At 55.6% G+C, this 115,343-nt stretch carries 95 protein-coding genes, 1 tRNA gene and 3 riboswitches (2 of these 99 cut by a window edge); of the genes, 31 read left to right on the top strand and 65 right to left on the bottom strand.

All coding sequences use genetic code 11. The features are described 5' to 3' along the window. Nucleotides 1–831, bottom strand: the 5' portion of a protein-coding gene (locus AC0YNU_RS00475) for an energy-coupling factor transporter transmembrane component T (RefSeq protein WP_475752353.1). It extends 63 nt beyond the left edge of the window; the window shows 831 of its 894 coding nt (coding positions 1–831); its start codon is at nucleotides 829–831; its stop codon lies beyond the left edge, outside the window. Further along, the gene (locus AC0YNU_RS00480; RefSeq protein ID WP_475752354.1) at nucleotides 828–1,289 is read right to left on the bottom strand and encodes a DUF4430 domain-containing protein; all 462 of its coding nucleotides are present in this window, start codon (nucleotides 1,287–1,289) and stop codon (nucleotides 828–830) included. Before AC0YNU_RS00480 ends, AC0YNU_RS00475 begins: the two co-directional genes overlap by 4 nt. Nucleotides 1,290–1,299: 10 nt before the next feature. On the opposite strand from AC0YNU_RS00480, the gene AC0YNU_RS00485 reads away from it, so the two are divergent. Continuing rightward, nucleotides 1,300–1,659: a hypothetical protein gene (locus AC0YNU_RS00485; RefSeq protein WP_475752355.1), complete on the top strand. Its 360-nt coding sequence runs from the start codon at nucleotides 1,300–1,302 to the stop codon at nucleotides 1,657–1,659. Nucleotides 1,660–2,045: 386 nt separating this feature from the next. Here AC0YNU_RS00485 and AC0YNU_RS00490 read toward each other — a convergent pair whose 3' ends face one another. Continuing rightward, a complete protein-coding gene (locus AC0YNU_RS00490) occupies nucleotides 2,046–7,013 on the bottom strand; it encodes an S-layer homology domain-containing protein (RefSeq protein ID WP_475752356.1) in 4,968 nt (1,655 codons plus the stop codon). A 196-nt stretch (nucleotides 7,014–7,209) separates the two neighbouring features. Continuing rightward, a riboswitch (cobalamin riboswitch) is annotated at nucleotides 7,210–7,407 on the bottom strand. Nucleotides 7,408–7,795: 388 nt separating this feature from the next. Next, nucleotides 7,796–8,785, bottom strand: coding sequence for a family 43 glycosylhydrolase (locus AC0YNU_RS00495; RefSeq protein WP_475752357.1), 990 nt, complete (start codon nucleotides 8,783–8,785; stop codon nucleotides 7,796–7,798). 240 nt (nucleotides 8,786–9,025) lie between these two features. On the opposite strand from AC0YNU_RS00495, the gene AC0YNU_RS00500 reads away from it, so the two are divergent. Next, the gene (locus AC0YNU_RS00500; RefSeq protein ID WP_475752358.1) at nucleotides 9,026–9,913 is read left to right on the top strand and encodes an ABC transporter permease subunit; all 888 of its coding nucleotides are present in this window, start codon (nucleotides 9,026–9,028) and stop codon (nucleotides 9,911–9,913) included. Beyond that, on the top strand, nucleotides 9,910–10,830 hold the full coding sequence (locus AC0YNU_RS00505; protein ID WP_475752359.1) for an ABC transporter permease: 921 nt from the start codon (nucleotides 9,910–9,912) through the stop codon (nucleotides 10,828–10,830). Before AC0YNU_RS00500 ends, AC0YNU_RS00505 begins: the two co-directional genes overlap by 4 nt. Nucleotides 10,831–10,989: 159 nt before the next feature. Here the strand turns inward: AC0YNU_RS00505 and AC0YNU_RS00510 are convergent, their stop codons facing one another. After that, on the bottom strand, nucleotides 10,990–12,969 hold the full coding sequence (locus tag AC0YNU_RS00510; protein WP_475752360.1) for an arginine--tRNA ligase: 1,980 nt from the start codon (nucleotides 12,967–12,969) through the stop codon (nucleotides 10,990–10,992). Nucleotides 12,970–13,894: 925 nt separating this feature from the next. Here AC0YNU_RS00510 and AC0YNU_RS00515 point away from each other — a divergent pair. Both AC0YNU_RS00515 and AC0YNU_RS00520 read left to right on the top strand, forming a co-directional pair. Beyond that, a complete protein-coding gene (locus AC0YNU_RS00515; protein WP_475752361.1) occupies nucleotides 13,895–14,131 on the top strand; it encodes a hypothetical protein in 237 nt (78 codons plus the stop codon). A 49-nt stretch (nucleotides 14,132–14,180) separates the two neighbouring features. Continuing rightward, nucleotides 14,181–15,821, top strand: coding sequence for an S-layer homology domain-containing protein (locus tag AC0YNU_RS00520; RefSeq protein ID WP_475752362.1), 1,641 nt, complete (start codon nucleotides 14,181–14,183; stop codon nucleotides 15,819–15,821). Nucleotides 15,822–16,061: 240 nt separating this feature from the next. Here AC0YNU_RS00520 and AC0YNU_RS00525 read toward each other — a convergent pair whose 3' ends face one another. Continuing rightward, the gene (locus AC0YNU_RS00525) at nucleotides 16,062–16,205 is read right to left on the bottom strand and encodes a hypothetical protein (protein WP_475752363.1); all 144 of its coding nucleotides are present in this window, start codon (nucleotides 16,203–16,205) and stop codon (nucleotides 16,062–16,064) included. Here AC0YNU_RS00525 and AC0YNU_RS00530 point away from each other — a divergent pair. Continuing rightward, nucleotides 16,204–17,346, top strand: coding sequence for a stalk domain-containing protein (locus AC0YNU_RS00530; protein ID WP_475752364.1), 1,143 nt, complete (start codon nucleotides 16,204–16,206; stop codon nucleotides 17,344–17,346). The genes AC0YNU_RS00525 and AC0YNU_RS00530 overlap by 2 nt on opposite strands. Before the next feature lie 139 nt (nucleotides 17,347–17,485). Here the strand turns inward: AC0YNU_RS00530 and AC0YNU_RS00535 are convergent, their stop codons facing one another. The 5 genes from AC0YNU_RS00535 to AC0YNU_RS00555 all read right to left on the bottom strand — a co-directional run bounded on the left by AC0YNU_RS00535 (nucleotide 17,486) and on the right by AC0YNU_RS00555 (nucleotide 23,409). Then, entirely contained in the window at nucleotides 17,486–18,874 is a 1,389-nt protein-coding gene (locus tag AC0YNU_RS00535) for a hypothetical protein (protein WP_475752365.1), read from the bottom strand. A 78-nt stretch (nucleotides 18,875–18,952) separates the two neighbouring features. Further along, on the bottom strand, nucleotides 18,953–19,669 hold the full coding sequence (locus AC0YNU_RS00540) for an AraC family transcriptional regulator (RefSeq protein ID WP_475752366.1): 717 nt from the start codon (nucleotides 19,667–19,669) through the stop codon (nucleotides 18,953–18,955). A 214-nt stretch (nucleotides 19,670–19,883) separates the two neighbouring features. Continuing rightward, nucleotides 19,884–20,417 (bottom strand): TraR/DksA C4-type zinc finger protein, encoded by a 534-nt coding sequence (locus AC0YNU_RS00545; RefSeq protein WP_475752367.1) that lies wholly within the window; start codon nucleotides 20,415–20,417, stop codon nucleotides 19,884–19,886. Between the two features lie 75 nt (nucleotides 20,418–20,492). Continuing rightward, on the bottom strand, nucleotides 20,493–21,884 hold the full coding sequence (locus AC0YNU_RS00550; protein WP_475753902.1) for an amino acid permease: 1,392 nt from the start codon (nucleotides 21,882–21,884) through the stop codon (nucleotides 20,493–20,495). Nucleotides 21,885–22,098: 214 nt separating this feature from the next. Beyond that, a riboswitch (Lysine riboswitch) is annotated at nucleotides 22,099–22,286 on the bottom strand. 280 nt (nucleotides 22,287–22,566) lie between these two features. Beyond that, nucleotides 22,567–23,409: a phytanoyl-CoA dioxygenase family protein gene (locus tag AC0YNU_RS00555; RefSeq protein ID WP_475752368.1), complete on the bottom strand. Its 843-nt coding sequence runs from the start codon at nucleotides 23,407–23,409 to the stop codon at nucleotides 22,567–22,569. A gap of 141 nt (nucleotides 23,410–23,550) precedes the next feature. Here AC0YNU_RS00555 and AC0YNU_RS00560 point away from each other — a divergent pair, with 141 nt between their 5' ends. After that, nucleotides 23,551–24,366 carry an AraC family transcriptional regulator gene (locus AC0YNU_RS00560; RefSeq protein ID WP_475752369.1) on the top strand — a complete coding sequence of 272 codons (816 nt, stop codon included), beginning with the start codon at nucleotides 23,551–23,553 and terminating at the stop codon, nucleotides 24,364–24,366. A 159-nt stretch (nucleotides 24,367–24,525) separates the two neighbouring features. Here AC0YNU_RS00560 and AC0YNU_RS00565 read toward each other — a convergent pair whose 3' ends face one another. The 9 genes from AC0YNU_RS00565 to AC0YNU_RS00605 form a co-directional block, all read right to left on the bottom strand. Continuing rightward, complete coding sequence (locus tag AC0YNU_RS00565; RefSeq protein WP_475752370.1) at nucleotides 24,526–25,005, bottom strand: GAF domain-containing protein; 480 nt, start codon at nucleotides 25,003–25,005, stop codon at nucleotides 24,526–24,528. 81 nt (nucleotides 25,006–25,086) lie between these two features. Beyond that, a complete protein-coding gene (gene gluQRS / locus AC0YNU_RS00570; protein ID WP_475752371.1) occupies nucleotides 25,087–26,049 on the bottom strand; it encodes a tRNA glutamyl-Q(34) synthetase GluQRS in 963 nt (320 codons plus the stop codon). Nucleotides 26,050–26,123: 74 nt separating this feature from the next. Next, nucleotides 26,124–26,200, bottom strand: a tRNA-Asp gene (locus AC0YNU_RS00575). A gap of 119 nt (nucleotides 26,201–26,319) precedes the next feature. After that, on the bottom strand, nucleotides 26,320–28,059 hold the full coding sequence (ade, locus tag AC0YNU_RS00580) for an adenine deaminase (RefSeq protein ID WP_475752372.1): 1,740 nt from the start codon (nucleotides 28,057–28,059) through the stop codon (nucleotides 26,320–26,322). 82 nt (nucleotides 28,060–28,141) lie between these two features. Further along, nucleotides 28,142–28,241, bottom strand: a riboswitch (purine riboswitch). A 98-nt stretch (nucleotides 28,242–28,339) separates the two neighbouring features. After that, nucleotides 28,340–28,543 carry a hypothetical protein gene (locus AC0YNU_RS00585; RefSeq protein ID WP_475752373.1) on the bottom strand — a complete coding sequence of 68 codons (204 nt, stop codon included), beginning with the start codon at nucleotides 28,541–28,543 and terminating at the stop codon, nucleotides 28,340–28,342. Between the two features lie 193 nt (nucleotides 28,544–28,736). Further along, nucleotides 28,737–29,450 carry a purine-nucleoside phosphorylase gene (gene deoD, locus AC0YNU_RS00590; RefSeq protein ID WP_475752374.1) on the bottom strand — a complete coding sequence of 238 codons (714 nt, stop codon included), beginning with the start codon at nucleotides 29,448–29,450 and terminating at the stop codon, nucleotides 28,737–28,739. A 59-nt stretch (nucleotides 29,451–29,509) separates the two neighbouring features. Then, nucleotides 29,510–30,814 (bottom strand): DNA glycosylase AlkZ-like family protein, encoded by a 1,305-nt coding sequence (locus AC0YNU_RS00595; protein WP_475752375.1) that lies wholly within the window; start codon nucleotides 30,812–30,814, stop codon nucleotides 29,510–29,512. 135 nt (nucleotides 30,815–30,949) lie between these two features. Next, nucleotides 30,950–31,531: a GNAT family N-acetyltransferase gene (locus AC0YNU_RS00600; protein WP_475752376.1), complete on the bottom strand. Its 582-nt coding sequence runs from the start codon at nucleotides 31,529–31,531 to the stop codon at nucleotides 30,950–30,952. 156 nt (nucleotides 31,532–31,687) lie between these two features. After that, a complete protein-coding gene (locus tag AC0YNU_RS00605) occupies nucleotides 31,688–34,192 on the bottom strand; it encodes a WG repeat-containing protein (protein WP_475752377.1) in 2,505 nt (834 codons plus the stop codon). Between the two features lie 289 nt (nucleotides 34,193–34,481). Between AC0YNU_RS00605 and AC0YNU_RS00610 the strand changes: the two genes are divergently transcribed. Both AC0YNU_RS00610 and AC0YNU_RS00615 read left to right on the top strand, forming a co-directional pair. Beyond that, entirely contained in the window at nucleotides 34,482–35,972 is a 1,491-nt protein-coding gene (locus tag AC0YNU_RS00610) for an ABC transporter permease subunit (RefSeq protein ID WP_475752378.1), read from the top strand. Beyond that, nucleotides 35,965–36,687, top strand: a complete 723-nt coding sequence (locus tag AC0YNU_RS00615) for an amino acid ABC transporter ATP-binding protein (protein WP_475752379.1) — start codon at nucleotides 35,965–35,967, stop codon at nucleotides 36,685–36,687. The genes AC0YNU_RS00610 and AC0YNU_RS00615 overlap by 8 nt, the downstream gene beginning before the upstream one ends. 161 nt (nucleotides 36,688–36,848) lie before the next feature. Here AC0YNU_RS00615 and AC0YNU_RS00620 read toward each other — a convergent pair whose 3' ends face one another. From AC0YNU_RS00620 to AC0YNU_RS00630, 3 genes are all read right to left on the bottom strand, one after another. Continuing rightward, entirely contained in the window at nucleotides 36,849–37,208 is a 360-nt protein-coding gene (locus tag AC0YNU_RS00620; RefSeq protein ID WP_475752380.1) for a GIY-YIG nuclease family protein, read from the bottom strand. Between the two features lie 58 nt (nucleotides 37,209–37,266). Further along, entirely contained in the window at nucleotides 37,267–39,564 is a 2,298-nt protein-coding gene (locus tag AC0YNU_RS00625) for an AAA family ATPase (protein ID WP_475752381.1), read from the bottom strand. A 354-nt stretch (nucleotides 39,565–39,918) separates the two neighbouring features. Then, nucleotides 39,919–40,650, bottom strand: a complete 732-nt coding sequence (locus AC0YNU_RS00630; RefSeq protein ID WP_475752382.1) for an MOSC domain-containing protein — start codon at nucleotides 40,648–40,650, stop codon at nucleotides 39,919–39,921. Between the two features lie 235 nt (nucleotides 40,651–40,885). On the opposite strand from AC0YNU_RS00630, the gene AC0YNU_RS00635 reads away from it, so the two are divergent. Beyond that, the gene (locus tag AC0YNU_RS00635) at nucleotides 40,886–41,632 is read left to right on the top strand and encodes an SDR family NAD(P)-dependent oxidoreductase (protein ID WP_475752383.1); all 747 of its coding nucleotides are present in this window, start codon (nucleotides 40,886–40,888) and stop codon (nucleotides 41,630–41,632) included. 219 nt (nucleotides 41,633–41,851) lie between these two features. On the opposite strand, the gene AC0YNU_RS00640 is transcribed toward AC0YNU_RS00635, so the two are convergent. Beyond that, on the bottom strand, nucleotides 41,852–42,292 hold the full coding sequence (locus AC0YNU_RS00640) for a DUF1761 domain-containing protein (RefSeq protein ID WP_475752384.1): 441 nt from the start codon (nucleotides 42,290–42,292) through the stop codon (nucleotides 41,852–41,854). Between the two features lie 238 nt (nucleotides 42,293–42,530). On the opposite strand from AC0YNU_RS00640, the gene AC0YNU_RS00645 reads away from it, so the two are divergent. The 3 genes from AC0YNU_RS00645 to AC0YNU_RS00655 are packed head-to-tail and all read left to right on the top strand — an operon-like array spanning nucleotide 42,531 to nucleotide 43,642. Continuing rightward, entirely contained in the window at nucleotides 42,531–42,773 is a 243-nt protein-coding gene (locus tag AC0YNU_RS00645; RefSeq protein WP_475752385.1) for a spore coat associated protein CotJA, read from the top strand. Continuing rightward, nucleotides 42,770–43,030 (top strand): spore coat protein CotJB, encoded by a 261-nt coding sequence (locus AC0YNU_RS00650; RefSeq protein WP_475752386.1) that lies wholly within the window; start codon nucleotides 42,770–42,772, stop codon nucleotides 43,028–43,030. Before AC0YNU_RS00645 ends, AC0YNU_RS00650 begins: the two co-directional genes overlap by 4 nt. 42 nt (nucleotides 43,031–43,072) lie before the next feature. Then, nucleotides 43,073–43,642 (top strand): manganese catalase family protein, encoded by a 570-nt coding sequence (locus tag AC0YNU_RS00655; protein WP_475752387.1) that lies wholly within the window; start codon nucleotides 43,073–43,075, stop codon nucleotides 43,640–43,642. Nucleotides 43,643–43,770: 128 nt separating this feature from the next. Here AC0YNU_RS00655 and msrA (AC0YNU_RS00660) read toward each other — a convergent pair whose 3' ends face one another. Both msrA (AC0YNU_RS00660) and AC0YNU_RS00665 read right to left on the bottom strand, forming a co-directional pair. Next, nucleotides 43,771–44,739, bottom strand: a complete 969-nt coding sequence (gene msrA, locus AC0YNU_RS00660; protein ID WP_475752388.1) for a peptide-methionine (S)-S-oxide reductase MsrA — start codon at nucleotides 44,737–44,739, stop codon at nucleotides 43,771–43,773. 62 nt (nucleotides 44,740–44,801) lie between these two features. Further along, nucleotides 44,802–45,473 (bottom strand): HAD family hydrolase, encoded by a 672-nt coding sequence (locus AC0YNU_RS00665; RefSeq protein ID WP_475752389.1) that lies wholly within the window; start codon nucleotides 45,471–45,473, stop codon nucleotides 44,802–44,804. A 296-nt stretch (nucleotides 45,474–45,769) separates the two neighbouring features. On the opposite strand from AC0YNU_RS00665, the gene AC0YNU_RS00670 reads away from it, so the two are divergent. After that, the gene (locus AC0YNU_RS00670; protein ID WP_475752390.1) at nucleotides 45,770–47,554 is read left to right on the top strand and encodes an ABC transporter ATP-binding protein; all 1,785 of its coding nucleotides are present in this window, start codon (nucleotides 45,770–45,772) and stop codon (nucleotides 47,552–47,554) included. Beyond that, nucleotides 47,514–49,283, top strand: coding sequence for an ABC transporter ATP-binding protein (locus tag AC0YNU_RS00675; RefSeq protein ID WP_475752391.1), 1,770 nt, complete (start codon nucleotides 47,514–47,516; stop codon nucleotides 49,281–49,283). The genes AC0YNU_RS00670 and AC0YNU_RS00675 overlap by 41 nt, the downstream gene beginning before the upstream one ends. A gap of 7 nt (nucleotides 49,284–49,290) precedes the next feature. Here AC0YNU_RS00675 and AC0YNU_RS00680 read toward each other — a convergent pair whose 3' ends face one another. From AC0YNU_RS00680 to AC0YNU_RS00690, 3 genes are read right to left on the bottom strand one after another with little or no spacing between them, the layout of a single operon-like run. Then, nucleotides 49,291–49,806 (bottom strand): NUDIX domain-containing protein, encoded by a 516-nt coding sequence (locus AC0YNU_RS00680; protein ID WP_475752392.1) that lies wholly within the window; start codon nucleotides 49,804–49,806, stop codon nucleotides 49,291–49,293. Nucleotides 49,807–49,820: 14 nt separating this feature from the next. Next, nucleotides 49,821–50,717, bottom strand: coding sequence for a sugar phosphate isomerase/epimerase family protein (locus tag AC0YNU_RS00685; protein ID WP_475752393.1), 897 nt, complete (start codon nucleotides 50,715–50,717; stop codon nucleotides 49,821–49,823). Between the two features lie 21 nt (nucleotides 50,718–50,738). Further along, nucleotides 50,739–51,914 carry an acyltransferase domain-containing protein gene (locus tag AC0YNU_RS00690; RefSeq protein ID WP_475752394.1) on the bottom strand — a complete coding sequence of 392 codons (1,176 nt, stop codon included), beginning with the start codon at nucleotides 51,912–51,914 and terminating at the stop codon, nucleotides 50,739–50,741. Between the two features lie 384 nt (nucleotides 51,915–52,298). Here AC0YNU_RS00690 and AC0YNU_RS00695 point away from each other — a divergent pair, with 384 nt between their 5' ends. After that, nucleotides 52,299–54,518: a sugar-binding protein gene (locus AC0YNU_RS00695; protein ID WP_475752395.1), complete on the top strand. Its 2,220-nt coding sequence runs from the start codon at nucleotides 52,299–52,301 to the stop codon at nucleotides 54,516–54,518. Between the two features lie 139 nt (nucleotides 54,519–54,657). Here the strand turns inward: AC0YNU_RS00695 and AC0YNU_RS00700 are convergent, their stop codons facing one another. The 6 genes from AC0YNU_RS00700 to AC0YNU_RS00725 form a co-directional block, all read right to left on the bottom strand. Further along, nucleotides 54,658–55,074, bottom strand: a complete 417-nt coding sequence (locus AC0YNU_RS00700; RefSeq protein WP_475752396.1) for a VOC family protein — start codon at nucleotides 55,072–55,074, stop codon at nucleotides 54,658–54,660. Between the two features lie 126 nt (nucleotides 55,075–55,200). Beyond that, nucleotides 55,201–56,085, bottom strand: a complete 885-nt coding sequence (locus AC0YNU_RS00705; protein ID WP_475752397.1) for a hypothetical protein — start codon at nucleotides 56,083–56,085, stop codon at nucleotides 55,201–55,203. A 274-nt stretch (nucleotides 56,086–56,359) separates the two neighbouring features. Next, nucleotides 56,360–57,604, bottom strand: coding sequence for a pyridoxal-phosphate-dependent aminotransferase family protein (locus AC0YNU_RS00710; RefSeq protein WP_475752398.1), 1,245 nt, complete (start codon nucleotides 57,602–57,604; stop codon nucleotides 56,360–56,362). Then, nucleotides 57,601–58,848: a hydantoinase/carbamoylase family amidase gene (locus tag AC0YNU_RS00715; protein ID WP_475752399.1), complete on the bottom strand. Its 1,248-nt coding sequence runs from the start codon at nucleotides 58,846–58,848 to the stop codon at nucleotides 57,601–57,603. Before AC0YNU_RS00715 ends, AC0YNU_RS00710 begins: the two co-directional genes overlap by 4 nt. 12 nt (nucleotides 58,849–58,860) lie before the next feature. Next, entirely contained in the window at nucleotides 58,861–60,276 is a 1,416-nt protein-coding gene (allB, locus tag AC0YNU_RS00720) for an allantoinase AllB (protein ID WP_475752400.1), read from the bottom strand. Between the two features lie 347 nt (nucleotides 60,277–60,623). Then, the gene (locus AC0YNU_RS00725; RefSeq protein ID WP_475752401.1) at nucleotides 60,624–61,301 is read right to left on the bottom strand and encodes a DUF421 domain-containing protein; all 678 of its coding nucleotides are present in this window, start codon (nucleotides 61,299–61,301) and stop codon (nucleotides 60,624–60,626) included. Between the two features lie 151 nt (nucleotides 61,302–61,452). Here AC0YNU_RS00725 and AC0YNU_RS00730 point away from each other — a divergent pair, with 151 nt between their 5' ends. Beyond that, nucleotides 61,453–61,860 carry a LysM peptidoglycan-binding domain-containing protein gene (locus tag AC0YNU_RS00730; protein ID WP_475752402.1) on the top strand — a complete coding sequence of 136 codons (408 nt, stop codon included), beginning with the start codon at nucleotides 61,453–61,455 and terminating at the stop codon, nucleotides 61,858–61,860. 111 nt (nucleotides 61,861–61,971) lie between these two features. Here the strand turns inward: AC0YNU_RS00730 and AC0YNU_RS00735 are convergent, their stop codons facing one another. Continuing rightward, nucleotides 61,972–67,704, bottom strand: coding sequence for a HAMP domain-containing protein (locus AC0YNU_RS00735; protein ID WP_475752403.1), 5,733 nt, complete (start codon nucleotides 67,702–67,704; stop codon nucleotides 61,972–61,974). 22 nt (nucleotides 67,705–67,726) lie between these two features. After that, entirely contained in the window at nucleotides 67,727–68,941 is a 1,215-nt protein-coding gene (locus AC0YNU_RS00740) for a response regulator (protein ID WP_475752404.1), read from the bottom strand. Nucleotides 68,942–69,509: 568 nt separating this feature from the next. Between AC0YNU_RS00740 and AC0YNU_RS00745 the strand changes: the two genes are divergently transcribed. Then, complete coding sequence (locus AC0YNU_RS00745) at nucleotides 69,510–69,845, top strand: DUF1904 family protein (protein ID WP_475752405.1); 336 nt, start codon at nucleotides 69,510–69,512, stop codon at nucleotides 69,843–69,845. A 175-nt stretch (nucleotides 69,846–70,020) separates the two neighbouring features. Here the strand turns inward: AC0YNU_RS00745 and AC0YNU_RS00750 are convergent, their stop codons facing one another. Both AC0YNU_RS00750 and AC0YNU_RS00755 read right to left on the bottom strand, forming a co-directional pair. Beyond that, nucleotides 70,021–71,043, bottom strand: coding sequence for a GntR family transcriptional regulator (locus tag AC0YNU_RS00750; RefSeq protein ID WP_475752406.1), 1,023 nt, complete (start codon nucleotides 71,041–71,043; stop codon nucleotides 70,021–70,023). 68 nt (nucleotides 71,044–71,111) lie between these two features. Further along, a complete protein-coding gene (locus tag AC0YNU_RS00755; RefSeq protein ID WP_475752407.1) occupies nucleotides 71,112–71,918 on the bottom strand; it encodes a phytanoyl-CoA dioxygenase family protein in 807 nt (268 codons plus the stop codon). Nucleotides 71,919–72,128: 210 nt separating this feature from the next. Here AC0YNU_RS00755 and AC0YNU_RS00760 point away from each other — a divergent pair, with 210 nt between their 5' ends. Next, a complete protein-coding gene (locus AC0YNU_RS00760; protein WP_475752408.1) occupies nucleotides 72,129–73,592 on the top strand; it encodes an MDR family MFS transporter in 1,464 nt (487 codons plus the stop codon). A gap of 160 nt (nucleotides 73,593–73,752) precedes the next feature. On the opposite strand, the gene AC0YNU_RS00765 is transcribed toward AC0YNU_RS00760, so the two are convergent. The 10 genes from AC0YNU_RS00765 to AC0YNU_RS00810 all read right to left on the bottom strand — a co-directional run bounded on the left by AC0YNU_RS00765 (nucleotide 73,753) and on the right by AC0YNU_RS00810 (nucleotide 83,167). Continuing rightward, nucleotides 73,753–74,058 carry a hypothetical protein gene (locus AC0YNU_RS00765; RefSeq protein WP_475752409.1) on the bottom strand — a complete coding sequence of 102 codons (306 nt, stop codon included), beginning with the start codon at nucleotides 74,056–74,058 and terminating at the stop codon, nucleotides 73,753–73,755. A gap of 181 nt (nucleotides 74,059–74,239) precedes the next feature. After that, nucleotides 74,240–75,163, bottom strand: a complete 924-nt coding sequence (locus tag AC0YNU_RS00770) for a DMT family transporter (protein WP_475752410.1) — start codon at nucleotides 75,161–75,163, stop codon at nucleotides 74,240–74,242. A 33-nt stretch (nucleotides 75,164–75,196) separates the two neighbouring features. Then, nucleotides 75,197–76,660 (bottom strand): MFS transporter, encoded by a 1,464-nt coding sequence (locus AC0YNU_RS00775; protein ID WP_475752411.1) that lies wholly within the window; start codon nucleotides 76,658–76,660, stop codon nucleotides 75,197–75,199. A gap of 16 nt (nucleotides 76,661–76,676) precedes the next feature. Beyond that, nucleotides 76,677–77,111, bottom strand: a complete 435-nt coding sequence (locus AC0YNU_RS00780) for a MerR family transcriptional regulator (protein WP_475752412.1) — start codon at nucleotides 77,109–77,111, stop codon at nucleotides 76,677–76,679. Nucleotides 77,112–77,381: 270 nt separating this feature from the next. Then, the gene (locus tag AC0YNU_RS00785; RefSeq protein WP_475752413.1) at nucleotides 77,382–79,562 is read right to left on the bottom strand and encodes a YhgE/Pip family protein; all 2,181 of its coding nucleotides are present in this window, start codon (nucleotides 79,560–79,562) and stop codon (nucleotides 77,382–77,384) included. Nucleotides 79,563–79,763: 201 nt separating this feature from the next. Beyond that, nucleotides 79,764–80,654, bottom strand: a complete 891-nt coding sequence (locus AC0YNU_RS00790) for a LysM peptidoglycan-binding domain-containing protein (protein WP_475752414.1) — start codon at nucleotides 80,652–80,654, stop codon at nucleotides 79,764–79,766. 91 nt (nucleotides 80,655–80,745) lie between these two features. After that, nucleotides 80,746–81,723 carry a phosphotransferase family protein gene (locus AC0YNU_RS00795; protein WP_475752415.1) on the bottom strand — a complete coding sequence of 326 codons (978 nt, stop codon included), beginning with the start codon at nucleotides 81,721–81,723 and terminating at the stop codon, nucleotides 80,746–80,748. A 218-nt stretch (nucleotides 81,724–81,941) separates the two neighbouring features. Next, nucleotides 81,942–82,529 carry a YdeI/OmpD-associated family protein gene (locus AC0YNU_RS00800; RefSeq protein WP_475752416.1) on the bottom strand — a complete coding sequence of 196 codons (588 nt, stop codon included), beginning with the start codon at nucleotides 82,527–82,529 and terminating at the stop codon, nucleotides 81,942–81,944. Nucleotides 82,530–82,542: 13 nt separating this feature from the next. Beyond that, entirely contained in the window at nucleotides 82,543–82,848 is a 306-nt protein-coding gene (locus tag AC0YNU_RS00805; protein WP_475752417.1) for an MTH1187 family thiamine-binding protein, read from the bottom strand. 52 nt (nucleotides 82,849–82,900) lie between these two features. After that, a complete protein-coding gene (locus AC0YNU_RS00810) occupies nucleotides 82,901–83,167 on the bottom strand; it encodes a hypothetical protein (protein ID WP_475752418.1) in 267 nt (88 codons plus the stop codon). A 203-nt stretch (nucleotides 83,168–83,370) separates the two neighbouring features. On the opposite strand from AC0YNU_RS00810, the gene AC0YNU_RS00815 reads away from it, so the two are divergent. Further along, nucleotides 83,371–83,991, top strand: a complete 621-nt coding sequence (locus AC0YNU_RS00815; protein ID WP_475752419.1) for a uridine kinase family protein — start codon at nucleotides 83,371–83,373, stop codon at nucleotides 83,989–83,991. A gap of 21 nt (nucleotides 83,992–84,012) precedes the next feature. Here the strand turns inward: AC0YNU_RS00815 and AC0YNU_RS00820 are convergent, their stop codons facing one another. Then, nucleotides 84,013–85,152 (bottom strand): glycerate kinase, encoded by a 1,140-nt coding sequence (locus AC0YNU_RS00820; protein ID WP_475753904.1) that lies wholly within the window; start codon nucleotides 85,150–85,152, stop codon nucleotides 84,013–84,015. Nucleotides 85,153–85,276: 124 nt separating this feature from the next. Between AC0YNU_RS00820 and AC0YNU_RS00825 the strand changes: the two genes are divergently transcribed. The 3 genes from AC0YNU_RS00825 to AC0YNU_RS00835 are packed head-to-tail and all read left to right on the top strand — an operon-like array spanning nucleotide 85,277 to nucleotide 88,859. Beyond that, complete coding sequence (locus AC0YNU_RS00825) at nucleotides 85,277–86,620, top strand: spore germination protein (RefSeq protein WP_475752420.1); 1,344 nt, start codon at nucleotides 85,277–85,279, stop codon at nucleotides 86,618–86,620. Beyond that, the gene (locus AC0YNU_RS00830; protein WP_475752421.1) at nucleotides 86,617–87,774 is read left to right on the top strand and encodes a hypothetical protein; all 1,158 of its coding nucleotides are present in this window, start codon (nucleotides 86,617–86,619) and stop codon (nucleotides 87,772–87,774) included. The genes AC0YNU_RS00825 and AC0YNU_RS00830 overlap by 4 nt, the downstream gene beginning before the upstream one ends. Next, a complete protein-coding gene (locus AC0YNU_RS00835; RefSeq protein WP_475752422.1) occupies nucleotides 87,771–88,859 on the top strand; it encodes a Ger(x)C family spore germination protein in 1,089 nt (362 codons plus the stop codon). Before AC0YNU_RS00830 ends, AC0YNU_RS00835 begins: the two co-directional genes overlap by 4 nt. On the opposite strand, the gene msrA (AC0YNU_RS00840) is transcribed toward AC0YNU_RS00835, so the two are convergent. Continuing rightward, on the bottom strand, nucleotides 88,860–89,846 hold the full coding sequence (gene msrA, locus AC0YNU_RS00840; RefSeq protein WP_475752423.1) for a peptide-methionine (S)-S-oxide reductase MsrA: 987 nt from the start codon (nucleotides 89,844–89,846) through the stop codon (nucleotides 88,860–88,862). It abuts the gene before it with no gap. A gap of 247 nt (nucleotides 89,847–90,093) precedes the next feature. On the opposite strand from msrA (AC0YNU_RS00840), the gene AC0YNU_RS00845 reads away from it, so the two are divergent. After that, entirely contained in the window at nucleotides 90,094–90,579 is a 486-nt protein-coding gene (locus tag AC0YNU_RS00845) for a C40 family peptidase (protein WP_475752424.1), read from the top strand. A 58-nt stretch (nucleotides 90,580–90,637) separates the two neighbouring features. Here AC0YNU_RS00845 and AC0YNU_RS00850 read toward each other — a convergent pair whose 3' ends face one another. From AC0YNU_RS00850 to AC0YNU_RS00875, 6 genes are all read right to left on the bottom strand, one after another. Continuing rightward, nucleotides 90,638–91,183: an NUDIX domain-containing protein gene (locus AC0YNU_RS00850; protein WP_475752425.1), complete on the bottom strand. Its 546-nt coding sequence runs from the start codon at nucleotides 91,181–91,183 to the stop codon at nucleotides 90,638–90,640. Nucleotides 91,184–91,338: 155 nt separating this feature from the next. Continuing rightward, nucleotides 91,339–92,751, bottom strand: coding sequence for an immunoglobulin-like domain-containing protein (locus AC0YNU_RS00855; RefSeq protein WP_475752426.1), 1,413 nt, complete (start codon nucleotides 92,749–92,751; stop codon nucleotides 91,339–91,341). Between the two features lie 247 nt (nucleotides 92,752–92,998). Next, complete coding sequence (locus AC0YNU_RS00860; protein WP_475752427.1) at nucleotides 92,999–93,658, bottom strand: cell wall hydrolase; 660 nt, start codon at nucleotides 93,656–93,658, stop codon at nucleotides 92,999–93,001. A 125-nt stretch (nucleotides 93,659–93,783) separates the two neighbouring features. After that, nucleotides 93,784–94,470: a hypothetical protein gene (locus tag AC0YNU_RS00865; RefSeq protein ID WP_475752428.1), complete on the bottom strand. Its 687-nt coding sequence runs from the start codon at nucleotides 94,468–94,470 to the stop codon at nucleotides 93,784–93,786. After that, the gene (locus AC0YNU_RS00870; RefSeq protein ID WP_475752429.1) at nucleotides 94,467–95,360 is read right to left on the bottom strand and encodes an ABC transporter ATP-binding protein; all 894 of its coding nucleotides are present in this window, start codon (nucleotides 95,358–95,360) and stop codon (nucleotides 94,467–94,469) included. The genes AC0YNU_RS00865 and AC0YNU_RS00870 overlap by 4 nt, the downstream gene beginning before the upstream one ends. Continuing rightward, nucleotides 95,357–95,728, bottom strand: coding sequence for a GntR family transcriptional regulator (locus AC0YNU_RS00875; RefSeq protein ID WP_475752430.1), 372 nt, complete (start codon nucleotides 95,726–95,728; stop codon nucleotides 95,357–95,359). The genes AC0YNU_RS00870 and AC0YNU_RS00875 overlap by 4 nt, the downstream gene beginning before the upstream one ends. A 216-nt stretch (nucleotides 95,729–95,944) precedes the next feature. Here AC0YNU_RS00875 and xerS point away from each other — a divergent pair, with 216 nt between their 5' ends. Beyond that, complete coding sequence (gene xerS / locus AC0YNU_RS00880; protein ID WP_475752431.1) at nucleotides 95,945–97,027, top strand: tyrosine recombinase XerS; 1,083 nt, start codon at nucleotides 95,945–95,947, stop codon at nucleotides 97,025–97,027. A 105-nt stretch (nucleotides 97,028–97,132) separates the two neighbouring features. Here the strand turns inward: xerS and AC0YNU_RS00885 are convergent, their stop codons facing one another. The 4 genes from AC0YNU_RS00885 to AC0YNU_RS00900 form a co-directional block, all read right to left on the bottom strand. Continuing rightward, nucleotides 97,133–97,699 carry a GyrI-like domain-containing protein gene (locus AC0YNU_RS00885; RefSeq protein WP_475752432.1) on the bottom strand — a complete coding sequence of 189 codons (567 nt, stop codon included), beginning with the start codon at nucleotides 97,697–97,699 and terminating at the stop codon, nucleotides 97,133–97,135. Between the two features lie 73 nt (nucleotides 97,700–97,772). Next, nucleotides 97,773–99,500 (bottom strand): proline--tRNA ligase, encoded by a 1,728-nt coding sequence (locus AC0YNU_RS00890; RefSeq protein ID WP_475752433.1) that lies wholly within the window; start codon nucleotides 99,498–99,500, stop codon nucleotides 97,773–97,775. Between the two features lie 405 nt (nucleotides 99,501–99,905). Next, entirely contained in the window at nucleotides 99,906–100,286 is a 381-nt protein-coding gene (locus AC0YNU_RS00895; RefSeq protein ID WP_475752434.1) for an MmcQ/YjbR family DNA-binding protein, read from the bottom strand. A 106-nt stretch (nucleotides 100,287–100,392) separates the two neighbouring features. Next, on the bottom strand, nucleotides 100,393–101,943 hold the full coding sequence (locus AC0YNU_RS00900) for a DUF4153 domain-containing protein (protein WP_475752435.1): 1,551 nt from the start codon (nucleotides 101,941–101,943) through the stop codon (nucleotides 100,393–100,395). Between the two features lie 127 nt (nucleotides 101,944–102,070). On the opposite strand from AC0YNU_RS00900, the gene AC0YNU_RS00905 reads away from it, so the two are divergent. The 4 genes from AC0YNU_RS00905 (at nucleotide 102,071) to AC0YNU_RS00920 (ending at nucleotide 107,918) form a co-directional block, all read left to right on the top strand. Then, nucleotides 102,071–103,885 carry an ABC transporter substrate-binding protein gene (locus tag AC0YNU_RS00905; RefSeq protein ID WP_475752436.1) on the top strand — a complete coding sequence of 605 codons (1,815 nt, stop codon included), beginning with the start codon at nucleotides 102,071–102,073 and terminating at the stop codon, nucleotides 103,883–103,885. A gap of 304 nt (nucleotides 103,886–104,189) precedes the next feature. Continuing rightward, the gene (locus tag AC0YNU_RS00910; RefSeq protein ID WP_475752437.1) at nucleotides 104,190–105,647 is read left to right on the top strand and encodes a spore germination protein; all 1,458 of its coding nucleotides are present in this window, start codon (nucleotides 104,190–104,192) and stop codon (nucleotides 105,645–105,647) included. An 11-nt stretch (nucleotides 105,648–105,658) separates the two neighbouring features. Continuing rightward, nucleotides 105,659–106,807, top strand: a complete 1,149-nt coding sequence (locus AC0YNU_RS00915) for a Ger(x)C family spore germination protein (RefSeq protein ID WP_475752438.1) — start codon at nucleotides 105,659–105,661, stop codon at nucleotides 106,805–106,807. 7 nt (nucleotides 106,808–106,814) lie between these two features. Then, a complete protein-coding gene (locus AC0YNU_RS00920; protein WP_475752439.1) occupies nucleotides 106,815–107,918 on the top strand; it encodes a GerAB/ArcD/ProY family transporter in 1,104 nt (367 codons plus the stop codon). Between the two features lie 124 nt (nucleotides 107,919–108,042). Here the strand turns inward: AC0YNU_RS00920 and AC0YNU_RS00925 are convergent, their stop codons facing one another. Continuing rightward, nucleotides 108,043–109,353 (bottom strand): epoxide hydrolase family protein, encoded by a 1,311-nt coding sequence (locus tag AC0YNU_RS00925; protein WP_475752440.1) that lies wholly within the window; start codon nucleotides 109,351–109,353, stop codon nucleotides 108,043–108,045. Between the two features lie 179 nt (nucleotides 109,354–109,532). Then, nucleotides 109,533–110,279, bottom strand: a complete 747-nt coding sequence (locus AC0YNU_RS00930; protein WP_475752441.1) for an SDR family NAD(P)-dependent oxidoreductase — start codon at nucleotides 110,277–110,279, stop codon at nucleotides 109,533–109,535. A 248-nt stretch (nucleotides 110,280–110,527) separates the two neighbouring features. Between AC0YNU_RS00930 and AC0YNU_RS00935 the strand changes: the two genes are divergently transcribed. Beyond that, the gene (locus AC0YNU_RS00935) at nucleotides 110,528–111,094 is read left to right on the top strand and encodes a TetR/AcrR family transcriptional regulator (RefSeq protein ID WP_475752442.1); all 567 of its coding nucleotides are present in this window, start codon (nucleotides 110,528–110,530) and stop codon (nucleotides 111,092–111,094) included. A 201-nt stretch (nucleotides 111,095–111,295) separates the two neighbouring features. Here the strand turns inward: AC0YNU_RS00935 and AC0YNU_RS00940 are convergent, their stop codons facing one another. Beyond that, nucleotides 111,296–114,112, bottom strand: a complete 2,817-nt coding sequence (locus AC0YNU_RS00940) for a family 78 glycoside hydrolase catalytic domain (protein WP_475752443.1) — start codon at nucleotides 114,110–114,112, stop codon at nucleotides 111,296–111,298. 152 nt (nucleotides 114,113–114,264) lie between these two features. Between AC0YNU_RS00940 and AC0YNU_RS00945 the strand changes: the two genes are divergently transcribed. Further along, nucleotides 114,265–115,122 (top strand): AraC family transcriptional regulator, encoded by an 858-nt coding sequence (locus AC0YNU_RS00945; RefSeq protein ID WP_475752444.1) that lies wholly within the window; start codon nucleotides 114,265–114,267, stop codon nucleotides 115,120–115,122. A gap of 98 nt (nucleotides 115,123–115,220) precedes the next feature. On the opposite strand, the gene AC0YNU_RS00950 is transcribed toward AC0YNU_RS00945, so the two are convergent. Beyond that, nucleotides 115,221–115,343, bottom strand: the 3' portion of a protein-coding gene (locus AC0YNU_RS00950; RefSeq protein WP_475752445.1) for an ABC-F family ATP-binding cassette domain-containing protein. 1,434 nt of this gene lie beyond the right edge of the window; only the last 123 of its 1,557 coding nucleotides appear in the window; the start codon falls outside the window, past its right edge; it ends in the stop codon at nucleotides 115,221–115,223.

Genomic DNA, 115,343 nt, shown 5'->3' on the forward strand with positions numbered 1-115,343 from the left:
CAAACAAAGCGCCAGGTAGGCCGTATAGACAATAACGCTGAACGCCGTTGCAGCCTTTACGTGCACGGACGGAAAGTATCGGATCGTGTTGGCGCCGGACGCGGCTCCGAGCACGATAATAAGGAACAACCCGGCCATCCATGCAGTCAACCTGCGATCTCGCCGGTCAAAGCGGAAGATCGAGAAGCTGGTTCTGCGTGGCAGGCCGTATCCTCGGGATTTCATGGAGTCGGCGGTTTCGATCGCGTTCTCCAGCGCCCAAGTGGTCATGATCGATAGAATCCGGACGCCGTTGCGCGCTCTGCGTATCCAGTTGCCTTGACGGTAGTCCCTGCCGATGCATGCTTGGGCATTGGAGATGATCTTGAGCTGATTCGTATATCGGGGGACGAACCGCAGCACCATGGAGAAGATGAGCGACAGCGCGGGCATGATTTTGCCGAACAAATAGATGAACTTATCCGACGTCATCACCGCGTTATAGCAGGAGAACCAGATGACGATCGTCACGTACATCGCGGAAGCGGCGACGCCGTACAGAATCGATTCCAGCGTGACGGGATTCCCGTCCCTCATATAGAACAGAATCGTAACGCCAGCATGACTGAACATGGGATTCACGGCGGCCATGACCAGGAAGAGCGGCAGCATGAAGCGCAGGTGGAAGCGGATGGCGCGTCTGCCATTCAGTAGGATCGCATTGACAATGGCGCCAAGCAGCGAAATCGCTTGAAAGACCGGATGCATGAACAGCATGCCGAACGCCAAGACCGCCGCAAAATAGACGAAATTGACGAACGGGTGATACGCCGCAAAAGCGCTCCGTCTCATCGATCAACCCCTGCTGCGGCAGTCGATTGTTCCGCGCCGACATCACGTCCGAGATCGCATGTATACACCCAGTCGATGACGTCTCCGTCCTTGAGTTTGTAACGGCTGCTTCCGTAATTCGGGAACCAGCCATTCACTTTGTACATCCAGCCGCTCAGCTCGCCGCAATCGAATTCGTAGATGTTGTTGATGCCTTCGATATAGTTGCTGTTGTAGATCGGCGTCATTTCGAATTCCATCGGAATTTTCTGCTTTTTCATCTCTCGGAGCAGTACGTCGAAGACGGATTCCCCATCGTGAAACTCGACCTTCCGCGCTGCGTAAATGACGCCGTTATCCGGCAGTACTTCAAGCTTATCCTCATCGAATTGGTCCAAATGGTCAAGGATGGTTAAGCAGGTAACGGACAATGTAGCGGTGAACGTCGTCTTCTCGATCTTGGTATCCTGCCATTCCACGGGCTTGGGCTTGCCCGGAGGAACAGGAGTTGTCTCATACGGGTCCTTCTTCGTATCGGTGCCGCTCGGCTTCGAGCTGCCGCTTGGCTTCGAGCTGTTGCTTGGCGTCGAACTGCTGTTTGGTTTTGAATTGCTGTCGGGCTTTGAACTGCTATTCGGTTTCGAGCTAGCCTTCACTGGATTCGACTTGTCAGTCGACGTTGAATTATTGTGTCCGGATGCTGCTGCTTTTGCTTCTTTCTGTTTCTCAGGCGTCTTTGGCTCCGACTCACTCGAACTCTTCCCGGTGTCCCCACTGTCCGGCGTGGATTCCTGCCGTGCTCCCGAAGGCGGAACGACGGCTTCTTCCCTTGTCGATGTATCTGGATGATTGCCAGCCTGATTAGCAGAGGTCCCTGCCGGATCATCCGACTTTCCTTGCTCTGAATGCGATTCATCGTTTGAGGAACTACTGGCTGCGGCGTCGTCAGCAGTGCCGTTGGCCGATGCGTCTCCTCCTGAATCGATTATCGTTCCGGCATTTGCATCCGCATCTCGCTCGACGGCGGCTTGATCGGCTATTTTCCCAGTACCGCCGTGCTCGCTGCCTCCCCAGGCATAGGAGATCGCAAGGATTGCGAGGATGCCAATTAGCGCGAACCATTTCTTGGCTGTCATACGCATGTTACGTGCCCCTCTCAAATATAAAACAAGGGCGAGAAGGATCGCCCTTGCTTGTCGGTGTGTCTCTCCATACTGCCCCTTCGGACATTAAATTCAAGCTTGCAATTTCGTATCCGTCATGTCGAACAGAGAAGTTTTGCCGCTGAGCAAACGGTCATAAGCGACCAACGCATAGAGCGCTTGATCCGTTGCCATCGCATCGACCTCGCCGGGTGCCGCTCCTCCGTTGCCGGCTGCACCCGGCTTCACGTGGTAGAAGCCACCGCCTGGATTGGCGAAGCTGATCAGCGAATCCACGACGGAGCGGCCGTTCTTCTTGAATCGTTCATCTTGAGCGGGGTCAATGCCCAAGCTCGTTAACGCGACGATCACCTGCGCTGCGCTTTCCGCGTTAACAGCCTGCTGACTGGCAAATCCGCCATCCGCTTGTTGAGCGCCGAAGAGCCAGGTCAACGCCCGCTCGATTGCGGCATGAACGTCCGAACGGGAATCGTCATACGGCGCGAGCGCTTGGATGGCCATGCTCGTCACATCCGAATCAGGCGAAGAAGCATTCTCACCGAACGCCCAGCCGCCGCCTTTGATCTCTTTGCCGAGAATTGCGTCGATCAGCAGCTCGCGTGTAGTCAGCGTCTTCACGCCGGCTGCAATCGGAATCGAATAGTGCTTGCTGTCGAGAGCAATTAGCGCGAAGATCGGTCCATTAATACCTTGTTTGGTCAATTGATCGAAATCCGCCAGCGGCTTCGTCATATCATAACCGGCTACGTTATCGATTCCTTTCCCGATGGCAGTCAATGCCAGAATGACGCGATCGTATTCCGTATACTTGACTTCATGCAGCTTGCCCGACTTCTCGCGGAGCGTATTCGATAGATTCTCATAATAGCGTTCATAATAGGAAGCCGGAACCACGGCTCCCGAACGGGCGAGCCCAAGCACGGTCCACTCTCCGCCGAGCGTACCGACCACTGGATTCGTGACGGCTCGGAGCTGGAAAGCCGTGGTTGCCGCGATTTGTTTGCTCAGCGTATCTTGCGTTACCGTGCCTGTCGGACTACTGACCTGATTGTCGTCCTTGCCGTCATAGGCCCGCATGGCGACGACGACAGCCATCTCGCGCGTTACGGAAGCGCCTGGATTGAAATGATTGCCGGAACCTTCCATGATTTGATGCGCAACGACTGTCTGTACGTCGGCTTGCGCCCAATCGGATACGAGCTTCATGTCCGCGAGCGGCGATGATAATGCTGCCGGTTTTAGATCGAATGCCCGAACGATGATGGCGGCCATTTGCTCGCGCGTAATCGTCTCGTTGGGCAGGAACTTGCCGTCGTATCCCGTGATGAAGCCCGCTTGGTAAGCGGCGTACACATACGGGGCGAACCACTTGCCGGTCGGTACATCGCTGAATGTGACCGATGCGCCGTTGGTTGGTTTCAACCCTAGAACTTTGACCATCAGCTTGGCGAATTCAGCCCGGGTCATCGTCGCCTTCGGATGGAATTGACCGGCACTGCCTTGAATGAAGCCTCGTCCCGTTGCGTCTCCGACCGCGCCGTAAGCCCATGATGCGATCAGCTTGGCGTCGGAATACTGTTTGTTCGCGTCTATCGGCTCCGCTTTATCGGTCGCGTACGTCACATACGCCGTGAAGTGGTTCGAACTAATGATCAAGTCATTGCCCGAGACGTAGGCATACGTGATGCGGTCGCTGCCTTTGGTCGCTTGCGCCCCTTCATCCTCCGATCCATAGATCGTGATGGAATGGAACGTTCCGTTCTCGATATATCCGGCAAGCTGGCCTTTGCCGTTCTTAATCGTAAAGGTAAGCGGTTTGTCGAACAGGAACGATCCGTTCGCCGCGCCCATGATGAAGGCATTGCTGATGGCATCCAGCTTGTCGGTACCGCTCAAGTTTCCTTGAATAAGCTTCTGCAGCGACGCATCCGCTGGATCCTGCTGCGTGAACAATTCGATGTTCCCGCTGCCGGAGAGCAGCTTCGTTCCCTTGTCGATGACGAGCGACAGGTTTCCTTTGTTCGCCGATACTTGAGGGAAAGCATCCTTCACGTCGTCGGCGTTCAAAATAACTTTAGGAGCGACATTCGGGATGTTGAACTGAAGCCCCTTCTCTTGCTCCACCGTCGTAACTTTGTGTACGTAATCCTGTTTCAGATCGCCCGGTACATCAATGACGACTGCATCCGTGATTGGAGCGGAGCCGCCGCCCGTACCGCAATTACCGCCAGGTGCTCCAAGATCGCAGCCTAGGTTGATGGTATACCGCCAAGCAACGACATCGCCCGGTTTCAGGTTATAAATGCCGGCGCTGTAATTCGGGAAGGTACCGTTGACGGAATACATCCATCCGCTCTCCGGACCGCGATTGAACTCGCTTAATCCGTCGATGCCCTGCACGTATAACGTGGCCCCGGCTCCGATGGATCGTACTTTACCGCCAAGCTCGCGCGCAAGAATGGAATACGCGGTATCGCCGGTCTGCAAAGCGACTTGTTTGCTGCCAAGAATCGTTCCTTTCTGCGAATCGCCGGTCACGGACAGCGTTACGACCTGAGACGTCGGGGGATTCCCTCCGCCATTATCGGGAGGAACCGTTGTTTGCGCGGCAACGGTCAGCGGATGCGTGTAGCGCACCAGGCTTGGCGCGTTATCCGTCCGATAACCGGTCACTTCCAGCTTATAATTGCCGGCGGTCTCAATGCCTTTATCGAACGCCGCTTCGCCGCTTGCGTTCGTCGTGACCGTCCGCCCGCCGACGGTTACCTGCACGCCGGAAGCGGGAGACGTAACGACTTCGCTCGTCGTGCCGTTCCAGACGGATGCCTTCTGCATGACGGTTACCCGGAACGTTTCGCCGGCTTTGGGCACCGCCGGTTCGACCTGCGCGGATTGAACGAGCGCCGTGTCTTGGCCGCCGTAATAGACGACAACCTTATCGCCCTTTTGCAGCGCGAACTGTTCCATTCCCACTGCCGGGAAGCTCCAATTGCCGCCTCGATAAACGTCGAACATCCAGCCGTTATAACCGCTGGCCGCAATGCCGGCGATCGCGCTCACGTATTTGCCGTAAGAAGAGTCCGTGACGACGATCGGGACTTGTTTCTCGCCAAGCAGCTTGGTCAACGCATCCAAAGCGGTACCGACGCCGGCGTTGCCGCCTGCTATCGCGCCTGTAGGTCCTTCGACCTGAAGCGAGACCGTCGCCCCGAACTGATACAAACGCCCTTTGCCGTCGACGAACATCTCATAGGAAGCCAACGCTTGCAGCGCCTGCTCGGTGGCCATTGCATTGGTCGCCGCATTCGGATCGACCACATGCACGAAGCCGCCGTCGGGCTGCATGAAGGTGAACAGTTTATCCAGAAGCGTGATGCCGTTCTTGGTAAACGCCGCGCTAGTCGGATCGATACCGTTCGATGTCAGGGCAATGATCGCTTGCGAGACGCTTTCGCTGGAATCGACGATCGTCCCTCCATTGTCCGTCGGATAGCCGCCGCCATGCGCGTCTTGTTTGAGGGATAACCACTGAATAGCTCTTTCTCCGGCGGTTTTTACCTCAGGCCGGTCCATGTAAGGCGCAAGCGCCGTCAACGTCATGGCCGTCAGATCCGGGTCGCTGCCGCCGGTGCTTAACGAGAATCCGCCGTCATCATGCTGCTTCGCCAGAATGGCGGCTATAATCTTATCGCGGTCCCACTTCGCATCGTTTGGCGTTTCATACTCGCCTGCGTCCAGGGCGATCAACGCGAAAGCTAACCCGTTGATGCCTTGAGCCTCCATAATGTCGCTATTATATATGCGCTCTACAAAATTCATGCCTTCGTAATCCGCTGCGTCAAGATGCAGTGCCGATAAGGCAATCGCGCTGCGCTCGTAATCGGTCACCAATGCATATTCGGGATATTGGTGCAAGAAATCGATCGTATTCGCGAGCGTAACCGACAAGTAACTATCAGGAACCTCGCGGCCTTCCCGCGCTAGTCCTACGACCTGCCAGTCGGAGATCCCGAACAGATTCCCATCCCCGAGCAGCCAATCGCTTGCCCACCCATAGGGCTGACGGGTGCCGTAATCATATAGTCGGCTGCCGTCTTTCTTGTACTTGTCGAACGCGACGAGCGCTTGCAGCGCTTGTTCGGTCGCCAAGCCGTTGGATGTCCCGGTCGGCGTATGCGAGAATGTCCCGTCGCTTTTGCGGAACGACAATAGACGCTCCACGAGATGGTGGCCGTTCTTGGTGAAGTCGGCTCCTGCGGGATCCATGCCAAGCGCGGTAAGTCCAATGATCGCTTGCGACACGCTCTCGCTGTTATCGACGTTATAAGAAGCATAGCCGCCATTATCGAGTTGTTTGGTCTTCAGCCAATCGATCGCGCGTCCGATGACCGGCTGAACGGCTGCCTGCTCCGCATATGGCGCAAGCGCGGTGAGGGTCATGCCGGTAATGTCCGGATCGCTTGCCCCTGCCGTCCAGTTGAAGCCACCGTCTTGATTTTGCTTCGCGATGACTGCGGCGATCAGCTTCTCCCTCGTCCACACGGCATTGTCCGGCGTGGCGTAATGGCCGCTGTCCAGCGCGATGAGCGCGAAGATCAAGCCATTCAACGTCCCGATCGACGGATAATTATAAATGCGTTCAATGAGGTTATAACCGGCAAACTTCGTCGCATCCAGATGCGCCGCCGTCAGTCCGATGACCGTTCGCTCGTAATCCGTAGCCGAACCGAACGTGCCATGATTGGCCGTCAATGTCTTATATAACGCGGAAACATATGTACGCGGTACCGTCTTTCCTGCTGCCGACAGCCCGGCCGACTCCCAATCGTCCACGCCAGCCCCGCCTGTTATCGCTTGAGCGGCTCCTTCAATGGCCGATTCCACCTGCTGCAGGAGGGGATCGACCGTCGATTCTGCTTCATCCGCATAGGCGAAGGTCGCCGGAACGAGCGCGGACAGCAGCAACACGGCCGCAAGAAGCAAGGACAACCACCGCTTGCCTGACTTTCCTTGTAGATTTACGAATTGATAAGTACGCATATCCATCCTCTTTTCAATTATCAATAGAGCTAGTCCTTGCACACGGTTTGCAAAACCTCGCCTTGAAACCAAAAAAGCCGCCCCTAATCAGGGCGGCTTAAAAAACGACACAAAAGCATCGCATTCAGAAGCATAGCTCCATTCTGCGCGCATGCGAAACATCGATCATTTCCAATTCCCACCCCCCGAAGAATTAAGAAACATTCGCGTATAGGCAGGTCTCCTGGCTCATGAATCATCGCTTCTCCAGCCTTCCCGGTTCGTTACGAACCAGTGGCACCGTGTGGAGTCGCTCCTCAATTACAGTGGCGGGACCGCGCCGGCATTTAACCGGACTTCCCTTTTAAGCAGGCATGCACTTCTTGCAGGCTGCACCTTTACGGATCATTATTCAATTAAATTCCTGTTCATCATCATAACGGCTTTTGATAGGGTTGTCTATTATAATTATTGTTCGTCATCGTTCAACAAGTCTTGCGGATAGCGAGAAATCGCAAAATCGTATCATTGACTAGAACGGAGTTGTCTCGCAGCATATGCGGTCTGTGACTGCCGTTCGGAACGACAAGCATGCAAGAAAATAATCGGCTCTCCGCTGCCCATTTTTTCACAGTAGAAGTCCAAGTCCTTCATTAATACATCAGGCAGGCCATGCATCCTCCCTTGTCATGTTAAGAACGCAACAGACGAGAACCAAATAAACCCGCCTCGAATAGGCGGGTTTGTGACGTGCAACTGGTACAGCTGCTACAGCTGCTACAACAGCTATAGCTGCAAGATAACTAGGCTTCCCGTGGGGAGCGAAGCGGCAAATTATAATAGCTCAATCCGATGTCTCGATTGCTGTGGCCGTGCAAATTCTCGTGAATCGTGCCCGCTGAAGCGTCGAAGGCGATCCAAAGCTTGTCTCCCACTACAAGGCAAGCAGGCAGACCGACAACCTGCTTCACCCACGGAATATTGGCGGCGTCAAGCACGACCGCCTTATTCTCGGCATTCCACTCCGTCAGCGATTCGCTCCAATACACCCAGACGGCATCGGTGAATTCAACGCCCGCGCCATCGGTGCCGACATGATTGACGAACATGAACCACAGTCCGCAAGCCGGCTCGTAATAGAGACTCGGATTCTCCAAATTCTCGTCCAGCGGCAGAATCGGTCCTTCGCTGTCCGTCCACGGTCCTTCCGGCGAGGAAGCGGTCAACAAGCCAATCGTTCGTTTAAAGTTCGGCCCCATGTTGCTTCCGCTGTAGAAGGCATAGAACGAATCCCCTTCCCGGACGAGATAAGGCGCGCAAATGCATCCTTCATTCCAGCTGCCCGGTTCCCCCAGCCGGAAGAGATTCGTCGTCACCTTCGTCCACGGCCCGTCCGGCCGATCGGCGGTCGCAAGCCCCGTGCGGTACGGAAGCGCGGGAACGAACCACGGCGCCCCGGAGGTGTTTTCTACCGATACGTAGTACATGTACCATTTGCCATCGAACAAGAAGGTCGGTCCATAACAGGCCCCGCCATGGTCCGTGTCTCCTTCTTCTCCAACCTGAAGCATACGGCCCTTCTTCTCCCATTGGAATAAATCATCGGAGACGGCGAGCGTGCAGCCCCAATCGCGCGTCCCGTTCCCATCGTAATGCAAGTAAAATTTGCCATCATGCTGGAATAGAAACGGTTCTCTAGCGCCTTGGACATCGGCTTCCGTATCGCCGTGCTTCAATACGGGAACAGCATGGACGTAATCCGGTTCGAATCTCCGGGTCAATTCGATCGTCATTCCTAATCGCTCCTTAGCCGTCAGATCGGTTATCGGCTTAATTGTAGCATGGGTGCCTGCGTTTGTAGCTTACAAAACAAGGCTTGGCCGATCGCGTCAAAATCACCGCATTCCGGATGTCCGGCCAGTCGCAATAAAGGTTCGCCGAGGCCGTCAAGACTTGTATTTATCAAGCCTGCAACTATACTTGATAGATGATCGTCTAGCATCTTAGAATCTGCTGGGAAAGGAAGCACTCGCATGTCAAAAGTCGTACAATTCACGCTGATCGTACCCGGAATGCTGCTGTTCGTGCTCGTATTCGCCATGTTCCCCGCAGTGCTTCAAACCAACCAAGTCGATGGCGCGCTTCAGCTTCATTGGACGAACGGTTTAACGAGCCTGCGCGATTATGCGCAAGGCCTATGGAACGGGCATTCGTTTCACTATCTGTCGGGAAAGACCGAATTATCGTTTTGGGAACAAATCGGTCGCAGTTTTATCGTTACGTTGTCGTACATGGCCGTTGGAGGCGTCGTCGGGATGACGGCGGGCGTTTTGCTCGGCGTCCGTACTGCCGTAGCGCGCAAACCATGGCTGAAGCGAATGCTTGAGTTGACGAGCGTGCTGCCGGACTTCGTTATCGTCATTCTTTTGCAATTTTTGATCGTGTACGTCGCATCCGAGACCGGTTGGGTCGTTTTCAAGGTTGCCAGTCCTTCGACGGATGACCCCGCGATCGCGCTTCCGCTGCTGTCGACGATCATCATTCCGGCCAATTATATGATTCGCAACGTTGCGCTGCATATGAACCATGCGTTGACCGAGGATTATATCAGCTTCGCCAAGGCGCGCGGACTTGGAAAAACCTACATCATCTTCTATCACGCCCTGCCTAACGTGCTGCCTTACGTCAAAGCCGACCTGCACAAGTTTCTAGGCATCCTATTCGGCAATTTGTTCATCTTCGAATACCTCTATAATCTGAACGGCGTCGCCATGATGCTGTTTTCCAATGCGTTCGCATTCGACGGTTATCAATACGGCTTCGTGGTCAACGGGATTCTTACGTTGCTCGTGCTCTATGCCATCATGTATGCCTTGCTCAGAACGGTGCTATTCGGATGGGAGAAGGTGATCGTCCGATGAATAAGACCTTGATTGCCGGGCTGATCCTTACATTCCTCATCCTTGCCGCATCGCTGTTCGGGCACTTTGTCGCTCCGCATGATATGAGCGAACATTTGGGCGTCGACTATTCGGTCGACGAGAACGGAGAAGGCACGCTCACCGTACCCCCGTCTCCTCCGACCGCCGACTATCCGTTCGGAACCGATAAATACGGCTATGATCTTATGGCGAAAATGCTGGCGGGCTCGAAATATACGATTTTCGGCGCGATTTCCGTCGCGTTCGGCCGCTTGTTCCTCGGAGGAATACTAGGCTTGCTGCTCGGCTATTACGGCAGCGACAAACCGTCCCGAATCGGCCGCCTGCCGATATGGAACGTATTAAGCGGCTTCCCGGTATTCGTCATCGTATGGATGATCATGATCGGCATCACCATGAATCCGGCAGCTTCCCCGCTAGTAATGACGGTCATTCTCGCCATCGTGCTGACGCTTGTGGGCATACCGTCCGTCGCCTCCGTCATGAAAGAGAAAACGATGATCATTCGAGAGAAGCAATTCGTTCTGTCGGCCAAGTCGATCGGAGCCAGCCAGTGGACGATCGTTCGAACGCATGTGTTTCCGCACTTGAAGGAGAGCTTCGCCATTATGTTCGTGCAGGAAGTCGTTCTTACGCTGGCTTTGTTCGGCCAGATGGCGATATTCAATATTTTCGTCGGCGGAACGAAAATGTTCTTCGATCCGGTCGAGTATAACAGCCGCACGAACGAATGGAGCGGTCTCATCGGCCAAGCGAGAGATCAGTTGTTCTATTATCAATGGCTGCTGTTCATTCCGCTTGCCGCATACGTCTTATTCATTCTCGGCTTCCATCTGATATCCGTCGGACTGGAAAAGCTGTACAAGCAGCGGTTTTCGAAAGTTTCTCATCTCTAACCGTACATGTTCTCGCCATAAAGCCTTTATAGAGCCGCCTGACAGTCGTCGAGACTTCGGGCGGCTCTTGTTTGTTCAATGTGCGTTTAAGTGCGTCATGGACGGCATTCAAGTTTCGGGAGTTCTTTCCGTTGAAGCTGCTTACCGCTTGCTCCTTTGTCACATCCGGCTTGGCGCCGGCAGACCGAGAATGCCATAGGCATCGTGCAGCGTAGCGCGAACCTGTTCGGTCAACCATAGACGGAATCTGCGTACGCCCTCTTCTGCTTTAAGAATCGTACAGGTCGCGTAGAAATGATTGAACAGCATGGCGAGCTCGTACGCATACGTGCACAGTACATTGGGGGCCAAATCGTTCATGGCCTCCTCTAAGATCTCCGGCCAATAGGCCAGCTGCTTCAGGAGCGCATACTCTTGCGACGCGAGTCCTTCGCTTCCGATCATTTGCGAGTCGTTCGAGTGAGTGAAGATTTGGTTCTGGGATGCTGCTTCAGCGGATCCCTCGATTGCGTACGTATCGACAGCGGATGTATCGGCAGCGGACGTATCGGCAGCGGACGTATGGACATAGGAACGGCCCTTCTCCAATAACGCGCTTGCTCTGGCATAGGCATACATCAGATACACGCCGGTGTTTCCCGTCACCTCCGTTGCCTGCTCCAGGTCGAACACGACCTCTGTCTGCAAATGAAACTTGAGCAAGTAATACCGAATCGCCGCGGCCGCGATCGTTCTGCTGTCCAGCCCTTCATGCTGCGAGCGCTTAGCTTCGATGACGGTTTCCATATGCGATACGAGATCGGCGACTTTGATGCCGACCCCTTGCCTGCCGGACATCGGATACGACGCTCTTCCTTTGGAAGTGTCGACGCCGAGGCTCTCGGCCGTTGCGGGACTCAAGGACACGACGCCGTAGCTGACGTGGTTCAGCTGGCCTGCTTGCTCCTCATAGGCCAAAGCCTGCAGCGCCTGCTTGACCATCTGCTGCGGATATTCCTGGCGATGATCGATGACGTTGATGACCGCGTCGGCGCGGCCGATGTCCCTCTCCGCGCCTTGAGCATGAGTGGACCAAAGACCGTCGCCGAAAGGCTGATAGCGGAAGCTTTTGTCCAGCAGACCGAATTTCCACATATGATACGCAATATCCTTGGCCGTGTACGTAAGGATGCCATTGGATCTGACCAGCACTTTATCCGCTTGATGTTCCGTTTGTTCAGCCGAATCCGATGCATCGTTCGATTGCTTGAGTACCCAGCATCCAGCCAGTTTCCCCACGGTTTCCTTATGGAACGAATCCGTCTTGCCCAGCTTCTCAAACGTCTGCTCCCAGAAGCCTTCGCGTACGATGCTGCTCTCCCACACCAGCACATCGTAATCGATTCCGAACTGGCGCATGTCTTCCACATGCTCCTTGACGATTCGTTCCGCGATCAACAATCCCAGCCAGGCAATGTTGTTGTTCCCTTCTTCCAACCGATGCAGGACCTCGGCGCGTTCGTGTACAAGCTCCGGTTGCTCCTTATATGCACGGTTAATCTCCGCATACACATCCCAGCAGAAATCGCCGAACCGCACATGCGTCTGTTTGACCGAGGTGCGAAGAATGCCGACGATCGTATCGGCAAGCTGATTGCCCAAATCATCGATGTAATTATGAACCTCGACTTCGTGACCGAAACGGGCAAGTAACCTCGCCAATGTATCGCCGATACACGAGTTCCGCAAATGACCGATATGCGCGGATTTATTGGGGTTGATGGACGTATGCTCGATCAGGATTTTTTTGCGAGTGCCGCCAAGCGTCGAGAGGTCTTGGATATTGGCTTGACGCATCCATTGCGTCCAATTGATATACAAATTGACGAAGCCTGGGGCAGCCACCTCGATTTTATCCAACCACGCCGTTAGCCGCACATCGTTCGCAAGTCTCTCCTTAACCTCATTTGCGATAACCATTGGATTGCGCTTGAGTACGCGAACCAGCTTCATCGCCAGGTTGGTGCTGTATTCGCCATGTTGTTCGCTTGCCGGATGCTCGATGACTATTGCCATTTCTGGGGTTGCTTCATGCCCGGCTTCGCGGAGCATCGCTTCCGCAATGTCTTGCAGCGCTTGCTTCAGATCGTGATGGATCATATTCTAGACCTCCTCTTGAAAATGCAAAAAGGCCCCCGTCTCCATGAAGAGACGAGAGCCGAAGCTTCCCGTGGTACCACTCTACGTGCCAACCGTCCGATGACGTGTAGCCGCTTGACTTGTTAACGGTCCGTGACCGGATTGACCTACTAGGAGCCGCTCCCTTGGACAATTAATGCTCCATTCGCGAAAAAGCTCTGTTCAATCCATCATATCCTGGGTCCGCTTCATTCATGAGTCACGTACCGGCTTCCACCGCCTCCGGCTCGCTGCGACTGTTCCTCGTGAATTACTGTCCCATTCCTTTATGTTAACGTATTTAATTGGCCGTTCATTGGATGCTCAAGATGGTTAATCCCATTTATACAGAAATCGGGTCGCGATGTCAAGGAATATTCAGAATATTCCGCGGAGTGGGGTTTTGAAGCTATTGGAAATAAGTTGGGATTATAATAGTTACATAATTATAGTTATGTAAACTACAACTATATGCTAGGAGGAGGAAAAGTATTTAATATAGTTAAATACTTTCTTAGTACAAGGTAACCCTGGGGCAAACGTTTCGCTAACGTCTCGATTTAACCCACTTTCAAATGCTCCGCTAGTGGAACAACGTAACTTGGTGCTCTACCACCTCTTGTGCGAAGAAATAAGTGCATATTTGCAGCTATTCGATGCTCATCCTGCGAATTTCGGGAAATAAGTGCAAATATGCATCTATTTCGACCAAGAACACGATGCAGCGTTAAAATAGATCGAAATAAGTGCATATTTGCATCTATTTCGTCTAAAGAGGCATTTTCTCTAAAAATAAGTGCATATTTGCATTTATTTTTAATCTTGGTAGTTTGCCTGAGAGGAATGAGAGATTGAACGGGTGATTGTCTCCGGCGGCCAGGTTTAAAACCCTTGGAATATGGATGGTTTGGATGGTTTGGATGGTTTGGATGGTTTGGACGGTTTGGATGGTTTGGATGGTTTGGATGGTTTGGATGGTTTGGACGGTTTGGATGGTTTGGATGGTTTGGATGGTTTGGATGGTTTGGATGGTTTGGATGGTTTGGATGGTTTGGATGGTTTGGATGGATTAGATATGCCCCGATTACCGTTACCTCTGCCAATAATTGAGGCTAGGTATTCCCGCTCCGTTTGGTTACGATAGATTGATCATGAAGACTCATCTATTACGAGCGGAAAGCGAGATTCATATAATGAAGCTTAATCAAGCCGTCAGACGAAAAGCGGCTGCTTGGATCCTGACGCTGGCCGTCGGTTGCGCCAGTGCCTTTTCCCCTTCTTTCACCGCTAGGGCAGCTGCGGCAACTCTTCTTCCCTATGACGATATTCGCAATAATTTTGCGACGGAAGCGATCGTGAATATGACGAAGCTTCAGTTGCTTACCGGTACGGGCGACAGACGCTTCGAACCCTATAAAGCCGTAACGCGCGCGGAATTCATAACGATGATCGAGCGGCTGCTCGGCATTCAGCCTGTTGCGAGTCCGATCCCATCCTTCTCTGATGTAAAGTCGACCGCCTGGTACTACGAATGGCTGCAGCCGGCGGTTCAATTGCATCTTGCCGAAGGTACGACACCTGCCTTATTCCAGCCGAACCGTCCTGTCACGCGCGAAGAAGCGGCCGTCATCTTGGCGCGCGCCTTGAAGCAGGCATTGGATACGGCATCCAACTTGCCGGGTGGTCTGTTCGAGGATCAGGAACGCATTCACGAGTGGGCGATCTCATCCGTCTATCGGTTGTACCGTTTAGGCTTGATGGGCGGCGACGACGAAGGCCGATTCCGTCCGCAGGAGCAGATGACGCGGCAGGAGGCCGCTGTCGTAATGAATCGTATTTGGACGCATACGGGCTGGTCCGATCAGCTGCGATCGGCACCGCCGGAGTCCATACAGCTCGGCTGGCAATATGGTCAAACGACCGTGCAATTCGAACAGACTGTCTTGCAATCGAACATAAATACGCTGTCCCCGCGTTGGTATTACCTGGGTCCGGCAGGAAGCGTGGAGGATCATTCGGACCTCTCCCTGCTGGCCTGGGCGCATGGTCGGGGCAAGAAAGTGTGGGCAATGATCGGCAACCATGCCGATCAAGCAGCTACTCACGGGATGCTGGCGAACGCGGCGACTCGTCAAGCGTTTGTTCGGCAGCTGGCGGATCGCGTCAAGCAAAACGGCATAGACGGTTTGAATATTGATTTCGAGAACATGCTGCCCGCAGACCGGGATGCTTTCACAGCCTTCGTCTCTGCATTGCGTCAAGAATTGAAGGCCGTTCCGGCCGTCTTATCCGTGAATGTCTCGCCGGATTTGGGGACGGATTGGACCGAAGTATTCGATTATGCGGCTATCGCGGCGAATTCGGATTATGTCGTATTCATGGGGTACGACGAGCATTGGGGCGGCGATCCGCAAGCTGGCTCCGTCTCTTCCCTGCCTTGGCTGCGCCATGGAATCGAAACCTTGCTTCAGCAAGCGCCTGCCAACAAAATCATTTTCGCTTTGCCCTTGTATACGCGCGATTGGATCATTGGAGGCAATGGCACGGCCACCTCGCAGGATATCGATCTCCGCAAACAGAATGGTATCGTGCTCGCCAAGAAGCTTCAACCGCTCTGGGACGAGAATTTGGGCCAATACGTGATCCATTATGTCGATCGGTCGCAAAATCATCGCATCTGGATGGAAGATGGACGATCTTTATCCGTAAAGACCGCCCTAAGCGAATCCTATCATCTGGCCGGCAACGGTTATTGGTACATGGGTGGCGAAAGCCCGGATATATGGACTAGCCTGCGTAATGAGGCGAAGTTTAATTCCTATTCATTTATCTAATTCGTCTAAATCATGTAGTTCGAGACCATCGGCTCTGCAATGAAATATTGCAGGGCTTGTGGTGCATCTGGCCGTAAGTAGAAACGCCGGCTGGGAGCCGTATCCCATTCTTCGACTAAAAGTGCAACCTCTTCCAGCCGCAATACGTTATAGTAATGTTTACTAGAACTTTATTATGCCCTGATAGAGTTCTAAGCTGCCTTACCATTCCGCAGCCGCATCCTTTCCTACTGCAACCCATTACGTTGAGGAGATGAAGAAACCAACCATGCGTTTATCGATGAAATCATCCTTACTTACGGCAAGTGCCGCACTTTTATTATTCACGGGTGTGCCCCGCGCCTCGGAAGCAGCAGTCCCGGCTCCCAAGCCGATCAGCATCATGCTCGATGGATTTCCTCTTCCGTTCCCGTCTGCTCCGTTCGTTACGCAAGGAACGACGATGGTCCCTTTTCGCGCCATCGCCGAGGCATTGAACATTACGGTCGCGTGGTCAGAGAAAGCTCAGACCGTTACCGCCACGAAAACACGCGATGGTGCGTTAACGACGGTTATTCTCCGCAAGAATGACAAGAAAGCCACCGTAAACGGCACGCCGCAGCCGCTCCGCGTCGCGCCTACCGCGAAGGACGGCTCCATCTTCGTCCCGCTCAGCTTCTTCGGCGCGCAATTCGGCGCGGCAGCCAGCTGGGACGGGGCTTCGCAGACCGTTTCTATCGCATCGCCGATTGAACCGATGTACGCGGAAGCCTTTTACGCCATCTCTTCCTTCAAGGAAGTTAGTCTCGTGAACCGGTTCCATGCCGTTTCATTCGGCTGGACGCGAATCGATGCGACCGGCAATCTGACCTTGGAAGGCAAAGACTTCTTCTGGCCGCAGGCGGCGGGAAGCGTTACGCCGGAATCGATCGTTCAGGACGCGGCGGATGCCGGCGGCAAGCCAAGCCTGATGGCGGTTGCGATGGACGGCAGCGGCGAGTTGACCAAGCTGCTCCAGGATCAGACGCTCCAAGCAAGCGTGATCGAGCAATTGGTGACGTTAGCCGCTCAAAATCATTTCAGCGGCATCACGCTTGATTTTGAAGGACTCGGCCTGTCCGGCGATTTGCCGACGATCCGCCAGTCCTACACGGACTTTGTCAAAAAGCTGGACCAAAGCGCGGAGGCTGCCGATTTGAAGCTGACGCTCGCGCTTCATCCGCAGAACAGCTCGTATCATGGGTATGATTATAAGCAGTTGGCCTCGTATGCGGATGAGATCATCCTGATGGCGTACGAGTATTCGTATGAGGGCGGGCCTGAGCCGATGAAACGCGTGGACGAAGCGATCCGGCTTGCTTTAGTCGATGTTCCGAAGACCAAGCTCGTTCTCGGGATTTCCATGGGCAGCGAGAATGGCCAAACGGTAACAGACAAGATCGGCCTCGCCAAGCGTTACGGACTGAAGGGCGTCGCTTTCTGGCGTCTCGGACTCTTGGGCAGCAATACGATGACTGCCATTCAGAAATCAATCCTTATTCAATAACGGAGGCTGCTTAAGCGCCTCCGCTTAACACGAAACAAGGGCTGCCCTGAGCGAATAGCTTAGGACAGCCCTTGTTTCATTTACATGCAGATGAGTAAGATGGGTAACGATGCAGCCCTGGCTACATAGTGACGTCGATTCAATTCTGATTGCTATTCGCTAGCGCGGTTAGAGCCTCTCTCCGCTCTCGGATATCGCCGATGAACGTCTTCCACCATGGATGATGCTCGGAGTTCGAAGCGAGTTGACCGAAGCCTTCATTCCATTTGGCCCATAGTCCGGTCATTTGCGCTTGCATATTCTCAAGGCTGTCATACTCGGGAAGCAGCCATTTGCGGCCGATCTGCGCGTGAAGCACTTCATCCGCCCAGTCATAATCCTGGAACATCGTCGCGAGCTCGTGACCGGATTGCTTGGCAATAATCCATTCTTGCCGTTTGCCGGTGTTCTTGTTCATTAAGCTTTGCTCAATGCCCCACAGCATCGTATGCGACTCGAGCGGTTCGAAGATCGTATTGAGGGTAACCGCCGCTCCGATATTGATCGGATACTTGTAAAATGCGACGCCGTGCGCATACAGGCCGACTTCGCCCATCATCGCATGGCGCGCTTCGTCCCATAATTGCCGGGAAACCTCCGTATAATAGTCCCACGGCTTGCCGGTCGTCTTGTACAGAATCGGTCCCATCCACTCCGGTACGTCCATCTCGCGAAGTCGTTTGTACAACAGGGCGTACGTACGTTCATCGCTCTCCAAAGCCTCGTCCCTGAAATAATCGTCGATATCCGCGGATCGGTTGTACGGATCTATGAACCGGCCGTCTCTTCGCGGCATCGCATCCATCTCGTAGCGGCTGCCGTCCGATCGGGCTTGGACGGACATCTCCTTGGCCGCATCAGCATTCGGCTTAGGCAAATCTCCGAATATTCCTCCGGCCTCCAGCAGGAACGATTGCAAATGTGCCCGCCATTGCTCGGAGATCGCGGCATCCGCTACATTCCGGGTCAAAGCCGCAAGCGCCTGCTCGCCCCACGCCAGCATCTCTTCTTCTTCGCGCAAAATGATGTTCAGTACGCGGCAGGTGGGCTGATCGGTTAACGGATTCGTTTCTCCCAGATGCCTGCGGATGGAGCGAATCATCTCCGGTTTGATGACGCCATATATACCTGTCAGCAGTTCAACCGAATTGGCCGATCGTATCAGTTCGTCCATCAGCTGCTCCAAGCGGGCATCAGGCACTTTGTCGAGATATAGCGGAGGCTCCCGCATCTCGGAGACGCGCTTTCGCAGCGCGGCCGCATGCTCCGCATCCAGCCAGATATGCAGGCTGAACGCGCTCTTGACCTCCCACTCCGGCGTGCTGGCAATGTGAGCCGCGTAGATGCCGTTCAATCTCGATTTCACGTAATTGAAACGCCGGATCAGCATCACGTTGTCCTCAATCGAATATCCCGGTTTGCATGCGTCCTCGTAGCTGCATAAGCCAGCCAAAGGCGGAATGCCTAAATTATCGATCTCTGCTCTCAATTGCACAGCCTTCTTTCCTTCAGAAATGGTTGCGCTTGCATGATTGACGTTCCTCGATTCCAAGAACCCTGCTGCCATTCAGGATGTTTCCAAGGCGTGAATAAGGCGCAAATATTGCGTATCGCCGAGACCATAGTGAGGAAACTGCCGGAAGAGCCGCTGCAATAATTCGTTCTGAGGCAGGCTTTGATGGTCTCTTATGAAAGCGGTGATTTCATTGTCTTGTGCATGATACGCCAAATAGCGCTTGATTCCTACGGACATGACCAGTAATTGCGGCACTTCTACGGCTTCCCGTTCGATGAGGACCTTCTTGTAAAGCGCTTCGTAATCCAAGCTCGGAAGCTCTACTTCCACGATGTCGCCGGTTGACGACTCCTTGATCATCAGGAAGACAATGCTGCCCTTATAGGACCGCTGCCTCAAGTACGCCAGCAGGGTCAACAGATTCATCTGACAGAACATATCGTCGCCAAACCATAACGCGATGCAGTCGTAGGATTGTTCGAATAGCGGCTGCAAAGGGGTAAGAGTAATGCGCTCGTATTCTTCCGTGGATACCTCATGCCCTGACGCGCGCAACCGATTAAACGAATCGCTGAAAATAGCTTCACCGGCAGCATGGGAACACATGGCTTCATTGAAAGGGACGAAATGGTAGGTATCCGTATGGGACAAGGCGTTCACCCGATCGTACATCGCTTGACCATTCAAGATATGCAATAGATTCGGTCCATGTTTATCATGGAGCTGGATCAGAAACCTTTCAATTATTAACGGCGTTAATTGATCCATGGTGTCATGTCCCATCCCTTCCTCACTGCCTTTGTTATCTCCTATGATAGCATTGCTTGCGAGAAATTGTCTCGAAACGCTTGAAACGCTTGCAAGACACTGTAACATTCTAACCCTGCCGCGATTCGCCTTGAATCGCGCACAGCCCCACAAGCCAAAAAGGCGACATCTGCAAGATGCCGCCTTCCGTATTTGAGACTCGTATTTGCATATGTTACTTGTCCGTATCTACCGTGCCGCTTGCATTGCCGTATTGCTCCAGCGACTCCCAAGCGCCTGCTTCATCAAACCGGCCGGCGTTCGCCTGCCTCCCAGCCCCTGCACCGGATGGAGGCTGCGTCATCACCTGCTCCTCGACCGGCCGCTGCTCCGAGATCGTATCCGACGCATGCGCGATGCAGCGCGAAGCGGTCGGCACTGCCTTGAGGCGCTCGAACGGAATCGCTTCCCCGCACACCTCGCAGGTCCCGTAGCTTCCTTCGGACAGCCGGCCGAGAGCCGCTTCGACATCCTCCAGCTGCTGGTTCAGGTGTTCGTCGATCGCCATGTCCCGTTCGCGCTCGAACGTCTCCGTACCCAAATCGCCGGGATGATTATCGTAAGCGGAAAGCTCTCCGGTCGATACCGTTTCCGACACCGCTCCTAAGCCTTCGGCCCTCTCGTTCTCGAAATGGTTCATCAGTTCCTTATGCTCCTCGCGAAGCAAACCGGTCAGCTCATCGCTTTGCTGCTGCGTTAATGTTGTCATATCCGTCACTCCTTTCGGCCTTCAAGGCAAACATAGTTCTGTTTACCCTTCCGCTGCCGAATGTGACGCAGTTCACTATTCCACCGCAGGATCCAGCTCGCATTCCTCCAGCTTCAGCACTTTGGTTTTGTATTTCCATTTGTAGCCCAGCCATACGGCCAGGAATAATGGAATCCCGATATAGGAAGCGATAACCAATGTCCAGTCAACCACGCCGTCCGAGTAGGCGCTGATGCTTTGGCCGATGATGACGATTATGCACATGACGCCTGCCAGAATCGGGCCGAACGGGAACCATAAGGAGCGGTACGGAAGATCGGAGACGGCGTTCCCTTGCGCGACGTACGCTTTGCGGAAGCGGTAATGGCTGATCGCGATGCCGAGCCAAGCGATGAAGCCTGACATCCCCGATGCGTTCAACAGCCAGATGTACACTTGTCCGTCGCCGAAGAACGACGCGAGGAATGCCAGCATGCCGAGCGCGGCCGTCGCGAGCAGCGCGTTGACGGGAATACCGCGCTTGTTGAGCTTGCCGAACAGCTTCGGTGCTTTGCCCTCGCTCGCCAATACCCACAGCATGCGCGTCGATGCGTACATGCCCGAGTTGCCTGCCGACAGCACCGAGCTCAGGATGACGGCGTTCATGACCGAAGCGGCCACGCTGAGACCGGCTTTCTCGAAGATAACCGTAAATGGGCTTGCGCCGACGCTGTCGCTCGACAAAGTATCCGTCGTGAACGGGATCAACAGGCCGACGACGAAGATCGCCAGGATATAGAACAGGAGAATGCGCCAGAAGACGCTGCGGATCGCGCGAGGCACGTTTTCCCGCGGATTCTCCGATTCCCCTGCCGCAATGCCGACAAGCTCCGTCCCTTGAAAGGAGAAGCCGGCCGCCATGCAGACGCCGAGCACGGCAAGCCAGCCGCCCGAGATCGGCGCGTCGCCCGCAGTGAAATTCCGGAACCCGACGGCATCGCCGTTCCAAATGCCAACGATCATGAGCAGGCCGATGCCAATGAACACGATGACCGTGATGATCTTGATCATCGCGAACCAGTATTCCGATTCGCCGTAACCTTTTACCGTTAATAAGTTCAGCCCGACCATCAGGGCAAGGAACAAGGCGCTCCATAGGAACGACGGGCTGTTCGGAAGCCAAAATTTTATAATAAGCGTCGCTGCCGACAGCTCGGCTGCGATCGTGATCGCCCAGTTATACCAATAGTTCCACCCGAGCGCGAAGCCGAGCGATGGATCTACGAATTTTGTCGCGTACGTACTGAAGGTACCGGATACCGGCATGTAGGTCGCCATTTCGCCCAGGCTGGTGACCAAGAAGTACACCATAATTCCGATGAGGAAATAGCCGAGAAGAGCGCCGCCTGGTCCGGCATCATGGATAGCCCCGCCGCTGGCAATAAACAGTCCGGTTCCAATCGATCCGCCGAGCGAGATCATCGTCATATGGCGTGATTTCAAGCCTCTGCGCAGCTTGTTTGCTTTCCCAGTTTTTATTTCGTTCACTGCCTTTATCTCGTTTACTGCCGCGTTCTCTTTCACTTTCCGTATGCCCCTTTTACATGTTCTTCCTTCGCTTTGGTCGCCAGCATCGAATTAAACACAAATAGCCGCCTTACATATCACTAAGCAAGGCAGCTTCAATTCCCCATGGATCCCGGTACAAGATAGCACAACATGCCGCGTTTGATGCGACGGCATGACAGTTCCGTTCCTTTCGGAAACGGCCCCAGCCGGCACGGTCAGTAACCCGCGCAGCTTCGGCGATGGTGCCTTTTCATCGGAATCGACGGCCATTACCGGACCTCCTCCGACGTACTCTTCAACATCGCGACCTCTACCTCATCACGATCGATGAGGATTTATATTTAATTGCAATAACATTTAACTATATTAATTACCGTATGAGCATAAAGCAATGGGAAATGTCGCCAATAAAGCCGTACGATGAAAACGGAGCGCAAACGAAAAACCATCTGGAGCAGCTAGGCTCGCAAGTAGCGCAAGTGTGGCACAAGTAGAGCAAGTGTGCCGCAAGTGGCGATACCGCTCCATTTCGCCCCCTGACCGAAGGCATAACAAAACGGGACAGAGCATAATGCTCTGCCCCGTCTTTGCGGGCTAATCTTTATTGGGCTGCCGCGGCGTCTTTGAAATGCCCGCGCGGCTTCTTGCCGCTCCAGCGTTCGTCGATCTTCTCGAGCGAGGACTGGTATCTCGTGTCTACGCTGATGCGATACTGGTTCGTCTTGTTCTCCAGCGAGCAGTGCATGAGGAACATGCCGAAGATGAGCACGTCGCCGGCTTTGAATTCCGTCGTCGCCCACTGGCCGCCGTATCTGTTCGTAATGACCAGCGGGTCATCCGTATAGTGTCCTATGCCGTCCCGATCGGAATCCTTCGATCCGTAGGACTGCTTCAGATCTTCGAAACGGTGCGAATCGAGGCAGATCGCAAGACCGCCCTTCGCATAATCGACATCGTCGATCGGAGACCACACCGTATAGAGGTTATGCGTGCCGCGTCCCATGTAGACGATGTCGTAATGCGCGCCCGTGTAATCCCCTTTGCCGACCGCGCGCAGCCACTTGTATTGATAGGTCAGCGATTGCTCGCCGAACAGTCGATCGAAGAAGCCCATGATATGATCGCCGTTCAGCACGTTCAGCAGCTCGGGCAAGTCCTCGTTCGTGCCGCCCAGGAACAACGATTTGCTGCCGTCCGCCATGACGCCCTCTTCCAGTATCGTGTCCCGGTCCAGCTTGCCCAGTTTATTCATCTTCTCGAGAATGGCGCGTCTTGCTTCCAGCACTTGCTCCCGATCATGGAAGCCGCGGAGCAGCAAATAGCCGTCCTCTTGTATTCGGGTTCGAAGCGCCTCGATGTCATGCAGCAGATCGTTCGAATCCCTGAGTTCCGCCAAATGCGGTCCGCCTAGCTCCAGCTCGCGGCTGCCTACCTTCAATAACATTCCCGTTCACTCCTTCATCATGTCTTCCATCGTTTATGCTATTATTGTATGCCTGAAAGCGTCTCCCTTCCATGGAACGATGTTATGAAAACATGTATAATCGTACAGAGTGCTTACGCAATAGAGGAGGCAGATAATGATATGGCCATCATGAATATTCCGTATGAAATGGATGCCCTCTTCCAAAATGCGGCGTTTCGCTTCAAGTCGATATGGAAAGTCGTCGCGAACGACACCTATCAGGTCACTAATTCTCAGGGCTTCGAGAATCCCGGTATCTTCGTCACGTATGAGGGCAAGGGACAGTTCTCGAGCTCGGACAAGGCGTATGAGCTAGATGCCGGCACCTATATTATCGTTCCGCGCGGCCAGCCTTGTTCCTACCAATGCGCTGACGGGGATTGGAAGTTTTATTTCCTCCATTTCGATCCGATGGACATGGCAATGGAGCTTAACCTGGCCGTCGGCCAGCCGGCGTTCACCGCCAATATGCCCGAAGCGATTCGTCTGTGCGAACGTCTGATTGATAGCTTAATCCTTCAGCCGGTCGGATATGCGTACACCGCCCAGCTGTCAGCGCAGGAGCTGCTGCTGCTGCTCGCACGGGAGCAGTCCGCCAACGGACAGAATCGGCATCCTGAATTGGACGAAATCCTGTTTCAAATGCACAAACATATCGGCCAGCCGGTTCCGATCGATGATTTCGTCCGCCGAAGCGGATTGTCGCGCACCGTCTTCTTCGCGCGATTCAGAGCCAGGACAGGCATGTCACCGAACCGGTATATGCAGGAGCTTAAGCTGTCCTCCGCCAAGGCGGCGCTCGAGACGACGAACGCTGCGTTGAAGGAAATCGCGGCAGCGCTTCGATTTTATGACGAGTTTCATTTCTCGAAGCTGTTCAAGCAGCGATATGGGATGGCCCCCCGCGCCTACCGCCAGAGCTTGAATCATAGGTGATCACATGACCCGCCAATCAAATAGAACCTTCCGGACCACGAGGACGTGGAACGAAAGGTTCTATTCGTTGCGCGGACTGATGACGTTGCAAACCGCGGTCACCAGTACGCCTTATCTTCTAACTGTTAGTCGGCCTTGACTAATTAGTCGGCCTCGACATTATAGAGCTGCGACAAGCTGCACGGCGAAACGCTCCAAATATTGCTGATCTACTTCGTCGAAGCGCTCCAGTTCGGGACTGTCGATATCGAGTACGCCGATCAATTCGCCTTCCTTGACGAGCGGAATGACGATTTCCGATTGCGAGGCGGCATCGCAGGCGATATGTCCCGGGAATTCATGCACATTCGGCACTAGAACCGTCTCCCGGTCGCTGGCTGCCTTCCCGCATACGCCACGGGTCAACGGGATCCGAACGCAAGCCGGCATGCCTTGGAACGGACCGAGCACGAGTTCTCCGCCTTGGTACAAATAGAAGCCGACCCAGTTAATGCGCGTCATGAATTGATTCAATAAGGCGGAAGCGTTCGCCAGGTTAGCGATACGGTCCGTCTCGCCTTCCAGCAGCGCCTCCAGCTGGCGAATGACAAGCTCGTAATCTTGCTCGCGCGAGCCTTGATAGCTTTCGGAATGAAACATATATAAACAGCTCCTCATCATGTCGAATAGGTGCACGAGCACTTGCTCATGCGATCCATTGTCTAGTTGTCCTCGAATTGATTAGCATGACCCGATCAACTGTCCCAGCATATCGTCAGTGACCGTTATGCTTTCCGTGTTGACCTGCTCGATGCGAAAATGACGAATCAGCTCGCTCGCCCGAACCGGCTCGGCCGTTGGCGTCAGCCCGCTGACCGCGGCCAGCCAGCCGACCACCTTCTCGGGCGCGATACCGGCGGAGCGCAAGGCGGCCAGCGATAAACCTCCATGCCGCTTGGCTAACCGTTTGCCATCGGAACCGAACATAAGCGGCACATGGGCAAACCGCGGCGAACGCAGTCCGAGCGCTTCATACAGCTGCAGCTGGCGCGGCGTGGAATCAAGCAAATCGGCGCCGCGCAGCACGTCGGTAATCCCCATCCTGGCATCGTCGACGACGACGGCCAGCTGGTAGCTGAACATGCCGTCGGCCCGTTTCACGATGAAGTCGCCTCCTGCGCCGGGCGGGAAAGCTTGCGGACCGGCAACGGCATCTTGGAAATGTACCGGCTGCGAATCGATGGTAAACCGAAACGAAGGCTGCTTGCGAAGATGCTGTTCTTCGCGCTGCTCCGGCGAGAGCGACGAGCAGGTGCCGGGATAGCTGGGCCCTTCGCTGCCGAGACCGTGCGGCGCACTGGCGACGGAAGCCAGCTCGGCTCTGCTGCAGAAGCAGCTATACAGCCGGCCTGCCTGTTCCAGAGCAGCCAGCGCTTCCTCGTAGGCGGCCATTCGCTCGCTTTGCGTATAGGGGCCGTGCGCGCCGCCGATATCCGGCCCTTCATCCCAATCCAGGCCAAGCCATCGCAAATCGGCGAGTGCCTGCTCGGCCAGCTCGGCCTTGGAACGCGTCGAATCGACATCCTCTACCCGGAGCAAAAATTCCCCATCGGCGCTCCTCGTCTGCAGCCAGGCGAGCAGCGCCGTACTCGCGTTGCCGATATGCATCAGCCCCGATGGCGTCGGGGCGAATCGTCCTCTCATAGACAGGACCTCCCTAGGATGCAAAAATGAGCAGGAAGACTAGCTCCTGCTCAATCAAAGTATGAAGGTTAGAATGGCGGAGCCGACGGGATTCGAACCCGCGGTCTCCTGCGTGACAGGCAGGCATGTTGGGCCACTACACCACGGCTCCGCGTTACAAGACAAGCAACATCATACCATGTGCTCGTCCATGACGCAATAGATGTCGGCGAAATCCTTGCAATTTCTGCCTTTTGAATGCCCTTATTTCCGAAACATTAGAATCCCTGCTTACGCCTCCACAGGAATCAGCCGGAATGCTTCGAAGTCGAACAACCCTTGATCCGTCAGCTTCAAAGCCGGGATGACGGGCAGCGTCAGGAAGGACAACGTCAGAAAAGGGTCGAAATCCTCCGGGGCTCCGATTTCGGCTAAAGCCTCGTTGAGCCGGAGCAAATCCTCGTACACCTCTCCGTGTTCCCGTTCGGACATTAAGCCGGCGACAGGCAGCGCTAAGGATGCGGCTACCTTTCCGCCTTCGACGATGACGAGCCCGCCTTGAATACGGATGAGATGCTCAAGCGCGACCAGCATATCTTCGTCGGAAGTCCCCGCGATCACGATATTGTGGGAATCATGGGAGACGGTAGACGCGATGGCGCCTTTCGTGAGTCCGAAACCCTTTACGATCCCAAGCCCGATATTGCCCGTGCCCCGATGCCTTTCGACGACGGCCAGCTTTAGCTGGTCCTTCGCGACCGATGGCTGAAAGACGCCGCCATGAATATCCACCGTTTCCTTGAGATGCCGAGTGACGATCTGATTCGGAATGATTTCGATCACATGGCATCTGTTAGCCGTTAGCGGCAGCTCCAGATCGCGCAGCTGCACGGGCTTAACGTTCAACCTCGGCAGCGTATCCGCGCGATGATTCCGTGCGGGCGCTTCCGGAAAAGCCTTCTCCTGAATCTCCCCCTGCCGGACGACACATTCTCCCTGAACATATACGGCATGAATATCTATGAGCTCCAAATCATCCAGTACAAGAAAATCAGCCCGATAGCCTGGCGCGATCGCTCCCCTGCCGCGCAGCTGGAAGCATTCCGCCGTATTGATCGTCGCCATCTGAATGGCCGTGATCGGATCAAGTCCTTGGCGAATCGCGAGCCTCGCGACATGGTCGATGCTGCCCTCCTCGATCAGATCGTCGAGCAGCTTATCGTCGGTAACGAACAGGCATCTTCTAGCATTACGCTCGGTGACAACAGGCAGCAGCGCCTCCAGGTTCTTGGCGACCGTACCTTCCCGAATCATAAGATACATGCCGAGATCAAGCCTGTCCCGGGCTTCCTCGGCGGTCACGCTTTCGTGATCCGTGACGATGCCGGCCGCGGGATACACGTTCAAGCTTTCCCTGTCTATCCCCGCCGCGTGTCCGTCGATGAGCTTCGACTGGGCGCCGGCAAGCTTGGTCAGCATCCATTCCTCTGCGCTCGCGACAGCAGGATAATTCATGACCTCGGCGAGTCCCAACACCTGCGGATGCGCGTAATAGGGAGCCATCTGCTCCGCTTCGAGTACGGCTCCGTTGCTTTCGAACGGCGTGACCGGCACGCAGGACGGCAGCATGACGAAGATATCGAGCGGCAGACCCTCGGCACTGCCCAGCATATAATCGAGGCCGTCCGTCCCCGCGACATTGGCGATTTCATGCGGATCCGTGACGACCGTCGTGACCCCGTGCCGAAGCAGCACTTTGGCGAACTCGCGGGGAGCCAGCATGCTGCTTTCGATATGGACATGCCCATCCATAAAGCCGGGCACGATATATCGGCCTTCCGCGTCGATCGTGTCCATGCCTTCATAGGAGCCTATACCGGCGATAAAGCCGTCTACGATCGCAACGTCGCCTTCCATCAACTCGCCGGTGAATACGTTGACGATCTTGCCTCCTTTTACGACTAGATCTGCCGGTATTTGCTTGCTGGCGACGCTAATCCTTCTTCTCAATCCGGTTTCGATATCCGTCATCGCACTCACCCTTCTCAAGCTTAGTATGTGTCATTTCCCCTTGATTGCCTGATTGTGGACGCAAAAAAATCCCGATCACAAAAAGAGCAATTGTCCTTTTTGTAATCAGGATTTTACGGTTCCTGGTAGAGACCCTCAAACCATATCATTGAGGTTATACGTATAGGTTGGGCGTGAATCTCTACCATCATAATATGCGTAGGCGCATGAGTCAAATGAACGGCGATGATTGTCACGCCTTGCCTAGGAGCTCACTCGTCTCCGGTTGAATAAGGAATGATTAATCGCCGGTAGATCCGTCGTAGTAAATCGGGTGTTCCGCGTTCGATTCGTTCACCGCACCCTTTGCGGTAAACGGTGCAGGTACCGGCTTGGTATGGTTGCCGTACTTGTCAGCCAATTGTCTGGCAATTACGCTTAGGGATTCGCCGTTGCCGGCATAACCGTTGTAATAGATCGGGAAATTGCTGTTCTTCTCCTCCATGCCCTCACCCCCTTTGCCTACTCATTCGACAGCGTTCGTCCGTTTCCTTTATCTGTATGAGATTCCTATATTTATTTTTTGGCGATGCAAAAAAGACCTGGATGAACGAGTGTCATCCAGGTCTTTCGCGATTTCGTTATGCAGTCTTCCATAATCGTCAAGCTGCCAGAGGGTATGCCTTCGCCAAATCCGACTAGGAGGCTTGGATCGCTGCTTCGAGGGCAACGACGATCATATCGTTAAACGTCGTTTGGCGTTCCTCGGCCGTCGTATCCGTCTCGCCGCTGAACAGATGATCGCTTACCGTAAGGACCGACAGGGCTTTGGCCTGATGGCGCGCGGCGATCGTATAGAGCGCGGAGCTCTCCATCTCTACGGCGAGCACGCCGTAATCGGCCAGCTTCTTGACCGGCTCCATGCTTTCCCGATAGAACGTGTCCGCCGTCAGGATATTGCCGACTTTCACGTTAAGCTTCCGCTCTTGACTGGCCCGGTATGCCCGCTGCAGCAGATCGAAGTCCGCATGCGGAGCAAAATTGAAATCAGGGAACAGCAGCCGGTTGGCATTCGAATCCGTCGTTGCCGTCATCGCGAGTACCACGTCGCGGACCTTGACATCCTGCTGGATACCCCCGCATGTGCCGACGCGGATCAATTGCTTGACGCCGTACTCGCGGATGAGCTCCGTCACATAGATGGATATCGAAGGAACGCCCATCCCCGTCCCTTGTACGGAGATACGGTTGCCTTTGTACATGCCCGTAAAGCCGAGCATGCCTCTCACCTGATTGTAGCAGCTTGCATCCTCGAGGAAATTCTCCGCGATGTATTGCGCGCGCAAAGGATCGCCGGGCAAAAGGATCGTTTCGGCGATATCGCCTTGTTTTGCGTTAATATGAATGCTCATTCATGAACCGCCGCGGCGCAAGCTGCGCCGCGTGCGGCGTTCACCTCCATCGTTTATCTTCAGTCATTGTTCGTCTTCGTTCCATATCCATCTTCGACCGCATAACGTTCGATGGATACGGTATCTGCCCCGTGCGTACGGGCGAAAGCTTCCAGCGCGCAGTCCATCCTGCTTCTCAGAAGATCATTATACGGAATCCCGGCTTCGAGCTGAAGCAGCTGCACCGATAAATGTCGCTTCTTCGTATCCAATCGCGGATCCATCCTGCCGATGAGGCGGTCGCCGTCCAATATCGGCATGGCGTAATAACCGTAAGTGCGCTTGACCGCCGGCGTATAGATTTCCCAGCGGTAGGTGAAATCGAACAGCTCCTCCAGCCGCTTCCGGCTCCACAAGAGATTGTCGAGCGGCGGAAGGAAACGGATCAACGCTTCGGCTGCCGCTTCATCTTCTCCGTCAGCCTCACTCAACCGTACGGTTTCTTCTTGCTCATGCATGGACAGCCGTTCACGATCCGAAGCCAATATGTAATAAGGTTGCTTCAAGCCTTCGATGACGACCGGGATGATCGTTCCCGATTCCACATGCCTGGCGACCGCATTGCGCCGCTCCTGCGCGGACAAACGCTGCCAGCCGAAACGGGGATCGCTCGGTTCGAATACCCTGTATGCCTGGAAATATTTCCGAAGCATGGCGTCCTGCGCCTCGGCTGGGTCGATTCGCTCCACCTCTTGCAGCAGTTCGGCCGGGACGCTTCGGAGCGCCGTGTGGAACAGCCGCTGATTTCCTTCCCTGCCTACGATGCGAATCTCCGCGGCGTCCGTCAGCAGATGGAGCGCGAGCGAAGTCGCTTTGGTCCTCGCCGTCGCATTCGCGTCATCCCAATACCCGTGCACCCGCTGCTCGGAATCGAAGGATTTGGCCGTCAAGGGCCCTTCGCGATCCAGCCGTTCCAGCACTTGGCCGGCGACGGGCTGAAGCGATTCGATCGAGGCTAGCGTATTTTGCCGCATCCGCTGCCGGGTCGGCTCGAAGATCGGATAGTCTTCCATAGGTAGGATGCATGCCGCGTTCGCGATATATTCAAATACCTCGTTGTCCCGCAGCAGCGCATTCATCGCCTCCGGCTCGTAGCCGGCAATCCGCGCCGCGAGCGTCAGGTGCTGGTTCGCGCGCACGGCGGCCACGGGATCGATCTGTACGGCTTCCAGCTGCCGAATGACCTCCAGCACGCAGTGCTGCAGCCCTTGCTCGGCTGTCTTGCCGTCTACCGGCGCGTCGGGTTTAATGAGAGGTTCGAGCAGTCGCTGCCTGTCCAATAATAATCGCCTGAGCGCGATTTTCGTCGTCCGAATCGGTTCCAATCCGGCACCTCCGATCGAAGAATAAGACTGCTCGTCCAACGTCGAATTGCTGTTATACTTTACCATTTAGCTGCCGCAGCTTCAAGGATTCTTCCCGGTCCGACGGTATCGACCGCGAATGCTCCTCTTCCTACGCTACGATTTCGCTCGATACGCCTTTTCATGATATCGCGTAATTGCCTTGAACAGCGCTTTGCCGCCGTCTTCCGGCTTCCGCTCCTCCACGAACGGCAGGTACATCGCACGATACGTCTCGGGAACCCAAATGTAGGCATGTACATATTCGGTCAGCCGAAACCCTGCTCGCTCCCAAAATCGAATGCGATTCGCGTTCTCGGCCGTTTCCTCGGCTTCGACTTCGATGACCAGCCCGCGGCAGTCTTCGATCGCGCGTTCCGCCCAGCTTCGCATATCATCCAAGCACCGGCTGCCGATCCCGCTTCGCTGCGAGGAACGCCGGACGGCCAAATAATCGATGACCACCCAGCGCGTGCGGGCATCGAAGGCGGTAAGCGCCATGGCAACCGCTGCTCCGCGCTCGCTCCAGACATGGAGCGTGCATAAGCGGCGCTCGAACATGCGACGGACGATCGCACGGTTTTTGCGGCCATGCTCGGGGAAGGCTTCCACGTAAATTTCTTCGGCGGACAGCCATAACGCTTCGTTCCACTCTTCGGTTGTCTGGTAGTCCATGTCGCTTCCTTTCTGCGCGGCCAACTAGGTATCGCCTGGAGCCGTTTACGGTTATCGTACCCGGATACGACTTGTTTTGGCAAATGCAAAGAACCTTCAGTACCACGCTGGCGAGGGTATTGAAGGTTCTAGTTCCAGATTCAACAGTAACAGTACCGGGATCCGCCATGACCGCTCACGCTAATTATGAAAGGACTGCCAGAACTCGCCCTCCGTATTGAGTATGCTGCCCACCTGCGTGAACGGAATGGTGAAGGTCGGGAATCCCGCGGCATACGGTCCGATATCGTACGGTTGAAAATACACGTGAAGCGCATTGTCCGTGACGAAGAACGGCTGATCCGGCTGGATGCCCTTATAAGCGTCCGGGAACACGTACGAATATTGCGGATCCTCCTTGATCTGTTTCGCGATGATGTCGCTTAGTACTTTCACGTAGTCGCTGCCGGGCTTGAAGAGATCCTTCAATGCAAACAGCCGCCCGTCCGTGAGATGGATAATCGCGTACGTCTTCGTCGGCATGCCGTGCGCGGCGCCGAACGGGAAATTATAGCCGGTCAGCTCCAGCTGAAGCAGCTGCTGCTTGTAGAACGAGACGTCGAAATCGCCGCTATACGTGTATTCCAGCTGTTCGTCGGCCGGAATCGGTTTCACCTGGGACATCGTCTTCAGCTCATCGTTCAGCTTCCGCTGCGCCGCTTCGTCCGCCATGCCGTCGACCTGCGGATAATAGACGAGATAATCTTGATTCGGCTTGTATTTCAGCTCTTTCACGGCATACGGCGGCTGCAGCGGGATGACCGTGTTCTGCTTCCAGACGATTCGGCCGTCGCGGGCCAGATAGGACAACCGTTGATCGATAAAGGCTTTGATCAAACCGCCTTCCTCGACCGAAAGCGTTCCGCTGCCGTCAACGCGCGGATAGCCTTCCGCAGGCTTGCCGCTTCGGTCGATGAAATACGTTTGTTTCGCGTCCGTCACGGAGGCAAGCCCGTTCTTGAAGTCGGATATGTCGTGATAGACGAAATCCGTCAGACGCTTGCCGTTCCAGTCCGCAATCGCATAACGCGAGCCGATGTACGGCTGCTCGGGGTTGACCGCGCGTCCGAGCGCCAGCCGGTCCTCGCCAAGATCCCGAATATCGTTGTAACCGGGCTGAACGATGACTTTTCCCCGTTTATCGATGACGCCGTAGCTGTTCTTGTAATCTTCGGCCGTATTCACGATGGCCCGCCCGTTCCGGAACGGGAACGCCGATGTATAGGCTGGCTGAATGACGACATCTCCGCTTTCGTTGATGTAGCCGTATTTGCCGGCGGGGTCGTTCTGGAACGCCAATAGTCCGTCGCCCGGCGGGCCGACATAGGCATGCGCGAAACTCGCGATCGTGCGGCCGTCTTTTCCGATGAGGGCATAATCATTGTCCTTGACCTTCACGAGCGCCCTGCCGTCGTGGAAGTCGTTGGCCTCGAGAAACTGCGCCGGAATGGCCGCGTTGCCTGCCGCATCGAGATAGCCGTACTTGCTCTCTCCTCCGGAACCGTCGCTGCCGTCGCCCGTCACATAGAAGAGCGCCCGTCCGCCTTGCATTTCCGCGATGAACGGATACGCCCGTTTGGTGACGACCCTGCCTTCCTCGTCGATCAGCTTGAAGCCTTCTCCGTCGATGACGGTCGCGCGCCTCTCCGAGAACGAGCCGATGGAATCGTAAGTCGGCTTGACGACATACTGGGCAGAAGAATCGATGAGCCCGTATTTCCCGCGCTCCGAAACGACCGCGAGTCCATTGGGCTGAAAGTCCATTGCGTCGTCAAAACGAACCGGGATCGCCATTCTGCCGCTTCGGTCGACATACCCCCAGCGCGTGCCTCTCGTCGTCTTGACCGATGCCGGATATAACGCCGTCGCTCTCGGCGCAGGGACCGGTTCGATGGCGGAACGAATGCGGCTCTCCAGCGCGAGCAAGGTCTCCCTGGTCGGCAGTTGAACGATGTCCAGCGCCTTGCGGATCGAGACCAAGGCAGGCTGCAGCATGCCCGCGCGATACTGCGCGTCGGCAAGTCCATGCCAATAGAGCGGACTGTCCGGATATTGCCGCGTCAGTTGATCGTAATAAAGCACCACTTTCGGAAAATAATAACGGTAGGCATCCGGAGCCGGCGCAAAGGCGCCGTTCGTCCAACGCATAATCTCGATCTGATAAGCGCCGCCGCCGGCATGATTCCAAATCGCAAGCTCCGTCTTGCCGTCCGCGCCGCGATGCCCGGGCATATCCATCGCTTCCAGAGAGCTGAAGCACATCCCGGCCGGCGCCGCGTCTCGCAGTCCTTCTCGCGTCCATTCGTAGACCGACAGCTTCGATAACGTCGAATCGATTTTCCACCCTACGGTGAGATTCGGCACGCCTGCACGCATGATCGGTATCGCTGCAATATGCGTAACGCCGAATCCGATCCCTTTCACGGTCTGCGTCGCTGTCCAAACACCGCCGCGGAAGGCCAGCGCGAGCAAATGAAGCTCGCCGTTCAAGCGATAGACCGCGGCTAGCTCCGGCACCCGGTCTCCGTTCAAGTCCGCCGCGAATACCGCCGCACGCGCGTATGGTCCGTCGATCATCGCCAATTCCGCGCCGTCAGGCAGATGGGCAGCGGCAATTCCGATCAGCTGCGGCTCATAATCAGCCATAGTCAGCCATCCTCCCTCTTTCCCGCATCTTCGCCTAATGGTATGCGGCCAAGAAGCAGATATGCCTTGCAAGGGCGGTTGATCGGCGCAATAATTCCCACAAATTGAGGGATTGACTAGGTTTATCGCGATAGGGCATAGTTAACGATGGTCAAAAAGGAGCCGCGAGTGCCGTTAAACCGGTGAACGGCTCTATTCTCGTCAACAAAACAAGCTGCGCATGAAGGGAACGTATTCGATCTGCAAGTTGTACATACGCCATTCGATCATGCCAAGAAAGGAGCCCGTCATGAACCTTTATAAGAAGCTTCGCACGAGACGCCTGTTTGCCGTGCTATTGCTGCTTGCGATCGTCGCGGTGGCCAGCACCGGACTGCAGCGTCCGGGATTGAACGGAATCGCCGCCGCGGCCGGCAGCGATGTCTGTCAAGGCAAACCGCTCGTCATGGGCACCTCGCCCGACTATCCGCCTTATGAGAACACCGACGCCAAAAACGGCGGCGACATCGTCGGGCTGGATATCGATATCGCCAAATCAATCGCGGCCAAGCTCGGCTGCAAGCTCGAAATATCCGGCATGGACTTCAACGGTCTGATTGCCGCGCTCCAAACGAGCCGCGTCGATTTCGTCATGTCCGGCATGTCCGTTACGGACGAACGAAAACAGAGCGTCGATTTCTCGAACACGTATTATGCGGCCCGCAATACGATCGTATCGAAGAAGAAGAATCCTTACGAGACGCTGGAGCAGCTGGAGGGCAAGCGCATCGGCGTTCAGCTCGGCTCCACCCAAGAGAATGCCGTCGCCGGACTGAAGGACGCGTCCGTCAAGAAGCTGAATCGCATTCCCGATCTCATTCAGGAAATCAAATCGAACCGGATCGACGCCGCGATCGTCGAAGATGCCGTTGCGCTTGATGCCATTGCGGCCAACCCGGATCTCGCCATCACGATGCTTCCGGCGGAGAACGCCCAGGAAGGCTACGCGATCGCCTTTCCCAAGGGTTCCGCGCTGACGTCTGTTTTCAACGATGCGCTTCAGGACATGGAAGCCAGCGGCGAGAAGCAGGAAATCATCGAGAAATGGTTCGGCAAGCATGAGGCCGTCAAAGCCGGCAAGCATACGATCGACTTCAGCACGCTGAACGGCTATACCTCTTATATTCTGCGCGGAGTCTTCGTCACTTTATTGTTTACGATCGTCTCTGCATTGCTCGGCTTCATCTGGGGTACCATCCTATCCTTGTTCAAGCTATCGACGATCAAGCCGCTCGTCTGGTTCGCCACCGTATATACGTCGGTCTTCCGCGGAACGCCGCTGCTCCTCCAGCTGGTGTTGATCTATTACGCGACGCCGCAGCTGACCGGCTACGATATTCCGCCGCTGATGGCGGCCGGTCTCGCGTTCGGCCTCAACTCCGCGGCTTACTTGTCGGAAACGATCCGAGGCGGCATTATGGCGGTTGACCGCGGTCAGCGCGAGGCGGCCATGGCGCTTGGCATTCCGTACCGCACGATGATGATCAGCATTATTTTCCCGCAGGCGGTCAAGAACATCCTCCCCGCTCTCGTGAACGAATGCGTCGCCTTGATCAAGGAATCGTCGCTCGTATCCGTCATCGGGGTTACCGACCTGCTTCGCCGCGCGAGCGTCGTCCAAGCAGCCAATTATCGGGCGCTCGAGCCGCTGCTGTTCGTCGGCGCGATCTATTACGTGCTCGTGCTTATCTTGACCTCGCTCGCCCGATTGCTCGAAAGGAGGCTGCGCCGCAGTGATTAACGTAGAAAACGTAACGAAAACATTCGGCAAGCACGAGGTGCTTCGCGGCATAACGACGACGGTCGAGCGGGGCGAGGTCGTGGCGGTCATCGGCCCTTCCGGCTCCGGCAAGTCGACGTTCCTTCGGTGCTTGAACCTGCTTGAGACGCCGACCGAAGGCCGGATTACGATCGACGGAACGGTCGTCACGGATCCTAATACGGATATTGTCCGGTTCCGTCAGCGGATCGGCATGGTATTCCAGCATTTCAATCTGTTCCCGCATATGTCCGTCATCGATAACATCATGTTCGCGCCGATGAAGGTAAAAGGCCTGTCCCGCGAGGAAGCGCGCGCCAAGGCGGCCTCGCTGCTCGAACGCGTCGGACTCGCCGACAAGGCGGATTCGTTCCCGTCGCGTCTGTCCGGCGGGCAGAAGCAGCGGATCGCCATCGCGCGCAGCCTGGCGATGGATCCGGAAATCATGCTCTTCGACGAGCCGACGTCCGCGCTCGATCCCGAAATGGTCAAGGAAGTGCTCGAGGTGCTCCGCGGACTCGCCTCCTCCGGCATGACGATGCTCATCGTCACGCACGAGATGAAATTCGCCCGCGAAGCGGCGGATACGATCTATTTCCTCGACGACGGCAAGCTCATCGAGCAAGCGCCTCCGGCGCAGTTCTTCGAACACCCGCAGAGCGAGAGAGCCCAGCGGTTTTTGGAACGCGTACTCTAAAGAAGCTGCTTGGCGGGAGCTTCATAGCAGTACAACTAACAGCAAAAATAACAGCAAAATAGCAGTACAAATAACAGCAAAAAGGGAGCCATTCATCTGATGGCTCCCTTTTCTATGTGGATATTGTACGGTCCGAAGCCGCCTTATATCGAGCAACGCGATTATCGACCGCCAGGCTGATGATAACCTTGATCCCCGTAAGGCTGCAATTTTTCCCGCCATTTCTTCTCCAGCTGCTTCATTTCCCACTTCACGTCGGCGATCTCGCCTGCGTCTTTCTCCTCCAGCACCTCGTATTCGAACGCCTCGGCGCCGAATTCTTTCCAGTCCTTCTGAAGCTGGGCGTTCGCGAATCGCCCCATGTCCAATTGCATTTGAATGGTCAGCCATTTGTTTTTCAAGTTGGGGTAGGCATCGATGTAGATTTTACCGTTCGCCTTGTTCCGGATTTGAATGATGCCCATGAAGGTCTTGATCTCCTTGAAGTTCTCCAGCAGCTCCTTGCGTTTCCCTTTGTCCATGCTTTATCTTCCTTTCCAGTCTGTTGTTTGCTTCAGGCCGTCTTGCCTCTTGCTGGCGTCAGAGATACCGCGCGATGAGCTGCACCAGCTTGGCCGGCAGTCCGTTCAGATCCGTAATGTCCAGAAACCGTTCGCGGCCGTAGATGCGGCTGATCACGTCCTTGTCTTGCCCGATGGCGGCAGCGAGGAAAGTAACGCCTTTCCGTTCGAATTCGGCCATCGTAAGGCGCATGTCTTGTTCCGCGTGGATGCCCGTGTAATTCTCCATCGCTTTGGGCTGCCCGTCGCTGATGCTGATCATCAGCTTCGTCTGCTGCGGTGCGCTCGCCAATCGTTCGGCCATAATCCGAAGCGCCATGCCGTCGCGGTTATTGCTTCTCGCACGGATGCCCATCAGTCTATACGGGTCTTCGGCGTCCGGGCGCAGCAAATCGGCATAGGCGAAGACCGACATTTGCTCGAGGCGCGACACGTCCGCCGTATCGCCGAGGATCATGACGGGAATGCCGCACAGCATGCAAAATTCATACACCGCGACGGCAGCTCGCTTCGCCGCTTCCAATCTTCCGAACGCCGCCATCGACGCGGATTCGTCCACCCGCAGCGCAACCGCAAGCGATGGAGAGTCCGACGGCAGGCGCTTCTTCGCAAAATAATTGTAATCCTGATAGGCGACGCTGTCCGCTTGGAATTTACTTCCGTAAGCGCGGCGCTTCGCATCATCCGACTCCGCCTCCTGTTCCAGCAGCGGAAGCGCCTTTCGAGCGAGCTCCCGTACGATCGGCATCAATTCCCCGCTTACGCGTTCATACTCCCGCTTGCCGTCCTCATCCCAATCCGGGCGGTGAACGACGAGCTTCACGTTCTTGTGCATCGAAGCAGACACCGCTTCGCGTGCCTCTTGATTGAGCTGCTTGCGAAATGCTCGTGTCTGCGCGAGCGCATCTGCCGGCTTCGCTTCAGGATTTGTCTGATGATACCGCGGCGTGCCATCTTCGCCGGTATCCGAGCTTTCCGCAGCGGACCATTCATCTGAATCGGCAGCAACGCCGGAGCTCCCATCTTCGCTGTCGGCCGCTTTCTTCAGCCGAATCCCTTTTGCTTCCTCGTCGGCAACGCCGTTCTGCTCGATGGGAGCGATGGCTCCCCAAGTCTTGATTTCGATTGCTTCCGCATCGAGATCGGAAGCTGTGTTGGTTTCCGCTGCTGGCTTAGCTTCAAGCTCGGCTTCGCGTTTCGTATCCTCACCGGATTCACGCACTGCTTCAAGTTCCGCCTCGGCTGTCTGCAACTGTGCCAACAAGCCATGCTTCTCCAACGCTTCCTCCAGCAGCTTGATCTCATCGGGATCCGTCGTGATTTTGTAAATGACTTTGGCGTACAATGACTCCCGCACGCCGATGCCGCCGGCAACTGCATCCGTCCAGAACAGAAGCGACCGCATGCCGGCGACGCCCTTGATCGCATGGGCTTTGGCTGTCAGGTCGAGCAGCAGGATGACATCCGCCAGCGTTTCGATCACCCGCCTATTATGATAGCTCGTCTTGGCCATAGCACGGCTGACCATCATGTCCTTCGCGGGCAAATCCATCTTCTCCGCATGCTGCACGCGGTCGCGCAGCGATTCGTTCAGCGGCCTGACGCCCGCATAGCCGCGATTGGTCGTCATCACCGCAATGAAATCCGGATGCCTCCGAATGACCTCGGTAGGAAGGTTGATGCTGCCGTCCGGTTCCAGCGCCGAATTCAGCGCCATCAGCACCGCCGCGTCGCGGATCACTGTCGGCTCTTGAATTTCGAGCAAATAGCCGTTGCGGAACGCGTTCACGATCTCGGACGGGTAGAATCTGTACTCGACCTCATCGCCTCCCGCTTGCTCCGCAGCCAGCTTCAGAAGGCGCTGCAGCTTCAGGCTGGCCGCTTCTTCCGAGAAACCGAACGCGTCCATCAATATTCGATTCGCGCTAACATAACCGTCACTCGAATATAAAGCCTGCAGGGCAGTTCGATCCTCGAGGTCCAGCAGCGCCATTCGATTCGACGCGACGACAGGCAGTATGGCGCCGACGATATCGGATTTATCCATATCGGCGAAACAAGTGATCTTCGTATAAGGAAGACCGAACTCCGCCGACAGCGCTCTGGCAAGCTGGGTCTTCCCGGAACCGGCATCGCCTTCGAGCAAAATCGCCGCGATCTTCATCTCGCCGCGATGCCAATTGCGCTTAACCTCTCTGCAAATTCGGCGTTCTTCCTCGCTTGCGATATGAGAGGCCGGTTTCTTCCAAACGAGCGATCTTTCTTCGTCCGTCCATCGGCGATCCGGCGATAGTACGTAATCGGACATGTATTCCATATGTGATCTCCTTTCTTGCAGCCGATCTTCGGCAATGATCGATAGGGTTATTCGATCGCATCCGATCGTTGAAATTCGTTCATTCAGTGTTTTTATAATTTACTAATTTACTAAATAACTAAATCCAAAATCATTATAGTCCGAATAATCGCTGCCCGTCAAACCCAAATTGCGGATCAGTCATTCCCCGCCTTTTCTTCGCAATAAAAACAGCGATGCTGCGTGATTATGCTCCGAAATCTGTTCAAACAGGCGCCGGGAATAAAAAAAGACCCCTTCACGCGAATGCGTAAATGGGGTCCTCAGAGCCTTATCGTATCCATAATGCCGCACTTCACGCGGCATTCCTATTCATTACGAATTCTCAACGTCAAGAGATACCGTATCGCCGAGCTCGATACGCCCCGTCGAGATAACGGAAGCATAGACGCCGAAGTTGAGCTCGAATTGTTGGTTGACTTGCTTGAGCAGCGACGGATCCTTCTCCAGCGTATCGGGATCCATCGTGATCATAACGCAGCGCTCGCAATAGCTGTCTACCTGGAGACGAACGTCGCCGATCGTCAGTTGACGGCCGATCCACTCCCCTTCAAGCGGAGCGCCTTCGTTCAAGGTCACGACGAAATTGCCGCGGAATCGGCGCTGGTCCACGTCTTTTCCCGAGATGGCTTCAAGTCTGCGCAGTGACGCATCCGTAACGAGCAGAATGCTCGCACCGTCGACCGACAGCAGCTGCGGATGCTGCGGCTCGGGATGCGGGTCCTTTAATCGCGACATCGTGATCGGCGTCTTGGTCTGGCTTTGGATTTCGGCCAGCAATTGCTCGTCCCAGTCGAAGCGTCTCCCGTCCGGCGCCGTCACGCGGATATCGCCATCCTCGAAGCTTGCCTGATAAGTCATCATGGCGGGAATATTGCGCGCCGTGATATAGCGCCACCAGCCTTCTTTGCTCTCGTCGTAGAAGGTGGCGAAGCGATCCCCCTGCACGCCGTAAGGCTCGATTTCGCATGAAGCCAGCGACTCCCCTGCGAAGGATTTAATGGGATAACGGTTAATTTCGCGAATCGTTCCAATCGTGATTTGCACGTCTAAAGCCCTCCGATTTCATATCAAATTCATTTCACTTATGTATATACGATGTACCCCATAACCCCGCGCGAATACGGTTAGCTTGTCCTTCGCGAGGCTATCAGAAACCTGCAAGCTTTTATTCAACATCTCTATAATCGGACGCGGTGGTCCCCTCGGACCGATTTGACATGACCATCCTCAACGGGTATACCTGATGAATAAGGCGCATTTGGAAAAGGAGTGAGGGAACATGGCTGTCGACACGCAGTATGTCATGATTACAGGTGCCGGAGCAGGCATCGGAAGTGAACTAGCACGGGCGTACGCAAGCAAAGGCGCGACCGTGATTTTGGCCGACAAGAATGCCGAGGCGCTCGAGCAGACGGCGGAACGCATTCGCGGAACGGGCCGTCCCGTATACGGCCGCGTGTTGGACGTCAGCGATCCCGCCGCGATTGAGACCTGCTTCGCCTGGCTGCGGGAAAGCGTTGGCCGGCTCGACGTGCTGATCAACAACGCCGGGCTCGGCGCCTGGAAGTCCCCGTACGACCTCGAAGTCGACGAATGGGATTACGTCTTGAACACGAACCTGCGCGGAACGTTTCTGTGCGCGCGGGAAGCCGCCAAGCTGATGCGGACAAGCGGAGGCGGCGCGATCGTGAATCTCGCCTCGACCCGCGCGCTGATGTCCGAACCGAACTCGGAAGCCTATGCGGCATCGAAGGGCGGCATCGTTGCATTGACGCATGCGCTTGCCATCTCCCTCGGCCCGGATCGCATTCGGGTCAATGCCATCAGTCCGGGCTGGATCGAGACCGGCGATTACGGTGCCTTGCGGCCGGTCGATCACGAGCAGCATCCCGCTCAGCGCGTCGGCAAGCCGGATGATATCGCCCGAGCATGCTTCTATCTGACCGACCCGGCCAACGACTTCGTCACCGGCACCAATCTCGTTATCGACGGCGGCATGACGCGCAAAATGATGTACGAGGAATGAAGCTTCGGCCGCAAATGGCCACATCGACCCATTATAACATGAACCTGCCCACGTGTAGCAGGCTGTAGTTCAGCAAGCTTGCAGATATAATAACCCCCGCGATGAACATCATCGCGGGGGTTATTGTTATTGGTGTGCCTTGTTTCTGCCTTGTTTCTGCCTTGTTTCTGCCTTGTTTCTGCCTTGCTTCTACCCTGCCTTCTGCTCTGCTTCCGCCTGTTAGGTCCAATACCAGAAGAACAACAGCAGCATCGTGAAACGAATCACTTCGTAAGAAGTGTCGACAGCCACGACTAGCCAGCTTTTGAACTGCCACACTTTCTTGCCGACCGTAAACGGCAGGGTGAATCCCGCTGCGAGCAGCAGCGTGAACCAGAACGCATTCGCCAGGCTGTCGCCATCGTAGCCGAACGTCTGTCCGCCTGCCTGCCAAAGCTCCAAGCAAACGGCGTAAGCGATCGAAGTGACGAAGGATACGAGGATATAGATGATAAACGACTGCATTTTGGCAGCATTGCTAGGTTGGCTTGAAGATGCCGGAGTTCCGTACATGTCCCTCTGATAGGGCTTGGCCCAAATGACCGCCATCCAGAGAAAGCCAAGCGCTAGCGACAGCAATCCGGTCACCAGTACTGCCCAATAATTAATGTCATTAAACAAAACAAAAACACTCCTCGTCTCTCCAACATAGGAAACCATTTGGTTTCGTTTCCGATTATATACAACCATTTGGTTTCCTGTCAACGGGTGAGTCTCGGCTTGTCCGACTATACTTCGGACCATTCTATCCGGCGCACGGCATCCCCATATCACTGGCGTCGCCTTCACCTATCCGCTAGATTCAATACTTCCTTCTCGCGTTTATTAACTCGTAATCTTGGTCAAGGAGGCATGCGACATGAGCGAACATCGAAAAAGCTGGAAGCCGTACGCGGGCAAGAGCGATCCCTGCCCTCCGTTGAAGGAAAAGACGTACGAGACGCCGCCGAATTTGTATTTAGGCGTGCAGGAACCCGGACTGGAACAGTACAAGCCTGCCGAAGCACTTAAGAACGGTACCCTCTGGCCGGCTTTATTCGGACCCTACGAATCGCCTTACGCGGCAGCGAAGCGCGTGAAAAAGAAGGAGGATGGAGCATGAAGCAGCCGACGGTCAAAGCGATGAACCTATTGGAACAATTGCAGGCGCTCGATTTTACGTTGGTCGAGCTCCGATTGTATTTGCACACCCATCCAGACGACGCGAAAGCGCTGCGGCAGTACAACGAAACCGCCGAGCAGCGTATTGCGCTTAAAGAACAGGTGGAGGAAGAATTCGGCTCGCTTGCGCCGAATGAGCCGTTTACGCCCGGACAAGCTTCCGGCTGGGGAGAAGGCCTCTGGCCTTGGCAGTTGTAGTCCCTTGTTGACAGAACCCACATTAGAGGAGGCGCATGCCGCATGTTCGTCTACGAGAAGAAGCTACTGTATCCCGTCAAAGTCAGCAGCTGCAACCCTAAGCTGGCCAAATATTTGATCGAGCAATACGGAGGCGCAGACGGCGAGCTTGCAGCCGCGCTCCGGTACATGAATCAACGGTATACGATCCCGGATAAAGTCATCGGCTTGTTGACGGATATCGCCATGGAAGAATTTTCCCATTTGGAAATGATCGCCACGATGGTGTTCAAGCTGACCAAGGACGCGACGCCCGACCAAATTCGGGAAGCCGGCTTGGAGCCGCACTACGTGAATCACGGCAGCGCTCTCTATTACGAGAATGCGGGCGGCATTCCGTTCAACGCCTCCTACATTGCCGGCAAAGGCGACCCGATCGCCGATCTCTACGAGGATATCGCGGCCGAAGAGAAAGCGCGCGCCACGTACCAATATATTATCGATCTCAGCGACGATCCCGATCTGAACGACGGACTGAAATTTCTGCGCGAACGCGAAATCGTGCATGGCCAGCGTTTCCGCGAAGCCGTAGAGATGCTGAAGGAAAATGACAGCGAACGAAAGGTTTTCTAAGCTTCCTGGATGAACGGTCGGAGATCCCGCTACATAAGAAAAGCTGTCCTCTCGAGGACAGCTTTTTCTTCGTTCGCATGTTGTGTAGCATCTAATCCGGAATACGCATTCGGAACCATGCGGAACTCCTATCCTTGAAATAATGCCGCGTACCGCGTGAATCCGTTCGCTTCCAGTTCTTCTAGCGGCACGAACCGCAGCGCCGAAGCATTAACGCGGTAATAAGGGGGCGTACCCGCCGGACCGTCTTGCAGGAATCGCCCCAAATAGGCCTTCGATAAACGCGAACGGAGAATCGTGCGCACCTCTCCTCCGCTATAATCCGCTTCCTTGCGAACCATGCCCTCTTCGATCGGCTGCGTGAAGGCCGGCCAGCCGGTTCCGCTGTCAAATTCATCCAACGTGCTGAACAAGGCATCCCCGTTGATAATATCCACATAGATGCCGGCGCGCCCCTGCTGCCAATCGCCGCCCAGGTTAGGAGGCTCGTCCTCATTCAGCTGCGTAACCTTATATTGAAGCTCCGTCAGAAGGCTTTTCAATTGCGCCTTGTCTTTCGTGCCGTTCCAGTTTCGCTCGGCGAACGCCTCCCTGCCGGAGCCATCCACGTACAGATTGTAATTTCGCCGATGGGTCTTATAGTAATCCTGATGCTCATCCTCTGCCGGATAGAACGGTCCCGCGTCAAGGATCTCCGTCACGATCTTCTTTTTGAAGCGTCCGCTCTTCTGCAGCGCTCGCTTCGATTCTTCCGCTTGCAGCCGCTGCTCGTCACTATGCACGAATATCGCCGCTCGGTAAGAATGTCCCCGATCCTGAAACTGCCCGCCGTTGTCCGTCGGATCGATCAGCTGCCAGTAGATATCCAAGAGCCGCGCATACGGAAACAAGTCCGGTTGAAACGCGATTTGGACCGCCTCGTAATGCCCTGTCGTCTCGGTACCTACGTCCGCGTACGTCGGGTTCTCCGTATGTCCGCCCGTATACCCGGATACGATGGAATGAATGCCGGGCAGCTCGTCGAATGGCTTCACCATGCACCAGAAGCAGCCGCCGGCGAACGTCGCGACCTGCGTCTCATGTTCCTTGATGTTCATTGATTGTGTTTCCTTCCTGCCTCGTATGATGAAGACGAACGCCTCCATGACTTTTGCTATCCTTATTCGTTCAATCGACTCCACAAATCGCCCGGGTTCCGCAATTTCGGAAAGGGACTGCTTATATAGGAGTTGAACCATACCGCATGATAAACGGCGAGCCCGGCCGCACGAGCGCCTTCAAGCTCGTTGGAACCGCCGTCACCGACGAATATACACTCTACCGGCAGAACATTCAATCGCGAGCACGCCAGAGAATAGATCTCTTTATCTGGTTTGCTGCACTTCACCTCATATGAGAACAAGGCATCATCGAAGTAGGAGGGCAGTTCGGATTGCGCCCACTCGATGACCTCTTCCTGCGTGCAATTGCTAATCAGGCCAATACGCAGCTGCTTGCCGCGAAGCTGCTCCAACAGCTCGATGATCGCAGGCTGAATCCGTCGGAAAGGCAGACGCTTCTCTTCGATACGCGACTCGTGCAAGAATTGAATCGCTTCCTCGTTGATCGTCAAGCCTCTGCTCGAGAGGATGTCTCGAATGACCTCGGGAAAATCCCCAAAGGCCCCGTTCATGCGCGGCGCCTGACGCTTCGCCCATTCCTGCTTGAAGTCCCCGTTCGACAAGCCCAGCAGGTTGTCGTAATCGTAGGCTCGATTGGAGCGTCTTCGGCCGTCCTCGAACTCGGTCACCAACGTTTCGAACAAATCAAAGCATACCGCTTTGACAGCCATCGCCAAGCCTCCGCTCTATCATCCTGTTTATTCACCAGCTTCTTTTCTCGTGGATGATGAGTAGTTACATTCGCGCAGCTGCCGCTATATCCTTTCTATTTTCCCCACTATTTTCCGAGCCATTACGAAAACAAGCGCATTCACGAGAAAAGCGGAGCTTCCGTTTTCAGAAAATGCTCTCTTCCGTCATCCTGTCTGCCAATCTCGAAATGCGAACATGTGTTTTTAGCGTTTGACCCTTAAGAAAAGCACCTGCTACGATTAAGGCACAATTTCAATCGGTCGGAGTCGGAGGAATGCGCGTGGTTAATATTCCGGAATGGTTCGTTTTCTTCTTGAAACAACTGGGACGCGCGAAGAGCGCCGTCCTGTTCATTGCGATCCTGACGATCATCGCCGCGGCATGCGGGGCGGCAGCCCCCCTCCTGATCGGCCGCATGATGGATGCCATCGCAAGCCGCGGGGGCGACGGAATGGCCGTTCTCTCCCTGCTGCTCCTCGGAACATTGCTGCTGGCCGAGCTGTGCAAGGCGGCGCAAACCTATATCTCGGCGAGGACAATGATCGGCTTGTCCTACTCCTTGACGCAGGAAACGCTGTCCGCCGTGCTCCGGACCTCTGCGGCCTTCTTCGCCAGAACGCCGCGCGGCGAGCTGCTGCAGCGCTGCACGCAGGATACGAAGGCAATCCAGACGTTCGCGCTGTCCACCTTCCCTTCTTTTGCCCAGGAAGCGCTGCTTGCCGGAGCGGCAATGATCGTGCTTCTGAGATGGAATTGGCTCCTCGCCGTCACGCTCTTTGCTTCCTTCGTGCTGCTGTTCATTCCGGTGCACAGGTATGGCAGGAAACGCAGCACCGTTCGGCGGGACTTGGCCGCGCATGATTCCGTTGTCCGGCAGAGCCTGCTGGAGAAGCTGGAATCGCTGAAGCAGATTAAGCTGTACGGAAATGAACGGAGAGCGTTCGAATCCTTCGCCGCCCAGCAGCAACGCTGGGCGGACGTCACGTACCGGAATGCGATCGCCGACAGCTGGTACCGCACGTTTCCGCGCATTCCGGATTCGCTGGCGCCCGCAATCGTGTTTGTCTTCGCGGGCTGGCAGATGGCTTCGGGACAAGCCTCGGTCGGACAATTGGCGACCATGATCGCTTTTATCCCGGCGATCAATGCCCCGGTGCGTTCTTTCTTCGGTCTCTATGCGAGCATGGCGGATCTGAAGGTGCGGATCGAGGGACTGCTGACGTATTTGAAGCTGCCGGAGGAGATTGGACGCAAGGATGGATTACGCAAGCCGAAGACGCTGCGCGGGCTTCCGATTTCATTCGAAGGCGTACATGTACGAGGAGAACGCGGCGAAGTGCTGCGGGATCTGAACTTTACGATCGCACCCGGCGAGAGCATCGCCATCGTCGGACCGAGCGGTGCCGGCAAAAGCACCTTGCTTAAGCTGCTGCTCCGGCTCCAGGAACCGGACGATGGTGTGATTAGCATCGGCGGTCTTCCCGTCCACAGTCTGGAAGCGGAGCATCTCCGCAAGCGCATGGGTTACGTGATGCAGGAGACAACGCTGTTTCGAGGCAGTCTTCATCATAATTTGACCTATTTGGGTCATGCGAATCGCGAGGAGTTGGATGAATGGATGGCTGCCTTCGGGGCGCTTGATCTCGTGGTTGGCCTGCCTGAAGGATATGATTCCGATATCGGTCCGAACGGCTCCCGCTTGTCAGGCGGACAGCGTCAGTTGATCTGTCTGCTGCGCGCGATTCTGGCGAAACCCGACGTGCTGTTGCTCGATGAAGCGACCTCTGCGCTGGATATGAAGAGCGAGTCCAAGGTACTGCACGCATTAGCGTCATACGCAGGTGAGATTACGCGGATCTTCGTGACCCATCGCCTTCGCGCAGCCGCCTTGGCCGATCGTATCCTTGTCATGGATCATGGCCGTATCGTAGAAGAAGGAACGCACGAAACCTTGCTACGCAGAGACGGCTTCTACGCGAAGCTGATTCAACAGGAGCGGAGCCAAGAGATGAGAGGAGATGAAAGCCTTGCAAGGAAGCATGCCTCCGCTGTCCGATAGACGACAGGCCATTCACGGTTACGTTCGCAAGAACCTGCTCCCTTATTGGCTGAACCTGTTACTGATTCTGCTGAAGAACATCGTCGGCGCCCTTCTCTACATGGTTCCTCCGCTATTATCCAAATACGTGCTCGAGACGATTCTTCCCGATCGGAATTGGCAGCTGTTGGTTATCGTCGCGATCTGCATGGTCGCCGCTCCGATCTTGGGCAGCATGATGATCATATGGGAAAATATATGGGGGCGATTCATGCTCCGGCTCGCCGGACAAGGGCGCTCCGAACTATACGACGGCATACAGCGACAGCCGATGAGCTGGCAGCAGCGGCAGCGAATCGGCGATTTGCTCACGCGTACGTTGGACGACACGCATTTTATTACCCGCATGGTCAATGGACAGCTCGGATTTACGTTGTTTCATGTCGTGACGGTCATCGTAGGCGCTGCCGTACTGCTTGTTCTGCAGCCATGGCTTGGCGCGATCGTACTGATTTTGTGGGCTGTACAGGCCGGACTCCTGTCGAAGATCGGCCGTCAGGTCAGACAAAAAGCGGCCGATGAGGCGCGGCATCGTTCTGCCGTTGCCGAAATCGTCCGCGAGGTCGTATCCGGAACTGCCTTCATCAAGTCGAGCGGCCAAGAGGCCCAAGCGCTTGGCGCCGTCGAGGATTGCCTGCGCCAGGAATGGGCGCATTCGCGGCGAAGTATCGTCGCCGATTATCGGGTTCGCTTGCTGTATGCCGGTCTGAATGCCTTTGCGCTTGTCTTGATGTATGCCGGCGGCGGATGGTTCGTCATTAACGGCTCCATCACGATCGGCAGCCTAATCGCGTTCGTTGCCGTATACAACTGGCTTCGACCGTTCGGCGTCTCCTTGATCGATAAATCCGTGGATGCCCTGCGATTACAGCCTGCCGTCGAGCGGGTTGCGGACATCGCATTCCCGGTACCGGCCGAACACCGTGGAGTCATATTGAACGATCCGCTCAGCGTCGAGGTTGAACGTGTGGCTTTTAAACACGGCGAACGTCAAGTTCTCGAGGATATCAGCTTTTCCGTCCCGCCTGGCGCGGTGATCTCCATCGTCGGGCACCGCGGAGCAGGCAAGTCGACCTTGGCCGATTTGCTGCTTGGACTGCAAGCGCCTGCCTCCGGCAGCATCCGGATCAATGGCATTCCGATTGCCGAGCTCGATGCGGCTTGGTTGAGAAGCAGCGTGCTGTGCGTGACGCAAGACATCCTGCTCCGAAGCGGTACGTTGATGGACAATATCGTCTTCGGATACGACGATGCGACGCCTGCTGACATCCACGAGGCAATTCGGCTGGCTGAAATGGAGGCATGGATCGCTAGGCTGCCAGCGGGAATGTCGACGCCTGTCGGCGAACAAGCCCTTCAAATTTCGGGCGGCGAACGTCAGCGGATCAGCATTGCCCGCGCGCTTCTTCGCAAGCCCGCGATTCTGATCATGGATGAAGCAACCTCGGCGTTGGATCAGGGCACGGAGCGCAGACTGCTGAATCGATTACTCCATGAACGGAGAGGCATGTCGATCGTCTTTATTACGCATCGACTAACCGTCGCGCAGCGGTCGGATCGGATTCTCGTGCTTGACGATGGTCGTCTGAAAGACCAAGGAACGCATGAGGAACTGCTTCAACGTCCCGGCGTTTATAGAAGCCTGTGGGAAGAACAGGATTATCCCTCGGCATTTCATTTCTTGAAGTGAGCTTGGATTATATCTCCGCGGGCGAATCCGCCTTTTGCAAGCCACGATTATAATGTTTGATCGTCTCGGCGATCGTCTCGTTCGTGTCTTCATTCCATACGAAGCTCATTTCGAAGGTACCAGGTTCGAAGAACAACGGGAACCGCTGTTTGAACCAGTCCTGCATCGGCAATTCGAGTGCTCGCGACTTCGACACCCAGACGAGTTCTCCCTCGGGAGGGTGCTCCAGCAGCTCGCCTTCGAAGGAAGTCGCCAGATAGTTGAACACCATATAACGCAGCCCTTGATTCGGCTCGCAGTATTCGTGAAGCCCTTTATAGATGATATTCTTCACGATGAGACCCGTCTCTTCCTTCACCTCGCGGATGGCGCCATTCACGATGCTTTCCGGGTAATCGACCTTTCCGCCTGGCGCAATGTATCCCGGGAAGCCTCGCTTATCGGGCCGATTAATCAGCAGCACCTCATCGCCGTTTTCGACCATGCACATCGTATACATTTTATAATTGACCGCTATCGTCATGTCGTTCTTCTCCTTCAGGGCGTATTCAGCAATCGGTCTATCCATTCGTAGCAGGCTGACAGCTCATCGTCGCTGACGAGCTCGGACCGATGCTCGAACACGACCTTCACACTGGGGTTCTGTCGGTTGATCAGGAGCAAGTATTCTTCGATCGGCGCCCAGCCTTCCTCCGGCTTCAAGTCCGGCAGCGCGGGATGATGGTTATGCTCGATCTTGTCGGTGATGCGCACGTTCTTCAGATGGATGGTCTCCGCATACTTCGCGAATTTATTGATCACGGCTTTGGCATCAAAATACGGATCGAGCCGGTCTTGCAAGTACAGCCTGCCCGTGTCCAGGCAAAGGCGAATTCGCGGATGCTTATCCAGCATGCGCTCCAGGAAATCCGTTTCATAGATATAGCGGTTTAACGCATCGAATTCCAGCACGGGGATGAAGCCGCATTCTTCGCTCTTCAACGTCAGCCAGTCGAACAGCACCTCGGTCGCGGATTCCAGCTGCGCCATCGAATATTGACTTTCTCGTACATATTCGCTTGGATCGGCGAAACGCCAGCTGCTCCAGTCTACCCGGTCATCCAAGATTACGGGCTTCGGATAATGGAACAAGATATAGTCGGGCTGAACGGGAATCAGATCGTCGAGCTCCCGCCCCATCCATTCGAATGCCCGAGCTCGAACCGTATCGTCTTGCGCGAGAAACAAGGCATCCCGAACCGGCGACCCGTTTGCCTGCAGCGGAAAATGAATGCCGATCCGCAACCCGGTCTTCTTCGATTCTTGAACCAATCGTCGTATATCTTCCGCGCTGTCGAAGAGACAAGCTTCAATTCCATGAAAATCGTCTCTGAAATCTCTGCGGTACTTCGTTTCGTCGAATCCGCCGTACTGGCCGATCATGAACCGTTTCAAACGGACGCCTCGCTTTCGCAATCAATGATCATCCATCAAAATAAATCCCGCTCCATTCTGAATATGACCGCCCGAAATCAGATGATTGCGGACGATGCGCTGCAGGGAAGTTTCGGCCTGCAAGTCCGTCAGCGCTTCGCGCGTCGTACCGTAACCGAACACGCGCTCCAGCGTCTGAGCTTCATCCGAGCGCAGAGGCAGCAAGCGATAATCGCATTGAAATTGTCGTATGTTCGACCGTTCCGGAAGCAGCTCCCTGAACTGCGGGGATAGCAGCCAGGATTGACAGACGAAAGCACGGAAGTCTTGTCCGGGGAAGCATTTGGCAGCGAGATTTGCCGCCTGCGCATACGATTCCAAGCAAGCTTCATAGGACAAAGGGCCGCCTTCGGGAATATGGACATTCATAACCTGATCGCCAGCCTGCAAGGCAAGCGACCATGTATCTGCAGGTAGGCTCACAACGTCGCGGCTCGCCAAACCAAGCGAAGAAACAGGCGTCCCTTCGTAATGCTTGCCGTCGAAGTTATACGAAGAGGTCCATTCTCCTTCCGTCTCGCGTTCACCCGCGTTCTCGAGCGAATCAGCCGCGCTCTGTTCGGCTGGATCGGCTAGCCGCCCATCCGCTTGGAAGCGAGTGCCTGCCGCCGCAAGCGTAACGATTTCCCCCGTCGTACGATGACGAAATACCCATACGTTGTAGGGGTTCGCAATGGACTCAAACTGAATCCGTCCAAGCCGGAACAGTCCGCCGGTCATATGGGTATGCAGCCAATTCAGCTCGCTCAAACCCCAGTGTCCCGTGCGCTTGCGATGCGTTTTCATCCAGATGACGATATCCTGCACGGTATCGATCAGCACTTCAACCGGAATGCCGCGTTGCTGACAGCGCTCCCATAATTGCGGTATCGCTCCGGCATAGATGACCGCAGCCAGCATTTCACCTTTCGCGCCCAAGGCGAGCAGCTCTTGATTCATTTCGCCGGACGGCCGTTCGCGGTCAACGAACAACGCAAGGTAAAACCTTTTTGCCGCCGCGGCACCTGCCGCATCCCGAGTAAGTCGCTCCGTCTCCGCGATTAACGCATCCGTAATCTCCCTCGGATAACGAGCGGCTTCGCAGATGCGAAGCATGCCTTGCGGAGACAGCCAATCGGTCCCAGCCGCTTCTAATCCAACGTTCATCGGTTCGTTCATTTGCCCCATCCCTTTCCATGACCCGTTCTTCTTCTGCCCGAGGCAATCTCGCACTACCAAACTATAACAAGGGTTCAGGGCTGCGGACAAGACGCCGTTCAAGTGAATTTCCTGAAAACAGCATCTCGGAACCGTTTTTCGAAGTCGTTGATTCGTCTCCATTCGCTTTACATCACAAAAACATCAATACGGTCATCTTATTGCATAGACCGTGCAAGCGAGCGTCTGTATATTCTGAGGTGCCTCCCGGTTAACGACCACCGGCGGAGTAGGGTCCATTAGGGAGGTGATCGAGCGTTAGCTAGCGGTTTAAGGATTATGCCCCATTGTTTCGTGCAGGTCAGGTCTTGCATCACCGCAATGAATTCGTTGAGGAGGTTTTTGATGAAACGAACGATGCGTAAACGAATGATGACTTTGACGCTCGCGGCCATGGTCGCGGCAACGACGGCGTCGATTGGCGCCGCGACGACCGAGGCGGCAGGGACGGCTTCGGCCAACAAAACGTTGGCAGCCCTGACGATCGACGGCACGATAAGCGAATCGGTATGGTCGCTCGGAACGACTGCAGGCGCGACGACGATCGGCACACCTAACAATACGGTCACCTTCGGCACGCTCTGGGACGCCACCTATCTCTATGTCGGCGTGAAAGCATTGGACGGCAATCTCTACAACGACTCGACGGCGATTTACGACGACGACTCCTTCGATATTTACATCGATGCCAATCATAACAAAGGCACGACCTACGACAGCTTCGACCGGCAATTCCAAGTCGGGTATAACGACGGCACATTGGTCGAGAAGAACAGCAATACGGCGGGCGTCCTGCATGCAACCGCGGCGATCAGCGGCGGTTACGCCGCCGAGCTCGCGATCCCGTGGAGCAGTCTTGGCGTTACGCCATCCGCTGGCACGGTTATCGGCTTCGACATCGCGAATAACGACGACGACAACGGCAGCACGCGCGAGAGCCAGCTCGTATGGAACGGCACGGGCAACAATTATGTCGATACCTCGGCTTTCGGCGACCTGACGCTGTCCGGCACGACAGTCGGCGGATCTTCGCCCGGAACGGCTTCCGCGAACAAAACGCTGGCCGGCATCGCAGCTGACGGCAGTCTGAGCGAGTCCGTCTGGAGCCTCGGAAGCACGGCAGCCAAGACCACGATCGGAACGCCGAACAATACCGTCACTTTCGGCACGCTTTGGGATGCGACCTACCTGTACGTCGGTATCAAAGCGCTCGACAGCAATCTCTATAACGACTCCCCTCTCATTTACGACGATGATTCCTTGGATATTTATATCGACGCCAACCATAACAAAGGCACGACCTACGACAGCTACGACCGCCAGTTCCAGGTCGGCTACAATGACGGCACATTGGTCGAGAAGAACAACAACACGGCAGGCGTCCTGCATGCGACAGCCGCCATCAGCGGCGGATTCACCGCCGAGCTCGCGATTCCATGGAGCAGCCTCGGCGTCACGCCTTCTGCAGGTACGGTCATCGGATTCGATATCGCCGATAATGACGACGATAACGGCAGCGCTCGCGAGAGCCAGCTCGTATGGAACGGAACGGGCAACAATTATGTCGACACCTCGGCTTTCGGCAATTTGACGCTGTCCGGCACGACGGTGGGAACGCCCAGCACTGAAACGGTCGGCGGCGGCAGCTTGACGAGTCCGGCGGTCGGACCTGCGCCATCGGGATCGTTTACCGGCTACACGCTCGTGAAGAATTGGCACTTCGGCACGAACGGCACGATCAAGAACACGAACGACCTGATCAGCGAATTTCAATTCCACGATCAGTTCGGCACGATTGCCAACGGAACCAACTACGGGGCCGTCATCGTCGCGCCAACGGCTGCGACCGCGCTGAGCAGCACGGCCACGGGCCCGCAGCCCGTCGAGGATCCGAGCCATCCGGTCCGACAGTTTACGGCGGATTCGCTCAAGACCTTCCTCGTTCCGCTCAACGGAGCGACTTCCGTCTCCCCGAGCCAGCATAACGTCGGCAACGGCTCCATTCAGGCGAAGTGGAATTTGCCGAACGGAGGCTCGCTTCTCGGCCGAGACGTGCTCTGGGAGACACGCGTCCGCTACGTCACGCCGCAAGCATTCTGGTTCGCGCTCTGGAATGCGGGCAATCAATGGAATCAGGGAGCCGAGATTGACCTCGTGGAAAGCTTCGGCTACGACAATGGCGGCGGCAATACGAATTTCGACGGCCGGTACTGGCACTCCAACAGCGTGAACAATCCCGATGCGATCAATTACTGCAGTTGGAGCTCGGGCATGGCTGCCGGCGGCGTTTCTACGTTCGACCCGACGGCGTACCATACGTGGCAGCTGTACTATGGCAAAGATAACTCCTACAAAATGTACATGGACGGCCATCTCGTGCAATCCGGCAGCAATTACAACTGGACCGTCGGCAACACGCCGGGCGGAACGCCGATCGACATGGACTTTATCTTCGACTTCGGCTGGGGCCATACGCAAGTCGCGAGCGTAAACAAGACGCTTCCGGCTTCCGCGCTCTCCGGCAAATATTACGAGATCAGCTACAGCCGCGTTTATTTGAAATAACGTCGCCCGGCCGTCGACCGCTATACTCATCCACATGACAAAACCGTCAGGAGCGCTGTCTCCTGACGGTTTTGGTTGGTTTTAATGGTTTTGATTGTTTTGACGGTTTTGACGGTTCTGGTAATGATTGAGGAAGCTATTAAGCGCCTGCCCCATTCTGCATGTTCTCAATAGCCACGGCAGCAGGCTCATGTACATCGAACAAATTGCCGAACGGATCATAGAAGGTGAAAAACTTCCCGATCTGGCCTTCATCCTTTATCGTCGTGACCTCAGTCCCGAGCTCGATGAGATACAGCCGAAATCCTTCGATGTTCTTGACGCGGAAGCCGAATGCGTAATGGTCCTTGCCATTCACCAGGAACGTCGACGCCGTCCGGTCGGTCGTCTTGACGAGGAATAAGCTGGGACCCATTACGAAATCCACGTAGGCCAACTCATCATTGCGGAACCCAAGCTTGGCACCCAGCTTGCCGCAGTACCAATCCAGGGCGGCATCCAGATCGGATACCGGTATTTCCGTATATTCAATGCCTTCGATGAATGAATGGAGCATGAATGATCATCCCTTCGCACATCAAATTTGTTCATTGCTATTGATTAACCGAATTTGTTCCGCATCGAACAACTGGTCTGCATCCGATTCATGCCTTCGCCAATCAAACAATCAAACAATCGTAGATCAAATGACCTCGTACGCTCGCAAGGTGCGAAGCCGTTCGACTGTAATCCAGCCGCGCCATTCGGTCTCGGTCCCCGGAGAGAGCGCTTCCCAGCTGATCGGCCAGCCGCCGTCATCCTGCTGCTGCAATGCAAGCATATCGAGATGGCGATATCGTTCATCATCCGTTACGAGCTTGCTCGCATAGCTTGTCGGGCTTGGGCACCAATCCAGCACCTTCTGTACATAACCCTTCGCATACGGATTCCGTTCGATGACGCCCGGCCGACCAAGCCAGGCGTCGAGCAGCGGCCAATGCGAATCCCGTCTGGCGGTTTCCGGCGTGTTTTCCAGAAAGGAGAGCCATTGCACGCCGTCATGATAGCCTTGCGGCGTCTCGCTCTCCATCGCGTCCCAGACATAGTTCACATTGCGGGTAAACCATTCCTCGTTCACGAAATCCGTATACGCTTGCTGCTTGTAGAGCAATCCGATAATCCTGCCCGTCGGATTGATCGCCGGCTGATCGTCGGTCTCCGTCTTCCACCAGGGAGCATGCGGATATTCGGCAGCGCTTCGGAAGACAAACGGGATTCCTCCGCCAGGCAGCGTGTTGTCGCGCACATAGTTCACGATGCCGCGGACGATATCCCCATCGAAAATGCCGATCTCATCCATAATCAATAGCGCCATTTCCGTTGGAACCGGCTGACTGGACGGGCAGCGAATATCGCTTTCGAGCGCATTCCCGAACCCGCCGTCCCGATTCTGGTACATCCGGAGAACGTAGATGACGTCTTCCCCGGGGCCGCCTTCAAAATGAAACTCAAAGCGCTTACGGTCCAACAAACGCGCATTGCCGTACAGAAATTCCTTGGCACGACTCAAAATCCCCGAATCGCTCATGTCTCCCGACCTCCAACTCAAGATTGGAATGCTCCTAACTCATGCGTCATGAACCTGCTTCTATTTGCATTATAGCAGATCATTTGGAAGAATATAGCATCTCTTATCGACACTTCATAGAGATCTTCAACGTACAAGCGAAAAGCAAAAAAGCCGCATTCATGCGGCTTATCGTGCTGTTTCATCATGCTGTTTTATCATTCTATTTCATCGTGCTGTTTCATCATGCTGCTCATTCAATAATTTGCCCCTAAGCCTAAGCTCGGTGATAACGTTAAGTCTGACGTTCCGCCTCTCCCCCGTAAATTCCCAATGCGGCCCGAATCGCGGTCCCGGACCGAATGACGGCCCCATGCAAGGGAAGCACGGCTTCGAGCGCGGCCAGCACGAGCAAAATATTGGATTTACGGCAGCTGTAGCCCATCGACCCGATCCGCCAGATGCGTCCCTTAAGCGGCCCGAACGAGCTGGCGATCTCGATGCCGAAATCCGTCAGCAATTGACTGCGAACCGCCTCGCCGTCGACGCCCTCAGGGATGCAGACGCATGTCACGACGGGCATTTTGCAGGCGTCGTCGCCGTAACGCCGCAGTCCCATCGCTTCCAGCCCCGCGGTCAGCGCGCGCTCGTGCAGCCGATGCCGGGCGAAGCGTTCTTCCAGCCCTTCCTCAAGCGCCAGCCTCAGCCCTTCGCGCAAGCCATAGAGCATCGCCGTCGCTTCGGTATGATGGTTCAGCCGAAGCGGGCTCCAGTAGTCCTGCAGCTGCGTTAAGTCCAAATAATTGCTGCGGATGAACGATGTCGGATCGGCATCGACGTATCCCTCCGGACGGATCCCTTTCTCGATTCGCTTGCGCCTCTGAAGCTTCGCTTCGACGCGGTCGTTGTACGTAATGGGCGACATGCCGGAAGGGACGGACAAGCATTTCTGCGTGCCGCCGACGACGGCATCCAGCATCCACGCATCCGTCTCGACCGGAACGCCTCCGATCGTCGCGACCGCGTCGACCACGAGCAGAATATCGCGTTCGCGGCATGCACGTCCGATATCCGCCAACGGCTGCATGCGACCGGTCGATGTTTCGCCATGTACGATCGCCACCAAGCTTGGCTGCAACCTGTCGATCGCGGCAATTACCTCGGTAGATTCGAATACGGAGCCCCACTCCGTCTCGATGGTCAACACCTCCGCGCCGCATCGCTCGGCGATTTCGGCAAGCAAGTAGCCGAAGCGCCCGAATATCGGCACGAGCACTCGCTCTCCGGGCTCGATCAGTCCGGTCAGCACGGCTTCCAGCCCCGACCGGGAGGTGCCGTCCACCGGGTACGCCCAGCGGTTGGACGTCTGGAAGAGGTCCCGCAGCATTTCCATCGTCTCGTTCATGATCGCCGTGAATTCGGGATCGAACTGTCCGAGGATCGGGTAAGAGAGTGCCCGGGACACGCGGGGATCGACCTCGACCGGGCCAGGCGTCATGATGATGCGGGGCGACGGAGACAAATCCGAATATTTCTTCATGTCGCATCCTCCCCATAAGCTAAGTTGTAGAGCAGCGCTGTCAGCACTTCCGTGCCGCGCTCGATATCTTCGGATGGCGTATATTCAAGCGGAGAATGGCTGATGCCGCCTCGGCTTGGAACGAATATCATCGCCGTTCTGCATAAGGCCGCGAACAGTCCTGCATCATGTCCCGCGCCGCTGCTGATGCGCCGATGCGAATAGCCTAAATCTTCGCATACGTGCGAGAGCTCCGTCTGAAGCGCCTCGTTCATCGGCGAAGGCTGCTCAGCCAGCCAACATTCCATCGTGATCGATGTGCCGTGCCTTTCAGCGATATCGCGGAATGAATCCAACGTAAGCTTGCAAAATCCAGCGATTACAGCCTCGTTCCGATGCCGGATATCCAGCGACAAACGGACTTTGCCTGGGATTACATTCGCTATGTTCGGCAGAACGTCCAGCTTGCCGACTGTCGCGACAAGACCGTCTCCTGCCGCGACCGCGGCTTGCCTGAGCCAGCCGATCATCTCTGCTCCCGCAGCAAGCGCGTCTGCGCGAATGGCCATCGGCGTCGTTCCCGCATGCCCGCTGCGGCCCTCGATTTCCACGAAATAGCGCCGCTGTCCGAATATCGCATCGACGATCCCGATCTGCGTATTTTCCCGTTCCAATACTTCGCCTTGCTCAATGTGAAGCTCCGCGAAGACGCCGATGTCCGCTCGTTTGCTGAAGCGATGCGCTTCAGGATCGTAACCGGCCGCGAGCATGGCCGATCGAAGCGAGATTCCTTCCGGATCTTTCGCGTCCAAACTGCCGGTGAAGTCTTTGCTTCCCGTGACATTGCCGGATCCCCAATAGGCGAGCGGGAATCGGCTGCCTTCTTCCTCGCAGAAGGCGGCCACCTCCAGCGTTCGGCGCGGTTGGCCGTAAATTTCCTTCAATCTCGCCAGGGCGGCAATGCCTGCCGCTACGCCGAGCGCGCCGTCATATCGCCCGCCGCTGCGTACCGTATCGATATGCGAACCGGTCATTACCGTCGATGCCGCCCTGTCCGTTCCTTCCAGCTTGCCGAAGACGTTGCCGACCGCGTCGATCGACACTTCAAGCCCAGCCTCTCGCATGATAGATACGACGGTCTGCTGGGCTTCCTGCCATGCAGAATCGTACAACAGCCTTGTGACGCCGCCAGCGGGATCTTCCCCCAAGCCGGCAAAACCGGCCAGGAGCTGCGTCGTTCGTAATCGGGCGTCGCTTGCCTTCATCGCGTATCCCCCTTATCCGGTTCGTGTTGTCGCCGTACGGGGCAGCAGCAGCCTGCCGCTCGACGGTGCCTCCGTATCCAATCCGCCGTTCTCGGCCGTTCGGTCGTATACGATTCGGCCTCGGAGCAGCGTTGTCTCCACTTGGCAGCCGAATGTCATGCCTTCGTAAGCGCTATGTGCGTGCCGGTACTTTAATTGATCGGCCGTCAATACGTATTCCGCGTTCAAGTCTACGATGGCGATGTCGGCATCCAGTCCAAGCGCGATCGATCCTTTGCGCTCTAATCCGAACCGCGCTGCCGGAGCGGCCGACATCGCCCGCGACAAGACCGGCAGCGGTATGCCGCGTCTCAGCCCCCCTTCGCTGACGACCGCTTCAAGCGTGCTTTGCCCGCCGAGGATACCGCCCCATACGGCGAAATAATTATCGTCCTTCACGCTCTTCATGGCCGGCGGGCACGGGGAATGGTCGGAAGCGACGATATCGATCTTTCCTTCGGCCAGCTGCCGCCAAAGCGCTTCCCGTTCCACGTTCGTGCGGATGGGAGGCGAGCATTTGGCTTCGGCTCCGATTCGAATCACGTCTTCATCGGTAAACGCCAAATAATGCGGGCAGGTCTCCGCAGTCACATCAAGGCCGGATCGCTTGGCCGCGTCGATCACTTCGATCGCCTCGGGTGTGCTGATATGGACAAAATGCAGCTTGCAGCCGGTAATCGTCGCCATATCAATGGCCTGCGTCACGGCTTCGAGCTCCGCTTGCGGCGGTCTCGAGTCGAGATAATCCCGCATCGCGACCTGACCTGCAGCCTGTTTCTCCGCGGCAAGCGAAACCACGATCGGTTCGTTCTCCGCATGGAGCGCCAAGATATGGCCGAGAGACGCGATAACCTTCATTCCCGCCAGCAGTTCCGCGTCATCCACATTCTCGAAGCATCCGTCCCCCGTATCTCCCGGGGAGGACATGAACGCTTTATAGCCGATGACTCCGGCCTCCGAGAGCGAGGCCAAGTCGCCGCTGTTGCCCGGCACAAGCCCGCCCCATATCGCGTAATCCACGCGAGTGCCGCTTTGCCAAGCCGCCTCGAGCTTCTGCTCAAACGCTGCCGTGTTTATCGTAGGCGGCAAGCCGTTCAAGGGCATGTCGATGAATGAGGTGCATCCTCCTGCTGCCAAGGCGGCCGTTCCGGTCACGAAGCCTTCCCAGTCGCCGAGTCCAGGTTCGTTCAAATGCACATGCGCGTCCACGACGCCCGCGAAGATATGCTTGCCTTCCGCATTCAGTACGCGGCCAGCTTCCTCTATCGGCAGATTCGGCGCGATTGCGGCAATCGTTCCATTCTTGATACCGATATCCGCCTGTTCAACCCGATCCGGAAGCACAACGCTGCCACCCGTGATCAGAACATCCCACAGTTTACCGTGCATTCGCAACCCTCCTCGATAGTGTAGAGAGCAATATTCACCCAAATCATAGGAAATGTTAGATTACCTAACATAAAATCATCTTGGTATCATAATAGCTTGAAAAAACACGATTGTCACTCCTAAATCCGCATCAAATTGGCTAAATCGATTTACGCTTCCTCCTGAAATTTTCTATTACGATTCAATAATCGCAATTAAATGATAGATAATATGACACTCAAATCAGTGAAGTAAGTCATTTCTATAATGTCGCAGAAGCCCATGCCAATAACCCCGTCCCGCAAAGGGACGGAGTCGAGAGGAATGGGGCGTTAGAGGGTGAATCGCTAGAGTTCTGGTCCGCAAACTCACTTCAACTGAATGTACAGTCCATCCCCTTCCGTCCACTCCGCATAAAACACATCTTTGACCCGTTCGACGCCTTGTTCCTGAAGAAGAGACAACAGCCATTCCTCGCTCTGCCCCAGTTCGCGCAGCTCATCCCGCTGCACATAACCCTGCTCGATCACGATACGAGGAAGACCGACCGCATTCGCTGCTTGTTTATCCGACCGCTCCCGTGCAGGAATTCCTTCGCTGGACGTCTTCATGACGCTCAGGCTGCCGTTCGTTTCGAACACCGCGTATTCGACGCCTTTTACGCTGAATATTCCCTGCTCCCGAAGCAGCATGCCAATCTGATGCATGTCCAGTCGGTTCCGCTTCATCGCGCGCAAGTCGATTATGCCGTGCCGGATGAGGATATCCGGTCTGCCGCTCAGCGGCACCGACAGCCACGGAAGGAGCTGAACGACTTTCTCAAGGGCGAGCGACAGCGCCATCCACAGGACAAGCGAATAGAGGAGCATCATGAAATGAATCTCCCGGTCATAGATGGTGTTGCCGACCAGCTCGCTCAACATCAACGACGAGACGAAATCAAACGGCGTCAGTTGCGAAATCTCCTTCTTCCCGAGCAGCTTGGTCATGATCCAAAGCCCGAAGAAGCCCGTGATCAGCTTGACGGTAATCATTGTATAATCCATATTCGCACCCGCATTCCATGTTCATGTTAATTGACATATACCCCGCCTCTGCGGGGGTGAAGCGCTGCCTCTTCCAATTCACTGTCACCATTAGGCATCTGCGTAATACCATGTATAGACACATGACTATAACATTAGCGGAGGTTAACTCATGAATCGTGGTTTCTTTCCAGGCGGCGGCTTCGGCGGCGGCTTCGGCGGCGGCTTCGGCCGTCCTTTCTTTCGCCCGTTCGGGCATCCCTTCTTTCCCGGCCGTTTCTTGTATCCGTCGTTCTTCTTCTCCCCGTTCTTCTTCCCTTTCTTCCGGGACGATCAGGCCAATGACATGGTGTACGCGCAGCATCAAGTAAAGCCGGGCGACACGATGGCATCGATATGCCATACTTACAACATGCCTTATTTGATCCTGGAAGAAGCGAATCCGCATCTCGCGGACAACAAGAAGCCCTTGCAAGTCGGCGATACGGTGACCATCCCCCGTATTTCCAACATGTACTGCCAGAAAACCTACTCGGAGGCGCCGGCAGGCCAGACGCAGCAGCCGAACGCTCCGAAGTAAAGACGGCGGCCATCTCCCGAATGACCGCATAACAAAGAGGCAGCCGATCACGGCTGCCTTTCGTCTATTCGCTTTCCCTCACATATTCTCGCTTATCTTCGTCTAGCTTGCTTACCCTCTGCCCACCGGAACGACTGCGCTCCCCAACCAATGGCGAATCATCGCCACGAGCTGCGCACTGTTGACCGGCTTCGTGATATAGTCCGATGCGCCGGCATCGAGACACAATTCCCGGTCGCCCTTCATCGCCTTCGCGGTCAGCGCGATGATCGGCAGGTCCGCGAACCGTTTCCGCTTCCGAATCGCCCGCGTCGTCTCATACCCGTCCATGACCGGCATCATGATATCCATGAGCACGATGTCGATATCGGGGTTCTGTTCAAGCGCCACGATCGCATCGTGACCGTTCTCGGCAGGGAGCACCAGCATGTTATGTCGTTCCAGAATCGTCGTCAATGCGAATATATTCCGGATGTCGTCATCCACGACGAGCACTTTCTTAAAGGCGATCATTTCGTCGGAAGCATGCAGCCTGACCAGCTTCTCTTGCGGCGAATCGGCCATATTTTCCGCCTTGCGGTGAAGATACAGCGTCGTGTCCTCCAGCAGCTGCACCAAGGTATTGGATTGCTTCAGCACGGCAAGCTTCATCGACTCTTCGATCTCGCTTGCCTCGGCCGGCGTCGGTTTGCGGCTCGTATGCAGAATAATAGGCACCTGCTTCAGACTCTCGTTCTTGAGAATATCGCGGACGAATGATCCAATCGATAGCTCAGGCAGATCATTATCGATCACGATGCAATCGAACTGTCGCGATTTCAACTGATTCGCCGCTTTGCGAACCGTATCCACCGCCGTGATTTTCAGGTCCCTGCCGGTCAGCAGTTCGGTCAGCTGCCTGCGGCGGGGCTCGTCATGCATGGCCACCAGCACCTGACGGAGCGTTCGATCGGCATTGGCGCTCAAGCGTTCCAGCGCTTGCTCCAGCTCCTCGCTCGACACCGGTTTGCAGATGAAGTCCGAGACGCCCTTCCGCAGAAGCTCGACCGCATCCTCTTCGACGGAAATAACGCATACCGGGATGTGACGCACCTCCGGATTGTTCTTCAGCAGCTCGATAACGAGCCAACCGTCCATATCGGCAAGGCGCAGGTCCAGCGTGATCGCTGCCGGCTTGTAACGGACGGCAAGATGGAGCGCATCTGAGCCTTTGGTCGTGATGACGGCCTTGATGCCCTTCTTCCGAAGCTGGCCAAGCAGGATTTCGTTGAATTTCAAGTCGTCCTCGATGATAAGAAATACCCGGTCGCCAGGCTTGATCGTATCCCGGTCATCCAGGACCGAATCACCGGAATAGCTCGCGAAGCTGCGCGTACGAACCATCGGCGCGACGTCGATAACCTCCGGCACGTAAGCGGTGCGAGGCGCTTGCTCGCTGCTCGTCTCGACATCCAGCGGCAGGTAGAAATTGAACGTGCTGCCGATACCCGGCACGCTGTACAACGTCAGCTCGCCGCCGAGCATCTCCGCGATTTCCTTCGATATCGTCAGACCGAGGCCCGTGCCGCCGTATTCGCGGTTCGTGCTGCCGTCCGCCTGCTGGAACGCCTCGAAGATGATTTGCTGCTTCTCCGCCGGAATACCGATGCCGGTATCGCTGACGGAGAAGCAAAGCACCGTCTTCGCCCGGTTCAACGTCTCGTTCTCCGCGCTCCAGCCGGTATCCGCTTTGCGGATCTGGAGCATGACCTGCCCCTGCTCGGTGAATTTGAACGCGTTCGAGAGAAGGTTTTTCAAAATTTGCTGCAAGCGCTTCGAATCCGTCGAGATGACGGACGGCACGCCGGGCTCGGTCGTCAAGCGAAAATCCAGCTTCTTGTTGTTGACGATCTGCCGGAACATCCGGTCGAGTCCGCCGCTAAGATCCGCGATCGACAGATTGCCGTAATCCGGCGTCACCGTGCCGGATTCGATCTTGGACAGATCGAGAATATCATTAATCAACGTCAGCAGATCGAGCCCGGACTCCTGAATGGTCTTGGCGAATTTGACCTGATGATCGGTTAGATTCGCATCCGGATTCTCGGCCAGCTGCTCGGCCAGCAGCAGCAGGGAATTGAGCGGCGTCCTCAGCTCATGCGACATGTTCGCGAGGAATTCGGATTTGTACCTGGACGTGAGCGCAAGCTGCTCGGCTTTCTCCTCCAGGAACCGTTTCGCCAGCTCGACCTCGTTGTTCTTGCTCTCCACTTCCGCTTTCTGAATGACGAGCAGCTTCGCTTTGTCCTCCAGCTCTTCGTTCGTGCTCTTCAGCTCGTTCTGCTGCTTCTGCAGCTCTTCCGTCAACGACTGCGATTGCGTGAGCAGCTGCTCCGTCCGCTGCGTCGCCTGCATCGTGTTGATCACGATCCCGATCGATTCCGTCAGCTGATCCAGGAATGCGATGTCGATCTCGGTGAATCGGCGGAAGGAAGCCAGCTCCAGCACGGCGAGCACTTGATCTTCGAAAATAATCGGCAGCAGCACGATATTGAGCGGCGTCGCTTCTCCGAGTCCCGAGGAAATGACGACATAATCATTAGGAACGTTCGTGAGCAGAATGCGCTGCTTCTCGATCAAGCACTGACCGACAAGCCCTTCCCCGGCGCGGAATTCATTCGCCAAGTGCTTGCGCTGCTGGTAGGCGTAGCTTGCGAACAACGCAAGCGCCTGCTCGCCGTTCACCGGCTCGTTAATGTAGAACACGCCATGCTGCATGGAGACGAGCGGCGCAAGCTCAGACAGGATCATGCGGCAGACCGCATTCAGATCCCGCTGCCCTTGCAGCAGGCGAGAGAATTTGGCCAGATTCGTCTTCAGCCAATCCTGCTCCGTATTGATGCGCGTCGTTTCCTTCAAATTCCGGATCATTTCGTTGATATTATCCTTGAGCGTCTCGACGTCTCCGGCCGCGGCCACGTCGATCGTCCGCGACAGATCGCCCTTCGTTACGGCGGTCGCGACGTTCGTGATCGCGCGCACCTGCGTCGTCAGCGTACTCGCCATGTAGTTAACGTTGTCGGTCAAATCCCGCCACGTTCCCGCGGCGCCAGGCACGCTGGCCTGCCCGCCCAGCTTGCCTTCCGCGCCGACCTCCCGCGCGACGGTCGTAACCTGGACGGCGAAGGTTGCGAGCGTGTCGATCATGTTGTTGATCGTATCGGTCAGCTCGGCGATCTCGCCTTTGGCCTCCACGGTCAGCTTCTGTTTCATGTTCCCGTTCGCGACCGCCGTTACGACCTTCGCGATGCCCCGCACTTGATCCGTCAGGTTGGTCGCCATGATATTAACGTTGTCGGTCAGGTCCTTCCAGATTCCGCCAACGCCCCGTACCTGCGCCTGCCCGCCCAGCTTGCCGTCCGTGCCGACCTCCCGCGCTACCCGCGTAACCTCGGACGCGAACGAGTTCAGCTGATCCACCATCGTGTTGATCGTATTCTTCAGCTCGAACAGCTCGCCCTTCACGTCGACCGTGATTTTCTTCGACAGGTCCCCGTTCGCGACGGCCGTCGTAACGCCGGCGATGTTCCGCATCTGAACGGTCAGGTTGCTCGCCATGTAATTTACGGTATCCGTAAGATCCTTCCACGTTCCCGAGACGTCCTTCACCTCGGCCTGTACGCCGAGCTTCCCTTCCGTTCCGACTTCCCGCGCGACGCGCGTGACCTCGGAGGCGAAGTTGCTGAGCTGGTCCACCATCGTATTCATGGTAATCTTGAGCTCCAGAATCTCGCCTTTCACGTCAACGGTGATCTTCTTGGAGAGATCCCCCTTGGCGACGGCCGTCGTGACGTCCGCGATGTTCCGCACTTGGTCCGTCAGGTTGCGGGCCATGTTATTCACGCCCTCGGTGAGATCCTTCCACGTGCCGCCGACGCCTTTTACCTGCGCTTGGCCGCCGAGCTTGCCGTCCGTACCGACCTCGCGGGCTACCCGCGTGACCTCGGAGGCGAAGGTGGAGAGCTGATCCACCATCGTATTGATCGTGTTCTTGAGCTCGAGGATTTCGCCTTGTACATCCGCCGTAATTTTCTTCGACAAGTCCCCGTTCGCGACGGCCGTCGTGACGACCGCGATGTTCCGTACCTGATTCGTCAGGTTGCTCGCCATATAGTTAACGCTTTCGGTCAAATCGTACCAGGTACCTGCGACGCCGCGCACCTGCGCTTGGCCGCCGAGGATGCCGAGCGTGCCGACCTCACGCGCCACCCGCGTGACCTCGGAGGAGAACGTCGAGAGCTGATCCACCATCGTATTGATCGTGCTCTTGAGCTCCATGATCTCGCCTTTGGCATTAACGGTGATTTGCTTGGACAGATCGCCCTTCGCGACGGCCGTCATCACGCCCGCGATGTTCCGCACTTGGTCGGTCAAGGTACTCGCCATGAAGTTAACGCTGTCGGTCAGATCCTTCCAGGTGCCGGATACGTCCTTCACGTCCGCTTGGCCGCCGAGAATCCCTTCGTTGGAAACCTCTCTTGCGACCCGCGTGACCTCCGAGGCGAAATTGCTTAATTGATCCACCATCGTATTGATCGTGCTTTTCAGCTGAAGGATCTCGCCCTTCGCGTCGACGGTGATCGTCTTGGACAGGTCCCCTCTGGCGACGGCCGTCGTAACCTCCGCGATATTTCGCACTTGGTTGGTCAGATTGCTCGCCATGTAATTGACGCTCTCCGTCAAATCCCGCCACGTGCCGGCGACGCCGCTAACCTCGGCCTGACCGCCGAGAATGCCTTCCGTACCGACCTCGCGCGCCATCCGCGTGACTTCCGAGGCGAACGTCGAGAGCTGATCCACCATCGTATTGATCGTGTTCTTGAGCTCGAGAATTTCGCCCTGCACGTCGGCGGTAATTTTCTTCGACAGATCGCCGTTCGCGACGGCCGTCGTGACGACCGCGATATTCCGCACCTGATTGGTCAAGTTGCTCGCCATGTAATTGACGCTCTCCGTCAAATCGCGCCACGTGCCGGATACGCCCTTAACGTCCGCTTGGCCGCCGAGCTTCCCTTCGGTCCCGACCTCGCGCGCCACCCGCGTCACCTCGGAGGAGAACGTCGAGAGCTGATCGACCATCGTATTGATCGTATTCTTGAGCTCCTGAATCTCGCCCTTCGCATTAACGGTAATCTGCTTCGACAGATCGCCGTTCGCGACGGCGGTCGTGACGGCCGCGATGTTACGAACTTGGTCGGTCAGGTTGCTCGCCATGTAATTGACGCTGTCCGTCAAGTCTTTCCACGTGCCGGATACGCCTTTGACGTCCGCTTGGCCGCCTAATTTACCGTCGGTACCGACCTCGCGCGCCACCCGCGTCACCTCGGACGCGAACGTGCTCAGCTGATTGACCATGCGGTTGATATTGTTGGCTGTCCGCTGGAACTCGCCCGTGAGCGGCCGGCCTTCGAATTCCATCTCCACCTTCTGCGACAAATCCCCCTGCGCGACCGCATTGATGACTCGCACCATCTCGCTCGTCGGCTGAATCAAATCGATGACAAGACCATTCAACGATTCGACAGCGGTCTCCCACGAGCCCCCCGTATTCTTATGGACGAAGCGCCGGCTCAGCTTGCCTTCCTTGCCGACGACCTTGGCGACGGACTGCGCCTCGCCCACCAGACTCTCCATCATGTCGACGATTTCGTTGAAGGTGTCCGCCACTTTGCCGGCAATGCCCGTGTGATCGTAAGGCATCCGATAGGTGAAATCGCCTTTCTTGAGCGCCATCAGCGCATTCAGCAGCAGTCCCGTATCAAGCGCATCCGCTGGTCTAGGTGGAACAATATCCGTGTCTCCCATCGATATCCCTGCTTTCGTCTATTTAGTCTTGCTCCTGGCTATGTATGGCTTGATCCTCGCACTTGAGAGCGATCGTAAATTGAAATAAGGCACCTTGGCCGGGAATCGCCGTTGCCCATATGGAGCCTCCCATCAACTCGACCAGCGCTTTGCAAATTGAGAGCCCGAGACCGGTCCCGCCGAATTGCCGGCTTGATGAACCGTCCAGCTGGAAGAAAGGCTGAAAGAGCTCCTTCAACTGAGCCTCCGGTACCCCGATGCCCGTATCCCGGATCGAGAATTCAATAATGAGTTCGCCCTCGTACTCTTCCAGCAGCTTCACCGTCACTTCGATGCCGCCTTCCTCCGTGAATTTCACGGCATTGCCGATCAGATTGATCAGCACCTGGCGGAGGCGCGTCATATCGCCGACGAGCAACGGCGGCAGCTGCGGGTCGATCGTAATACTCGTAGCGAGATTGCGGTTGCGCACCATTGCGGTGAAGAGATCCATCGTCTCGTCCAAGCATAAGCGAAGCGAGAAAGGTTCCTCTTCCAGCTCCAGCTTGCCGGCTTCCAGTTTCGAGAAATCCAAAATGTGATTAATGACCTTCAGCAGCGCATTGCCGCTCGTATGAATGATTTCGACCATCTCCGCATGCTCGCTTGGCAGCTCCATCGTAAGCAGCAAGTCGGACATGCCGATGATGCCGTTCAGCGGCGTGCGGATTTCGTGACTCATCATGGCTAAAAATTCGGATTTCACGCGAGACGCGATCTCTGCGGATTCCTTCGCTTGAAGCAAATCGCGATTGACCTTCTCCAGCTGATGCGTCTGCAGCTTCAGCAGCTCGCTCTGCTTGCTGAGCGAACGGTTGGCCTCGTAGAAACTGATATAGCCTTCGACCTTCGCGCGCAGAACTTGAGGAATGATCGGCCGGGTCAAATAATCGACGGCACCGAAAAACTCAGCCGTATCGTCGCGCTCCTGCTGCTGCGCGATGGACAAGAAAATAATCGGGATATGCCTGGACCGTTCCCGCGTCTTGATCATCCGCGCGGTCTCGAAGCCATCCATCTCCGACATGTTGGCCGCCATGATAATGACGGCAAAGTCATTATCGAGCAGCGATCGCAGCGCCTCCCGCCCCGAATAAGCCCGGATCGCGCGATAAGGCATGCCGGCAATCGCCGCTTCCACGGCTGCCAGATGCTCCGGTCGATCATCCACAATCAAGAGTTGAACAGGATTGTCCACCTGTCAGCTTCAACCTCCTTTCACATTGCTGCTTATACCCTTATCACCCAAATTGATAATGGCTGAATCAGTAGAAGTCCTCTACTTAAATATTCCCTATTTCATAGACAAAAAACACCGATAAACCGCGCTGCCGGCGATAATATCGGTGCTTAAAAAGTCGATGTTATTGCATTGTAAAAAACGCTAACCAATCATCCTACGGCATCTCTATTGGCTCAAGCACGCATTCATGCACGATCCGTCCGTCCCTCATGAGCCGACGCTTGCAGCAGGCCCAGTAAGCCGCTGCCATCAGGTTTTCGCAGATAGACGCGTATCCGCTCGAGCTTGCCGTCCAGTTTCATTCTCGTCTGGAAGCGAATGTGCAGGAATACGGAGCTCGACCGTGAAGGCTGATACGCTACGCAAGCAAAAGCGTATAAACGAGTAAATACAAGCGATGCCGCGTATGCAGCCGCTCAACGCTATAAATCGAAGCTATAACCGAGGTCCGCCTGTTGAATAAACGGCGGTTTGTGATTATAATCACAATGTAACCTAATTATAACGAAATGAAGGGATTCACGTGCCATTTTTGCGTTTCAAAGGATTTACGGCCTCGTTTCTGAAGCAAATAACGCCGACGATCGTCGACGAATTCGCCACTCTCGTCAGCATCCCGAACGAAATCGTCAAGATTGAGCTGATGGACATCCAGATCATTACGAATACGCCGCGTTCTCTCGAGATCCTGATGTTTCAACGAACCCAGGAACTTCACGATGCCATTGCATCCAAGCTGAATCGCCTGTTAACGGAGTTCGGCTGCGATAACGTTCATATCTTCTTCATTATCCTCAATCCAGCACTCTACTATAAAGAAGGCAAGCCCCTGCTTCGCTCGCAACCGCTGCCGGTATAAAGCTTTAGGAGTGACGAAGAAGCCGCAATCCGCGGCTTCTTTGTCGTTGCGGCGCGATGAGGGCGCACCGGCTTTGATCTTATAGGGACGCGAACGAACGTGCGCCGGCTTTGATTGTATCTGTACGCTGCCGAGTTCGAACCGGTTTCGATGTCGTCTCTTGATCCTGGGGCCGCTACCTGTCGTTCAAGCTGCCCTTTACGGGAAAACTGCCGGCGCGCCACAGCTCCCCCTGATGATTCTGCGCGACGAGCCGCTCGTACGTCTTCTCGGCCATTTCTTTCATCGGCTGCTTATAAGCGGCAAGCTTATAAGCAGCCATCTCAGGCAAATCATCGATGACAGACAACTGGATGCCTTCGATGCCCGCCTGCTCCACATATTCGGCCGCTGCAAGACCGATCGGTCCGTTACAGCAGATCAGGCCCGCGGGCAGCCTGCCCTCCTCTTGAAGCCGACGAAGCAGCGCGGCCGTCTCGGCTTTCACGTTCTTGCCCCACGGAATACGGAACATGCCTCCTTCGCCGTTCAACGCATGAAATGCCTGCTCCCGCTGCCGTTCGCTCGGAATCGTCAACCCTTCGTAGCCGAGGAATGCAATCTCGCCGCCGGAGGTAGCAGTCCGAAGCGCGGCATACAGTACGGCAACGGCATCGCTGCTGTCGATTCCGACCGTATCGGCAATGTCCGTCTCGAACATCTGGTCGAAGATGACCATGTTCATGCCGACGGCCCGCAGCCGGCGGAGCATGTCGAAATCGATGTCCTCGCTCTGCGGCCAGAAGACGACGTTCCGTATGTTTTTCTTGATTAGCCGGTTGAAGAAATCGTCCGTCGCGAACGCTCTGCCAGTGAAATCCTGCTTGAACAGCACCAGCGAGCCGTTCTCCTCCGCCACCTCTTCGAAATGCGACATAAACGAAGCGAAGAACGGATTATGCACCGGCGCGATCAAGGCGATGAGCTCCATGGAGCTGGCATATCCCCCTGCCCGTGCGGATACGGCCGTTCCTTGGCCCTGCACGCTGACGAGGAGCCCATCCTTCTTCAATTCTTCCAGCGCCTTGCGTACCGTTACGCGGCTCAGTTCGTAACGTTCGCACAGCTCATGCTCGGTAGGAAGCAGGCTTCCGCTCTTGAACGTTCCGTTCATGACGAGCCTGACGATTTCGTCCTTCAGTGTCAAATATAATGACATGCCTTCCACGCACTACCTTTCCGTTTGCACAAGTTGCATGCTCGCTCTGCCTGCTGCGGATCTTCCGGCTACTTCTTGATTTCATCCGTGCTGGAGATATGAAAATCCCGAGATAACCGGGCGAATGGTTCGGTTGGTATCTCTCCCTGCGGATTGTGCTGGAAGCTGTCGGTACCTCGCACTTGATAGGCTTTGAAGTTCGGCGAGCGCGAGAGATCGCACTTTACATCGTTGCCCGAGTAACGAATGGTCAGACCGTTCCGCCAGCGGTTAGACGGATTCGCGGGCGAACCGTGGACGATCGCATCGTCGTGCAGCGACAATTGCCCGGCCTTCAGCAGGAGCGAACGCTGCTCCGACTCGTTAAACGTCCCACGCTCCAGCTCCAGTGCGAGCACGGAGTCGCCGGTAATCGTCCTATGCTTGATGAGTCCCGCCTTGTGACTCTTCGGGATGACTTTCATCGCGCCGTTCTCTTCATCCACGTCCGTAAAAGCGAGCCAAACCGTAACCGAATTATGCGGGTGGAGCGGCCAATAATAGGCATCTTGATGCCAGGCAACGGTATCCTTGGACGCAGGCGCTTTGGCGAAGAACTGGGAACCCCACATGAAGAAATTCGGACCGAGAATTCCTTCGACGTAATCGAGAATTCGCGGATGCGTGCAGACGTCGTACAGCCACTTGCTCGACATATGCCATTCCCTTATTGCCATGTGCTTCTCGTCGGACTCCAACAGCTTGACGAGCTCGCCCAGCTCGACGTTCAAAGCCGACATTTCTTCAGGCGTGAATACCGGTTCCAAATCGATTACGTACCCGTTCTCGCTGTAAAAGGCTTTCTGTTCCTCGGATAACAGCTGACGCTCGGACATCCTGACTACCTCCCGATAATTTGTATTAACCAATAATACAAATTCATCATAACGCTCACTGCGCAATCCGGCAAGACTTCTTGGCGAACTCCGCGAAATTTCGAATCCATTTCTGGTAAACGAACAGTTGTTCGAATAAGAGGATGATGCTAATATGGAAAAGATCATAGATTTTCCCATTCTCTCACCAATTTAAGGAGGAGCAAACAAGTGAATGTTTCAAGCGAAGCGTCCAGCGCTTCAACGGATTTAAGCAGCATCAAACGAGGTCCGATCGTCGCGGCGCTGATCATCGGCGCGTTCGTGGCGATTCTGAATGAGACGCTGCTCAACATCGCCTTTCCCGATTTGATGAAGGAATTCAGCATTTCCCCGGCGACCATTCAGTGGTTATCCACGGCATACATGCTCGTTATCGGCGTTCTGGTTCCTGTCACTGCTCTGCTTCAACAATGGTTCACCACGAGGCAAATGTTCTTGACTGCCATGATCCTATTCCTTGTCGGTACCATCATTTGCGGTTCCGCTCCCGTATTCAGCATGCTGCTTGTCGGCCGTGTCGTGCAGGCGCTCGGAACCGGGCTCATGCTTCCCGTCATGATGAACACGATCCTCGTCATCTATCCGCCCGAGAAACGCGGCGGCGCGATGGGCATGATCGGCCTCGTCATCATGTTCGGACCGGCAATCGGACCGACGCTTGCGGGCCTCATCATCGACCAGCTCGACTGGCGCTGGCTGTTCTTCCTGGTTATCCCGCTCGCGGCGTTTTCCGTCGTATTCGCAGCCGTATTCCTGCGCAACGTATCCGATATTACCAAGCCTAAAGTGGACATCTTGTCCATTGTGCTGTCCTCCATCGGCTTTGGCGGTATCGTATACGGCTTCAGCAAAGCAGGCGAAACGTCGTGGTCGGACCCCGAGGTCGTGTGGACGATTACGGTCGGCGGCATCTCCCTTGTGCTGTTCATCATTCGGCAACTGCTCGTCCGCGAGCCGATATTGAATCTTCGGGCGTTCAAATACCCGATGTTCTCGCTCGTCACAGTCATGATGCTCGTCCTTATGATGACACTGTTTTCGACAATGATCTTGCTGCCGCTGTTCCTGCAGACGGCGCTGATGATGACCGCCTTCAAGGCAGGCTTGACACTGATGCCCGGCGGCGTCATCAATGGCATCATGGCACCGATTTCCGGCAAGCTGTTCGATAAGTACGGACCTCGCGTGCTCGTCGTGCCCGGCTTGATTCTCGTGCTGCTGTCCGTCTGGCTCTTCACCGATATCTCGGTCAACACGACCGCCGGTTATGTCGTCACGCTGCACATTATTCTCCTCGTCGGTATTTCGCTCGTCATGATGCCGGCGCAGACAACAGGCCTTAATCAGCTGCCGCGTCATCTGTACCCGCACGGTACGGCGATTCTGAACACGCTGCAGCAAGTAGCCGGCGCAATCGGCACGGCGTTGTTCATCAGCATCATGTCTTCCGGCACGAAGGATTTCATGGCCGAGTCGCCGAACGCGACGCCTGCGGAAGGCTTGGTTGCCGGCCTGCATAATGCGTTCGTCATTGCGCTCTTTATCGGCGTTATTGCGTTGATTCTGGGCTTCTTCATCAAGCGCGTTCAAGCGCCGAAGGAAAAAGAAGAGAAACAAGCGGCTTCATTTTAGCGAGAAACGGCGGTTGTGAGCTCGTAAGTTCCACCCCGTGGACGGCATAACGCTCGCAAGCAACAGAAAATGCACCCTGCAGCTCGTTCGCGGATCCCTTGAAGGGGCGGACGCGAGTCGACGTCAGGGTGCATTTTGCTTGCGATGCGGCTTCAAGGGTTCACGGCGTTTCCGTGCGGAATTTGCGAACGATGTCTGTAACGTATTTGATCATGACCGATGCGCCGCCTATAAAGTAGAGCACAACCAGTGTATAATGCGTTGGATCGATCGTTGTTATCGATAGAATAAAGTTCAGTGGCAGGACATAAAAGACGATATCCTTCAAATAACCGAGAAACGTGGTATCGAAGGAGCCCGACCAGAACGAACGGGCAAATGCAATCACGAAATCGAGAATCATAAAGCCGAATACGCCCCACATGGTATACACGACCCAATCCCCAAGCGTGAGTCCATAATCCATTTATTATCACCACCTTCCTTCACCATATGCCCAGCAATCTGACATGTTGAAAGAAAGTTGAAAATGAACGCAAAAAAGGATAAAAACCGCGCGAACGCGACTTTTATCCTTTTAAATCCAGCTTGTTTCAGTGAGGTTGCTCCGCAGCGTGCTTGCACGTATAGCTAATAAGCTAATAAGGTCAATCCGCTTGGGTTAAGCCCGCCGCTTGCCCACTCTGACCGAGCGGCCTGGAGCGCGGCTTCCAATTGGCTATCGCAACGCCGGCAAGAATCAGGACGCCGCCGCCGATCTGCGCTGCCCGAATCTCATCGCCCAGCACGAAATGGCTGACGACGATTGCGACGAACGGCGGGATATTCATGAACATCGCGCTGACGGACGGACCGACGACCGCAATGCCCCGGTTCCACCAGAAGCCCGCCAAGCCTTGGCCGATGACGGCTACCCCGATGAGCAGCAGCCAATTGAGCGGTTGATGGCTCCAATGCGAGCTGCCGTTCAACGCCTCGAAGCCGACGGTCGGCGACATCAATATCGTCCCGATAACCGTGGAGTAAATCGTGATCTCGTACGAGGTCATGCCCACCGTCAGCTGTCGAATGAAGAGCAGGCTGACGGACAACCCCAGCATGGCAATGAGCAAATAGACGTCTCCGAGCGATATCCCCAGCGATTTTCCGCCGTACAATACAATGCAGACGACGCCGGCGAGCGCAGTAACGGAGCCCGAGAATTTGAGCCACGTGATCGTTTCTTTCAAGAAGATGCGCGACAACAGTGTCGTGGCAATCGGCGACAACGCCACGATCAATGCGGCATTGCCGGCCGTGGAGTGCTTAAGCCCCGTGAAGTAGAACAATTGGTTGACCAACGTTCCCGAGATGCCGGCAAACAGCAGCAGCAGCCATTCCCTCTTCGTCGGACGCCGCATCGTCCCATTGATGAGCGCGACGGAGATCAGGAAGAGCGACATCACGACGAGTCTCGAGAACGACAGCAGTATGGGGGAAAAGTCACGGAGCAGATAGGCGCTGGCGACGTAATTGCCGCCCCAAAGCAGCGAGACGCCCCATAGCTTGCTTATAACAGTACGGTCAGGCATCGTTAGAAAATCCCCTGTCTATCCAAGTTGCGATTATTTGAAAGGCAGCGTTGCGCCGGCTGCCGGCCGCGAGCCGCGGCTCGACCGCAGATAAGACATCACGGTTGCCAGCGCCATTAAGGCTGCCATGAACCAGAATACGGCATGCAAGCCGCTTATAAATCCGTTCAGCGACGATTTGTCTTCCATGCCGACCTGCGTTCCCGAGAAGATCGCCAGCATGGCTTCATGCGGAATGCTGTGGGTGACGATCGGCATCGAGAAGGCGATGCTGAGCATCATGCCCATGTTCGTCGTCAAGGCACGGATGCCGGAAGCCTCGCCGCGGTATTTCGGACCGGCTGCATTCATGATGCTGCTGGAATTCGGCGAATTGAACAAGCCGGAACCGACGCTGATGATCGTCATATAGACGGCCAGATGCCAGAACGGCGTCGACAGACCCGTATCGAGCGCAAGCCCTGCCATACCAAAAATATTCAAGAACAACCCGATCGTTGCAGGCGTTGTTTCGCCATACTTATCGCCTAACAGACCCGCAAGCGGCGAGACGACCAGCATGCCGGCCGCGAGCGGGATGGTCATAATGCCGGCGACGAGCGCATCCTTCTCGAGCGCGCCCTGGAAGTAGAAGATCAGCATGAACATGACGCCCATGCGGGCAATCGCGTTCAAGGTCGCCGATACGATTCCGAAGGAGAACGTCCGGTTCCCGAACAACGGCAGATGAAGCAGCGCGTTCGGATGCCGTTTCTCGATCCGCAAGAACACGGGGAACAGCACAACGAAGAACAGCGCGGACACCCAGACGACCGGGGAGGTCCAGCTTTGAATCGGTCCCCAGGTCAAAGCGATCAGCAGTCCTGTTATGGACAGCACATAAGTAATGGCGCCGCCGCGGTCGAGACCGCCTGCCTTCGGCGCGGCGATTTTATCATCCTTCATCCCGAGCACCTTGTATCCCCACACGACCCCGATAATGCCGAACGGTACGTTGAACCAGAACGTCCATTCCCAGCCGAACGCTTCCGTCAGCCAGCCGCCGAGAACCGGACCGATAATTTGGCCAACGGCGACGACCATGATGTTGATGCCGAGCGCGCGTCCCAGCTCTTCCTTCGGAAACGCATCGGCCACGATCGCCGTGCTGTTAGCCATGATCATGGCCCCGCCGATCCCCTGCAGAATCCGGAAGATAATGAGCAGCGGAGCGTTCTCCGCGAAGCCGGCCGCCAGCGAAACGACGGTAAAGAGCAGCATGCCGACGATATAAATGCGCTTGCGCCCGAAACGGTCAGCCAATGATCCGGCCATGAGCACCATGACGGTTTGGGCAACCATGTAGGACAGCATCACCCACATCGCCTGGAGCAGCGTGGCCTGCAGGCCTTGCAGCAAATCCGGAAGCGCGATAATCAATGTACTGAAATTAAGCGCCGACAACAAAGAGCCGAGGCTCGTTACGGATAAAATCCACCATTTTCTGGAGTCGTTCATGTCGTCCTTCTTCCTCCTAGCCGCGATGCTCCTGCTTAAGCTGGCGCGCACGTTCAAGCCGTTTGTCGAAACCGAGCCGCATCGCCTGCAGCTTCTCCATTTTCTCGTCGATATGGGTAATGATCTTCTGCAGCCGGTCGGCCGCCTCGTCCAGCAGCCGGTCGCGCTCATCCATGTCGGACTCGCCGCGATAGCTCGCTTTGATCGACTCCAGCTCTTCTTCCGCTTGAAGAATGTCGCGAATTTCCTGCAGCGATGCGCCAAGCACCAGCTTCAGCCGCAAAATATGCGAGACGCGCTCCAGCATCTCGTCATTATAGATGCGATGTCCGCCTTCGGTCCGTCCAACATCCGGGAGCAACCCGATCTCCTCATAATAATGGAGCGTTCTCGAGGTAATGCCGAGCCGCTCCGTCACTTCTTCCATCGAATATTTTGCCGAAATCGTCATGCTCCGCAACATCTCCTTCCGTAGTAAATTCGCTCTGCTTTCGTAATCATAACAGAAATTTCAGATTACGTTAACGTTAGTTTAGAAAAAATTAGATGCCCCCTGTCCTTCGCGATTTTGATGAATTGGCGCAGGCCATTCAACGCAAAAACACCCCAAATTCCGGGAGGGGAAACGAATTTCCGCTGCCAGACTATGGAGTGCTGATCTTGAAGCCGTTCGATTGCGATACCAAGACCAATGTCTGCGTCGGTGCCGATGCGGAATAACTCAAATCTTCACCGGCATCAGCTGTTCGTCATCGGATTCGGGCTCCTTGGTCATAAAGTACGCGCAGGTGATCGGAATCGAAATCACCAAGAAAATGCTCAAATAGCCGATTTGATGCCACATGCGCGTAAAATCCCCGCTGGATATGACATCCCGAAAGCCCTGGATGCTGTAGCTCATCGGCAGCCAAGGATGCATCGCCTTCGCCCAGCCGGGCAGCAGCTCGACCGGAAACGTCCCCGCGCTTGACGACAGCTGAAAAATCATGATGAGCAGCACGACGAATCTTCCCGGCTGATCCAGCCATGTGACCAGCGTCTGGACGAGCATCATGAAGGTCAAACCCGTCATGACGGTGAACAGATAGAATAACGGGATACTCTCGACGTGCAGGCCGAATACGAAGACCAATAGCGTGCTTACCGCAAGCGACTGCACGAGGCTCATCAGGCCGAACACCAAGAGTTTGCCGATAAACAATTGAGCGCCCGAAGCTCCGGCCACGCGCGTCCCGCGCGCCGCGTAGATCGTCGTGAAGACAAGCGCGCCCGCGAACAGCGACATCGATATGAAATACGGCGCGATGCCGCCGGCATAAATCTTCACTTTTCGATCGTCCACCGATCGGATCATGACGGGATCCGCAAGCATATGGACGATCGTATCATCGGCCTTTACCGCCGCCGTCTGTTCTGCTGCATCGTTCAGCTTCGTCTCCAGCTTCTCGCTGCCGTCCGCAAGCTTCGGAGCGTTGGCATCCAATTCCGCAGCACCGCCGCTCAGCTGCCGCGCACCGTCTGCGGTTTGATTGATGCCGGCATCCAGCTTCCCTATTCCGCCGGCCAATTCGCCTAAGCCGCCGTTCAGGCGAGAAGCACCTGCTTGGAGCTGCTGACTGCCGGCTGCCAGGCGAGTTACCTCCGAATCGAGCGTATGAATGCCTGTTAACAGTCGCTGTTGTCCGGCTTGTACTTGACCGAATAGATCACCGATCGGCTTGCCTTCGTTTAAATGCTTGGCACCGGCAATGACGGCTTCAACGCCGTCCGCAGCCTTCTTGCCGAGAGCGAGCTGCTCCTTCTGATCAGCGTTAAGCGTTTGCGCCGATTGCGAAACCTCCTTGCTCGCAGCCAGCAGACGTTGAACATCGGCATCATCGGCAAGCTCTGGATGCGCGGCTATAAGGCGTTCTAGATTAGCAACCGTCTCATTAGCGCCTGTTGCCAGTTTGCCGCTTGCCGTTGCCGAGTCGTTAAGTCCGTTTGCCAGCTTCCTGATTCTCGTCTCCGCGTCAGGCAGATCCTTCGATAGCTTGGCCGCATCGGCTTTGGATGAGGTGACGCTATCCAATAAATCGTCAATTCCGGCAGCGGCGGCATCTGCATGCTTCGCTAGTTGATCGGCAGCGGCTTTCAATTGATTCGCCCCGTTAGACAATTCGGCTGCTCCGCTGTTAAGTTCCGCTGCGCCGCTCTTTAGCTGCAACGCCCCTTTTTGAAGCGGTGCGACACCATTCCGAAGCTTGCTCGTTCCGCTTGCGAGCGCGTCCATGTTCACCCGCAGCTTATGAATGCCCTCGCTTAACGAAAGAGCGCCAGCGTTGAGCTCGCCTGCTCCTTTCCCGGCCTCGGTGAATCCTGCGGAGATGGTTTCGAATTGCGACAGCATGCTTCTGGAATACGCTTCGGTCAACGTCTCCGATAGCCGGCTGCGAAGCTCCTTAATCGCATTCTCGCCGATTTGCCCGGCGATGAAATTGTTGAAGCTATTGGTTTCGAAGATGATTTCCGCCTGCTTGGGATGCCCGCTCTCCAGAGATGACGCATCCGCCGAGAAAGAGGGCGGAATCGTAATGGTGCCGTAATATCGGTTCCCTTGCATGCCGCCGGCCGCTTCCTCCGCCGTCACGAAATTCCATGCGAATTCGTCATTGGATCGTAATTCCTTGACGAATTCCTCGCCGAGGTTTCGGGGCTTGCCTTCGAGCTCGGCTCCTTGATCCCGGTTCACCACCGCGATCGGCAGGTTTGCCAGTTTCCCGTACGGATCCCAGGTACCTCGAATCAGGAAGCCGCTGTACAGCAGCGGCACCAAGGCCACGGCTGCAAAGGTGACGATCAGCATCGGTGATCGGATCATATGACGCCATTCGCCTGCGAATACATGAAACCATTTCTTCATCCGCTCGCCCTCCTCTCTGATCGTTTGATCGTTCTTATTGTTCTGTTGGTTTTCCCTTGAATTGCCAAATTATGCAGCCGCTGCGCGATCCATTGCCGATAGAAACGACAGCAAAGACCCGCACAGCGCGTGGCCATACGGGTCTGATCGCATTCGATTCGGATTTTCGGCATGCTCGCTAGCTATGTTCGCGCACCATCTTCATAGCAGCTGAATATCATCGAAACCGACTCGTGGCAAATACCCAGTCTGACCGGAAGACGCGATGCGAATCTGATCGAAATAAGCCAGCCCGCCTCGAGGTCCCTCTTCGTTCGCGCTGCTCGGAATATGCCAGTGGAGCGAGATCACTTCGGTTCCGGCGGGAATGGCAGTCGTCGTGGATGCGCCGTTCGGCTCCGCATACAGCAGTTGATCCGCGGTCGTCACGTGCAGCCGCCTGCCGAATCGCTTTGCCTGTGCGGTTCTTTGTAGAGCCAGCTGCGCCAATCGGCGTACACGCTCATCCGCGTCATGCGCGGCCTCTTCAAGAGCCGCTTTGGCCGAAGCCGATTCTGAAGCCATCCGGCCAAGAGCCATAACGGCATGATAGCGCACCGTTTGGCAGGCGTGTTTCGTAAGCGGAACAAGAAAAGGAACGGCCTGTTCGCCAAGCGCCTCCCATTGGAAAGAGCCGATATAATAGATGCCGTGTTCCTGCATCGGATTCAATGCACACCCGCTTCCGTCAGCGGTAGTTTTCCACTCTGCCGCCAGCGTTGCCGGATTCGGCGGGCTGAAGGCGACGAGCAACTCGCCGCCGGCTGGGATAGGCGATCCTGCCGGCAGGCGATTGGCTGCTGCAAGCCCCGCATCGGTTTGATGAAACTGCCCGGCGATGCAAGCCAGCGTATCGCCGGTCTGCGCGACGTAATAAGGATACCCGCCAGACTTTGCATAATCGATGCCGGTGTCCGGGACAAGGATCGGTCGTCCGGCGCTGATCAAATCCGGATCGCAAATGACATTCGCCTCGAGGATGGCTGCCGCCGTGGAATGGAACCTTGCAGCGATCCCTTTAACCGTATCACCGTTCGCTATCGTTACGATCATCCGCATTCCCCTCTCTGCCTATAAGTATGCGGGCTGCCTTGAATGCGGCACGCTGCCGGATCGATCTTGCACGCCTTCCCCGCCTCGATTGCTAAGTTTGGCCGATGAAGGCTAAGGTACTGCGAAGATTATGCTCGAAAATATGCCGCGCCAGCACCTCGTCGCGGAACCCTCGCTGCACCAGCTTCAAGCCGCCGGCCGCACAAGAAATATGCTGATGCAGCTGATAGAATGCCAGCCGGTCCGCGTCTAGCGAGTCGTCTCTCAGATACCGGTACCAGTCCCCAAAGCGAAGCCGCAGGAAGCTGTGCTCATGCTCGACGTCATAGAAGCTCGCGCCTTCGATGTCGATCAAGCAGAGCTCATTATCATTCTTTACGAGTACATGGTCGGGACCAAGCTCCCCATGAATGAAGCCATACCGCTGCCTTGGCTTGATCCTCTGCTCTAGGTCTTGCATGAGTTGAATCAACTGTTCTTGATGCGCCGCGACCGAGGCAACATGCTGCGCGGCAAATTCCAATTGCCGCAAGGCATTCAACAGCTGGTAACGATGGCAGGGGACAAGCTGATTATCGTTGCTATCGACAGGTCCATATGTCCCGCGCTCCAGGCCATGCATACGCCGAAGGAGATCGGACAGCTGCTCCATCAACGGTTCATTCAGCGGAGAAGAGCCGTCCAAGTAAGCTTCCAGCTTCGGGCCGGCAATGAATTCGACGAACGCATAATCGAAAGGGTATTGCGCCCGGTCCCGATTCATCGCATATAGGGTTGGCGTTCGAATCCCGTTCTGCTGCAGAAAAGCATGATTCGTAGCGAATAGCTCAGCGCCGTAGGAATTCCATAATGGACCGTCGGCATTCTCGATCTCTTCCTGAAAATAATTCTGGCTCAGATCCCACACGTACAGCAGACAAGTAAAGCCATTCGTGAAATCCACCTTGTAGATGACCTTCTGGGCACCGCCGTACAAGCGCTCCGTCATGGCCGGATGGTATCCGGTTCCAAAGGCTTGCCTTGCAAAGCTTGCCAAATCCTGCGGTTGAAGATGAGTTAGATGATTCATAGCATCGCATCGCTCCCGTTCCATTTTATTGCCGGCAATAAGAATGTTAGCGGAAGTTCAACTAAAAATATAGACTGTTTCGGAAAGCGCTGGTATGATGTTGAATTAGGTCTTGATAAAAATGCGCATACAAAAACCTTGGAGCAGCAGCTCCAAGGTTTTTTTGTTGCATCCTGTCATCCATCCATTTTCATCCATAATCACGCTTGCAGTCTCCGTCATTTCGGGTAGATTCGCTCGCCCTTCTCCAGCATATCCACGAATTGCGCAATACGCTTCATCCGGGTTTCCGCCTTCTTGGCATTATGGATCCTGAAGATCATCGCGTAGCGATTCTGCCTGTCGAGCGCCTCGAAGAATGCGCTAGCCTTCTCGTTCCCGGCCAGCGCCTCCGCAAAATCCGCCGGCAATTCCGATGTGCTCTGAGGCGCATACGCCTTGTCCCACTGGCCGTTTTGCTTCGCCTGCTCGATTGCGCGCAATCCCGCCGGTTTCATCCGATTCTGTTCGATCAACCGCGCTACCTTCTCCACATTCACTTTCGACCATATGCTTCGCGGTCCGCGCGGCGTAAACCGCTGGATCCACAATTCGTCATTGAGCTTCTCCTTCCTGCTGTCGATCCAGCCATAACAGAGGGCGATCTCAAGCGCTTCGTTGTATGTAATCGATGTCAATCCCGAAGCTTTCTTCGCAATTTGCAGCCATACTCCCGCCGAAGCCTCATGATGCCGCTCCAGCCAATCTTCCATTTGCCGCTCGCTCTCGAACAAGAGCATCGGCAGCTCATCTGCAGGACCGGACATTCTCGCACCTCCATTAGCGTAATTTCTCTTCCACCGATTGCATCTTCTGTTCCATCGTCCCTTTCTTGTCTCTCCGGTCATCGATCGTGATCGAGGTCGATACCCGCAGCGCGCCGTTCTCGAACGGGACCTCGTGCATGCGCCGAATGACGGCGAGCAAATCGTCCAGTTCGCCTTCGATAATCGTGCTCATCGGCGTCAACTGATAGCGGATCGACTCTTTTGCTTCCTGCAGGACGTTGATCACGGACGCCACGTAGGCGCCGACGCTTGGCGATTCCGTTCCGAGAGGAACAATCGTTACTTGAACAATAGCCATGCGAATCCCTCCATTTTCGATTATTCATGATGTTAACTATTAGTGACATAAGCTAATGGTTCGTTTTGCGTTTCTTGCCAACCAAATAGAGAATCAGCCATAGGATTGACCCGATCAAGTAAAGCGGCAGCACGAACACGATGAGTGTCGCGAAATCGGCCAAGTCATCCCAGCCGCCGTTGCCGCGATTGACTTCCACGAACAGAATAAGGCAGCCCAGCGCGTAAACGGCGAATGGCCACCATCTTCTCCGCCAACCGGCAGCGAGCAGCACCAGCAGCAAAATCACCCAAAGGATCACATATCCCGGACCATGCATGCGAACCCTTCCTTCCGTATCCAGTCATCCGCATCACGCGGTTAAACATCATTACCCGCCGCTGACTGCATTCCTGATTTCTCTTACGTATCAGCCTCTGTAAGAAGGTATATGCATGAGTAGCCGCGAATAGATGGAGCAAGCTATTGCGATATATTCACACGAAACGCCAGGGACTATAGGTTTGAAAGGAAGGAATACCTATGACGCTTGAACCGAACAGCTTACCGCCTGACTTGCTAGCAGCCTCGCAAAAGATCGCAGCCTCGGTCCTAGTTGCAAAAACCCGGTTCGATCGGCCGATTATCGTGGCGCTTGACGGCGGAAGCGGCGCCGGGAAGACAACGCTGGCGCTCATGGCGGCGCCGCTGGCAGATGCTTCAGTCATCCATTATGACGATTTCTTCGATGCAGCCGTTCCGGAGGAAGAATGGGATCGCTGCCCGGATGAGCAGAAATGTCGCCGCTGCCTGGACTGGAATCGGCTTCGCCGCGAAGTGCTGGAGCCGCTCATGAACGGACGGCCCGCCAGCTATCGTCCTTATTCCTTCGAGACGGAAGACAGACTGGCTCGCGTTGCCGTCACCGTCCGGCCTGCTTCCATCATTCTGCTCGACGGCATCTACAGCGCCCTGCCCGAGCTGAGAGACCTGATCGACTATAAGATATTAATCCGGGTTCCGGACACGATTAGGCACCAGCGGCATAATGAGCGCGAGAACAGCGAAGATATCGAGTGGCATCGCCGCTGGGATCCCTCCGAAGCTTATTATTTCTCGCAGCTATGTCCGCCTTCCTCCTACAATCTCGTAATCGATCTCTAACGATCTCGCAGATGGCGCATTTCAGTTCAGATCGTTCTTCGCAACCATCATACGCAGGACGTTCGAGACCGTTTGACGCAAATTCGACTCGCCCTGCTTCAATGCTTCTTCCAGCGTCATCGGGCTCGACGTGATGCTGAACGCCGCTTGCAAGCCTCCCCCATACAACTCCTCGTAGCCCGGCTGCAGGCTGCCCGCGAAAGCGAGCACCGGCACGCCGGCGCGCTTCGCATGCCTGGCAATGCCCGCGATGACTTTCCCGTTCGGCGTCTGGCCGTCGATTCGGCCTTCCCCCGTCAAGACATAATCCGCTCCCTTCACATGCGCATCGAAGCCCACCGCGTTCAAGACGAGTTCGATGCCCGGCTCCAGCTTGCCGCCGCACAGCATCAATGCGGCTCCGAGCCCTCCTGCCGCACCGGCCCCGGCGATATCATGCAGACGAAGACCGGCGGTCTCTTCGATGCGGTCCGCGAAGTGCGTCAGCGCCGCATCCAATTGTTTCGCCATCTCCGGCGTCGCGCCTTTCTGCGGACCGAACACATGCGACGCGCCGCGCGGACCGACCAGCGGATTCGTCACGTCGCAAGCGACGGATATGCCGATCGACTTCAAGCGCGGGTCCATGCCCGTCAGGTCGATGACCGCAACACGATGCAGCTCGCCGCCTCCGCGTCCGATGGACTGACCGCTTCCATCCAGCAGTCGGACGCCAAGCGCCTGCAGCATGCCTGCGCCGCAGTCGTTCGTGGCGCTTCCGCCGATCGTTACGATCAGCTGCCTTACGGAACCGCTCTCCAGCGCAAGGCGAATCAGCTCCCCGGTCCCGTACGTGGTCGTCAGCAGCGGATTCCGAACCGGCGCAGGGACCAGCTGCAGACCGCTTGCTTGCGCCATCTCCACGATCGCCGTTCTGCCGTCGCCCGATAGGCCGAATCGCGCAGCGACCGGATCGCCGATCGGCCCTGTCACCTCCGCCTCAATCAAGCGGCCGTCCAAAGCGTTCGCCAGCAGCTCCAGCGTGCCCTCCCCGCCGTCGCCGACCGGCAGCTCGACAATCTCGACCTCGCTGCCGCGGATTATCTCCGTTATTGCTTCCCGCATTATGGCAGCCACGCGCGAGGCACTCATGCTTTCCTTGAATGAATCCGGCGCCAACACGAATTTCAATCGTATCCCGCTCCTCTCCCAATCGCTTCAACCCTGGTCGATCCATCCAGTATTTGCATATTGTACCGCTATCCGGGCATCCTAATTCCCAAATCAAGGGATCGGAGGACTGCGTATGATCGAACAAATCCGCAAGCAGCTGCAAAATCCGTCCGATTTGTTCAGCGATACCCTGAATAACGGCATTATTCAAATGGAGGTCTGTTATTTTCCGTCGCTGTGCGACCCGACGCTGATTAAAGACGGATTGCTCGTCCCGTTCTCCTATCGTTTCGATCTTAACGTCTTCAACCGCATGATAGAAGCGGATCCTTGCTTTTCCGAGGTCGACGAGCCCGCGCTGTGGACGAATCTGCTGCTGAAGGGCACGCTGCTGTTCAAGATCGAAGATAAAGTTTACCGCTTCGACGTGCAGCGCAAGCTGTTCGACAGGCCCGACGAAGTTCAGATCGAATCCACGCTGCAGGGGCCGCAGTCCGCGATGACGGAAGATCTCGACATGAACGTCAGCTTGGTCCGCTTGCGCTACAACGAGCCGACGCTCTGCGTGGAGCAGCATGTGCTCGGCGAAGTCTCGAAGTCCCGCGTCATGCTGCTCTACGATACCGAGCTCGTGAATCGCGACGTGCTCGAGCTGATTAACGACCGATTGTCCAAAGTCAAAGTCAAAACGCTGCGCGCCATGGGGCAGCTGTTGAAGGAGCTGTCCGGCAGACGCCACAAGCTATTTCCCATTATACTCCAAACGGAGCGTCCCGACCGCATCGCGACGATGCTGGAACGCGGCAAAGTCGCGCTGCTATTGGACGGCAGCCGTTTCGGCCTTATACTCCCCGTTCGGATGTTCGAATTCATGCATGCGATGGACGATGATTACGAGTTTCATTGGATGAGCAAGATGCTGCTCCTCATGCGCTACATCGCCATGGTGCTGACGATCACGCTGCCGGCCGCGTACATCGCGATCGTCTCCTACAATCCGGAGGTATTGCGCGTTCAATTGACGCTTTCCATCGCCGGCAGCCGCGTCGTCGTTCCTTACCCTTCGTTCATCGAGGTGTTCCTCATGCTCTTCATGATCGAGGCGCTCATCGAGGCCAGCTTAAGGCTGCCGCGTTCCATCGGTTCCACGGCGACGACCGTAGGCGGTTTGATTCTCGGCCAATCCATTCAGCAAGCCGGACTCGTAAGCAGCATCATGATCATCGTAACCTCCGTCGTCGCGATTTCGAACTTCGTCATTCCGAATAACGGCTTCGGCTACTCGATTCGATTCATCAAGTATATCTTCGTCGTCGTCGCGATCTTCTATGGATTGCTCGGCGTCGTCGTGACGTTCTTCTGCCTGATCGTATACTGGTGCAATTTGCGAAGCTTTGGCCAGCCTTACCTGGCCGTGTACGTACCGAAGAACGAAGCACGGAGACATCATGCTGCGAAAGGCGGGCGATCGTCATGATCCGATACTTCTACTATCACGTGTTCTACGTCGGCATGATCAACATCATGATGTTCGTTCCGATCCTGCTGATCAGGGATCGCTTCCATGGCGCAGTAGCCGGCATGCTGGTCGCCATTGCAATCAGCTCCGTCATGTCGCTGGTGACGATGGCCTGCTTCGAACGCTTTCCGGGACTCGGATTACCCGAAATAAGCGATCTGTTCCTCCCCAGGTGGTTGACGAAAATCAATATCCTGATCGCCGCCTTACTCATCTGGCTTCCATCGGGTATTATCGTCATCTACTCGTATGCCGAGACGGCTAGGATGTTCTTCTATCCGGACATGCCTCCTTTGGTCAATCTGTTCCTGCTCGCCAGCGCTGCCGTCTGGGCCAGCAGCCGATCGACGCGGACCGTGCAATTCATTCAGGAAATCGTGATGGTGCTCATCTCTCCGCTCATCATCCTGTTTCTTCTCAAGGCAGTAACCAATGAGAACATGGACTGGAATGCCATTCGCTACGTGGCCGGCTATGTCAGCGCGCCGCCGTCCTTCATTACGGTCGCCGCGTCGACCTTCCTGTTCTCGGGCTATATGTGCGTCGTCCTATTCAATCGCATGCATGCCGAGGGGTTCAAATTCCGTTACCGATGGGTCGTGCCGCTGTTCGGCAGCTTATTCCTGGCCGTAACCTTCTTCGTGCCGATCGGCTTTCACGGTACGGTCGGCGTGGAGGATTACGTCTTTCTTTGGACGATGACGGCCGATTCCATGGCGCTGGACTATGGCTTTATTAATCGCGTGCTGTATATCTTCCTCCTGATGTTCACGGGCATCTCGCTGTTATATGTCATGAACACCTGGCATACGGCGATCCAATTCGTCCGATATACGATGAATCGCTATAAAGGCGTGGAAGAGGATCCCGTATCCCGCGTTAACATTTGGTTTTCGATCGGAATCGGAGTCGTGGCTTTCGTCTATATGTATTTCATGTCGACGGAAGACAACCAGTGGATGTCGGAGATCTGGATCGTCTCGCGCTTTTTCTTCGAAATCCTGACGGTGTTCATGATGCTTTACTTCGTGTGGCGGCAAAAGAAATCAAGGTCGAAAACAATGCCGAGAGCCGAATCGCAGCCCGCGGCCGTAGGGAAGGTCGGCGAATGAAGAGAATCGCTGCAATCTCGCTGATGCTGAGCTGCCTCGCGTTCACGAGCGGCTGCGGCTTCAAGGATATCGATAAACGGTTCTTCGTCGTGGCGATGGGCGTGGATTGGACCGGCAAGAAGGATACGCCGTACGAAGTCACGCTCCGTCTGGCCATTCCCGCCTCCAAGATCGGAGAGGGCTTAGCGGAGAGCCAAGTGGAGCATCTGGCGGCACCCAGTATCGCGGAAGCCGTCCGCAATCTGAAGTCGCATGTCGACAAGGAGCTCGACTTCGGACAATGCCGCATATTCCTATTCGGCGATGAACTCATCAAGCACTCCATGGACGAGCCGCTCAATTGGATGAGCCGGAGACGCGATATTCAGTTAATCTCCTACACGGCCGTAGCGAAGCCTAACGCGCTGTCGGTCTTAAAATCCAACCCGACGACGGAACGCATCGCCGGCAACGCCTTCTTCCTCACGTTCGGCAAGGAAGGCACGGTCTCGCCGTATACGGTGACGGAGTACTTGTTCGACAGCTTCCGGCGCTTCAAGGAAAAGGGATTGGATCCTTATTTTCCGACGATCCGATTCGACGGAGACTCTTATGTCGTGGAGAATCTATCTCTGCTTAATAAGACGAAGGAACAGCTCGTGCTGAACCGCGCCGATACCATCCTTTACAATTTGAGCGCCAATGCGTTTGCCAAATCGGGGATCGCCATCAATTATGAAGGCAAACGGCTCGTCCTCTATATTTCGCATGCGTCGAGGCATGTTACCATCACGAAGGATCCGATCCCTACGGTCAAGCTTCGGCTCAAAATGACGGGCATCGTCGAGCAAAGCGCGGTCGTCCTGTTGAACCGCAACATTCCCGACGTTCAGCGCAAGCTGGAAGCCAAATTCAACAGCACGACGGAGAAGCTGCTGTATAAAATAAGAAATGCAGGCGTCGACCCTTACGGGTTCGGCCTGCATTACTTGGGGCAATATTTCGGCAACGAGCAAGACTGGAAGCACTGGCAGGAAGTTTATCCGCAAGTGAAATTCGAAGTCAGCTCGCGCGTGGTCATTGAAAGCACGGGTCTCGTCCGTTGATTACAGCGTGGACAGCAGATGGCCGTACCCTTGCGCTTCCATCTCGGCTTTCGGGATGAAGCGCAGCGCGGCCGAATTGATGCAATAGCGAAGCTTCGTCGGGCCCGGTCCGTCATTGAATACGTGGCCCAGATGCGAATCGGCATCCCTGCTGCGTACTTCCGTGCGGATCATGCCGTGCGTGAAGTCGGATTTCTCCTTGACGTTCGCGTTCACGATCGGCTTCGTGAAGCTCGGCCAGCCGCAGTTCGAATCGAATTTGTCCGTCGAACTGAAGAGCGGCTCGCCCGAAACGATGTCTACATAGATGCCTTCCCCGTTGAAATCCCAATATTCGCCCGTGAACGGCGCTTCCGTACCGTTGTTCTGGGTGACTTCGAATTGCGCTGGCGTCAGTTGAGCCCGGCGCGCTTCGCGGTCCTGCCGCGTATTCCAATGCTCGGCGATGAAAGCATCGCGTCCCGAGCCTTTGCGGTACATTTTGTAACGGAGCGGATTCTTGTGGTGATAGTCCTGATGGTAATCCTCGGCCGGATAAAATTCCGTTGCCGGGGTAATCTCCGTCACGATCGGCTTGTCGAAACGGCCGCTCTGTTGAAGCTCTTCCTTCGAGCGTTCGGCTGCGGCACGCTGCTCTTCGCCATAGGTAAAGATCGCGCTGCGATACGAATCGCCGCGATCATGGAACTGACCGCCTGCATCCGTCGGGTCGATTTGCCGCCAGAACGTTTCAAGCAGCTTCTCGTAGGGATAGATCGCGGGATCGAACGTGATTTGGACCGCCTCCGCATGTCCCGTCGTATCCGTGCACACTTCTTTGTAAGTAGGATTGACCGTATGTCCGCCCATATAACCGGAGACGACGGCATGGATGCCGGGCTGCTCCTCGAACGGGGTTACCATGCACCAAAAACAGCCGCCGGCGAAAGCCGCCTTAGCCAGCTGCGAGTCGGAATGACGCGATGAATCTGTCATGCTATTATTCATACGTGGACACGTCCTTTCTTTCGCTTGACTCCTGCTATTATCATAACAGAGATCGGTTTTCTATTCCAAATGACGCCGTTCGACAAGACAAGCGTTTACAAATTAAAAATTTCTCACGTAATTCTCATAAAGTCGAATTTGGCCTTAAATGCCTTGTTTATTATCCTCATACGCCAAAAACCCCCTGTTTCATCTGTGCTATAGTGTTGAAAGACAAATGGCACCTTGAAGAGCTGGAGGGAAAGACATGAAAGTTTCCAAACAACGTTTACTCAAAAGCATCCTAAATGTGAGTCTTTGCGCCGCGATCGGCATGACAGCCGTCGTCGTCGGAACGGCAGCAACCGCAGAAGCAGCAACCGCAAAATCCAAAGAATTGATCGACTATGGCGAACAATACATAGGCACCCCGTATCTCTATGGTGCAGTCCCTTATATGACGAACGCATTCGACTGCTCTTCGTTCACGCAATATGTATACGATAATTTCAACATTACCCTGCCCCGCACCTCGCTCGACCAGGCGTTGAAAGGACAGAAGGTCGCGAAAGGCTATCTCAGCATGGGCGATCTCGTCTTCTTCAAAACGAACGGATACAGCATCAGCCATGTGGCCATCTACGCCGGCAACAATAAAATTTTGCACAGCGCCAACGACGGCGTCGAAATTTCCGATCTAAGCTCCAGCTACTGGAAGAAGAATTACGTTACGGCACGGCGCGTACTCAATTAACAGGATAAGAGCCGGATATGCGAGGCAGCAGCCTCTGCGTATCCGGCTCTTTTGTGCGTTATACCCGGAATAACCCGTGTCCGTCCATCTTCACGATCGGAGCGAGGTCTTCCATCAAACCGTCATTGTCCGAACGCAATGCCACGTCGATCAGCCAGCGCGTGAATCCGGCTACGTTCATCGTCTCCAGCTCGTGCAGGCTGTAAAACCCTGCCATATCCACTTCGACGCCGTCCGGCTCCGGCTCCCCGCCGACGTAATCCATCGCGAACGCGATGTAGACGTTATGGATGTTGCGCGGCAGATCGCGCAATGCCACGATTCCGCGAACTTCCGCATCCACGCCCGTCTCTTCCTTGACTTCGCGCTTGATCGAATCATGAATCATTTCGAGCTGCTCGATATAACCGCCCGGATTCGTCCAATACCCTTTGCCCGGCTCCTGGGCTCTGCGCACGAGCAGCACTTTCTCGTCCCGCAGCACGAGCGCGCCGACGCCGATGCTGTAATTGCCCCAATGCACGAAGCTGCAGCCGTCGGCGGTGCACGCTTTCCGCATCGTTCCGTCCACGTCGCGAATTGCCAGCGGCGCTCCGCACGACATACAATAATTGATCTCCATTTTGCTTCACCCGATCTGTCCGATATGATGTCCTTGCTGGTAGAAGTGCTTCGACTAGATCATAGCGCTTATCGGGCACTCCGTACAACTCTAAATATCGGACCGATCGGATTCGGCCGGCAAGACTCGCTCGCTTGCTATTGCTGTTTCACCGTCACGTTGAACGTGCGGACGTCGCCGTATCCGTTGTTGCTGATGACCGCGGTCAGCGTCACGCCCGCATCGCCTTTACCATGCGCCGGACGGTGAATCGACGAGCCGTTATTCGAAACGACGCCCGAATTGTTCGAATACCAGACGATCGTGCTGCCATAGTATCCTTTCGTCGGCAGTCCGAGCGGCTGCGTGACGCTTGAAGAGCTGTCATTGCCTTTATAGGAGATAGCAAGATCGGCTTTGTCGGCGGCGACTCTCTCTTGATTGTTGAATTCAGGCTTGATCGTCAAGATAAATACTTTCACGTCGCTCGCCGAACCGCTGTTGATGATGGCCGTCAGGATGACGAAAGCGTCGCCGCTGCCGTTAGCCGGGCGATGAATCGTCTTGCCGTCCGAGGAAAGCACGCCCGGTACGCTGGAGTTCCACGTGATCTTGGAACCGTTCACCCCTCTGGACGGCAGTCCGTCAACCGGCCGCGTCACGCGTCCCGCGGAATCCGATCCGCCGAAATCGATCGCAAGCGCCGCTTTATCGGCCGCTACGCGCTGCGGATCCGGCATTTGCTGCTTCACCGTCACCGGGAAGATCTTGATGTCCGTGGAGGACCCGGATTGGATAATGGCCGTGAAGACGACGTAGGCGTCTCCGCTGCCGTTGCCCGGGCGATTGACGCCGCGTCCGTCGTTCGAGATGACGTTCGGCGACGAGGACGTCCACTTGATCGCGGAACCGTTCGCTCCTTTCGTCGGAAGCGATTTGAACGGCTGCGTCACGCTGCCTGCGTTGTCGGAGCCGCCGAAGCCGATCGCGAGCGCGGCTTTGTCTTTCGCGACGCGCTCGCTGTCGGAGAGCTGCGGATAGACGCCTTTGACGACGATGCGGAACGTTCTGCTGGCAGTGGCGTTATTGAATTTCAAGGAAGCGGTCAAGTCTACCGCTACATCGGACTGCGTCGGCCGGTGGATCGTCAGCCCGTCATTCGAAATGACCTGCGGATTGCTGGACGTCCAGTTGATGGCCGAGCCGTTCTTGCCCTTGCTTGGCAGGATGACCGGGAGCGTAACGTTGTTCGTCGAGTCGCCGCCAAGGAACTGAATGGCCAGCGCGTTCTTGTCATCCGTCACTTTCTTGCTGCTCTGATCGTTCGTGTTCGTACCCGCTGCGCATTGCGCTTTGAATTGCGCGATCAGGTTCTTCAACAGTGCCTTCGTCTGATCGCTCTTGGTCTTCTGAAGCACTTGATTAAGCAAAATGACGGTCACGTTGCAGGATGCTTGCTGACGCTTGAAATCGTTCGAGCTTTTATTGTTGCCGTTCCCTTGTGCATAGGCTGCCGTGCTGCTTAACGCAAACAGAGATAGGACGAGCATGATGATTGCCCATTTCTTCATGATTCTCTCTCCTCTTCTGAATTGGATTTTTGGAGAAGCTTTGATCCAGAGCCGGTCAGCTTCGCTGGGCGCACGAGCAAGTGGTGAGATACTTAGTGCCATTAATTGATTGGCGCGGCGACGATCTCGTTCTCCTTATCAACTTAAACGGGCTTTCCCGGCTAATAGTTGCGGTCATTTTTCCTAAATGAACAAAAAAAATCCGCCGGTTTGGCGGATTTTATTAATGACATTAATTAACTGCGAATTAGACCGCGAACACATGATTGCCGATTTTTGTCGTTACTTTGCGCGATAGAATCCATTTGGACTTCGCCGTTGTCGGGTTGTAATAATAAAGCGCGTTAAATGTCGGATCCCAGCCGCGGACGGCATCCTTCGCCGCGAGGAAGGCGCTGTTGTTCGGCAGCAGCCAGTATTGCCCGTCCGCAACGGCAGAGAACGCGAGCGGCGCCATGATGACGTCCGTCAACGTCTTCGGGAAGAGCGGGGACTGGAGGCGGTTCATGACGACGGCGCCGACGGCCACCTGTCCTTTATAAGCCTCGCCTCTGGCTTCGGAATAAATGATCCGCGCCAGCTTCGACATCTCGGGCTTGTTGACGGTCAGCTTCTTCAGCTTGGACCATGTGGCGGGTCCGGCCATGCCGTCCGCTGCCAGCCCGTGCTCCTTCTGGAATTTCGTGACGGCGGTGCGCGTGATGATGCCGTATGTCGTCGTGATCGTGCCTTTGAAATAACCGAGCGTTTGCAGTCTGAACTGCAGGTCCGCCACGTCGCCGCCCTGGCTGCCCGACTTCAGCGTCGGCGGGGAAGCCGCCATTGCGGGGCTGCCGAAGCTAAGCATAGAGCTGCCCGCGATCAGCATGCCGGCGAATAAGGCGGTCAATCGTTTGTGTCTGTTCATGAAGCCTGAATCCCTCCAAACATGATTATGGAGGTTGATCATAGCATGAAATCCAGGCTTCATGGCCGATTAAGGGGGTTTTCTAATGATTTTAAAACTTTCTCATTTGACAGGAATTCCGAAGGTTATACCGTACTTCTGCGCAACAGCGCATAAGAGATGCCGGACAGCACGATGGATACGGGCAGCAGCATCAAGCCTACCTCGAAGGCCGAACGTCCGTCGAAAAAGTCATGGATTCCTTTCCACCATTCCAAATAGATGATGGCATAGACGAGAAGCGTCCCGATCATAAGCGACGCGATCGCCGCCGAATACATACCGGCTTTACCGAAGCGGCGGAACAGGCTGGAGATGGCAAAGCCGAGCATATACATGAACAGCAGCACCGATGCGAACACGACCAACTGCTCAAAGACGTTGCCGTCGGTAACATAAGGCAGATGGAAGAAATACAGACTGACGGCCCAGCCGTCCGAAGCGTCCTCGATGGAAGACAGCAGCGTCAGCAAGATGCCCGTAAAGAGGCTCACTGCCCCGATCATCAACATGGAGCCGGAATAGTAATCGCGGCGCCTTATGCTGAACCCGAGCGCAAACGAAAATGTATGATGAACCGATACGATGCCGCTGACCAACATATAAACGAAGATCGAAGTTATGCCTCCGGTAACGAGCTGATCCTCCTGAATCGTTCCGGCGATGAACAGATTGATTACGAAGCTGCTGAGCACGATGCACCAAGGCAGATAAAACCAGGACAAGCGATCCTTCATATGCATGCGTACGACGCTTTTAACCGATGAATTCATAGGTTAGCCCCCTTCTGTTCCGGTGCCCGATTCGTCAAATAGACGATTAGCTGCTGTATCGTTACCGGCATAAATTGCAGTCCTAGCGCTTCGGCCTGCTTCTGATCCGTGGCGCCCAGACGTTCGAACACCGTGACCGCGCGGCTGCCGCCGAGCGCTTCTTGATGGATGACCGGCTTGCCCGCCGCATAGGACTCGATCTTCGCCGCGGGTCCCGTAACCGTATATGCTCTTCCGCGGAGGGAATCCGCCTCTTCGTCGAGCAGAATTTGTCCGCCGTCGATGACGATCACATGCTCCAGCAGCTTGCTGACCTCGTCGATCAGATGCGTCGAGAGAATGACGGTCCGCGGAAATTCGGCGTAGTCTTCCATCAGCCGCTCGTAGAATATGTTCCGCGCAACGGCGTCCAAGCCGAGATATGGCTCGTCGAATATCGTCAGCGGAGCCCGGCTGGCAAGCCCGATAATAATGCCTACGGAAGACAGCATGCCGCGGGAAAGCTTCTTCATCCGGCGTTTGAGCGGCAGATTGAAATCGGTCAAGAGACGTTTGGCGAATTCGCCGTCCCAATTCGGGAACATCATCGCCGCGGTGCTGAGCACGTCCATGACGCGGAAGGTATCGGGATATTTCTGGCTTTCTTTAATAAAGCAGGTCTGGCGCAGCACATGTTCGTTCTCGTACGGCTCTTGGCCGAATACGAGCAGCTCGCCGCCCGATGCGAACAGCTGCGCAGTAATCAGATGCATGATCGTCGTCTTCCCTGCTCCGTTGCGGCCCAGCAGACCGTAGATTTTATCCGGCTCGATCGTGAAGCTCACGTTATTGACGGCCGTGAAGCTGCCGTATGTCTTCGTCAGCCGCTTGGCTTCTACAATTGCGTTCATGCCTGGCTCCCCCTCTCGCGAATCATGTCCGTCAGCTGGTCGCTCGTAATCCCGAGCTTCTCCGCTTCCCGAATCATCGTCACGACGTATTGTTCGACAAACTGTTCCTTGCGCTTCTCCATCAGCTTCACCTTCGCCCCGGATGATACGAACATGCCGATCCCTCGCTTCTTGTACAGAATTTCTTGATCCACCAACAAATTAACGCCTTTTGCTGCCGTCGCCGGATTAATGCCGTAGAAGGAAGCGAACTGATTCGTGGAAGGCACTTGAGACTCTTCCGGCAATCCGCCTTCCAAAATATCGTCCTCGATTCGTTCGGCGATTTGCACGAAGATGGGACGGCTGTCATCGATTTGATTTCCCATCGCTACACCACCATATTGGTTAGTTACTCATGTAACTAACTATATAAGCAATGAAGCTCCATGTCAACAAGAAACCTCAACTATCCGCATCCGCCTTTCTCTTCGATCGATCAGGTCCGCGTCTGGAGGCCGCGATAATCGAACGCGCGTTCTTTTCCAGGATTTACTTTGTCCGGCCGCTGCACTAGAATGGACTACACGGAGGTGCATATCGACATGAATATTCTCAAGGTCAAGGACCGGCAGGAGCTGGACCGGAGAACGCCGACGATGCCATGGTATATCGAGAAATTCATTAACTTTAAGCTCCCGGATCTCTCCCCTTCTTCCCTGTTGGAATACGTACGGGATTACGACGCCTTCCTCTCCTGGCTTCTGGCCGAAGGGCTGGCCGCAGGACCCGCGGTCCGCGACGTGAAGCTGGATGAATTGGAGAAGCTTCATATGGACAGCATCGATGCGTTCCGCATGTTCCTCGCCACCCGGCCGGAGTCGAGCAACAGCCGGACGACCATCTCGCGCAAGCTGTCATCGCTGCGCTCGCTGTTTCATTATTTGAGCCAGATCGCCGAAGATGAAGAGTTCTATCCGCTGCTGAAGCGCAACGTGATGGCGAAGGTATCGGTCAAACGAACCTCCAAGCCCAAGGATACGGCCGCCAAGCTCGAAGGCAAGCTGCTGCAGGAGCAGGAAATCGAGGAATTCATTCGCTATATCAACGAGGATTACGGCATGGAGGTCGCGGATAACAAGCAAGCCTCCTATTCCTATGCGAACAACCGGACGCGGGATACGTCCATCGTCAGCCTGATTCTGAATTCCGGGCTGCGCGTATCCGAGCTGATCAATATGAACGTGGACGACTTGGATTTGAAGAAACAGCTGCTCTACGTGTACCGGAAAGGCAAGAACGACGAGACGTTCAAGACGCCCGTCTATTTCCGTCAAGACGCGCTGCGGGATTTGCAGCATTACCTGACGCTCCGGGACACGCAATACAAGGCGCCCAAGCGAGAGAAAGCGCTGTTCCTTGCGATCGCGAACGGCAAGAACGAAGGCTCTCGCATGACGAAGCGCGCGATTCAGGCGATGGTTCTCAAATACGCCAGACGATTCGGCAAGCCGTATCTGTCCGTGCATAAGCTGCGGCATTCGTTCGCGACCGATTACTATCTGCGTAACGATCTCTACAAGACGCAGGAGCAGCTTGGCCATGCTTCGCCGGAGACGACGCAAATCTATGCGCATCTGACGGATAAGACGATGTCCGAAGCGATCGACCGTCCGAAGGAAGCGTAACGCAACCCGCAACAAAAAACCCCGGTCCTTAGCGGCCGGGGCTTTGTTGCATGTGCAGAAGTTTAGAGGCGGACAGATGTCGACGGTTGGGAAATGTGAAACGGATTAGCGCAGAGAAAAGTAAATCTCCGTCTCCAGCAGCGACTCGTCCTCCTGCCAATGGCCGTAGACTTCGAGAAGCGGCTTGCGGCATTCGCGGCCGGACGCTTGAACGGCCTCGACCAGCGCATCATAAGTACGGCCTAGTCCGTCATAAGGACCTCGATGCACGCAATAGGCGTATTCGTTCAATGAGAGTGTCTTTGCCGCCAGGTTGGGAACGGTGCTGCCTTCGCGAAGAAGCGGGCGTTCAGGATCAAGCTCCTGGTCAAGTTCAGTATCAAGATCAAGCTCAGTCTCATGATCAAGTTCAAGTTCAGGTTCAAGATGAAGCCCACGTTCAAGCTCGCGTTCGAACTCCAGCTCTACGCCGGCGAAGACGGAACCGTCTTCACCATAAATCACGTGGTTGAGCCCGCGGTTCGGGAGTGCTTGACTCCGAATTTCCGACCAGACATGCCCTAGCAGTTCCATGATGATGGCTCCGTATGCTTCGCCGGGACGTTGCTGCCTCGATAAGCCATAAAGCGTGACGTTGAACGGTTCCTCTGCGATTCTCCATTGCAGTTCCATGCCGATCGCCTCCATCATTTCATCTCAAAAAGCCGCGTACGTATGCTTTCGCGCGAATCCCGATCACTGCCGACTACGGACGAGCGTTCAGCCAGCTTCGAACGGCCGCGCAGGCATCCGTCAGCGCGATCCGTTCGGCAGCGCCTTCGCTTCCCCGTATCTTCCATTCGACTTCGCCTTCGGCAATTCCTTTGCCAACGACGATTCGGATCGGAATGCCGATCAGGTCGGCGTCTTTCAGCTTGACGCCAAGCCGCTCGCCGCGATCGTCGAGCAGCGCGTCGATGCCCGCTGCCCGAAGCTCGTCATACAGCCGGTTCGCTGCCGCCGTCTGCGCTTCGTCCTGCAGGGAGACCGGAATGACATGCACCTTGAACGGCGCGAGCTCGGCCGGCCAGATCATTCCGTTCTCGTCGTGATGCTGTTCGATGACGGCGGACAGGAGCCGCGTGACTCCGATACCGTAGCAGCCCATTATGATCGGCTGGCTTTCGCCTTCGGCGTCCACGAATCCGGCACCGAGCTTCTCGCTGTATTTCGTGCCCAGCTTGAACACATGGCCGATCTCGATGCCTCGGATAATACGGAGCTTCCCTTCCTCGCAGTTCGGGCACGCCTCGTCTTCCGCAACATTGCGGAAATCCCCGACCGCTGCCAGCGAGAAATCTCTGCCCGGCACGACATGCCGCACATGATAATCCGTCTCGTTCGCTCCGGCAACGCCATGCCGCATAACGGTTACTTCTTCATCGACGAGCAGCGGAATCTCCAGGCCGATCGGACCGGCAAAGCCGGTGCTTGCGCCCGTAATCACGCGTACCGTCTCGCTGTCGGCAAGCTCTAGCTCAACGGCATCGAGCGCGTTCTTCAATTTCGTCTCATTGAGCGTGCGATCGCCTCGGACGAGCACCGCGGCAGGCTTGCCGTCCGCCATGTAGATCAGCGTCTTGATCAACTCGTCGCCGCGAATGCCGAGCGCCGCAACCAAATCCTCGATGCTGCGCAAGCTTGGCGTATGGAATTTCTCCGCCTCTGCCACGGCGTCCACGGCCGCCGTTTCCTTATTGCCTCCCGAAGCCGATCGCCCGGATGCTTTCTCCATATTGGCCGCGTAGTCGCAATGGCAGCATGTCACGACATCATCCTCGCCTGACTCGGCAATGGCCATGAATTCGTGCGTGCCGCCTTCTCCGCCTATGGCGCCCGCGTCGGCTTCCACCGCTCGGAACGCGAGTCCGCTGCGCTCGAATATCCGGTGGTACGCTTCGTACATCGCGCGATAAGCGGTATCGAGGTCTTCCCAATTGGCCGCGAACGAGTAAGCGTCTTTCATGACGAACTCCCTGCAGCGCAGCAGGCCGAACCGAGGCCGGCGCTCGTCGCGGAATTTCGTCTGAATTTGGAACAGCGTCACCGGCAGCTTCCGGTACGTCGAAATCTCTTGACCGACCAGCTCCGTTATGACCTCTTCATGCGTAGGCCCGAGCACGAATTCCCGATCGCCGCGGTCGCGCAAGCGAACCAGCTCCGGACCGTACACCTCGTACCGGCCCGACTTGCGCCAGAGGTCGGCCGGCTGGAGCGCCGGCAGCAAAACCTCCTGCGCCGCCGTTCGTTCCATCTCCTCGCGGACGATCTGTTCCACGTTGCGCAGGACGCGTCTGCCGAGCGGCAGGAACGAGTAAACCCCCGCGGACAACTGGCGGATGAATCCGCCCCTGACCAGCAATTGATGACTGACGGCCTCCGCATCGGCCGGCGTCTCGCGCATCGTAGGCGCCAATAACGATTGTTGTCGCATATCCATTTCTCCTCTTTGACTTCAAATGAGCTGACGATTCCGAGCAAACAAAAACACGCACCCATCCCTGGTTAAGGGACGAGTGCGTGCTCGTGGTACCACCCCAAATTCAGCCGGACGCGGCAAATCCCGCCGCTCGGCGCTCTGGTTCGGATAACGGGGATCTCCCGGCTGCAAATACTCGGATTTCCTTGCAGCGACTACAAGGCGGGGCCAATCAGCGTCTGCGGGAAGCTTCTCAGCCGGCGGGCTCCCTCTCTGTTCGCAGCGATTGCTGAATGGCATGTCCTTGATAACGGTCGTTTGATGATTGGTTCTAAAAATACAACAGAAGCCTCATGCCTGTCAAGTGATGCTTCGCCATGCTAGCTTTCGTTCTTCATTGTGTATGTTGAAGCGCGGGCGTTATGAACGTTCGCTAAGCTGCGCGAGGTATTTCTTCGGTGCCCGCACCACGTATGCATCTCCGATCACGGAGGCGATTTCGTCCCATCCGTCTGCGCGGTCCAGCCGCAAGCCGACCCAGCCCAGATGCCCCACATAAGCTGGCACGTAATAGACATCCGGATTGCTCGCCACCAGCAGCTGTTGGACGCCTGCGGGAGCCGCGCACCAGATCCCGATGTTTCCGTCGCCGTGGTGGTTGTTCTGGAAGTGCACGAAAGCTTTCTTCCCGTCAATGAAGAAACTCGGCGATCCGTGACTGTTCCGCTCGCTTGTCCCCGGGAAGGTGAGGCAATAGTCCCTTGCTTTCTCATAGAGCTTTGCGATTGCTTCGGCCAACATTTCCCGCCCCCTTCCTACCTCATTGCCTTCATTACCTTCATTACCTTCATTACCTTCATTGCCTCAAATACCTATATTGCTCTCATTACCCATCATGATCGCCAAGTTATTCCTCTGCGAGACTGCGGCCTTCCGAAGCCCTGGATTTGGACCAATTCCATCCCGGCCACCCATGCTCGCTTGCGGTATGTTCGCGTATGGTCGCGATGACGATATCGATTCCTTCAACGCCGTTCTTGTGCTTGGCTTCCAGCTTCAGCAGCGCCGGGAGCGCATCCGCGGACAGCGTCATTAAGTACGCCTCATCGATTCGCCCGCTGCTCTCGTACCGATCGCAGTTCCGTTCCGCGATCATCGCGTCAAGATTAGCATAGTTCATGATGAGATAAGCCGCAATGCTAAGCCCGATATACGTCTTCGCCAGCGAGAAGTGAGCGTTCCATATCCGAAAAAGCGAAGCTGCCAAGATGAAGCATAGAAAGATCATAAAGCCGTGCACGAGCAGCCGCGTCTGCGTATAGCCGTACATTTCCTCGTACAGCGACAGCCGGGTGAAGGCCGAGATCAGCATGATCACCGTGCAGCCGACCAGCAGACTGAGCGATAGTTTGCGTACGCGTTCACCGGTCCGTTCTCCCCGCTTGACCAGATGCAGCCCGCACAGCAGCAGGATCAAATTAATGAGCGCGACGACGATCAATTGAGCGAAGCCTTGCCTTGCGTACTCCGCGTAAACGACGCCGGACGGCAGAAGCCCTCTCGATGCGCCGAATAGATACGAGAACTGAATCGCGGCGAATAAGAGATAGACGAGGTTGAAGCTGATCAAGAGCGTGCAGGCCGTAAGCGAGTCAAATGCGAACGGCGCCCGTTTCTCGCCGTAATTCGATATCGGCAGTCCGTTCCATTCGCCGGCCGCCGCTTCCGCCCGATGATCGCCGCTGCGATTGAACAGGATCGCCCACAAATAACAGAACGCATAACAAGCGAAGATCGCGCAGAGGAAGATGCGGATAAAGCCGTCGAACAGGTTCCAGTGAAACAGCAGCCTTGGAATTCGCCAGACCAGCTCATTGAAGATCCGATCGGCGGAAGCCAGCAACCCGATTACAAGTCCGAGAAGCGGCGCCGCGAGCAGCAGGCCGAACAGAATGCGCCGCAGTTTGCTTGGCGAGGCTTGATTCTCGCCCTCGTCGTTCGGCATGAAACGATCGGCCAGCAAGCCGAACGGCACGCCGAGATAGGCGAACGGTTTGATCAGAGCCAAGTACAGCACGTCGGCGTAGAACCCCGTTCGATACCAAGGCTTTGCGCTGCTTCGCGTCAACAGCACGGTTTGCGCTGCAACAAGCGCTGGAAGAATCGCAACGTTCAGGCCGCGGAACAACTCATTGGCATAGATGGCGAACGTCAGGGACAGCAGCACGACCGGCAGGCTGAGCAGCCAGCCTGACCTGGATTGGCCGCGCCACTGCTCGAACCCGCCGATGCGTCCCTTCACCGCGTAGAAGAATAGTCCATAGAAAGCGAGAACAAATAACGGCACGGACAGATTAAAGCCGTTGCCGACGAACAAATATTGACTCACGATGCCAAACAACAGCGACAGCAGGGCGATATTCTCGTATCTCCGCTGCCAAGGTGCCGGATTTCGCATCCTTACACGCTCCATTCATGCGCCATTACTGGCGCTTGCTTCCTTTTATTCTAACCGATAAAATAAGAACAAAAAGTGAAAGATAACTTCTCGTCATTTCATATTTTATACGGATGGCGCACCGGGAGTGGGGACACTGAAAATACGACGGCATTATCTGGCGCTTCGCAGCCTGTATAAGCATGTTCAAGAACAGGAGCCGCTCGAGACGACCACGCAGGAGCTGGCAGATGCCCTGGATTGCACGCACCGCAATATGGTTCTGCTGCTGCAGCGAATGCAGCGGGAATCGTGGCTGAGCTGGGAGTCCAAGCGAGGACGCGGCAATCGCTCCGTTCTGCGTTTCTTGGCCGGCAAGGACGAATTAATGCTTGCGGAAGCACAGGAAATTGCGGAGAAGCAGGATTTGCAGAGCGCCATCTCTTACCTACGGGAAACGGACGACGGCGGGAATGGACTACGCACGCGTTTCCAGGCTTGGCTGTCCGAACGGTTCGGTTTCCACTCCGAGGTGCGCGGCGAACGGCGGCTGGATGTTCTGCGTTTCCCGCTGCCCCAGCTGATCCACTCGCTTGATCCAGCGGACATGCACTTCGCCGGCGAGTCCCACCTCGTCAACCAGCTGTTCGACGGACTCGTCCGCATGAGTCCCGGCGGAGACGAGGTGCTGCCTCAGCTGGCGCACGCGTGGGAGGTCGACGTTTCGCGACGGACATGGACGTTCTTCCTGCGTAAAGGCGTCTTGTTCCATCATGGTCAGGAGCTGACGGCCTCGGACGTCAAATTCACCTTCGAGCGGCTGAAGCGCATCGCGCCGAAAGGTCTGTTCCATTGGACGTACGGGGATATCGAAGCGATCCGTATCCAAGACGAACGCACGATTTCGTTTCGATTACAGTCGCCGAACGAGCTGTTTCTGCCTTTCCTGACGACGAACCGCGCGTCGATCGTACCCGATATGCAGCTTCAGGCGAGCGCTTCGTTCGGCAGTCATCCGATCGGCACGGGTCCTTTTCGGCTGGCGGGCAATGAACATGGGATCTATACGCTGGAAGCGTTCGAGTCGTATTTTCAAGGCCGAGGCTTTCTGGACGTGGTGGAAGTATGGACGGAGACGGAATCGACACGCTTCGGCACCGACGGCGGACAGCCGGCGTTCCAAGTGATGCATAACGTCAGACTGACGGAGCCCGCGGCGGAACAGCTGCAGCAGGTGCGGCAGTCGGGCATGACCTGCAAATTCCTGACCGTCAACGAGCTCCGCGACGGTCCTCTGCGTCAGCCTGCGCTGCGCGAGGCAATTCACGAAGTATTGAACCGGACGAAATTGATCGAACGGCTGTCGGGCGACGTGATCGAAGCGACGGACAGCTTCTGGCCTGAGCGCCAGCTTCCTGCACCAATCTCCGGGAATGCGGCAACGTCAACAACATTCGATAAGCTGGCAGCCTCCGGCTATACAGGCGAGACAATCGTGCTGGCTACCATACCGCAATATCAATCCGACGCCGAGCTTGTTCAGGATGAATTAAGACAAGCCGGCATCCAGCTGGAAATCAAGCTCATTCCCGCAGCGGTGTTCAAGGGCGAATCGCGGTTGACCGCGGATCTGCTGCTGTTCGCCGTCATGCTGGACGAGCATCGCGAGCTGCGGCTGATCGAGCTGTTCAAGAGCATGCTGCATCATTTGCTGCCGGATACCCAGTCCGATCTGGAGAGAAGGATCACCGCCCTCCTCGCCCTCCCGAGCGCAGAGATGCGAACCCGCACGCTGTTGGAAATGGAGACGGAGCTCCGTTCCTCGCATCTGCTCCTGTTCCTGTATCGCAAACATTTGAAAACCGCCTTCCATCCTTCCGTACGCGGCATCTCGCTGGAATCGCTGGGCTGGGTGCGGTTCCGCGATCTGTGGTTTAAGCCGGAGGCGACGAACGTTACATAAAGCAGAAGAAAAAGCCCCTAGCCGATAGGGGCTTTTGCTTTTCCTGCCGCAATAAAACTGCTGGTCTAGCACTATCCCCTCCCTTTATGTAGTCGCTCAACGAAACCTCATGTTATTATGGCCTGTTCGAGTCTTACGGGCTGGCTTCAGTGGTATATTTTTCTATTGGTTGTACACAATACCAATTGATGGATATCCATAATGCCTAACTTCCCGTACCGATCCGATGCTGGAGCAAATCCGAAAATCCAATCGAAGAGGAAAAGGAATTCTAACGGAATCACTAATGATGGAGGGTTCGACCGTGCTTAAACTTTCCGTTGCCGAACCGATGCAGGAGCAAATCCGAAGTCGTATGAAGGAAGCCCCCGACTTCGTCATTCGGCCGTTTCCTCTTAGTGGATCTTCGTCTTTCTCCTGCCTCTATCTATCCTCGATCGTGGAATCGACTCTCGTAGACGAGTTTGTCGTTAAACCCATGCTGGCAGCCGTTCCAATCGAAGAGAAAGAGAAATACGACCTGAACGACCTGGACGACCTGGACTGGTTTCATCGCCACATCCCCATCGTCCAAAACAAAGAATGGACGGATGCCGACGAGGGCATCCAATTGCTGTTGGAGGGCCAGTGCCTGCTGATTCCAAAGCATGGTAACCGTTTCCTCAGCTTTGACGTCAAACGCAGTGACTATCGCAGCGTAACCGAGCCTCAGTCGGAAGCCACCGTACGCGGACCACGGGAAGGTTTCGTCGAAGACATCGGTCGGAACGTGGCGCTCATCCGCAAACGGCTCAAAAGTGAACAATTGGTTTTTGAACAGATGACCATCGGAACGAAAACGAAGACCAAAGTGTATTTGACCTATCTGCCTGAAGCAGCCCCCGCAGGCGTCGTAGAAGAATTCCGACGTCGGCTGCAGGCCATCCAGGCTGACAGTATTCTCGAAAGCTCTTATCTTGAAGAATGCATCCAAGACAAGACGTATTCACCGTTTCCGCAGCTTATCGGGACAGAACGGCCGGACGCGGTGACGGGCAAACTCTTGGACGGGCAAGTAGCGATTCTAACCGACGGCACTCCGATTGCGTTGATCGGTCCAATAACCTTCTTCCAACTCTTCTCCTCGCCGGAAGATTACTACCAAAGGCCGGATATCGCCACTCTTTCGCGATGGTTGCGCATGTTCGCTTTCATGCTCTCGGTCTTCATTCCTCCTTTATACATCGCGGTGGTCACCTTCCACCAGGAACTACTGCCGACTTCGCTCTTGATCAACCTGGCCGCGCAGCGGGAAGCCGTGCCTTTCCCGGCATTCATAGAAGCCATGATCATGATGGTCACGTTTGAGATTTTGCGCGAAGCCAGTTTGCGGATGCCTCGGATTGCCGGTCAATCGATCTCCATCGTCGGCGCGCTCGTACTCGGCATGACTACGGTTGAAGCGGGACTCGTCTCCGCGGCCATGGTCATCGTCGTATCGATCACGGCCATCTCCAATTTCGTGTCGCCGATTTACGGCTTTGGCATCGCGCAGCGCGTCCTCCAGTTCGGGCTCATGTTCCTGGCCGGCTTTATGGGCTTATACGGAATCTTATGCGGAACATTGTTTGTTCTGATCCATCTCGTCTCCTTGCGATCCTTCGGCGTGAAGTACATGTCACCCATCGCGCCTTTGATGTTATCGGACTTCAAAGACACGATCCTGCGCGTTCCTCGGTCCTGGATGAATCACAAACCTCAGATGTTCGCTAGGAAAAAATAGGGGGGCGAACATTGCGAAAATTATGGCTCTTGATCATACTAGTCGCCTTGCTTCTCTGTTCGGGCTGCTGGGACAAGAAGGAAATCAACGAACTGGCAATCGTCACCTCAGTGGGCATCGACCGGGATCCATCGACGGGCATGTATATGGCTTATTACCAAGTCATCAACCCCCCTGCTCTCTCCTCGAGGCAAGGCGGCGGATCCAAGGCATCGGTATACACCTATCGTTTCAAGGAATACAGCTTGGGCCGGTTCATGCAGAAAACGAGCACGATGATGCCGCGTTTGCTGTTCACCTCGCATTTGCAGTGCTATATCTTATCCGAAAAGGTGGCCCGCGAGGGCATCGTCGATATTCTCAACTACTTGGAAACGACTCCCGAATGGCGCATGAACGTGTATCTGTTCGTGACGGATTCCCCGCTTCAGTCCGTTATGAACAGCTTTACGACGCTCGAAAAGGTGCCCGGGCGCCATGCCACCTCGCTTGTTCGCATTTTATCGCGGGGATCCTTTACGGGGGGCGTAGAACCGATTCGCGTCAAAGACATCGTGACCGGCATGGAATTCCGATTGCCGACGCTCATACCGATGATCCACTATCGCGGCAAACCGGCGGAAACCACGGAGAGACTGGAGCAGATTGACGTTAGCGAACAAGCGCCGTCCTTCTTTGCGGACAGCGCGGTATTCTTCAAAGGGCGCATGGTGGGACGCTTGGACAGCGAGAATAAATACTACTATCACATCCTTAACACGAAATATCGCAAATTCACGGAAACGGTTAAAGTAGGCGGAAGTTACGTCGACGTCGAGACGAATAACGTCCGAGTGAAACGGAAATGGGACCGATCCGCCAACCGGCTCAACATTCTCGTTCATGCCGATCTCCGCATATTGAACAACACGCAAACTACCGCATTAACGCTGCAAAACGTACACATGATCGAAAAGGCGTTCAATCGCGTCGTAGCGGACAAAGCGGAGAAGATGGTTGCGTTGGGACGGCAAAATAACTGGGATCTGCTGGGCTTGCAGGATGAAGGGGCTACTGCGGATTCATGGCGGCGGACGTCGGTGAAGTTCTCGGTCACTTCTGACGTTACGTCGACCGGCAACAAGATTGATCCCTATACCAAGGAAGGCAAGGAAGGATAAAGAGCATATGGAATCCGTCCGGCTCAGCGCGTGGCAGTTTCACTTGTTGACGCAAGTCTATGTCATCGGTACTGCGTTTATTTTGCTCCCCGGCCCAATCATCTCGACCGCCAAACAATATGGTTGGATTGTCGTCGTTTGGGCGACCTTGTACGGGCTTGTGCTTGCTTTCGGCTACTTGTACCTTGCCAAGCTGTATCCGGGAAAGACACTCGTCGAGATCGCTTTGCAGGCCTTCGGCAAGTGGGCCGGCGGCTTCGTCTCGTTGCTTTATATCGTCTTTTTCATCCAAATCGCATCGTGGGTCACCCGCAACCTTGGCGATTTCATGCACATTAACCTCATGCCGCGCACGCCTATTTCTTTATTCCATATCATGATTTTGCTCGTCAGCGCATACGCCGTGTCGAAGGGGATCGAATCCATCGCCCTCGTGAACGAGCTTCTGGTGCCTTACCTCTATTTAGCGTTCTGGATTCCGATCGTCATCATGGTGCGGGAGTGGAATTGGCGTTATTTTCACGTCGACTACCCTTTCCAACTGAGCGATACCGTTATTCAAACCCGTTACGTGCTGGCGTTCCCCTTCATGGAAACAGTGGCGTTCATGATGTTTATTCCGTTCGTGCAAAGGAAAGCGAATGTCGCGTTTATTATGGGAATCGCTGTCTCCGGCGCAATGTTGACCGCTTGCGTTTTCATTTCGATTGGGGTTCTTGGCGTGTATCGCGGCCAGAAATTGGTGTACCCCATCTTTTCGATATTCCGCGAAATGAGATTTACCGGATTCATCGAGCATTTGGAAGCGATTCTGGCCGTGAATATCGTGTTGGTCGTATGCATGAAGCTGTGCGTGCTCTTCTATTGCGCCGTACTGGGCGTCTGCCAGCTGTTCAAAATTGAGAGGCGAAACATCGTCATTTACCCGATGGTGTGGGTTATTTCTGCGTATGCGATGCTGTTTATGAATATCGTCGAAAATCTCGATTGGATCAAAAACTATTTGTTCGAATACTATTTCTTATTCGCCGTGGCTTTTCCCGTTCTATTCATCGTCGCGGCCAAATGGAAAAAGAACGGCCGGTTGATCAAGAAGGATCGCTCCGCATGACGATTCTGGTCTCCGTCTAGGCCTTAACCCAACAAAAACTTTGTTTGCGTGTTCTCTTCCCAAAAAATGAAGCTGCCGTATTAGCCGGCAGCTTCATTTTTATTGTTTTTATTCAGGGCCTACATTAGCGCAGCGACCTGAGCCCGTTGCGCAGTTCATCCACATAGAGCTCCGGCTGCTCCCACGAAGCGAAGTGTCCGCCCTTGTCGAGCTTGTTGTAATAGATAAGATTCGGATAGGCCTCTTGCGTCCAGCTCTTCGGCGCTTCATAGACCTCGTCGGGAAACACGCTCACGGCAACGGGAAGTTTGATGCCCTTGGGGGCAAAGAACGGATATTTATTCTCCCAGTAGAGGCGTGCGGCCGAAATCGGCGTATTCGTCACCCAGTAGAGCGTGATGTTGTCGAGGATATCGTCTCGGGAAAGACCTTCCGGCTGTCCGTTGAATGCCTTCGTAATTAAGTCCAGGCTCTTCGCGTCATGGTCCAGCAAAAAGGCAGCCAAGCCTACAGGCGAATCCGCGAGTCCCATAAGCGTCTGCGGACGCGTTCCCATTAATTGGGCGTATGCAACATGCTTGTAAAAGAAGTCCAACTGCTCGCATGCTCGTTTTTCTTCGTCCGTAAGACCTGGAGGGCAGCCCTTTCCGGCCTGAATCGCCTTCTCGAGATCGGACGGGACTACAAAGGGTAAGTTGGTGTGAATGCCGATCAGCCCCTTAGGCTGTTGGATACCCATTACATCTGCTATAATGGCGCCCCAGTCGCCGCCTGACGCCACATACTTCTTGTAACCAAGACGATTCATCAGCTCTCCGTAAGCATGCGCAATCCGGTCAGGGCCCCAACCGGTCATGGTCGGTTTGCCGGAAAACCCAAAGCCGGGCATCGACGGAATGACGACATCGAACGCGTCCGACGCCTTCCCGCCATGGGCAGTGGGATCGGTCAGCGGGCCGATTAGCTTCAGCTTCTCGACAAACGATCCTGGCCATCCGTGCATAAGGAGAATTGGCATCGCGTTCTCATGCTTGGATCGGACGTGAATGAAGTGGATGTCCTCCCCGTCGATATTGGTGACGAACATCGGAAGCGCGTTCAACTTGGCCTCGAATTTGCGCCAGTCGTAATCATTCGCCCAATACTGAGCTAGGTTCTTCATCGTTGCAAGCTGCGTGCCTTGCGATTGATCCGCCACCGTTTCTTTGTCCGGCCATCTTGTCGCGAGTATACGTCTACGCAAATCATCAAGCTCCGCCTCCGGAATATGCACCTGAAACGGCCGAATGGCTTTTGAATCCGCTTCGGATTCATGCGGGGCCCCATACGAATTCGCGCTAACCTTTGGATTCATCGCTCCGAACGCCGTTAACTCCAGAGATAAGGCCACCAGCATAGCAATACGAAGCCAGAACTTGCTGCTCTTCAAATTCAATTGCAGTACCACTCCTTTCAAATAGGTTTTGGGTTTACGTTTTCATAAGGTTCCTCCAAGCCCGAATAGTTATGCCGCTTTTTCCAAACGCAAAAAAGCAGACTAGGTGGAATTACCCAGTCTGCCTCATCTATTCTTCATTTACGATCCGGGGAACGCTTATCAACGGAGGCTATATTTTAGTGCACGCCGCCGGATGCGCTAATTCTCTCGCCCGTCAGCCATGCGGCGTCATCCGAGGCGAGGAAGACCACCGTCGGGGTTATATCTTCCGGTTTCCCGAACCGGCCGCCCAGCGGCGTAGCTGCGGCAAGTGCCCTTCCGGCCTCGCTGGCAACGAAATCGGCGTTGCCCTCCGTATCCGTAAAGCCCGGGGCAACGGTATTGACGCGGATATGACGCGGACCGAGCTCCTTCGCGAGCGCCAACGTCATCGTATCCACCGCGCCTTTGCTCGACGAGTAAAGCATGGTAGTCGGAACCGGATTTTTGCTTGCGATCGTACCGATATTGATAATGCTCCCGCCTTCCGAAGGGAAATGCTTCAACGCTTGCTGCGCGGTTAGAATCGGCCCAAGCACGTTAATGTTATAGTGGCGATGGAACAGCTCCTCCGTCACGTCCTCTAGCGGCTGGAATTCGAAAATCCCTCCGTTGTTGACCAGGATCGTCGGCGTACCAAGAGATTGTTTCGTCTCCTCGAACAGCCGCTCAACGTCCTTCGCTTTGGACATATCGCCCTGAACCGCGATCGCTCGCCCTCCACCGTTAATAATTTCGGTTACGACACGATCCGCCCCCTGTCTGCTGGAGGAATAATTGACGACGACGGCCGCGCCGGCCTCCGCCAATCCCTTCGCGATTCCTGCGCCGATTCCCTTTGAAGCGCCTGTTACGATTGCCACTTTACCTGTTAGATTTGCCATGTTCTATATTCTCCTCTCGGGATTGAAAAAATGTTTTTCGAGCCTTTCTGTTTACTTCCAGTTCGTTCAATTACATTCTATATTCATATAAAACGCGCGAACGCGGACCTTCATTGTATCTGCAGACCTCTTGCTTTCTCCTTTCATGCCGATGAGTTATACTTACCAGAGCAGTGCTCCGCATAACCGGATCGCTGTTCCGTTTACGATTATACGGAGCACCGCTCCGATTGTCAAGGAGGAACCCTATGCGCGCCGATGCGAAGAAAAACTATGATCATATATTGGCGGTCGCGAACGCGGTTGTTACCCAGCACGGCGCCGATGCCTCGCTGCGCGATATCGCCCGCAGAGCCGACGTCGGGCTCGGCACATTATACCGTCATTTCCCGACCAGAGAGGCGCTGCTTGATGCATTGCTCCGCGCAGGTTTCGACGAGTTGACGGCAAAGGCAAGCGAGCTCGAAACTGCGAGTTCACCCGATGTTGCGCTTGTGTCGTGGCTCCGCGACGTCGTTACTTTCTCGGGTAACTATCAGGGTGTCGTGGCAGCTATGATCGCAGCCATCGAGGACACGGAGTCCGCGCTCCATGCTTCGTGCGTCACGCTGCGAACGGCAGGCGCACGGCTTCTCGCTCGCGCTCAGGCCGAAGGTCTAGCGCGTGCCGACATAAACGGCGATGATTTATTCTCGCTAACTGCCGCGCTCGCATGGCTCGCTGACCAGCCCTCGTCAGCGTCACGAGCCGAGCATCTCTTCGGTATTATCGCGAGTGCGATCATAACGAATCCAATGAGCGCTATTAATAGCTAACCGTAGCAGAACTGACAAAGGCCGCCGTTCATACCTGAACGGCGGCCTTTTGCTCGATTACACTAACGTTCTATCAAAATTAGGGAAAATGACGACCAAGAAATTTGCCACTACCACTATGCTCAATAATTCCTAACATCACTCAAGGGGGAGCCCCATAAGCCTGACGGCTCTTGGGACTCCCCCTTAATCAACGATACGTTAATCGACAATAACAGCCTGGTAAGTCTCCGGCACGCGAACGTAATCGAATACGCGCTTTCCATCCGGAGCGGTATGCCACTTCACCTCGACGAGTCCGTCCGCCAACGGGACGGCGCCTTCGGCTTCCGTAACATCCCCGGTCATCACCTGAATCATCACTTCTCTCGAGCCTTCAACTGGCAAGTGAATGCCCAGCACGTGGCGGGATAAGAAATACGTCGGGCATGAAGACCACGCATGGCACAAGCTGTTCGACAGATCGAAGTACTCCGGCGTTTGCTTCAAGCCCTGCTGCAGGAACCAGCCCCAGCCTTGGCGCATCATCCGCTCGGCCGTATCCGCGAGTCCGAGCGCGTACAGTCCTTCGAAGATATAGAACGAGAAGCTTGGCGATACATAGACGCCGTTCTCCGGTCCGTATCCGTTCACGAACAGCGAGCGCAGCGACCGGCTGACATGCCGTTTGACCGGCTCGGTCTGTTCCGCCGTCAATATGCCAGCACGCGCCGCGAAGAGACTGGCATGTGCAGAATGCGTCGTCCGGTCCAAGTTGTCGGCGTAGCAGCCCTTCTCATCGTCCCAGAAAGCGTCCTTGATGGAGGATGCGACGATCGCAATCCGTCGTTCGAGCTCGGCGCTGTATGCTTCTTGGCCGATGGCGGCAGCAAGCTTGGCGGCGCTTTGCAGCGCGATGAGATAAGTACAGCTGAATACGCAGTGAATACCGGTCGTCGCCATATAACCTTCCGCGATGCCGAGATCGCCATGGAAGCCGCCGTAATGCGCTTTGATTCCGCGCTTCACATCCCACTCGGCATCCAAGAGCAGATCCTCCCGCTCGTCCGCCAGCTCGTGAAACCAGGACAGGTTGCGCATCATCGCATCCCAATAGCTTGCGATCAACTCGCCGTCGCCTGTCTGCGCATAATACGCATAGAATCCTTCCAGCGCATTCAGCGCAAAGTCGGAAATCGTATAATCGCCCGTATTCGGATACACCGCCCGGAACTTATTGGTCGCGTCCGGCGATTGACCTACCAGCTCCAGACAACGGCGCATTAACGCTTGATCGCCGAATACGGCCAAATTGTTGTGGTATTGGATGATCGTGTCGCGAATATATTGGCCGCGCTCACGGGTGACGCAGTCCGTATAGGCGTCCTCCATGTTCACGGCTTCCGTCCGAACGCCCATCGCCCAGATTTGCTCCAGCAGCGGATCCGAGCAGTTGAACCGCCCCTTCTCTTCCACGGGATAACTCGCCGATCGCAGGTCCAGCTCCCGAAGCTTCACGTCCTCCAACGGTTTGCGGACCGTCAGCTGCACATAGCGGAACCCTCTAGGCTGCGTTAGCCGCCAATCGAGCAGCGCCTCGCCTGCGGCCCCATAAGCACGGTCTCCGAGCCCGTACCAATGGGAATGTCTCAGATGCTTGCCGTCCTCGTTCAAATGCTCCCCATACGTCAAGTCGACGACAGCGCCGCCGGCACCTTCCAGGACGATCCGGGGGGAGACAAGCCGTGTCATGCCCAGGTCGAGCAGCAGCGAGAAACCGTTCGCATAACGTTCCAGCGGAAACGAAGCGTCCGCCAGAAGAGCAGGCTCCAGCTTCTCGATCGGCTCCCCATAGTGATCCCAACCGCTCGACATCGTAGGGCTTGCACCCGGCTCGTCCCGGCTCACCTCGATCCAGCCTCCGACTGCGTCCAAGCGCTCCTCCTGCCGGTAAGGAATCTCCATATCCCGCAGATGCTGCTCGTAATCCTCAGCCGATACGACCGGCGATCGTCTGAATACGACACCGGTCTCCGCATTACGATCGGCCGACATGGCCAATCCGGCATGCTTGGAGAGCGCAACATAATGATGATGCATATCCTGCATGGCGCCGGTCTCGGCAAAATAATGATTCCACCCTTTGCGCAGTCGAATACGGTGGTTCAGTCTCATACTCTTGTTCGGCGAGTACAAGCCGTCCGGTATTCGTTCGCCATTTATCCATGTGCGCTGATAATATAAGCCGATCGTCGTCCAAGCATCTTCCGGCGCGTAGATCCAGGTCGTGACCGCCATGAACGCGCTCGACGCATCCGGTTCGTGAATCTCGTTGACATGCGGCAGCGCTACGCTGAACGAATAGATATCCTCGTCCGGCTCCAGCGGCAGAACATGCAGAACCTTCTCCACGGCGATCGGCTCGCCGGACATGAACGGAATTTGACGCGGTTCCGGCGTTCCCCATGCCTTCTGGTTCTGAAGCACCTTGCCTGACACCCACGCCGAATCATCGTAATTCGCTTCCGTCCAACCGGGCTCGTCGAGCCGCTGGTCGTAGCAGTCGCCTGCTTTCAAAAACAGGCTGGATTTGGCTGCGTAGCGGTATGCCGGGGCTTCTGCCGCTTTCCAATCCGCCGACCCTGTCGTAACATCCACTTCGTCGCCGCCTTCGGTACGTATGCCGCCCCAAGCCTTGAAGCCGGCCTGCGATTTCATCGTGATAAAAGTCTTGTGCCCGACATAGTTGACTTGCACCGCGATCGTGTTGCTGCCAGGGACCAGCCATTCCGTTAGTTCATGCGTGTCGTAGACGGGATGCGAAGGATCGAAACGGATGCCCCCGTTCCGAACGAATCGGCCATTCACGTACAGCTGATAGGACGTATCCGCGAATAGATGCAGATCAGCTGCTACCGGCGTATCCGTCAGCTCGAAGCTAAGCCTGAATCTGGCATACGCATTCCGCTCCTGCCCGTTCTCGTCGTACCAGATCGCGATAGTTTCCGGCATCTGCCCGTTATCCCCATTGATCGCCATGCTTCCACCCACTCCCTTTCGATTTGTCGTTCCTTCGCTTTCGCTTCTGTTATAGGTCCATTATACTGAAGGAAACGACCATCGAATGGGGCTGTTCCGGACAAAAGCAAGGGGAAATCCGGTCATCGGCCTTTAGGAGGAGAAGCAGCGCGATGCGGCAGACCAGACGTATGCTGGAAGGCAAAATGCTCTATACCGACAAGCTTCCGATCTACGTCAGCCGGTCGGAAGAGGGCTTCTATTTCGAGCAGCATTCCCATGACTTCGTGGAGATTATCTACGTGGAGGAAGGCACGGGCTTTCATTACATCGAGGACGAGCTGGTGCGCGTCCGCCGGGGCGACGTCTTCTACTTGCCTGTCGGCACGTCGCATATCTTCCGTCCTTCCGGCCAGCCGCCGGCGCCGCAGCTGGTCATCTACAACTGCGCGATCGACGCGGGGTACATGGCGCAGTTACAGGCCATCCACGAGCTGACTTTGCCCGTTGCGCAGGATGATAGCGCGGCGAAGACCTGGTTCGCCTTCGAGGATCGCGCCGAAGAAATCGGCGGCATCTTCCGCAGCATGCTCCAGGAATACAATGGGCAGCTGCCCGGCTGCCGAACGGCGCTCACCGCTTGGGTATTGCTTCTTCACGTCAAGCTGTTTGGTCGGAAGTCAAACGCCGCACCGGGCTCCGATTCCGCCGGTGCTCAAATGCAAACCGCCATGAGCTGGCTTGATCGGCACTGCACGGAGAGCGGCTTAACGCTGGAGCGCGCCGCCGAATCGGCCGGCATCAGTCCCCGGCATTTTCGCAGGCTCTTCAAGCAGACGACAGGCCAAACATTCCTGGAATACGTGCAGCATAAGCGAATCAGCCACAGCTGCGTCCTCCTGGAAACGACCGGCCGAAGCGTCATGGAGATTGCCGAACTGGCCGGCTATAAGGATCTGAAGAGCTTCAACCGCGTATTCAAGCAGCTCGCGGGCTGCACGCCGTCGGACTATCGCCGAGCACGGCGTTGAACGTTCGCCTCGGCGCTATCATGCAAAAAAAGCCGCCAAGCAGAAGGGCTCGTCGCCCTGTCTCTGCCTGGCAGCTTCTCGTTGATCATCCAATTGCCTTAAAATACTTTCGTCGTCCACGATTCGCAGTTCCACGTCTCGGTCACGACATCGCGATAAAATTCAGGCTCATGGGAAATGAGCAGGATGCTGCCCTTATACGCCTGCAGCGCGCGCTTCAG

Source organism: Paenibacillus sp. J31P316 (assembly GCF_056269105.1).

Bases quoted from the DNA above. Each gene is read 5' to 3' on its own strand.
- ade (WP_475752372.1), bottom strand. From the start codon at position 28,059: ATGACGGATATCGAAACCGGATTGAGAAGAAGGATTAGCGTCGCCAGC.
- AC0YNU_RS00655 (WP_475752387.1), top strand. From the start codon at position 43,073: ATGTTCGTCTACGAGAAGAAGCTACTGTATCCCGTCAAAGTCAGCAGC.
- AC0YNU_RS00675 (WP_475752391.1), top strand. From the start codon at position 47,514: ATGAAAGCCTTGCAAGGAAGCATGCCTCCGCTGTCCGATAGACGACAG.
- AC0YNU_RS00715 (WP_475752399.1), bottom strand. From the start codon at position 58,848: ATGAAGGCAAGCGACGCCCGATTACGAACGACGCAGCTCCTGGCCGGT.
- AC0YNU_RS00540 (WP_475752366.1), bottom strand. From the start codon at position 19,669: ATGGATCAATTAACGCCGTTAATAATTGAAAGGTTTCTGATCCAGCTC.
- AC0YNU_RS00775 (WP_475752411.1), bottom strand. From the start codon at position 76,660: ATGAACGACTCCAGAAAATGGTGGATTTTATCCGTAACGAGCCTCGGC.
- AC0YNU_RS00705 (WP_475752397.1), bottom strand. From the start codon at position 56,085: ATGAGCGATTCGGGGATTTTGAGTCGTGCCAAGGAATTTCTGTACGGC.
- AC0YNU_RS00725 (WP_475752401.1), bottom strand. From the start codon at position 61,301: ATGGATTATACAATGATTACCGTCAAGCTGATCACGGGCTTCTTCGGG.
- AC0YNU_RS00870 (WP_475752429.1), bottom strand. From the start codon at position 95,360: ATGAACGCAATTGTAGAAGCCAAGCGGCTGACGAAGACATACGGCAGC.
- AC0YNU_RS00790 (WP_475752414.1), bottom strand. From the start codon at position 80,654: ATGATCGTAACGATAGCGAACGGTGATACGGTTAAAGGGATCGCTGCA.
- AC0YNU_RS00860 (WP_475752427.1), bottom strand. From the start codon at position 93,658: ATGAACAGACACAAACGATTGACCGCCTTATTCGCCGGCATGCTGATC.
- AC0YNU_RS00770 (WP_475752410.1), bottom strand. From the start codon at position 75,163: ATGCCTGACCGTACTGTTATAAGCAAGCTATGGGGCGTCTCGCTGCTT.
- xerS (WP_475752431.1), top strand. From the start codon at position 95,945: ATGAATATTCTCAAGGTCAAGGACCGGCAGGAGCTGGACCGGAGAACG.
- gluQRS (WP_475752371.1), bottom strand. From the start codon at position 26,049: ATGAGAGGACGATTCGCCCCGACGCCATCGGGGCTGATGCATATCGGC.
- AC0YNU_RS00885 (WP_475752432.1), bottom strand. From the start codon at position 97,699: ATGGAACTGCAATGGAGAATCGCAGAGGAACCGTTCAACGTCACGCTT.
- AC0YNU_RS00645 (WP_475752385.1), top strand. From the start codon at position 42,531: ATGAGCGAACATCGAAAAAGCTGGAAGCCGTACGCGGGCAAGAGCGAT.
- AC0YNU_RS00555 (WP_475752368.1), bottom strand. From the start codon at position 23,409: ATGTTATTGAAGGTAGGCAGCCGCGAGCTGGAGCTAGGCGGACCGCAT.
- AC0YNU_RS00935 (WP_475752442.1), top strand. From the start codon at position 110,528: ATGCGCGCCGATGCGAAGAAAAACTATGATCATATATTGGCGGTCGCG.
- AC0YNU_RS00680 (WP_475752392.1), bottom strand. From the start codon at position 49,806: ATGACGATAGCGGTCAATTATAAAATGTATACGATGTGCATGGTCGAA.
- AC0YNU_RS00730 (WP_475752402.1), top strand. From the start codon at position 61,453: ATGAATCGTGGTTTCTTTCCAGGCGGCGGCTTCGGCGGCGGCTTCGGC.
- AC0YNU_RS00765 (WP_475752409.1), bottom strand. From the start codon at position 74,058: ATGGATTATGGACTCACGCTTGGGGATTGGGTCGTGTATACCATGTGG.
- deoD (WP_475752374.1), bottom strand. From the start codon at position 29,450: ATGAGCATTCATATTAACGCAAAACAAGGCGATATCGCCGAAACGATC.
- AC0YNU_RS00520 (WP_475752362.1), top strand. From the start codon at position 14,181: ATGAAGCTTAATCAAGCCGTCAGACGAAAAGCGGCTGCTTGGATCCTG.
- AC0YNU_RS00900 (WP_475752435.1), bottom strand. From the start codon at position 101,943: ATGCGAAATCCGGCACCTTGGCAGCGGAGATACGAGAATATCGCCCTG.
- AC0YNU_RS00800 (WP_475752416.1), bottom strand. From the start codon at position 82,529: ATGTCCGGTCCTGCAGATGAGCTGCCGATGCTCTTGTTCGAGAGCGAG.
- msrA (WP_475752423.1), bottom strand. From the start codon at position 89,846: ATGAATAATAGCATGACAGATTCATCGCGTCATTCCGACTCGCAGCTG.
- AC0YNU_RS00945 (WP_475752444.1), top strand. From the start codon at position 114,265: ATGCGGCAGACCAGACGTATGCTGGAAGGCAAAATGCTCTATACCGAC.
- AC0YNU_RS00545 (WP_475752367.1), bottom strand. From the start codon at position 20,417: ATGACAACATTAACGCAGCAGCAAAGCGATGAGCTGACCGGTTTGCTT.
- AC0YNU_RS00505 (WP_475752359.1), top strand. From the start codon at position 9,910: ATGAATAAGACCTTGATTGCCGGGCTGATCCTTACATTCCTCATCCTT.
- msrA (WP_475752388.1), bottom strand. From the start codon at position 44,739: ATGAACATCAAGGAACATGAGACGCAGGTCGCGACGTTCGCCGGCGGC.
- AC0YNU_RS00565 (WP_475752370.1), bottom strand. From the start codon at position 25,005: ATGTTTCATTCCGAAAGCTATCAAGGCTCGCGCGAGCAAGATTACGAG.
- AC0YNU_RS00810 (WP_475752418.1), bottom strand. From the start codon at position 83,167: ATGCATGGTCCGGGATATGTGATCCTTTGGGTGATTTTGCTGCTGGTG.
- AC0YNU_RS00795 (WP_475752415.1), bottom strand. From the start codon at position 81,723: ATGAATCATCTAACTCATCTTCAACCGCAGGATTTGGCAAGCTTTGCA.
- AC0YNU_RS00710 (WP_475752398.1), bottom strand. From the start codon at position 57,604: ATGAAGAAATATTCGGATTTGTCTCCGTCGCCCCGCATCATCATGACG.
- AC0YNU_RS00850 (WP_475752425.1), bottom strand. From the start codon at position 91,183: ATGTCGTGCGGAGCGCCGCTGGCAATTCGCGACGTGGACGGAACGATG.
- AC0YNU_RS00930 (WP_475752441.1), bottom strand. From the start codon at position 110,279: ATGGCAAATCTAACAGGTAAAGTGGCAATCGTAACAGGCGCTTCAAAG.
- AC0YNU_RS00865 (WP_475752428.1), bottom strand. From the start codon at position 94,470: ATGAATTCATCGGTTAAAAGCGTCGTACGCATGCATATGAAGGATCGC.
- AC0YNU_RS00750 (WP_475752406.1), bottom strand. From the start codon at position 71,043: ATGTCATTATATTTGACACTGAAGGACGAAATCGTCAGGCTCGTCATG.
- AC0YNU_RS00500 (WP_475752358.1), top strand. From the start codon at position 9,026: ATGTCAAAAGTCGTACAATTCACGCTGATCGTACCCGGAATGCTGCTG.
- AC0YNU_RS00785 (WP_475752413.1), bottom strand. From the start codon at position 79,562: ATGAAGAAATGGTTTCATGTATTCGCAGGCGAATGGCGTCATATGATC.
- AC0YNU_RS00940 (WP_475752443.1), bottom strand. From the start codon at position 114,112: ATGGCGATCAATGGGGATAACGGGCAGATGCCGGAAACTATCGCGATC.
- AC0YNU_RS00755 (WP_475752407.1), bottom strand. From the start codon at position 71,918: ATGTCCGAGCGTCAGCTGTTATCCGAGGAACAGAAAGCCTTTTACAGC.
- AC0YNU_RS00650 (WP_475752386.1), top strand. From the start codon at position 42,770: ATGAAGCAGCCGACGGTCAAAGCGATGAACCTATTGGAACAATTGCAG.
- AC0YNU_RS00585 (WP_475752373.1), bottom strand. From the start codon at position 28,543: ATGGAGGAGAAGAACAGCAATTTCCCGATCTATTACAACGGTTATGCC.
- AC0YNU_RS00635 (WP_475752383.1), top strand. From the start codon at position 40,886: ATGGCTGTCGACACGCAGTATGTCATGATTACAGGTGCCGGAGCAGGC.
- AC0YNU_RS00920 (WP_475752439.1), top strand. From the start codon at position 106,815: ATGGAATCCGTCCGGCTCAGCGCGTGGCAGTTTCACTTGTTGACGCAA.
- AC0YNU_RS00875 (WP_475752430.1), bottom strand. From the start codon at position 95,728: ATGGGAAATCAAATCGATGACAGCCGTCCCATCTTCGTGCAAATCGCC.
- AC0YNU_RS00530 (WP_475752364.1), top strand. From the start codon at position 16,204: ATGCTCGATGGATTTCCTCTTCCGTTCCCGTCTGCTCCGTTCGTTACG.
- AC0YNU_RS00605 (WP_475752377.1), bottom strand. From the start codon at position 34,192: ATGGCTGATTATGAGCCGCAGCTGATCGGAATTGCCGCTGCCCATCTG.
- AC0YNU_RS00735 (WP_475752403.1), bottom strand. From the start codon at position 67,704: ATGGGAGACACGGATATTGTTCCACCTAGACCAGCGGATGCGCTTGAT.
- AC0YNU_RS00625 (WP_475752381.1), bottom strand. From the start codon at position 39,564: ATGGAATACATGTCCGATTACGTACTATCGCCGGATCGCCGATGGACG.
- AC0YNU_RS00610 (WP_475752378.1), top strand. From the start codon at position 34,482: ATGAACCTTTATAAGAAGCTTCGCACGAGACGCCTGTTTGCCGTGCTA.
- AC0YNU_RS00690 (WP_475752394.1), bottom strand. From the start codon at position 51,914: ATGAACGAACCGATGAACGTTGGATTAGAAGCGGCTGGGACCGATTGG.
- AC0YNU_RS00855 (WP_475752426.1), bottom strand. From the start codon at position 92,751: ATGAAGAAATGGGCAATCATCATGCTCGTCCTATCTCTGTTTGCGTTA.
- AC0YNU_RS00560 (WP_475752369.1), top strand. From the start codon at position 23,551: ATGGCCATCATGAATATTCCGTATGAAATGGATGCCCTCTTCCAAAAT.
- AC0YNU_RS00805 (WP_475752417.1), bottom strand. From the start codon at position 82,848: ATGGCTATTGTTCAAGTAACGATTGTTCCTCTCGGAACGGAATCGCCA.
- AC0YNU_RS00510 (WP_475752360.1), bottom strand. From the start codon at position 12,969: ATGATCCATCACGATCTGAAGCAAGCGCTGCAAGACATTGCGGAAGCG.
- allB (WP_475752400.1), bottom strand. From the start codon at position 60,276: ATGCACGGTAAACTGTGGGATGTTCTGATCACGGGTGGCAGCGTTGTG.
- AC0YNU_RS00695 (WP_475752395.1), top strand. From the start codon at position 52,299: ATGAAACGAACGATGCGTAAACGAATGATGACTTTGACGCTCGCGGCC.
- AC0YNU_RS00620 (WP_475752380.1), bottom strand. From the start codon at position 37,208: ATGGACAAAGGGAAACGCAAGGAGCTGCTGGAGAACTTCAAGGAGATC.
- AC0YNU_RS00700 (WP_475752396.1), bottom strand. From the start codon at position 55,074: ATGCTCCATTCATTCATCGAAGGCATTGAATATACGGAAATACCGGTA.
- AC0YNU_RS00890 (WP_475752433.1), bottom strand. From the start codon at position 99,500: ATGCGACAACAATCGTTATTGGCGCCTACGATGCGCGAGACGCCGGCC.
- AC0YNU_RS00525 (WP_475752363.1), bottom strand. From the start codon at position 16,205: ATGATGCTGATCGGCTTGGGAGCCGGGACTGCTGCTTCCGAGGCGCGG.
- AC0YNU_RS00490 (WP_475752356.1), bottom strand. From the start codon at position 7,013: ATGCGTACTTATCAATTCGTAAATCTACAAGGAAAGTCAGGCAAGCGG.
- AC0YNU_RS00815 (WP_475752419.1), top strand. From the start codon at position 83,371: ATGACGCTTGAACCGAACAGCTTACCGCCTGACTTGCTAGCAGCCTCG.
- AC0YNU_RS00495 (WP_475752357.1), bottom strand. From the start codon at position 8,785: ATGACGATCGAATTGACCCGGAGATTCGAACCGGATTACGTCCATGCT.
- AC0YNU_RS00550 (WP_475753902.1), bottom strand. From the start codon at position 21,884: ATGACGATGATCTCGCTCGGCGGATCGATTGGAACCGGACTGTTTATT.
- AC0YNU_RS00665 (WP_475752389.1), bottom strand. From the start codon at position 45,473: ATGGCTGTCAAAGCGGTATGCTTTGATTTGTTCGAAACGTTGGTGACC.
- AC0YNU_RS00825 (WP_475752420.1), top strand. From the start codon at position 85,277: ATGATCGAACAAATCCGCAAGCAGCTGCAAAATCCGTCCGATTTGTTC.
- AC0YNU_RS00670 (WP_475752390.1), top strand. From the start codon at position 45,770: ATGCGCGTGGTTAATATTCCGGAATGGTTCGTTTTCTTCTTGAAACAA.
- AC0YNU_RS00845 (WP_475752424.1), top strand. From the start codon at position 90,094: ATGAAAGTTTCCAAACAACGTTTACTCAAAAGCATCCTAAATGTGAGT.
- AC0YNU_RS00830 (WP_475752421.1), top strand. From the start codon at position 86,617: ATGATCCGATACTTCTACTATCACGTGTTCTACGTCGGCATGATCAAC.
- AC0YNU_RS00895 (WP_475752434.1), bottom strand. From the start codon at position 100,286: ATGTTGGCCGAAGCAATCGCAAAGCTCTATGAGAAAGCAAGGGACTAT.
- AC0YNU_RS00835 (WP_475752422.1), top strand. From the start codon at position 87,771: ATGAAGAGAATCGCTGCAATCTCGCTGATGCTGAGCTGCCTCGCGTTC.
- AC0YNU_RS00780 (WP_475752412.1), bottom strand. From the start codon at position 77,111: ATGACGATTTCGGCAAAATATTCGATGGAAGAAGTGACGGAGCGGCTC.